A 114,535-nucleotide genomic window follows, 5' to 3' on the forward strand; every position below is an offset into this window, starting at 1 on the left:
GCCAACACATACCGAACCTTGTCTTCAGCCGATATCTTCGACCGCCGCGACCTGGTCATCTGACACTCCTTCCGACATGTCACCAATCTTCACTCGGCGACCGTGACAAGAAGTCTGAGTCAGTGCAAGGTAGTAGATTCGCAAGTATGTTCGAACAGTTGGCCACTGAGGCTCAGACCTCTCGCACGGTCGCGGGGTGGGCCCGTGTGGAGGCCGCGGTTACGGCGCGCCGGCTCGCGGCGATGGTCGTTCTCTTGGACCAGGCCTACGCCGCGGACGGGTCAGCTGATCGGGAGCAGTGGTACCTGGACAACTGGGGTGCCGTGGCCGCGGAGATTGGGGCCGAGCAGAACATCACTCCGGGGGCGGCGTCGCATCAGTTGTTGATCGCGACCGCGCTGCGCGATCGGCTGCCTCACGTGGCGGCGTTGTTCGCCGACGGGCTGGTGTCCTTCCGCGTGGTGTCGGCGATCACGACCCGCACTGCGCTGGTGCGAGATCGCGACGCGCAGCGCGCAATCGACAAGGCGTTCGCCGACGTGCTGACCGAGTGGGCGCCGCTGTCGGAGGAGAAGCTGAACACCGCCATCGACGCGATCGTCGCCGAGCACGACCCGCACGGTGTGTATCGCACGAAGCTCAGCGGCAAGGGCCGCAACGTTCAGTTCGACTACGACGGTTCGGGCATGGCGACGATGTTCGGCACGCTGTTCGCCACCCATGGGAAGGCCGTCGAGAAGCGCCTGAACCTCTTGGCTAGGACGGTCTGCCCGGGCGATCCGCGGACGGTCGAGCAGCGCCGCGCCGACTCGATCCACTCCGTTCTTCACGGCTTGGACTACCTGCCGTGCCTTTGTGGCAGCGAGGACTGCCCCGGGCCCACCACGCCTGCCAAGGGCGATGCGGTGGTCTACGTGGTGGTCAACGAGGACACCCTCGACGACGCGTCCGATGCCGCGAAGGCTCAGGACGCCGCACTTGACGGCGACCCAGAGCCGCTGTTCGACAAACCCCTGTCCGAGATCACGACGTGGGATGAGTTGGGCGGCAACGCCGGGGACGAAGCCGGCGCCGACGTCGACGCCGACGTGTCGGAACGACTCGAGTTGAGGACCGACCTTGACGGGGCCGCCGACTGTGCCCCCGCCGGCTGCGATGCCGGCGACGACGCAGCGGATGACACACCGCGCTCGGGTAAAGCAACGGCTCACAACAACCGCGAAGCCCCCGCCACTCGCCCCGGCGCCATCATCGGCGGCCCGTTCCTCCCCGGAGCCCTCGCGCGCCGGTTCGCGCGCACCGCGAAGACCTGCAAGCTCTGCCACCCCGGCGACAGTCCACCCGAACCGCGCTACGCCCCATCGCGCAAGCTTGCCGACTTCGTGCGCTGTCGAGACCTCACGTGCCGGTTCCCGGGCTGCAGCGAACCTGCGGACCACACCGACATCGACCACACCATCGCGTGGCCGATCGGGCCGACCTGCGCCTCGAATCTCAAATGCCTATGCCGTCGACATCACCTCTTGAAAACCTTTTGGGGCGGGCCCAACGGTTGGCGGGACCGACAGCTCCCCGATGGGACGATCGTCTGGACCTCACCACGCGGCAAGACCTACATCACCGAGCCGGGCAGCAAGCTGCTCTTTCCCAGCCTCTGCGTGCCCACCGCGCCAGTGACGATCACCGCTGACGAAGCCGAACGAGCACGCGCGCAACGCAACCAGGGCCTCACCATGCCCCGACGCCAACGCACCCGCGCCCAAGACCGCGCGCAACGCATCACCGACCGCCGACTCAACCAAGAAGAGGCCCGACTACGGGAAGGTGGCCCGCCTTGGTAATCACCAGCGCGAGACCTCGTCAGTGAGTCGCGCGAGCAGTCGTGCTGCGCCGGCCCGAGCGGCCTCAACGTCAGCCGCGCAGCCGTCGTCCGCACGCGCCAAGCGAACCTCGATGTAGCACTTCAGTTTTGGTTCTGTTCCAGAAGGCCGGGCGACCACCCGGACCGACGTCGCATCGTCGCCGCCCGACAGGATCACCGCATCGGTCTTCTGCTGCCCGCGCCGTGTCGAGAGGTCCTCGACGGTCACCGCGAAACCCGCCAGCTCGCGCGGCGGCGACTTCCGCAGACCGGCCATCGCCGAGCGCGCCGCATCGACGTCGGGGAAGCGGCGCGACACTGCCCCCGTCGCGTGCACGCCATGCCGGCCGAACAGGGTGTCCAGCGCCTCCGGCACGGTGCGGCCCTCCTCGCGAAGCGTCGCCACCAGATCGCACACCAGCACCGCCGCGCTGATGCCGTCCTTGTCGCGCACCGCCGACGGATCGACGCAGTGTCCGATGGCCTCCTCGTAGGCGTAGACGAGCGTCTTGCCGGGCAGGTCGGCATCAGCACGCGCCAACCACTTGAAGCCCGTCAACGTCTCCACGTGCTCGGCCCCGTATGCCGCGGCGATCGACGCGAGCATGCGCGACGACACCACCGTGCTGGCGACCACGCAGCGAGCCGCCTCATCCGAGTCGACGCGAGACAAGACGTAATCGCCAAGCAGCCAACCTGTCTCGTCACCGGACAGCATGCGCCACCCATCGGCCGTCGGAATGCCGACGGCGCACCGATCGGCATCCGGGTCCAACGCGATCGCGACGTCGGCATCCACGTCGGCGGCCAGCGCGAGCAGCAGATCGGCAGCGCCGGGTTCCTCCGGATTGGGGAAGGCGACGGTGGGGAAGTCCGGGTCGGGCGCGAACTGCTCGTCGACCACGTGCACGTCGGTGATCCCGGCCTCGCGCAGGACCTGCAGCGCCACCTCGCCACCGACACCGTGCATCGCCGTCAAGGCCACGCGGACGTCGCCCGTGCCACGCCGCACCGTCGCCGCGCGATGGACGTACTCGTGGATCAACTCAGTGCCGACGGGGAACACCTCGACGCGTTCGGGCTCGGCGGGCGCGATCGCCATGGCGGCTTCGACCTCGCGGTCGGTCGGGCTGATGATCTGCATGCCGCCGTCGCCGAACAGCTTGTAGCCGTTATCCGCAGGCGGGTTGTGCGATGCGGTGATCTGCACACCCGCCACGGCGTCAAGAGAGCGCACCGCGAACGCCACCACCGGCGTCGGCACCGGATCCGGCAGCAGCATCACCGAGAATCCGCCGGCCGCAAGCACTTCTGCCGTCGCAATGGCGAAGTCGTCCGACTGGTGACGCGAATCCCGACCCACCACCACCATCGACCCGCCCAGGCATCGGTCCTTGAGCACCTTCGCCAGCGCCCACGTGGCCCGTGTGACGGTCCCGACGTTCATGCCCCCGGGACCCTCGCGCATCGGCCCCCGCAGGCCCGCGGTGCCGAATGCCAGTGGCTGCTCAGTCATGGGTTCATTGTGCGGTCTCGCCGTCGGCGAGCTTGCGCAGCACGGGTGCCACCAGCATCAACAGATCGAACTCGAGATCGGTCAACGTGTCCCGCATCGCCGAGTGCAGCCATTCGTCGCGCTCGGCCCGGTCGGTCTCCAGGAGTGCCATGCCGTCGGGCGTGATCTCGATCAGCTGGCGCCTGCGGTCCTCGGCATCGGTTCGCCGGGCCACCAGCGCTCGCCCCTCGAGGTGATTGATGCCGTCAGTCAGCGACTGCACCCGCACGTGCATGCGCATAGCCAGTTCGGCGGGCGTGGTGACGCCGGCCCGGCTCACCTCGCCGAGGATCTGCTGCTGACTGAGGGTCAGCCCGTTGTCGGAACGGTGTCTGCGCAGCTGGCGGGTCAGCGCCATGATCGACTCGCGCAGCTCGGTGGCGTTGGCTTTCTCGGGGGATGGAGCCTTCCCGGGCGATGAAGCAGTAGATCGCATTACCAAGTTATACCTTGGCATTGTCGTGATGAATGCCAGTTTGAGATCTTGAATTCACAAGCGCATACTTGGCTTCGTGAAGCGTTGGATGTTGTTGGTGGTGGCCACGGTGGCGGTGACCGTGCCGCTCACGCTGCTCGGGGTTCCGTCCGCGGCTCTCTTCGCCGCGCTTCTCGTCGGCATCGCCCTGGCACTGACGTCGCTCGCACCCTCGGGCGTACCGCGCAAGGCGGGCATCGCGGCACAGGGTGTCCTCGGCGTCTACATCGGGACGATGGTCCACCGCGACGCACTCGACGCCCTTGGCTCCGACTGGGGCATCGTGGTAGGGCTCGCACTCGCCACCCTGGGCCTGAGCCTCGCGGCGGGCGCACTGCTCGGCCTGCACCGCGACGTCACCCCGCTCACCGGCGCCCTCGCCCTCGTCGCAGGCGGCGCGTCGGGCCTGGTCGCGATCGCACGGGAACTCGGTGGTGACGACCGGGTGGTCGCCGTCGTGCAGTACCTGCGCGTCGCGCTCATCACGGCTTCGATGCCCATCGTCGTCACGCTCGTCTACCACGCCGAGAGGACCGGCCAGACGCGCGTTCCGGTCGAAAGCGCCACGCTGCCCTGGTATCTCAGCGTCGGCATGCTCGTCGTGATCGTTCTGGTCGGCGCGACGGTCGGCCGGTTGGTTCGGCTCCCCGGCGCCGGACTACTCGGCCCGATGGCCATCACGATCGCCCTGGAGTTGACCGGCACGTCGTTCGGTCTGGCCGTACCGCTGGCCCTGGTGCAGATCGGTTACGCCGTGATCGGGTGGCAGGCCGGGGTTGCGTTCACCCGCGCGTCGATCAAGTCCATCGGTCGTGCGCTGCCTGCGGCGCTCGCGCTCATCGTCTTCCTCAACGTGGCCTGCGCGGGCCTCGGCGTGCTGCTCGCCCGGTTCACCGGCATCAGCCCGCTCGAGGGCTATCTGTCGACGAGTCCCGGCGGCATCTACGCCGTGCTGGCCACCGCGGTCGAGACCGGGTCCAACGTGACGTTCATCGTCGCCGCGCAGGTCGTCCGGGTACTGCTCATGCTGTTCGCCGCTCCGCTGATGGCACGCGGCTTCGTCAAGTACGCCTACAAGCGGGCCAGCACCTCGCCGAGCAGGGAACCCATCTGCGTCGCCGACTGACGGCCGGCCTCCAGCACCTCGGCGTGCGACAGCGGCTGGCCCGTCATCCCCGCGGCCAGGTTCGTCACCATCGACAGCCCGAGCACCTCGGCGCCCGCAGCGCGCGCGGCGATCGTCTCGTGCACCGTCGACATGCCGACCAAGTCGGCTCCCAACACCCGCAGCATGCGGATCTCGGCAGGCGTCTCGTAGTGCGGCCCCGGCAGACCCGCATAGACGCCCTCGCTCAGCGACGGGTCCACGGTCCGGGCCAGCGCCCGCAACCGCGGCGAATACGCGTCGACGAGGTCGACGAACTCGGCACCGATCAGCGGCGACCTGGCCGTGAGGTTCAGGTGATCGCTGATCAGCACCGGCTGTCCCACCGAGAAGTCCTCGCGCAACCCGCCTGCCGCGTTCGTCAGCACCACGGTCGCGGCGCCGGCCGCGCAGGCCGTGCGCACCGGGTGCACCACGTGCCGCAGATCGTGCCCCTCGTAGGCGTGGATCCGGCCCAGCAGCACCAGCACCTGCTTGTCACCGACGCTCAGCGCCACGACCCGCCCGCCGTGACCGGCCGCCGTCGGCGGGGTGAAGCCCGGCAGGTCGGCCATCGGGACGACGGCGCGCGGCTCGCCGAGGCCGTCGGCCGCGGGCGCCCATCCCGAGCCCAGCACGACAGCCACGTCGAACCGATCGATGCCGGTGGCCTGGCGAATGGCAGCGGCTGCCGCATCGGCTGATTCCCGAGGGGACTGGACATCGTTCGCACCGGTCACAGTGAGGCAGCGTACGTGCGGAAGGGGCCGGGTACCGCCGCGAACGCGGGCGTCGGGCAAGCGGTGAGATACTGCCTCAATGCCCACTGCCAGCGCGTCGACCACCGTGGAGGACGCCGTCCGGCGCCGCCGCGGCGACCTGATCGAGCTGTCGCACAGCATCCACGCCGAGCCGGAACTCGCGTTCGCCGAGTTCCGCAGCTGTGCGAAGACCCAAACTCTGGTCGCCGAGCGCGGATTCGAGGTCACCAAAGCAGTCGCCGGACTGGACACCGCCTTCCGCGCCGACTTCGGCAGCGGCTCGCTGGTCATCGGCGTGTGTGCCGAGTACGACGCGCTCCCCGAGATCGGCCATGCCTGCGGGCACAACGTCATCGCGGCCTCGGCGGTTGGCACGGCACTCGCGCTCGCCGACGTCGCCGACGAACTCGATCTGACGGTCGTCCTGTTCGGTACGCCCGCCGAAGAGGCAGGCGGCGGCAAGGTGCTGATGCTCGAGGCCGGGCTGTTCGACGACGTCGCCGCGGCCGTGATGCTGCACCCGGGTCCACTCGACATCGCCCGCGCCCGGTCGCTCGCGCTGTCGCAGGTCGCCGTCACCTACCTCGGTCGCGAGGCGCACGCCGCCGTCGCTCCCTTCCTCGGCCTGAACGCCGCCGATGCGATCACGGTGGCACAGGTCGCGATCGGCCTGCTGCGGCAGCAGATGGCGCCGGGGCAGATGGCCCACGGCATCGTCACCAACGGCGGCCAGGCCACCAACGTCATCCCCGGGCACGCCGAGATGGCGTACACGATGCGGGCCAACGACGCCGCGTCGCTGCGCGAACTCGAGGCCCGGATGTCGGACTGCTTCCTGGCCGGGGCGATCGCCACCGGGTGCGAACACCGCGTCGAGCCGACCGAACCCGCCTATCACGAACTCGCACCCGACCAGTGGCTCGCGGAGGTGTTCCGCGACGAGATGGTGCGGGTGGGCCGTTCACCCGTCGGCGCCGACGTCGAGGCCGCGCTCCCGCTGGGCAGCACCGACATGGGCAACGTCACGCAACTGCTTCCCGGCATCCACCCCATCGTGGGCATCGACGCGGGCGGAGCGTCCGTCCATCAGCCCGGTTTCGCGACGGCGGCCGCGGGCCCCAGTGCCGACGACGCCGTCATCGAGGGCGCGATCATGTTGGCCCGCACCGTGGTCCGCCTCGCCGAGTCGTCGACCGAACGCGAGCGCGTGCTCGCTCGACAGCAGCGGCGGGTCGCCTCGTGAACATGCAGTCCTACACCGATGCCTGGCTGGCCGCGCACGCCGACGACCTGGTCGCGTGGCGTCGGCACATCCACCAGCACCCCGAACTGGGCAGGCAGGAGTTCGCGACGACGCAGTTCGTCGCGTCCAGGCTCGCCGACGCAGGCCTCAACCCCAAGGTGCTGCCCGGCGGCACGGGGCTGACGTGTGACTTCGGTCCCGAACACGGCCCGCGGGTCGCGCTGCGCGCCGACATGGACGCGCTGCCGATGACCGAACGCACCGGGGCGCCGTACTCGTCGCTGGTGCCCGGCGCGGCGCATGCCTGCGGCCACGACGGCCACACGTCGGTGCTGCTGGGTGCGGCCCTGGCGCTCGCGTCGGTGCCCGAGCTGCCGATCGGCGTGCGGCTGATCTTCCAGCCCGCCGAGGAACTGATGCCCGGCGGCGCCATCGACGCGATCGCGGCAGGTGCGCTCAGCGGGGTGACGCGGATCTTCGCGCTGCACTGCGATCCGAGGCTGGCGGTCGGCAAGATCGCCACCACGCCCGGCCCCATCACCTCGGCGGCCGACCAGATCGAGATCACGCTGCAGTCGCCCGGCGGGCATACCTCGCGCCCGCACCTGACCGGTGACCTGGTCTACGCCCTTGGCACGCTGATCACCGGCGTTCCCGGCGTCCTGTCTCGTCGGGTCGACCCGCGGCACAGCACCGTGATGGTGTGGGGCGCTGTGAACGCCGGGGTGGCCGCCAACGCGATTCCGCAGTCCGGCTCAATCGCGGGCACCATCCGCACCGCGAGCCGCGAGGCGTGGGTCGTCATGGAGGACCTCGTCGGCGAGATCGTGTCGTCACTGCTGGCGCCGCTGCAGGTCGACTACGCCGTGCACTACCGCCGCGGCGTGCCGCCGGTGGTCAACGAGGAGATCTCGACGCGCATCATGACCCACGCGATCGAGGCCATCGGCATCGATGCGCTGGCCGACACCCGGCAGTCGGGCGGCGGCGAGGACTTCTCCTGGTACCTCGAAGAAGTGCCGGGCGCGATGGCCAGGCTCGGCGTGTGGTCGGGCCACGGCCCGCAGCTCGATCTGCACCAGCCGACGTTCGACCTCGACGAGCGCGCGCTGGCCGTAGGCGTGCGCGTGCTGGTCAACATCGTCGAGCAGAGCGCGCTGATCTGACCGCGCAAATCTAGGTGCCGGGGCCGACGTTGCTCGACGGCCTGGTGCGCAGATCGTGCACGTACTCGGGCGGTGCGCCCGCGATCTCCGCGGCCTCGGCCATCACGCCGAGGTAGCGGGCCGACGGGATGCCGCCCTCCCACGCGTCGACGACGTAGAGCCACGCCAGCACGGGGTCGGTGTCGGTGTCGGAGGTCTCGCGATGCACGCGGCAGCGAATCTTCTTGTGGAACCCCAGCTCGGAGCCCTCCCAGCGGTCGAGGGTCTCCTCGTCCTCCTTGGTCATGTCGTAGAGCACGACGAAGACCTTCGAGTCGGGATCCTCGACGAGGGTTGCCAGCGCGCCCTCCCAGCCGATGTCGGCGCCGCCGAACGTCAGCCGCCACCCGTGCAACCAGCCCGTTCCCGCCATCGGCGAATGCGGGGCACGCTGCAGCATCTGCTCCGGATGCATGTTCGATCCGTAGGCGGCATAGATCGGCACGGAGGAAGCCTAAGGGGTAACGGCCCATCGACATGCCCGAGTGGCCGATCGGTGAGCGGGCGTCGGTCACACCGGGTTAGATGGTCACCGTGGCTACCCGCATCGTGATCATCGGCGGCGGTCCCGCCGGCTACGAAGCCGCGCTCGTCGCGGCGGGCCGTGGATCGGACGTCGCACAGGTCACCGTCGTCGATTCCGACGGCATCGGAGGCGCGTGCGTGCTCTGGGACTGCGTCCCGTCCAAGACGTTCATCGCCTCGACCGGCGTGCGCACCGAACTCCGCCGCGCCAACGGCCTGGGCTTCGACATCGCGATCGACGACGCCAAGATCTCGCTCGAGCAGATCCACAACCGGGTCAAGACGCTCGCCAGGTCGCAGTCGGCCGACATCGGCTCGAACCTGCTGCGTGAGGGCGTCAACGTGGTGCAGGGCCGCGGTGAACTGGTCGACGACGTGCCAGGCATGGCGCACCACAGGGTGCGGGTGACGACGAGAGACGGCAAGGTCGGCGTGCTGAAGGCCGACGTCGTGCTGATCGCGACCGGCGCCAGCCCCCGCGTGCTGCGCAATGCCGAACCCGACGGCGAGCGCATCTTGAACTGGCGCCAGCTCTACGACCTCACCGAACTGCCCGACCATCTGGTCATCGTCGGGTCGGGCGTGACGGGCGCGGAGTTCTGCAGTGCCTACACCGAACTCGGCGTGAAGGTGACCGTGGTCGCCAGCCGCGACCAGATCCTGCCGCACGAGGACTCCGACGCAGCTGCGGTGCTCGAGGAGGCGTTCGCCGAACGCGGCGTGAAGCTGGTCAAGAACGCCCGCGCGGACTCGGTGGTCCGCACCGGGGACGGCGTCCGGGTGACGCTGGCCGACGGTCGCATCGTCGACGGCAGCCACGCCCTGATGACGGTCGGCTCGGTGCCGAACACCAGCGGGCTGGGTCTCGACCGCGTCGGAATCGAACTCGGCCCCGGCAACTACCTGCCGGTGGACCGCGTGTCCCGGACGACGGCGGCCGGCATCTACGCGGCTGGCGACTGCACGGGGCTGCTGCCGCTGGCGTCGGTCGCCGCCATGCAGGGTCGCATCGCGATGTATCACGCGCTCGGCGAGGGCGTGTCCCCGATCCGTCTGCGCACGGTGGCCGCAGCCGTGTTCACCAGGCCAGAGATCGCGGCGGTCGGCGTCCCGCAGACCAAGATCGACAGCGGTGAGGTGCCTGCCCGCACGCTGATGCTGCCGCTGACGACCAATGCGCGGGCCAAGATGTCGCTGCTGCGGCGCGGCTTCGTCAAGATCTTCTGCCGACCGGCCACCGGCGTGGTCATCGGCGGCGTCGTGGTGGCGCCGATCGCGTCGGAGCTGATCCTGCCCATCGCGTTGGCCGTGCAGAACAACCTCTCGGTGACGGACCTGGCCCAGACGTTGTCGGTGTATCCGTCGCTGTCCGGATCGACGGTCGAGACGGCCCGCCGGTTGATGGCGCACGACGATCTGGACTGATCACGGCTACGCTCGGACCCAGCAACGCTACCGACGAGTAACTACCTGAGGAGTGCCGGCGTGAGTTCCCCGATACCCGGTCCGGGCAACGGGCAGACCCTGCTCGGCCCCGAGCAGCGCGCGAGTGCCTGGGAGCGGCTCGGCAGCGAGCAGTTCGACGTGGTGGTGATCGGCGGTGGCGTCGTGGGGGCCGGTGCCGCGTTGGACGCGGCCACCCGCGGTCTGAAGGTCGCGCTCGTCGAGGCCCGTGACTTCGCCTCTGGCACGTCGAGCCGGTCGTCGAAGATGTTCCACGGCGGGCTGCGCTACCTCGAGCAACTCGAGTTCGGTCTGGTCCGCGAGGCGCTGCACGAACGCGAGCTGTCGCTGACGACGCTGGCGCCCCATCTGGTCAAGCCGCTGCCGTTCCTCTTCCCCCTGACCAAGCGCCTGTGGGAGCGGCCGTACGTGGCCGCCGGCATCTTCCTCTACGACCAGCTCGGTGGCGCCAAGTCGGTGCCGCCGCAGAAGCACCTGCTGCGGGCGGGTGCGCTGCGGCTGGCGCCCGGGCTCAAGCGCAGCGCGCTCATCGGCGGCATCCGCTACTACGACACCGTGGTCGACGACGCGCGGCACACCATGACCGTCGCGCGCACCGCCGCGCACTACGGCGCCGTGGTCCGCAACTCCACCCAGGTCGTCTCGCTGCTGCGGGAGGGTGACCGGGTCACCGGCGTCAAGATCCGCGACTCCGAGGACGGCCGGGTTGCCGACGTCCACGGACACGTCGTCGTGAACGCGACCGGCGTGTGGACCGACGAGATCCAGGCGCTGTCGAGGCAGCGCGGCCGGTTCCGGGTGCGGGCGTCGAAGGGCGTGCACATCGTGGTGCCGCGCGACCGCATCGTCAGCGAGGTGGCGATCATCCTGCGCACCGAGAAGTCGGTGCTGTTCGTGATCCCGTGGGGCACGCACTGGATCATCGGCACCACCGACACCGACTGGAACCTCGACCTTGCGCACCCCGCCGCGACCAAGGCCGACATCGACTACATCCTCGGCACGGTGAACACCGTGCTGGCGACACCGCTGAACCACGACGACATCGACGGCGTCTACGCCGGGCTGCGGCCCCTGCTGGCCGGCGAGAGCGAGGAGACGTCGAAGCTGTCGCGCGAGCACGCCGTCGCCGTGCCCTCGCCGGGGCTGGTCGCCATCGCGGGCGGCAAGTACACCACCTACCGGGTGATGGGGGAGGACGCGATCGACGCCGCGGCCGAGTTCGTGCCGACGCGGGTGGCGCCGTCGATCACCGAGAAGGTGCCGTTGATGGGCGCCGACGGGTACTTCGCCCTGGTCAATCAGACCGAACACGTCGGCAAGCACTACGGCCTGCATCCCTACCGGGTGCGGCATCTGCTCGACCGGTACGGCTCGCTGCTCGGCGAGGTGCTCGACATGGCCGACGGCAGGCCCGACCTGCTGGCGCCGATCACCGAGGCGCCGGTGTACCTGAAGGTGGAGGCCTGGTACGCGGCGATGGCCGAGGGTGCGCTGCACCTCGAGGACATCATGGCCCGCAGGATGCGCATCTCGATCGAGTACCCGCACCGCGGGGTCGACTGCGCACGCGAGGTCGCCGAAGTCGTTGCGCCCGTGCTGGGTTGGAGTGCCGAGGACATCGACCGCGAGGTCGAGACCTACCGGGCCCGCGTCGAGGCCGAGGTGCAGTCGCAGACCCAGCCCGACGACGAGTCCGCCGACGCGCTGCGGGCCGCGGCGCCCGAGGCACGCGCCGAGATCCTGGAACCCGTGCCGCTGTCGTGACCCGGGGAAAAATGAAGGCGCCCTTGCCCGTGCGCGACGGCCTGGGGCCGGCCCGGGTGCGCGTGCAGGGCGGGTCACTGGTCGACGAGTTCGAGCGGCGGTTCGCCTCCGGCGCCAAAGTCGTTGCTGGTGAGGTCTTCTCGGTCAGTGGTGAGCCGCTCGACGGCACCACGGTGCTGCCCGCCGGCGCGTACGTCTACCTCTACCGAGACTTGCCCGACGAGGTCGAGGTGCCGTTCGAGATGCCGATCCTCCACCGGGACGACGACGTCGTCGTCGTGGACAAGCCGCACTTCCTGGCCACGATGCCGCGGGGTGCGCACGTCGCGCAGACCGCGCTGGTCCGGCTGCGGCGGTCGCTGGGTCTGCCCGAGTTGAGCCCTGCGCACCGGCTCGACCGGCTGACCGCCGGAGTGCTGCTGTTCACGGCCCGGCGTGAGGTCCGCGGCGCCTACCAGACCATGTTCGCCCGGGGCGAGATCGGCAAGACCTACCTGGCGCGCGCCCGCGTGGGCGACTCGTTGACCTTTCCGCTGACGCTGTGCAATCGGATCATGAAGGAGCGCAGCCGGTTACAGGCCTTCGAGGCGCCGGGCGTACCGAACGCGGAGACGTTGATCGAGCACCTCGGTGAGGGCCGCTACCGGTTGACACCACGCACCGGGCGCACGCATCAACTGCGGGTGCACATGGCGTCGCTCGGCTTGCCGATCCTCAATGACCCGCTCTATCCCGACGTCATCGAGGTGGCGGTCGACGACTTCACCAAACCCCTTCAGCTGCTGGCCCACGAGTTGACGTTCGACGACCCGATCACGGGGGAGCGCCGACGGTTCGTCTCGGCGCGGACGCTTTGATTTGGTCGTTCCGCACTATGCGCTCCGTCGATGGGCGCACCATGAGTTCATGATCACGAAGCTGGTACTGGCGGGGGCAATCGCCGCTGCGGCGGTGGGACTCGTGCAGGCGCCGACCGCCGACGCGGTGTGCGGGTCGATCGGCGGCAGGCACGTCGACGTCAGCGGTTGCTCGGATCCGCTGTACGAACTGAACGACGCGTTGCAGCCGCCGCCACCGCCTCCGCCACCGCCACCGCCGCCCGGTGCGGCGCCTCCACCGCCTCCACCGCCTCCGCCTCCTCCGCCGCCGGTGTACATCCCACCGGCGCCGAACGTGAACGTGTGCGCCAGCGTCGGGCGGCGGGTCAGCGTCAGCGGTTGCATCTGATCTACTGAGCGCATGGATCGTTCGTCGTTCGACCGGCTCTTCGACATGTCCGGCCGCACCGTCCTCGTCACCGGCGGCACCAGGGGGATTGGCCTCGCGCTGGCGGAGGGATTCGTCCTGGCAGGCGCACGGGTCGTCGTGTCCAGCCGCAAACCCGACGCGTGCGAGGAGGCGGCCGGACACCTGCGCGGGCTCGGTGGCGAGGCCGTCGGCATCCCCGCCCACGCCGGGGACGTCGACAGTCTCGCGGCGCTGGTCGACGGCGCGGTCGCCGAATACGGGGGTCTCGACGTCGTGGTGAACAACGCGGCCAACGCGTTGGCGCAACCGCTGGGCGAGATGACCGTCGAGGCGTGGGCCAAGTCCAACGACGTGAACGTCCGGGGGCCGGTGTTCCTCGCCCAGGCCGCGCTGCCGCACCTGAAGCAGAGCGCGAGTGCCGCGGTGCTGAACGTGGTGTCGGTCGGGGCGTTCAACTTCGCACCGAGCCTGTCCATCTACGCGGCGGGCAAGGCGGCGATGATGTCGTTCACGCGGTCGATGGCGGCCGAGTGGGCGGGCCACGGGATCCGGGTCAATGCCATCGCGCCCGGGCCGGTCGACACCGACATGATGCGCAAGAATCCGCAGCAGGCGATCGACCACATGGTGGGCGGCACGCTGATGAAGCGGTTGGCTTCGCCCGACGAGATGGTCGGTGCCGCACTGCTTCTCTGTTCGGATGCGGGTAGCTACATGACGGGGACCGTCGTCATCGTGGACGGCGGCGGGACGCCGCGCTGAGTTCGGTACGGATGACGTCGACGAAGCGGTCGACGTCGGCTTGCGTGGTGTCCCACGAGCACATCCAGCGCACCTCGCCGCGCGCACGGTTCCAGTCGTAGAAGCGGGCCTGCTCGCGGATGCGGTCGGCGGCCACGGTGTCGAGCGTCGCGAAGATCGCGTTGGCCTGCGTGGGTTGGGTGAATGCCAGCCCGCGGATCGAGCCGTCGCCGACGCCCGTCTCGAGCGCATCGCGAAGCCGGGCCGCCATCTCGTTGGCGTGGGCGGCGCTGCGTAGGCCGAGGTCGTCGTCGAACAGCGCGAGCAGTTGAGCGGACACGAAGCGCATCTTGCTCGCCAGTTGCATCGTCAGCTTGCGTAGGTAGACCAGCCCGACGGCGCGCGCGGGGTCCAACACGACCACCGCCTCCGCACCAAGGCCGCCGATCTTCGTGCCGCCGAAACTGAGGACGTCGACGCCTGCGTCGGTGGTGAACGCGCGGAACGGAACGTCAAGTGCCGCAGCGGCATTCCACAGCCGGGCACCGTCCATGTGCAGCGCCATGCCGTGCTCGTGGGCGAAGTCGGCGATGGCACGGATCTCGTCGGGCGTGTACAGCGTGCCCAGTTCGGTGGTCTGGGTGATGCTGACCGCCAGCGGCTGCGCCCGATGCTCGTCGCCCCACCCGAACGCCTCGGTCGCGATCGCCGCCGGGTCCAGCTTGCCGTTGTCCGTCGGGACGGTGAGCAACTTGATGCCCGTCATCCGCTCGGGCGCGCCGGCCTCGTCGGTGTTGACGTGTGCGGTGGTCGCGGTGATCACCGCGCCCCAGCGGGGCAGCATGCTGGTCAGCCCGACGACGTTTGCCCCGGTGCCGTTGAAGACCGGAAACGTTTCGGTCCGTTCGCCGAAGTGCTGCTGCATGACCTCGCGCAGGCGCGCGGTGTACGCGTCGCCGCCGTAGGCGGTCTGGTGACCGCCGTTGGCCGCGGAGATCGCGCCGAGCACCTCGGGGTGGACGCCCGCGTAGTTGTCGCTGGCGAAACCACGCCAGTCCGGGTCGTGGAGCACGTCGGTCAACCCTTCTTGCGATTGGCGAACGCCGCTGCGGCCTCGCGCAGTTCGCCGCTGGTCGACGCGAGGATCTGGCTGCGATTCTCCACCTGCAGGGCTGCCTCGAGGCTCGGCGCCTCCAGGTTCGCCCACAGCACCTGCTTGGTGGACTCCACGCCGAATTTGCCGAAGCCGCACAAGGTCTCGGCGATGGCGAGTGCATCGTCGAGTACCGGGCCGTCCGAGATGCGCGAGACGAGACCGAGGCGCAAGGCCTCCTCGGCGTCGACGGTGCGGGCGGTGAGGATGAGGTCGAACGCCTGTCCGGCGCCGACGATGCGCGGCAACGTGTAGCTCACGCCGATGTCGCAGCCGCCGAGGCCGAGCTTGATGAATTGGGTGCAGAACCTGGCGTCGGCGGACGCGATGCGGATGTCGGACGCCAGGGCCAGGGCGAAGCCGCCGCCGTACGCTGGGCCGTTGACAGCGGCGATCACCGGCTGGCGCAGGTGGACGAGCTTCGTGGTGAGTTCGGCGATCCGTTCCTGCCACCGCATGCTCGACCGCGGGAACTCCAGCCCGTCCTTGGCCTCCTCGGGGAACGGTTCGGTGAGGTCGAGGCCCGAGCAGAATCCGCGTCCGGCGCCGGTCAGGACGACGACGCGACATTGGTTGTCCGCCTTGACGTCGTCGAGGGTCCGGTGCAGGTCCTCGACGAGTCCGTAGCTCAGCGCGTTGAGTTTGTCGGGCCGGTCGAGGGTGATGAGGACGACGTCGGGACGGGGGCGGGTCACGTGCAGGTTCGCCATGAGGCGACCCTATTCGCGAGTCAGGCCGTCGCTGTTATGGGGGATGGTGCTGCGCCACCCCGTGATGCCGACGACGATCAGGCGCAGCTGCTTGACGGCGGTGCGCCGGACTTCCTCGAGGGCGGCGCTGTCGTTGGCGTCGTCGATGATCTCGGCGATGGAGATCATGGCGTTGACGAACAGCGTCGCGAGGATGTTGAGGTCTTCACTGCTCCAGGTGTTCAGGCCTGGGAAGCGCGCAAGGTCGATCGCCAGCTCGGAGGTGATCAGCCGGATCTCGGTGCGGATCGCGTACCGCAGCACCGTGACGCCGCTGTTGCGTTCGCGTCCGATGAACCGCCAGTGCTCGCGGCGTTCGTTGACGCCCGCAATGAGGATGTCCACCGACGACTCGATGACCCGGTTGGGGTCGAGCTTGCCTGCGCGGGCACCACGCAGCATGTCGCGCAGGGCGCGGAACGACTCGTCGATGAGGACGAGACCGAGCGCCTCCATCGATTCGAAGTGACGGTAGAACGCCGCGGGCACGATGCCCGCCTCCCTGGTGACCTCGCGCAGGCTCAGACCGCTGAAGCTGCGGGATTCGAGGAGGCGGAGCGCTGCCGCGACGATGGCCCGGCGGGTGGCTTCCTTGCGCTCCTCGCGCGACGTCCCGTCCCGCGCCGAACGGGACGAGTGTGACTTTGGAGTACGACTGTTCACTGTTTGTGAACCGTACCACAAGCAGCGGAAACCCCTTGACGATCAGCACCGATGAGGCGCACGGTATACACATGTTCACTCAACCACCGAAGCTGCGCCTCCGCGATCGAGTGCTGCGCTCGTCGCTGGTAGACCTCCTGACCGGCCCCCATGGCGTCGACCGTTTCACCGAGCTGGTCGAACCGACGTGGACCCTCGGTGACGCCCGCGCCAAGGTCGTCGCCGTTCGCCGGGACACCCCGCGCAGCGTCACGCTGACGCTGGAACCGAATCACGTGTTCACTGGCGGGCAGCCCCTGAGGGCCGGCCAGCACGTGAACCTCACCGTCGAGGTCGACGGCCGGCGCCAGATGCGCTGCTACTCGCCGGCCAACGCCGAGAACACCCGCCTCGTCGAGTTGACGGTGGGCGTGCACGACGGCGGCACCGTGTCCGAGCACCTCTACCGCAACGCTCGCCCCGGCATGGTCGTCGGGCTGGAAGCGGGCGGCGGCGACTTCGTGCTCCCGGCCGTCCGGCCGAAGCGGATCCTGTTCGTCTCGGGCGGCAGCGGCATCACGCCGGTGCTGTCGATGCTGCGCACGCTCGTCGCCGAGGGGCACCACGAGCAGGAGGGGGCACAGATCGCCTTCCTGCACTACGCCCGCAGCGCCGAGGAGGCCTGCTACCGCGACGAGCTGGCCGAGCTGCCCGCCTCGGTGCGGGTCGTGCACGGCTACACCCGCACCGCCGATGCCGGCGACGTGACGGGCCGATTCGGAGCCGACCACCTGGCGGCGGCGATGCCGGATGCGGACGCAGTGTTCGTCTGCGGACCGCCCGCGCTGGTGGACGCCGTCCGCGAACTCCGCCCCGACGCGCTGTGGGAGAGCTTCGTGCCACCGGTCTTCGAGGTGCCGGCCGAGGCCTCCGGCGGGCGGGTGACGTTCGCCGAGAGCGCCGTCGAGGTCACCGACGACGGACGTTCGCTGCTCGAGCAGGCCGAGGCCGCCGGGCTGACGCCGAAGAGCGGGTGCCGAATGGGCATCTGCCACACCTGCACCCGTCGCAAGACCAGCGGCGCGGTGAAGAACCTGATCACCGGTGCCGTGTCGACGTCCGTCGAGGAAGACGTGCAGATCTGCGTCACCGCACCCGTCGGCGACGTCGACGTCGCGCTCTAGACCATCCCATCCATCCGTACGAGAGAGGATCAGCCATGACTGCCATGCTCGACAGGACCACCGACGAGACCACCCCCGAGGTCACCCGCAGGGGCGGCGTCAGCAAGACCGTCAACGGCCAGACCATCAGCCTCACGCCCGAGCAGGTCGAGGCGTTCGGCAAGGAACTCGACGCGATCCGCGAGCGGGTCGTCGCCGACCTCGGCGAGCGCGACCTCACCTACATCCGCAACGTCATCAAGGCCCAGCGTGGCCTCGAGGCCGGTGGCCGCGCACTGCTGTGGGCCGGCGTGCTGCCGCCGGCGTGGCTGGCGGGTACCGCGATGCTCGCCGTGTCGAAGATCCTCGACAACATGGAGATCGGCCACAACGTCATGCACGGCCAGTACGACTGGACCGGCGACCCGGCGCTGGCAAGCCGCAACTTCGAGTGGGACTCGGCCTGCCCGAGTGACCAGTGGCGGCACTCACACAACTACATGCACCACACCTACACCAACATCGTCGGCATGGACCGCGACGTGGGCTACGGCATCCTGCGCATGAGCGAGGACCAGAAGTGGGTGCCCTACTACCGCGGCAACCCGATCTACGCGTTCCTGCTGATGGTGTTCTTCCAGTACGGCGTGGCCCTGCACGAACTCGAGACCGAGCGCATCCGCTCCGGCGAGATCTCGATCGTCGACAAGCGCGAGATCGCGGCGGGCATCTGGAACAAGGTCAAGCGTCAGACCTTGAAGGACTACGTCGCGTTCCCGCTGCTGTCCGGCCCGTTCGCGCCGTTCACGTTCGCGGGCAACGCAACTGCCAACCTGATTCGCAACGTCTGGTCCTACGCCATCATCTTCTGCGGTCACTTCCCCGAAGGCGTGCAGGAGTTCTCGATCGAGGAGACCAAGAGCGAGTCACGCGGGCAGTGGTACTTCCGGCAGCTGCTCGGTTCGGCGAACCTGACCGGCGGCAGGCTGTTTCACATCATGAGCGGCAACCTGTCGTTCCAGATCGAACACCACCTGTTCCCGGACATCCCCGCGCACCGGCACGCCGAGCTGGCCCCAGAAGTCCAGGAGATCTGCGAGCGGTACGGCCTGCCCTACAACAAGGGCCCGCTGCCCAAGCAGTTCGCCACCGTCGTGAACAAGATCTTCAAGCTGGCGCGCAAGCCCTTCTGAGACTGACCGTCAGGTCTGGCAGACCGGACACCAGAACGAGATCCGCTCGCTGCCGGTGACCTCGGCCCGATCCGACAGGACCGTCGTCCCGCAGCGTCGACACGGGCGCCCGACCCGGCCGTAGATCCACAGATCACGGCCGGGTCGGGTATCTCCGGTCGTGGTGCGGTTCACTCGTGAGCGGTTCAGCCACAGCATGTCTCGCGCCCGCTGCACGACGCGCAGCGGGTCCTTCAGATCACCGACCGGGGTGGTCGGCAGCCGCCCCATCACGAAGCACAGTTCGTTGGCGTAGACGTTTCCGACGCCTGCCATCACCCGCTGGTCCAGCAGCGCCTCGGCGAGTGGCCGTGCGGGATCGGCGGCCAGGTTGGTCGAGGCCACCCGGGGTTCCCAGTCTGGGCCGAGCAGGTCGGGGCCGAGGTGGTCGACGACCGCCATGTCGTCGGCACGCTTGAGTATCTCGAGCACGCCGAGGTCGACGCCTGCCGCGCGGGAGTCGGCAGTCTCCAAAAGGATTCGCACCTTGTACTCGGGTACCCGGCGGATCTGGCCGCCGATCAGCCAGGCGCCGTCCATCTTGAGGTGCGAGTGGATGCTCGCGTCACCGGCCCGGATGAACAGGTGCTTGCCACGGCTGAGCACTTCGTCGACCACGCAGCCGGTGAGGTCGACGGTCGCGAACTTCGGCACCCGCACGTCGCACCGGGTGAGCGTCTTGCCTTCGAGCGCCTCGCGCAGTTTGGCCGCGGCGCGGAAGACGGTGTCGCCCTCGGGCATCAGGACCCGCCCAGGTTCGCGTGCACGGCCTCGATCACGCTTGCAGCCTCGCCGGCGATGCGCTCGACCAGGTCGGTCGCACCGTGCACGTCGGTGACGAGGTCGACCGCTTCGCCTGCCCACACCGGCAGGTAGTCGGGGTCGCCGCGCTCGACGCCGTCGCGGTACTCGGCCTTGGCACTGGCGTCGAAGCGCAGCGCATCCTCGTGGCCATGCCACGCGTCGGTGAAGCGGTTGCACAGCGTGCGCGCGGTGAAGCGGTGCGGCCACGGTGAGTCGACGACGATGTCGAGCACCCTGTCGCGAGTGGTGCCCGCAGCCGATGCCTCGGTGATCGCGGTCCGTTCGCCGTCGCCGAGCAGCGCCTCGGGCGTCGCCTCGAATCGGGTGCCGATCATCGCGCCTGCCGCGCCGAGCATCAGGGCCGCCGCCAGTCCGCGGCCGTCGGCGATGCCGCCCGCGGCGACTACTGGCGTGGTTCTGGCGGCATCCACCACTGCGGGGACGAACGGCAGAGTGCCACGGCCCTCGCCGTGGCCGCCTGCCTCGGCGCCCTGGGCCACGACGACGTCCGCGCCGACCTCGAGCGCGTGGATCGCGTCGGGCAGCGTGGTCACCTGGACGAACAGTGGGATCCCCGCGGCGCGCACGGCGTCGGCGTAGGGCGTGGGGTCCCCGAACGACAGCATGATCGCCGACGGCCGCTGGTCGATGACCCACTGCAGCACGTCGTCGTCGATCGCCCACGCCAACAGCCCGACACCCCATGGCTTCTCGGTACCCGCCCGAGCCAGGGCGCACTCGCGCTGGAGCCAGTCGAGGCCGCCGCTGCCGACCATGCCCAAGCCACCGCCGTCGGACACGGCCGCGGCCAGCCGACCACCGGCGACACCGCCCATCGGGGCCGAGACGATCGGGTGGTCGATGCCCAGCAGTGACGTCAGCGCGGTGTGCAGCCCCATGCCTGCACTGTAGGCAGTCAGGCCGGGATGGAACTCAGCCCCTGCCCGGCCTTCTGGTGGCGGTGCTGGCGCTCGACGACGGCGAAGTAGAACGCGTACGCGAAGGCGCAGCTGGTGAACAGGCTCGACACGAAGAACAGCCACGGCCGGCGGATCCCCCGTCGGTGGCCGTCCCAGATGGTGAACAGCGGCAGCAGGATGACGTTGATGATGGTGTAGTCCTGGCTCGCCGACGCCGCGGCCGGGTTCGCGTAACCCAGGACGATGAACTGCTGCCAACTGCCGGGTCCCCAGATGGGATTGCCGCCCTCGACCGCGTACTGGGCGACGAACTGGTGGTTGAAGTAGTAGCCGAGTGCGATCGAGGCCACCCCGACGACGTACAGCACGATCTCCATCGCGGAGAAGGCCGGACCGCCCGCGGGCTTGGCGAACACCAGGGGATTGGCCCGGACGATCCAGGCGATGACGGCGACGCCGAGAACGAAGTGGACGATGAGGGAGACCATGCGGCCAGTATCGGGTAGACCGGCCAGTGTTTTGTCATTTTTGACATTTGACGTGGAACTCAGCGCAAGCGCAGGCCTCGGGGCGTGCGCGAGAAGCCCGCTGCCACCAATGCGTCGGCCACCGACGAGCCGAGCGCGTCGACGGCCGGATCGAGTACGGGCGTGCCGTTGACCTTCTCGACGAGCAGGGCCTGCAAGCGTCCCGATCCCACCAGCTCGACAAGGGCGACCGCGGCGGCCCGATGTGTTTCGGCGTCCTCGGAGTACGACAGCAGGGTTCTGCCGCCGCGTTCGAGGAACCACACGAGTTCGCCGTCGACCAGCACGATGAGGGCACCCGCCTTGCGTCCCGGTCGGTGCGATCCCTGCGACGGCCACGGCAGAGCGGCGCCGTACGGGTTGGCCGGGTCGGCCGCGGCCAGCACCACCGACTCGTAGGCACGGGTTCCGGAGTCGACGTCGTCGAGATAGGTGCGCAACCGGTCGACGGTCGACGCGACGGCGAACTGCGCGCCGCCGAGGGACTCGACGAAGTAGCCGCGCTGGCACCGGCCGGCCTCCTCGAATGCGCTGAGCACCTTGTAGAGCATCGCGAAACCGCCGGGCAGTCCCTCTGCGGCGCCCTTGGTCAGCACGCCGTACCGGTTCAGCAGGAGGTCCGCCGAGAAGTGGCTGCGGATGGTCGAATCCGGCTCCGGCATCGGTAGCGCCGACCAGCGGCCCGCCACCGTCGGATCCGTCGTTCGCGTCTGGGCGTGCGCCACGCTGTAGCGGCTCAGCCGCGGCCGCTGCGGCCGCTGCCGGTGCGCACCGCCGGCCCGGCGGCGCGTGCCGCCCAGCATCGCGCGGACCGGACCGAACGTGTCACCGGTGACCCAGCCTGCCCAAACCAGTTCCCACAGCGCCTGTTTCACCGTGTCGTCGGCAGAGCCGAGCTGACGGAAGAAGTACGCGCCGCCGTTCTCCAGCGTGGCCATGATCTCGCGGTGGGTGTCGGTGAAGTCGATCTCGGCGGGCTGCGTGAGCGTCAGCGGCGCCGAGTCCGCGGTGTGGAAGGCGATCCAGCCGTCCGAGCCTGCGATGGGTCCGGCACCCGACCAGGTCACCTCGCCCGCCGCGAGCAGTTCGTCGAGCATGGCGGGCTGGTAGTCGCGGACGCGTTGGCCGAACACCAGTGGCTCCACCGCGGAGGCGGGGACGGGCACCCCGGAGAGCTGGTCGATGACGCCGGCCAGCCCGTCGACGCCGGAGTTGCGGGTCGACCCGACGTGCTGCCAGGCCGAGAGGAACCGTGCGAACGCCGCGGTGCTGACGGGCTCGACCTGCGCGCGTAGCGCGGCGAGCGAGCGTCGGCGCAGGATCTTGAGAACGTCCGAGTCGCACCACTGTTCGCCCGGCTCGTGACCCGATGTCGCCGCCGGGGCGGCTCCGAAAGTGAACTCGCCCTTGACCAGCTTGCCGTCGACCGCCATCCGGCCCAGCACGTCGGAGGTCACGCGCAGCCCGAGGCCGAACCGGGTGGCGGCGTCGGCCGTGGTGAACGGTCCACGAGTGCGGGCATAGCGGCCCAGCAGTTCGCCGAGCGGGTCGGCGACCGATTCGGTGAAACTCGCGGGCACCCCGACGGGTACCGCGATGCCGACGCCGTCGCGCAGCAGCCCGACGTCCTCGATCGCCACCCACCACGTCTGTCCTGCGAACGACACCGTGAGCGCGCGGCGCGCCGTGCGCAGCCCCTCGAGCCAACCTCCGACGTCGTCGGTCGTCGATCGTGCCACGATCTCGGCCTCGGTCAGCGGACCGAGGAGGCGCAGCAGGTCGGCGACGGCTTCGGCGTCGCGCGCCGCGCGGTCCTCGGTCAGGTGCTGCAGCTGTTTGATGGTCGACTCGATGACGGCGGGCTCGAGCAGTTCGCGCAGCTCGACGCGACCCAGCAGCTCGGCCAGCAGCACGCTGTCGAGTGACAGCGCGGCGGCGCGGCGTTCGGCCAGCGGGCTGTCGCCCTCGTACATGAAGGCCCCGACGTAGCCGAACAGCAGCGATGCCGCGAACGGCGACGGGGTGGAGGTCTCGACCTCGAGGATCCGGATCTGGCGCGAGCTGATCCGGTTCATCAGGTCGATCAGCGTCGGAACGTCGTACACGTCCTGCAGACACTCGCGCACGGTCTCGAGCACGATCGGGAAGTCGGGGTACTTGCGGGCCACGTCGAGCAGCTGGGCGGCGCGCTGGCGCTGGTGCCACAGCGGTGACCGCTTGCCGGGATGGCGGCGCGGCAGCAGCAGTGCTCGCGCGGCGCACTCGCGGAACCGGGAGGCGAACAGCGCCGACCCGCCGACCTCCGCGGTGACGATGGGTTCGATCTCGTCGGCGTCGAAGACGAACAGCTCGGCGCCGGGAGCGGTGTCCTCGGTGTCGGGCAGCCGAACGATGATGCCGTCGTCGGATGCGGTGGGCTTCTCGTCGATCCCGTAGCGCTCCCGCAGCCGGCGTCCGACGGCCAGGGCGAGTGGGCCGTGCACGCGCAGTCCGTAGGGGGAGTGCAGGATCACCCGCCAGTCGCCGAGTTCGTCGCGGAACCGTTCGACGAGGAACGTGGTGTCGGTCGGCACCGTTCCGGTGGCGTCGCGCTGCTCGGTCAGCAGCTGGTACAGGTTGTCGGTGGCGAAGTCGTTGAAACCCATGGTCTGACAACGCTCGTCGAACTTCGGCCGCTTGAGGCCGGCGAGTTGGCCGGTGAACGCACCGATGGCGGCGCCCAGTTCGGCCGGTCTACCGACGCCGTCGCCGCGCCAGTAGGGCAGCCGCGCAGGCTGGCCGGGAGCCGGGATGACGAGCACGCGGTCGTGGGTGATCTCGGTGATCCGCCAGCTGGTTGCGCCCAGGGAGATGACGTCGCCCGGCCGCGATTCGTAGACCATCTCCTCGTCGAGTTCGCCCACGCGCGAGGGCTTCTCGGTGTCGGCGTTGGTCGCCAGATAGACGGTGAACAAACCCCGATCGGGGATGGCACCGCCCGAGGTGACCGCGAGCCGCTGCGCACCCGGCCGCGCGGCCAGCGTTCCCGCATCGCGGTCGTAGACCAGCCGCGGCCGCAGCTCGGCGAACTCGGTCGACGGGTACTTGCCGCTCAGCAGGTCGAGCGTGGCCTCGAAGGCGCTGCGCGGCAGCGTCGCAAACGGTGCGCTGCGGCGGACGACCTCGAACCACCGGTCGGCGTCGATCGGCTCCAATGACGCGGCGGCGATGGTGTGCTGGGCGAGGATGTCGAGCGGGTTGGCAGGCACCCGCATGGTCTCGATCTCGCCGGTGAGCATGCGCTGCACCGTGACCGCACAATCGATCAGATCGGTGCGGTGCTTGGGGAACAGCACGCCGCGGGACACCTCGCCGACCTGGTGGCCCGCGCGTCCCACCCGCTGCAGGCCGCTGGCCACCGATGGTGGTGCCTCGACCTGGATGACGAGATCGACCGAGCCCATGTCGATCCCGAGTTCCAGGCTCGACGTGGCGACGACGGCGCGCAGCCGACCCGACTTGAGATCGTCCTCGACGATCGCGCGCTGCTCCTTGCTGACCGACCCGTGGTGGGCCTTGGCCAGCAGCGGCTCGGCGCCCGAGGCCTGGCCGCTGGCCATCACGTGGGCGGGCGCACCGCCGGCGACCTTCGGGTTCTTCTCCTCGGAGAGTTCGGTGCCGGTGCGTTCGGCGTAGATCTCGTTGATGCGCGACGTCAGCCGCTCTGCGAGCCGGCGGGAGTTGGTGAAGACGATCGAGCTGCGGTGCGACTCGATGAGGTCGACGATGCGCTCCTCGACGTCCGGCCAGATCGTGTTGTTCTCGAGGTTCGCCATGTCGGGCACCGGCACCTGGACGGCGAGGTCCCAGGACTTGCCGGAGGCCGGGGCGACGATGGACGTGGGTGCCGCTCCCGACAGGAAGCGCGCGACGTCCTCGGGTGGGCGGACGGTGGCGGACAGTCCAATGCGCTGGGCCGGCCTGTCGAGCAGTTGGTCGAGCCGTTCGAGCGACAGTGCGAGGTGCGCTCCGCGCTTGGTCCCTGCCACGGCGTGCACCTCGTCGACGATTACGGTTGTGACGTCGGTCAGCGACTCCCTGGCCGCGGAGGTCAGCATGAGGAACAACGATTCGGGCGTCGTGATCAGGATGTCGGGCGGCTTGTTGATCAGCTCGCGACGGCGGGCCGGGGACGTGTCGCCGGAGCGGACGCCGACGGAGATGTTCGGCACGGGTGAGCCGAGTCGCTCGGCGACGCGGGTGATGCCGATCAGCGGTGTCGACAGGTTGCGTTCGACGTCGACGGCGAGCGCCTTGAGCGGCGAGACGTACAGGACCCGGGTGCCCGGCTTGGGTTCGCCGGCAGGGGTCGGCTCCGCAGAGGCCAGCCGGTCGATCGCCCACAGGAACGCGGCCAACGTCTTGCCGGAACCCGTCGGGGCGATGACCAGGGTGTTGTCACCACCGGCAATGGCGGCCCAGGCCTGCGCCTGGGCGGACGTGGGTTCGACGAACGTGCCCGCGAACCAGTCCCGGGTCAGCGCGCTGAACGGCGCGAGCGGGTCGATGGTCGTGGCCATCTGACCATGTTGCCTCGCGGCACCGACAAGCCGGGCATCCGCCCAGCTCAGCGACGCTCGGACGCGACGGCGTCGGCGAGTTCCGGCGGGATGTTGGGCACCCTGGCGATGGCGTCGAGCAGCGCGTGGGCGCAGGAGTCGGCGACCCATTCCCCGTCGATCGTGGGGTCGAGCACCCGCTGCCTGCACAGTTCGAACGTGTAGGCCAGCCATCCGTAGACGATGACGCGCAGGTCGCGCTCGAGCTTGGGATCCAATGCGTCGCCGATGGCCTCGGTGATGCGTGCGGAGATGCGGTTGGCCTGGCGGTCGTTGTCGAGGTCGTCGATGCCGCGCAGCACCGGGTCGGACCGGCCCATTCCCACGTAGGCAGCCCATGCGCCGTGCGGGTGGTCGTCGTCGTAGTGGACGTAGGCCAGCACGCCGGCGCGCAACTGGTCGAACAGGCTCTGCCCGGGCTGCGGCGGGGTGTTGGTGGCCTCGAACAGGCGCTCGCCCTCAGCGCGCACGACCGCGGCGAAGAACGCCCGCTTGTCCGGGAAGTAGTGGTACATCAGCGCCCGTGAGACGCCAGCCCGCTCGGCGATCTCGTCGATGCGCACCTCGTCATAGGGGCGCTGCCCGAACACCTCGGCCCCGAGCGCGAGGAGTTCGTTGCGACGGTCACCGGGCGAGAGTCGCCTACGCCCCGGTGCTGCCATGCGCCCCATCCTATTGATGGGCGTGCGTGGAACGGTGCGCGGCATCTAGTGCGGGACGAACTGACGGCCGACGTGCGCTTCGGACAGTTCCCAGAGACGCACGGCGTCGGCCGCATCGCTGGCGGGTTGGTAGACGTCTTGTTCGGCGGGAGCACCTGACGTGTGCTGGAATCCGCTGGGTCCATAGAACTTGCCGCCCTCGGATCGGGGGTGGGTGGCTGCATACAGCGCGGGCAGCAGGCCTTGGTCGACGGTTTGGGCCAGGATGCCCATGCGCGCCAGCGACCGGATGACGCGCACCGAGAGAGTGTCGGCGGCGCGGCCCATGTGGGGTTGGGCGGCGAGGAGGTTGGTGGCGGTAACCCCGGGGTGGGAGACGTTGCTGGTGATTCCCCAGCCGGCGACCTGGCTTCGGCGGTTCAGCTCCAGCCCGAACATCAGGTTGGCGATCTTGGATTGGCTGTAGGCCTTGCCGGAAGAATAGGACTTCTCGAAGTTTGGATCCTCCCAGTTGATGGCGTTCGAGCGTGCCGCGACGCTGGACTGGGTGGTGACGCGGGCGTTGCCGGCGGACAACATCGGTAACAGTCGGGCGGTCAGCGCGAAGTGCCCGAGATGGTTGGTGCCCCATTGCAGTTCGAAGCCGTCACTGGTCGTTTGGCGGGTGGGCGGGTTCATCACCCCGGCGTTGTTGATCAGGATGTGGATCGGTCGGTCCTCGGCGACGAGCATGCCGGCGGCGTCGGCGACGGACTGCAGTGACGACAAGTCCATCTGCCTCGTGCTGATCCGGGCGCCGGGGTGGGCGGCGCGGATGGATTCGACGGCGTGTTGGCCCTTGGCCGGGTTGCGCACCGGCAGAATGACTTCGGCGCCGGCAGCTGCCAGTCGTCCCGCCAGCGCGAGGCCGATGCCGTCGCTACCGCCGGTGACGACGGCCAACTTGCCCGTCAGATCCGGTACTGCCACTTCAGCCTTGCGCGCCATGGTCTTCTCCTCAGATTCGCTGAAACGCTCGCGGTTTCGAGCGTGCCAGGATCATCGGAAGGCATTCAGGGGCCGGCTATCCACTGATCGGCGATCCCCCCATGGCGCTGCACCCGAGGGCGGCTCGATCTCCGTCACCACGGGTAGATGGCACCGGTATCGCCGAGGAACTGAGCGGTCGGCCCGTCGTCGTCGATCATCGCCATCCGCACGGCCACCCTGGCTCCGTCAGCCGGGTCGCCTGCCCCGGGCGTCGGTAGTCCGCCGTTGAGTTCGGTCGCTCGGTAACCCGGGCAGACCGCGTTCACCTTGACGCCTTCGTCGCGCAGTTCATTCGCGTACAGCACGGTCAACGCGTTGAGCGCCGCCTTCGAGGATTGGTAGGCGGCTTGGTTCATCTTCGTCAGTTCGACGTCGGGGTCGGCCATCATGCTGATCGAGCCCATGCCGCTCGACACGTTCACGATGCGCGGGGAGCGCGATCTGCGCAGCAAGGGCAGGAACGCGTTCGTGACGGCGGCAACGCCAAAGACATTGGTCTCGTAGGTCCGTCGGAGGTTTTCGGTGGACATTGCCGACGCTGGCTCGAGCCCGCTGGTGATGGCGGCGTTGTTGACGAGGACGTCGAGTCGGCCATCGGCTTCCTCGACCTGCTTGGCTGCCGTGGCGACCGACGCGGCGTCGGTGACGTCGAGTCGAACGAAGTCGACGTCGAGGTTCTGCTCCCTGAGGAGGTCAGCGGCCGCTTGACCGCGGCGTTCGTCGCGGGCCGCGAGATACACGTGCGCTCCCTGCTGCGCGAGTTGGTTGACGATGTGGTTACCGATCCCCTTGTTCCCGCCGGTGACGAGGACGATATTCGACGTCGTGTTCATACGACCACCATCGTCCGGGCGCCGTCGGACTGCCAGACACGAATTGTGTCTGTCAGCGATCGCGGTCCAGCGGCATACTGGGGTCATGGACCAACGGCCGCTGGCGCGTTTCCTGCGAAGTCGCCGGGCTCTGCTTCGGCCGACCGACGTCGGTGTGGCCGATGTTGGACCGCGTCGGACCGGCGGTTTGAGGCGGGAGGAACTCGCAGCGCTGGCGCACATCTCGGCGTCGTACTACGCCCGCCTGGAGCAGGCCCGTGGCCCCCGCCCATCGGCGGCGGTGATCGGCAGTCTCAGCAATGCGCTGAGATTGAGCGACGAGGAACGAACGCTGCTGTTCACCCTGTCGGGACGCTCACCCGAGCGCGACGATAAAACCCTGCGAAGCGACGTCACGCCAAGTGTTCTCGATCTCATCGACCGCATGCCCGGGACCGCCGCGATCATCCTGAATGCGAAGTTCGACGTACTCGCGTTGAACCCGCTGGCGCACGCGCTCTTCGAGGATTTCTCGGCGCAGGTGAATCCCGAGCGGAACCTCGCGAGAGCCTTCTTCCTGACGGCCGACCCGTCACGTCGCCACTACGGGGTCACCGCAACCGAGGACTTCGCGGAGTTCGCGGTCAGCCAGCTTCGTGCGGCTGCCGAGCGCTACCCCGGTGACCGCGGGTTGGGCGGGCTCATCACTGAATTGCGTTCACGGAGCGTCGAGTTCGAGCGGCTATGGCATGAAGTCGACAACGTGCTACCGCGACACCAGATGAAGTTTTTGAACCACTCCGTGGTCGGGCCGGTCGAATTGCACTGCAACGTGCTGTCCATTCCGGACCGGGATCAGTCGGTCGTGCTCTTCACGGCCGACCCCGGTACGACGTCGCACCGCGCACTGTGTTCGTTGATTGCCATCGGTTCTCATGACTTGGAATCGGCTACATACCAATGACGTTCAGTGGCGGGTGTCCGCTTCTGTGCGCCGCCGCGCTTGACGATATCGCTCAACACTTCGGCCGCGGCCAGTTCGTCGCGTGCAGCGAGGCGATCTAACCCGTTGACTGCGGGATACGTGTAGCGGCCGAGGGTTGCGATGCAGAAAGCGCCGACGATGAGGATGCCCATCAGGACCGGTATGACCGGGTCGTAGGAACCGAACTCGTCGTAGCTCAGCCCGAGGAGGAGCGGACCCAGAGCGCTGCCGAGGATGAATACGGCCTGAACGGGTCCGAAGATGCTGCCGAAGTTACGAGTGCCGAGATAGCGGGTGATCAGGAGCGCGAGCAGGTCGCCCTCGATCCCGAATGCAATGCCTATGAAGGCGACCGCGACCGCCGCGGTGGAGAAGGGCGGGTGCAAGAAGAACATGCCGAGGATGGGCGCCAGGATCACGATCGGACCGACGATGGAGCCATGCACGCGATCGATGACGAATCCGCCGCTGACCCGGCCGACCAGAGAAGCCAGACCGAAGATCACGAGCAACGAGCCGGCCTGGTCGGCGCTCAGGCCACGGTCGGTCATCATCGGCACGAGGTGGACTTGGAGGCCGTACACCACGACGCCAACCATGCTGAGCCCGATGGCGATACCCCAGAACTGGCGAGTGTGGAGCGCCTCCCGGATCGTCGCACCCGGTAGTTCGAGACTGACGTCGCGGTCGCCGACGTGGGCCTTGTTCACCAGCCGCCCACGAACGTGTCGTTCTACTCGCCTGCGTACGAACACTGTGATCATGGTGACCGATACCGACGCTGCCATGACGCCCATGAAGACGTAGGCAAGCCGCCAGCCCACGCTGTCGATGAGTGCACCCGCCAAAAGAGGACCGAGCGCGGCACCGAGCCCAATGATGCCCGTGACCACTCCTACGGCGAGGGCGCGATTGTTGTCGAACCAGCTGACGACGACTCGGGTGGCGGGCACGGTGGTGCCTGCGCCGAAGAACCCGACGAAGAAGCAGGGTATGAAGTAGACAGCCTCGACGGGCGGTACCAAGCCGATCGACGCAAGGGACAACGAGAAGAGCAAGAACGCCGGTACGAGAACGAAGCGCGCGGCATAGCGATCGACGAGCCGCGAGACGATGACTAGTCCGACGACCATCCCGACGGCCGCCACCGAGAACGAACCGGTAATCGTCGTGCGCCCGAAGCCGGTGTCTTGCGCGATCGGCGCGACGAATACGCCGATCGTGGCGAGATACATCTGAGGCCCTACGGCAGCGGCCGTGCCCGCGCCGAACACCACACCCCACGGGCTTCGCGTCCAGGCAGGCTCGGCGGCTCGCAGATGGGCACGTGGCATGGGTTGTGCTCCTTGTGTTCTCACGATTGGCGCCCCGCGGACGAGAGCGGCGGTGGCCCCCATCCTCGGCGGCGGGCACGGGTCCATCCACGACCTATCAATCACAGGCTGACCAGACCACCGCAGGGGTCGTAAGGGGGGATTGGTAGACCGTGACTACTTCGGCCAACAACCGGTAGAAACGACGGAGTGCTCTGACATGGAAGGTGAGCAGCGTGATCGATCGAACCGGGCTCGCGGGATTCCTCCGCAACAGGCGTGAGGCGTTGCAGCCCGAAGACGTCGGCCTGCCACGCGGGCAGCGGCGACGGACCAGCGGGCTGCGACGCGAGGAAGTCGCTTCGCTTTGCAACATGTCCAGCGATTACTACTCCCGGCTGGAACGCGAGCGTGGCCCGCAGCCGTCACAACAGATGCTGGCGTCGATCGCCCAGGGATTGCATCTGTCGGTCGACGAACGCGACCACCTGTTCCGCCTTGCGGGGCACAACCCGCCGGTACGGGGAACGTCGAGCGAACACATCAGCCCGGGCATGTTGCGCATCCTCGATCGGCTCGAAGACACTCCCGCGGAGATCGTCACCGAACTCGGCGAGACGCTGCGGCAGACGGCGATGGGTGTCGCACTCAACGGCGACACCACCCGATACACCGGACCCTCCCGCAGTAGCGGCTACCGATGGTTCACCGACCCGGCGGCGCGGGCGAGGTATGCACCCGAGGAGCATCCGTTCATGTCTCGGATGTACGCCTCGGGATTGCGCGAGTTCGTAACGCTCCGCGGGCCGAGTTCGCGAGCCGCGCAGCTCGCCAACCTGCTCCTGGAGAGCAACGAGGAGTTCCGTCGCCTGTGGGGGGACCACGAGATCGGTATACGACCGCACGACGTCAAGCACTTCGTCCACCCCGAGGTCGGCGCTTTGGAGTTGAACTGCCAACGGCTCATCGACCCCGCCCAGGGTCACTCCCTGATGGTGTACACGGCGACTCCGGGGAGCGAGAGCTACGAGAAGCTGGAGGTCTTGAGAGTCATTGGGGCACAGTCGCTCTGATGCCGAAGAGGTCCAGATCACCCCTGCACGGTTGGCCGGATGGACATTTCGCCGATCTCGACCTCCCAAGGTTGGTCGACGGCGAACTCGATCGCCCGTGCGACCGCGTCGGGGTCGAGTGCGAACGCCTCCATGCCGCGGCCGATCTCGTCGCGTATGGCGGGGTCGGTGATGGAGTCGCCGAACTCGGTGCGCACGTAGCCCGGCGAGATCGCCGTGGTCTTCAGCGTCCCGTCGGTGGACTCCTGACGCAGCCCCTCCAGGACGGTGCGGACGGCGTTCTTGGTGGCGCCGTACACCGCCATCGTGGGCACGATCTTCAGTCCGGCGGTGGAGACGATGGTGACGAAGTGACCGCGACGCTGTGCTTCGAAGATGGGCAGCGCGGCGTCGATGCCGTGCAGGACGCCGCGTAGGTTCACGTCGATCATCGCGTCCCAGTCCGTTCGGCGACGAGCCGACATCGGTGAGATCGGCCCGATGCCTGCGTTGCTCACCAGCACGTCGAGCCGGCCGTACGCTGCAACGGCGGTTTCGACGAGCCGCTCCAGGTCCTCGGCGCGGGTGACGTCCACCGTGACTCCAATTGCCCGACCCCCGGCCGCCCCGATCTCCGCCGCAAGGGCGTCGAGGCGGTCGGCGCGGCGGGCCCCGAGTACGACGGCGGCCCCCCGGGTTGCCAGCCGCCGTGCGGTCGCGGCGCCGATGCCGCTGCTGGCGCCGGTTATCGCCACCACCTTGTCGTCGAGTGGACCCATGACTAACCTCCAGAAGCGATGCGGACGACTTGTCCGCTTCATCAAAGCGGACAAAATGTCCGTTTGCAAGTCGGCTAGTGGGTCGAACGTCGGGGGAGGGCATGGCGGAACGGAGCGACGCGGCTCGCAATCGAGCGTTGATCATCGAGGCCGCACGGGAACTCATCACCGAGCCGGGCGAACTCAAGCTCAGTGCGGTCGCCAAGCGGGCGGGGCTGGGGCAGGGCACCCTCTACCGTCACTTCGCCACCCGCGAGGACTTGGTGCGCGCCCTCTACGACCGCGAAATCGACGAACTCGTCGCCCTGGCCGACACGCTGCTCGACGAGCACTCGCCCGACGAGGCACTCAAGCGGTGGTTCACCCAGCTGGCGGCATACGCGCGGGTGAAGTTCGGGGTCATCGCCGCCGTCGAGGCCTCGGCGTGGCAGGACATCGGGGCGCAGACTCCTGGCAAGCTCGGCGAGGCGCTCACCGCGCTGCTTGCCGCGGGCCGCGCGGACGGCGTACTGCGCGACGACGTCGACTCGCGCGACGTGATCCTGCTGTCCTGGTTCCTCGCCCACGTGGAGGAGGAGGAGTGGGCAGACCGGACCCCGCGCCTGCTGGCCGTCCTGCTCGACGGCTTGACGACCCGTTAGAACTGACTGCCTCCGCCATCCACGTAGACCTCGGAACCGGTCATGAACGAGCTGCCGTCGGAGGCGAGGAAGGTGACCACGCTGCCGATCTCCTCCGGGCGTGCCCGGCGCTTCATCGGTATCGACGAAGTGAGGTCCGCGAGGCCGGCGTCCGAGCCTGCGAAGAGATCGATCAGCCCCGGCGTCTCCGTCACCCCCGGGGCGACGACGTTCACGCGAATCCCTCGGTCGACGAGTTCGGCGGCCCAGCTCCGGGCCAGGGACCGGATCGCGGTCTTGGACGCGGCGTAGACACTCATGCCGGGAGATGCCTTCACGTCGCCGCTGGAACCGCACAGGATCACCGACGAGCCTTCGTTGAGCAGCGGGAGAGCGGTCTGCACGGTGAAGATGATGCCGCCAACGTTGGTGTTGAACGTGTTGGTGTAGTGCTCCCAGGTGAGACCCCCCAGTGCTGCGACCTCGCCGACACCCGCATTGGCGAAGAGGATGTCGAGCCGGCGTCCCGTGGCTTCGATGGTCGACGCGACGCGGTCGAGATCCGACTGCTCGGTCACGTCGGCACGAATGAAGCTGGCGCGGTCGGCTCCGATCCCGGTGACGGCGTCTTCGAGGGCGTCTTGGCGGCGACCCACCAGGAAGACGTAGGCCCCCTCCCGTGCGAGAGCGCGTGCCCCGGCCAGGCCGATTCCCGACGTAGCTCCGGTGACGAGTGCGGTCTTGCCTGCGAGGTTCGACACGTGTTCTCCTAATTTTGTACCGATCGGTTGGATGTCCACGCTAGCAGATTTGTACCGTTCGGTAGAATTGGAGAGTCGTTGTCGCCGAGGGGACTAGGATCACGTGCATGAGCGCAGAGCGACGGGCCGCCGGAGGCCGGCCGCGCGCGTTCGACGAGGATCACGCGCTCGATGGAGCGATCGACGTGTTCTGGCGTCTCGGATACGAGGGCGCGTCACTGACCGAACTGACGCGGGCCATGGGCATCAACAAGCCGAGTATGTACGCCGTCTTCGGTAGTAAGGAAGAGCTCTTCGTCCGTGCGCTGGAGCGTTATGGCCTGTTGTATCGAGTACGCCTCGATGCGGTGCTGGCCAAGTCCACCACGTACGAGGTCCTCGAATCGTATCTGCGGTCGGTGGCGGAGTCGGCTACCCGGGGGAGCGTGGCGGGATGCCTGTCCATCCAAGGTGGGCTATCGTGCGCGCCAGACAACGCGCGCATTCCGCTGCTTCTTGCCGAGTATCGTCAGGGCCTTGAAGATGCTGTGGCGAAGGCACTCTCGCAGACGGTCGACGCCACCCAGCCCGGTGTCAACACCGCAGCCCTGGCGGGTTACGCCGTGACGGTCGGACAGGGGATCGCCGTGCATGCCGCCGCGGGAGTGGACTCGGCGAGGCTGGACGCCGTGGTCGACGTGGCACTGGCGGGGCTCGCGAGTCACCTTGTCGCCAAGGAGCCTGGGGACGGGTCTACCTCGAGCCCGAAGCGGGTTCGTGGCCGCAAGACCGCGCCGCGGAATCGATGAGCAGCCAATCCGGTTGCACATCAGATGCCCCAACGGAGCCCGAACGTGACGACCCGAGCCATCCAGATCCCCCGCGGCACATTCGCCCTCGCGGCGAACCTGCACCTGCCCAACGACTTCGACGAATCGCGGTCGTACCCGGCGGTCGTGCTGTCGACACCCGGTAGCAGCGTCAAGGAGCAGATCGGGGCGAACTACGCCTCCCGGCTGGCCGCGCACGGCATCGTTGCGGTGGCGTTCGATCCGGCCCACCAGGGTGAGAGTGGGGGTGCTGACAGGGATCTCGAGGACCCGTATGAGCGCAGTGAGGACATCTCATACGTCATCGACGCCCTGGACGTCATGCCGGGCGTCGATGCCGATCGCATAGGCGTGCTCGGGATCTGCGCCGGTGGCGGCTACGCCGTGCACACCGCCCGGACCGATCACCGCATTCGTGCGGTGGGCACCGTGGTGCCCGTCAACATCGGCGACGCGTGGCGCTCGGCGGGGTTCCACCCCGACGGACCCGCCGTAGCCCTCGACGACATGGCGACGGTACGGACCCGCGAGGCCCAGGCCGGAGAATCGGGTCGCGTCCCGTGGCTTCCCGACACGCTCGAGGACGCAGCAGCGGCCGGGATCAGTGACATCGACAACGTCCAGGCAATCACCTACTACCGGACTCCCCGTGGGGCGCACCCACGTTCGACGAACCGCCGGCTCGTGCGCAGTGACGCGCTATTGATGGGTTACGACGCCTTCCACCTCGTCGATCAGCTAGTGACCCAGCCGCTACAGGTCGTCCTCGCGGGGCGTGAGGGGGTCACCGGGTCGTACCAGGCGGGCCTGACCCTGTGGCAGATGGCGCCCAATCCAGTCGACCTGATGGTCCTGGAGGGCGCCGGCCACTACGAGATGTACGACGTCCCCGAGTACGTCGACCGAGCCGTCGACCGCCTGGCCGGTTTCTTCGGCGAGCACCTCGCCGCCCGATGACCCGCGGGGTTGGTCAGCGATCCCTGGCGAACAGTTGATTCAGTTCGTCAAAGCTCGCCGCGTCGCCGAGGCCCATGAACGAGCCCGTGTCGGCCACCTCGCGCGCAGTCCGCAGGAACGCACCCCATGCCACCCTGGTGAGCGCAGAGCCCAGACTGATCCGCCGCACGCCCAGCTCTTCGAGGTCGCTGACCCGCAGACCGGTATCCGATCCCATCAGAACGTTGACCGGATGCGGGCGCAGCGCATCGACCAACTCGGCGATGTCACTTCGCGATCGGACACCGGGTGCGTACAGCACGTCGGCGCCGGCATCGGCGAATGCCTGCAGTCGCGTGATGGCTTCGCGCAGTGGGTCCGGATGTCCGTAGAGGAAGCACTCTGCACGGCCCGTCAGCAGGACGTGCGGATTCGACGCGTCGATGGCGGCTCGTGCGACGCGCACCCGCTCCGTCGCGACCTCCAGCGCATACACGGGATCATCGCCGTGGCCATGCACGTCTTCGATGGAGAGCCCGGCCACACCGGTCTCGACGCATCGCCTGACGTTTGGCGGCTAGCCCATCGAGGTCCTCGGCGTAGCCGGACTGGAAGTCGGCGTTCACGGGAAGCGGTGTCGCCTCGACGATCGCTGCGACGTTGGCCAGTACGTCGTCGACGCCGAGCGCCGTCAGGTCGTCGGGAAGTCCCCGTGCGAAGGCCGCCCCGGCGCTGGTCGTCGCCAATGCTGGGAAACCGATGCCGGCCAACGCAATCGCCGTCCCGGCATCCCAGGGGTTCGGGATCACGAAGCAGCCCTGCTCGTGCAACCGGCCGAAGGGTGTCGCGCTCTTGCCGGTGTGCGGTTCGTCGGTCACGAGCCTCATTCAACGGCTCAGTGCCTACTTAGATCAAGGGATTAGAAGCGGGCACTTAGAGGTAGGCGTCGTCGTCGACGGCTTGACGGACGATGGCCAGCGTCTCGCGAAGGGTGTCGAGGTCGGTGGATCCCAGCGCCAGCCGGATGGCCTGCGGCTGGTGCGTCGAGGTGGTGAAGGGTTCGGCCGTGGACACCGAGATGTTCTGTTCTGCAAGGGCGGCCACCAGGCGGTCTGCCCGCGACTCTTCGGCGAGCGGGAGCCAGAGGAAGTACGACGACCTGTGGCCGACATGTGCTAGCCCGGCCATGGCTTCGAGGGCGAGAGACTGCCGCTCGCGGGCGTCGAGTCGCTTCTCCCGCTCGAGCCGGGTGACGACACCGTCGTCCAGCCACCGGCAGGCGATCGCAGTGGTGATGGCCGGGGTGTTCCAGGTGGTGGCGCGGATCGCGCGTTCGATCGCCGGAACGAGTGTCGGTGGTGCTGCGATGAACCCGACGCGCAGGCCGGTCGCCACGTTCTTCGACAGTCCCGACACGTAGACGGTGATGTCCGGCGCAAGCGCGGCGAGCGGTGGCGGTGGCTTCTCGACGAGGTAGGCGTACGCCGCATCTTCGATGATCAGGAGTCCGAATCTGCGCGCCGTGTCGACCAGCCGGGCACGCGCGGCGGCGTCCATCACCCATCCGAGCGGATTGTGCAGAGTCGGCATGGTGTACACGGCGGTGATGTGCCGCTGCGCGCAAAGCCGTTCGAGGGCATCGAGATCCGGCCCGCCCGGGGTTATCGGCAGCGGAGCGAGTTCGAACCGCAGTGATTCGGCGAGCACCTTGAACCCGGGGTAGGTGAGGGCGTCCACCGCGACGACGTCCCCCGGTTGCAACAGTGCCAGCGCGCTCACGGCCAGGCCGTGCTGCGCGCCGGAGACCAGGAGAACTTCGTCGGCGCCGACGCGGAGGCCGCGTCGACGCAGATGCCGGGCGACGGTGGCCCTCTCGTGGGGACGGCCGCCGTGGGGCTGGTAGCGCAGCAGCGACTCTAGGTCGCCCGACGTGGCGAGGTCCCGCAGTGCGTGCCGCAGCAGGTCGGCTTGGCCGGGCAGTGCCGGATAGTTGAAGTTGAGGTCGATGGCGTCGGCTGCCACGGCGTGCTGGTCGATGCCGTGTCCGGCGGGCAGCGCGAGGTCGCGGACGAAGGTACCGCGGCCCTGCTCGCCACTGACCAGGCCCATCGATCCCAACTCGGCGTAGACGCGGGTCGCGGTGGCCACGGCGATGCCCTCGCGAACTGCCAGTTGTCGGTGCGTGGGCAGCCTCGTTCCGGCCGGCATTCGTCCCGTGCGAATGTCGGCCGCCAGCGCGTCGACCACGCGCTTGTACCTGGCCACGGCCATGGGGCCGATTGTATGCAGGACAATTCTTTGACCGTCCTGCGTGGTCGTCCATACGGTGATCGGCACAGGCGAAAGGACTGACCGTGCACATCGCGATCCTCACCTTCGAGGGCTACAACGAACTCGACTCACTGATCGCCCTCGGCGTGCTCAACCGCGTGCAGCGAGACGACTGGCGCGTCACCATCGCGACCCCGTCGCCGCGAGTGCGGTCGATGAACGGCGTGGTCGTCGAACGGATGGCCGATTTAGACGAAGCGTGCGACGCCGACGCCGTCATCGTGGGCAGCGGCATCGCCACCCGTGACGTCGTCGAAGACCGCACCATCATGAACACGCTGCGACGTTTGGACGCGTCTCGCCAGCTCATCGCCGGACAGTGTTCTGGTGCGCTGGTCTTGGCGAAACTCGATCTGCTCCAAGATGTCCCAGCGTGTACGGATCTGACGACCAAGCCGTGGGTCGTCGCCGCGGGCGTCGAGGTGCTCAATCAGCCCTTCTTCGCCAGAGGGAACGTCGCGACCGCAGGCGGCTGCCTGGCCTCCCACTATCTGGCTGCGTGGATCATCGCCCGTCTCGCGGGTAGGGACGCAGCCAACGACGCGCTGCACTACTTCGCACCCGTCGGAGAGAAGGACGAGTACGTCGAGCGCGCGTGGCGCAACATCGCGAATTACCTGCCGGCCGTGCACGTCTGAGTGCTCGCGGGTCAACCCCTGGGCAACGGAAGATGCATGACGTGCAGTCCCACCATCCCGTGGGTACGTGACCGGAACGCGCCAGGCACGGTGCCCACGATGGTGAAGCCGAGGGACTGCCACAGGGCGACCGCCCGGTGATTCGTCTCGACGACGGCGTTGAATTGGATGGCGGCGAAGCCGTTGCGCTCGTGCCAGTCGATGACCCACTCGGCCATGGCGCGCCCGACGCCGCGGGTGCCCGCCCGCGGGTCCACCATGAAGCTCGCCGTCCCGACATGGCTGCCGCGCCCCGGTCGGTTCGGCCCCATCTTCGCGGTGCCGACGATGCCTCCGTGGTCGTCGACGGCGACGATTGCGTGCGCGGGAGGCGGTTCCAGCCACAACCGCTCGACGTCGTCGTCGGACAGGGGTTCGGGGCATGCGTAACTCTCGCCGTCGGCCACGATCAGGCGGAAGAACTCGGCGATCTCGGGAATGTCGGGCCGTTCGGCGGTACGGATCTGCACTAGCGACCTCCAAGACGTGAGCTGATCACCGTGGTCGCCGTCCCATCTTTCCCACTGTCAGTGCGTCGCGAAGCACGTCGGCGACGGTGACCTCCCCGAGTCGTGCCTCGACGGCGTCGGCGAGTTCGCGATCCAGCGCGGCCAATGCTCGGTTTACGCCGAGGCCGGTGGGGCACCGAGGGTTTGGGCCGTGCAGCCCCAGCACCGGGTCGTCGCCCTGGACTAGTCGCCAGACCTCGGCGAGGGTCATCGTCTCCGCCGCCCGGCTGAGCACCCAGCCCCCACGGGCGCCAGGTGTGGAAGCCACGAGGCCCGATTCCCGTAAGGGGGTGAGCACCCGACGCACATAGACGGGGCTGGCGTTGACGCTCGCGGCGAGTTCGTCGGAGCTGACCGGGCCTGGAACGTCGGTGCCTGCCAAGTAGGTCAGAACGTGGACCGCCACGGCGAACTGCGTATTGGTCGGTGTTGCCACCATTCAAGCTTGCCATATCGCAACCGACATGACTACAGTTCGGGTCGATATTCGCAATCAGCGTGATTGCGAATCAAGGAGGTAGTCACGTGTTGATCCGGCAGAGGTCGTGCTGATGAGCCGGACGGTTGAATCGCTGTCCAGCTTCACCGCTCGTGGAAGCCGGGGTGCGTCACGGCGTCTACACGTCGGTCCCGAATCCCCTGCCAGCCAACCCCGCCCTCGCCGCACCGGACCACCTCGCGAGGGCTACCTTGCCGACGTCACCACGGCCGTGCGCGACCTGACCGGGCGACGGCCGACATCACTCGAAGAACTCGCGCTGCCGGTCGCCCCGTGAGGGTCAGACGCCTCGGCTGGGCCGGCATCGAGGTCATCAGTCACCGGGGGCCTTCGCTCGTGGTGGACTTCGTGCGGGACTTCTCCCTCCTGCGTGTCACCCAGCCGGATGGCGCCTTCGCCGAGCCGGAGGGTACTGCGCTTGCGGCTCTGGTCACCCACCTGCACGAAGACCACACCGACGTCGCCGCGATCCAATCGGTCGTAGGCGATACGGGTTTGGTGCTGCGTCCCGCACCGTTCGTCGCCGCATCCGACGAAGCCGTGTTCACCGACGGTGCGGAGACCGATCTCGAGACCAGCGCGCTGAACGTGCGAATCGTCGACGAATGGCGTCGGATTCAGTTGCCGCCGTTCACCATTACGGCGGTTCCGGCGGTCGATGGCCTCGGCGACCCGCAACTCAATTGGGTCATCGAGGCGGACGGTCAGCGCGTGTTCCACGGCGGAGACACCATCTTCCACGGCTACTGGTGGCTCATCGCCAAGCGAGCCGGGCCCATCGACCTCGCCGTGCTGCCGATCAACGGAGCAGTCGTGAACGTGCCGCACCTGCAACCGTCTAGCCCACTGCCCGCGGTGATGACACCGGAGCAGGCCGCGCAAGCCGCACTGATACTGGGTTCGAGGGCGGTCCTGCCCATGCACTTCGGAGTCCACCAGCCGCCGGTCTACGTCGAGGCGGCCGACGCGGTCGCGAGGTTGGCCGATGCAGGCCGGCAGTTCTCGTTCCGGGTGGTGAACCTCGAACCGGGGGATGGTTACGACATTCCGCCCGCACGCTGACCCACATCTAGCCGGCCGACCTGCCGGACGCTCAGAAGTTGGTCGCAATAGCGCGTTCGCGCCACGGGGCCAGTTCGGCCGCGTCGTCGGCAACCCGCTGCGCGGTGGCTGCGACGGCGTCGGGCCCGATGGGCAGCCTGGTGGGCGGGGAGCCCGCGGTCACGACGTCGTAGACCAGCGCGGCCAGCTTGTCCGGATCGCCCTCCTGTGTCTGATCCATCGGCCCGATCTGCTCGAGTTGGCGGTGCGCGGGCGTGCCTGCGTAGTCGTCGATCGAACCGTGGTTCGCTGCCACCCACACGGTCGAGGGATCGAGGAAGTTCGTCCTGAAGGCGCCGGGCTCGATCGCCATGACGGAGATGCCGAGCGGGGCGAGGTCCTGGCGCAACCCCGCAGTCAGCCCCTCGACCGCGAACTTCGACGCGTTGTACATCGACGACGAGGGGAAACCGATGACACCACCCATCGAGCTGAGGTTGACGATGGTGCCCGACCGCTGCGCCCGCAGCGTGGGAAGTGCTGCGCGGATGACGTCGATGGTGCCGAAGACGTTGAGGTCGAACTGATTCCGAACCTGCTCGTCCGTCATCTCCTCCAGCGCGCCCATCAGTGGCCTGCCCGCGTTGTTCACGATCACGTCGATGCGGCCGAACCGTTCCACCGTCGCGTCGACGGCGGCGCGCACCTGGTCGGGCGACGTCACGTCGAGCGGTAGGGCGAGCAGTCGGCCGCCGTCGCCGAGCGCGTCGGTGACGGCCTGCGCATTGCGCGCGGTCGCCGCGACGTCGTCGCCGTGCGCGAGCGCGTGGCGCGCGATTGCCGCGCCCAGGCCCTTCGACGATCCGGTGATGAACCAGGTGCCCATGTCGTTCTCCCTATGTTAGTGGCCTCTTACATCTCAATGTAAGAGGTTTCTCACTTCCGGTCAACCAGTGCCCGTGAGGTGCTAAGAACTAGGGATGGCGCGCACCGGGTACCACCACGGCGACCTGCGCGCCGCGTTGATCGCCGCCGGACGCGAGATGGTGGCCGAACACGGGATCGCCGCACTGTCCGTCGCGGACGCCGCCAAGCGGACCGGCGTGAGCGCCGCCGCGCCCTACCGGCACTTCCCGAATCGCCGAGCATTTCTCGCTGCGGTCGCGACGGCGGCGGCACGCGAGTTCGACGACCAGGTGCGTGCGGCGATTCCGCCGCGTCCCGACGGCGACCCGGGCGAATGGGCGATCGAGGCAATGGCCGCGACCGCGGGGGCCTACGTGCGATTCGTGGCGCGCACGCGCATCGGGTGGGACGTCATCTACGGCACCGACGTGGGTGACGCCGGCGACGAGGAACGCCTCGACGTGGCGCGCTCGCTCAACGATGCGTTCCTGGCACCGGCGCTGGCCGTCACCGGCGGGGACGTCCGTCGGGCCTTGCGCCTGCTCGAACACGAGGTCGCCGCTGCGCACGGGTACGCCAGCCTCTTCGTCGCGGGCCTGTTCGACCGCAGGTATCCCGAAATCGACCGCGCAGCAACGCAAGCCGCGGCCATCACGCGAACGCTGGCACTGGCCGCCCGGGCGGATGCCGCGACCACGTGACCGGGGCGCCGAGCCCGGCCAGATCGGATCGCGGCACTCGCACCATCGGACGGGCGCGTTCTGTCAGACTCCAGTCATGATCCAGGGCTTCTCCCACATCGGCATCTGCGTGACCGATCTCGATCGTTCGATCCGCTTCTACACCGACGTGTTCGGGTTCGCGCAGCTCTACCAACTCGACTTCAACGACAACGAGGTCGCCGCGACCATGGAGCAGGACGGCCGCTTCCGGTCCGCGATGCTGATCCGCGATGACATCCGGATCGAACTGCTGCAGTGGGTCGACGTCCCGACGACCGGGTCGGGGGAGCGCAAGCCGATGACCGAACTCGGCTTCACCCATCTCTCGTTCCGGGTGGAGGACGTCGATGGTCTGACCGACGCGATCGTCGCCGCGGGCGGGACGTTCGTGGAGTCGACGCGCACCGTGCTCGGTGACGTCGAGGACCCGACGTCGGGCCGGTTCATCTACCTGACCGATCCCGACGGCACCCGCATCGAGTTGATGCAGAACGTGCCCGACCTCTCCGGCATCAGCGCCGCTGACATCGCGGCGTCGACCTCCGGCTAGACCTTGCCGCCCGGGAACATCGTCTTGACGGCCTGGGTCATGTGCTCGCGCGCAGCAGCGGCGCCGGTGGGGTCCAGGGAGCCTATCGCGATCACGTAGCGGCGCTCGGGGCCGATCGCCCCGGTGGTCACGTGCAGTTGGTTGCCGCCGTTCCAGCAGCAGAACCAGCCTTGCTTGACCGCCACCTGCTCGGCGTACAGCCCCTCGGGGATGCCGAACCGCTGTGGATAGCCGTCGTTGCCCGTCGGTGTGGATTGTGCGAGATTGCCGATGATCACGTTCGTCTGCTCCGGAGGCAGCCCGCCTGCGCCGTCCAACAGCATGTCGTAGTAGCGGACGAGGTCGGCTGCGGTGCTCGTGGTGACGTCCCAGTGCCCGTTGGAGGGCGCCGTCGTTCCCCCCAACCCGTACCGGGCCTTGATGCGCGCGATGACGGCGTTCCCGCCGCTGCGGTCCCAGAAATTCTGCGCCGCACTGTCATCGGAGGAACGCAGCATGACGTCGAGTGACTTGCGGTCAGCCGGGGAGATGGTCGTCTTGCCCTCCGACTCCTGCAGCAGCAGGTCGTCGGCGATGAACAGCTTCACTACGGAGGCGATCGGGAACGGCCGGTTGGAGCCGTTGGAGACGACCTGGCCGGTAGTGCGGTCCATCACGGCGATCTCGAGGTCGGCCCCCGACCCGGCCGCGTCGGCCGTCGCTTGACGAACGCGGGCGTCGAGGCCCTCGAACGATGCCGGTGGGCCGGCGGGCGGGGCCTGGGGCGCCGCGGACTGTGGCGCCTGCGGGGCGGCGACTGGCGCTTGCGGCGCATTCGACGCGGCCGGCGGCGTACCCCAGACCTGCGCCTCACAACCGCTTGCTAGTAGCGCCGCCACGCAGACGATCGCCAAACTGGTCATCGCCGTTCCCGGCCGCCGCTGACGCATGAAACTCCTCCGAGCTGAAAACTGAACCAGGCTCAACGCTGCGCCCACTGATTACCCAGCGTAAACGCTTTGACGCACCAACCCCGGGGCGAGTTCCTTGCGCGGTGACCTTAGACGCGGTCGCCGAGCGTCGAGTTCAACAGCTCGTAGCGTCGTGGTGACCGGGCCTTGATGACGTAGGCGCCGATGACGCCGATGGCCAGCGAGGCAAACAGCATTGCGGTGAAGGAGATCTGCAGCCAGCCGCCGCCGCCGAGTAGCACGTCCATCCCCGTGACGGCATACCAGAGGAAGGGCATGAGACCGGCGATGCCGAGCAGCGGTGCGATGAACGTGTTCCATGGCCGCTTGTCGACGTCGGAGCGGCGGAAGAACACGAAGATGGAGATGCTGGCGATGGTCTGCAGCAGGATGATTCCCGCGGCGCCAACACCGGTCCACCAGGTGAACAGCGTGGTGTAGGGGTCGAGGCCCAGGATCGCGAAGATCGCGACGACCGCAGCCACCATGGCGATCTGGACGTAGCAGGCGATCGCGGGTGAGTGGCGGGTCGGGTGGGTGGTGCCCAGGCGTGACCAGATGACGCCCTGACGTCCCAGCGAGTACAGGTAGCGGGCCACGTTGTTGTGGAACGTGAGGATGGCCGCGAACAGGCTGGTGATCACCAGGAGTTGGAAGGCCTCTGTTCCCGCTCGGCCGAGAACGCTGTCGCTGACCGCGAAGACGAGATTGCCGCCCTCGGTCTCCGCGAGGCCGGCGACATTGCCCACGCCGACGGCGTTGACGATGAGGAAGGCGGTGACGGCGTAGAAGACTCCCATGAAGATCACCGACGCGTAGGTGGCGCGAGGCACCGTCCGCTTGGGGTCCTTGGCTTCCTCGCCGTAGATGGCGGTGCCCTCGAAGCCGATGAACGAGGCGTGGGCGAACATCAGGGCGACGCCGATGGCACCGGCGAACACCGCTGACGGAGCAAACGGTTCGAAGGAGTAGTCACTGATCGGCGTTGGCGAATTGAAGAGGATACCGACGTTCAGGATCAGGATGATCGCCGTCTCCAGCGTCAGGAGCACGGCCAGCACCCTGGCGCCGGCATGGATCTGCCTCACGCCGAGGAACAGCGCGGCTCCCATCGCGATGAAGGAGAACACCCACCACGGAACGTTGGTGCCACTGTGCCTGGAGACGAATTCCGCTGCGTAGTAGCCGAACCCGCCGATGACGCCCAGCTGGATGGCGTTGTAGGCGAAGATCGCCAGCGACGCAGATCCGAGCCCGAGCGGTCGGCCGAGCCCTCTGGTGATGAAGGCGTAGAAGGCCCCGGCGTTGGTGATGTGCTTGCTCATGGCGACGTAGCCGACTGCGAAGACCGTCAGCACCAGAGCGACCAGCACGAATGCTCCGGCGATGCCGATCCCGTTGCCCGCGCCGATGATGACCGGGAACAGTGCCACCACCACGGTCAGGGGCGCGGCCGCGGCGACGACGAAGAACACGATGCCGAGCACGCCAATCTGATTGCGCGCCAGACCCGTCGAACCGTCGGGTGAGTCCTTGGCGATGACCAGTGGCTTGGGTTCATCTTGATGGAGCATGGCGGTCCTTTTCGGTGAGGGTCAGCGACTGGTGTTGCTTCGGGCGGCGAACTTGACGACCTTGCGCAGTGCGGGGCTGGTCGCGACGGTGTAGCCGAGCTTCTTGCCCGTCTTGGTGCCCATCACCGTCTCCATGGCACGGTCCACGACACCAACTTTCGGCCCGGGACCGACGCGCGCAGCGGTGGGTGCAGCGGTGCCGTCGAGGTCGGCGATGACCACCTGGGCGGCGTTGTGCCCGTTGGCTCCCATCACACCGCCGCCCGGGTGAGTGCCCGACCCGCAGAGGTAGTAGTCGGCAACGGGGGTGCGATAGTCGGCCAGCTCGGGGGTCGGGCGGTTGTTGAAGAGCTGGTCGAAGAACATGGCTCCGTGGAAGATGTTGCCGCCCGTCAGGCCGTAATCGCGCTCGAGGTCCTTGGGGGTGATGATGACCCGCTCGAGGATGTGGCCGCGCAGGTTCGGGGCGTAGCGGAACAGCACCTCGAGCACGCGATCGGCCCACTCGTCGCGGATGGTGTCCCAGTCGGTGCCTGCCAGCTCGAACGGGAGCTGTTGCACGCCAAGGGTCATGGTGTGCTTGCCCACGGGCGCCAACGACGAGTCGTGGGTGGACTGGATGACGGCTTCGATCACGAAGTCGTCGGGGATCTCGCCGCGCCGCTCCGCCTCCCAGGCCCGCTCGAAGTTCTCGATCGAGGCGCCCATGATCGCCTGCGCCTGGTGCTGCGGCCCGAATTCACCTGCGGGAAAGCCGATGTAGTCGGGCAACTCGTCGATGAGCAGGTGGATGCGAGCCATTGAACCGCGGGCGTCGTAGTCTTCGAGCTTCGCCGTGAGTTTGGCATCGATGGCACCGGCGGGCAGGAGCTGCAGCATGGAGCGCTGCGGGTCGGCGTTGGAGATGACCGTGCGTGCGGAGATGATCTCGCCGCTGACCAATTCGACGCCGGACGCCCGACCCCGTTCGACGACGACCTTCCGGACTGGCGAGTTCAGCCGGATCTCGGTGCCGTGGGCCTCGGCGCTGCGGGCCATGGCCGCGGTGATGCCACCCATGCCGCCCTTGACGAAGCCCCACTGCCCGAGGGTGCCCTTGAACTCTCCGACGGAATGGTGCCCGTAGACGTAGCCGGTGCCCGGCGTCGACGGCCCGCCCCACACCGAGATCATCCCGAAGAAGGTGAAGAGGCCCTTAATGTGCTCGTTCTCGAAGTACCGGTCGAGCAGGTCCTTGGTGGACAGCAGCACCATCTCGTTGAACAGGTCTTCGGCGCCGGCGGCCTCGAACGCTGCGAGCACCTGCGAGCGGCTCGGCGCCGGAGACATCAGGAACGGCGTGAGGATGGAGGCGAACTTCTTCACGCGCAGACCGAAGTCCAGGAACGCGCCAGCGTCGGTCTTGGAGAACTTCTCGATCTCCTTGAGCGTCTTGTCCATGTCCTTCCAGACGAACAGATGGCTGCCGTCGGGGAAGATGCTGACCTCGTTGGCCTCGGTCTGATACATCTCCAGGCCGTACCGCTCCAGTTCGAGGTCGGCGATGATCTCGGGTCGCAGCAGGCTGGCGATGAACGCGCACGACGACCAGGTGGCACCGGGGATGAGTTCCTCACTGGTACAGGCGCCGCCGACGACGTCGCGGGCTTCGACGACGAGGACCTTCTTGCCGGCACGGGCGAGATATCCAGCGGTGATCAGGCCGTTGTGCCCGGCTCCGATGACGATCGCGTCGTAGGTGGTGGTGTTGGTCATCGAGATTCTCCAGGGACGAGGTGGGTGAAGTAGGTCCGTACGGTGGCCGGGTCGACGAGTTCGTCGAAGCCGTCGGTGACGGGCTTCATCGTCGGGTGGGTGTCGCGTAGCTCCTCCCACGCGGCCCAGTCGGTGACCTCCATGACCTCCAGGATGTCGGCGGGAGCCCCGTCGGGTGCTTCGTCGACTCGATAGGCGTCGAACCGCCGGACGACGTCGCCGTGGGCCAGGCACGTCGGCCGGTCGACTTCGGTGGAGAAGCGTTCGAAGTCCGCCGGATCCACGCCGGGCAGCATCGAGAACAGGTTGACCGCCACTACCGGGCGGTTGGTTGACGTCATCGCGGGGACTCCAACGTGGTTGTGAGAACGGGGTTTTGGTCAGGACTCGAGGTTGATCATGATGTGCTTGATCTCGGTGTACTCCTCGACGGAGTAGATCGACATGTCGTTGCCGTGGCCGGACTGCTTGAAGCCGCCGTGCGGCATCTCCGACACGATCGGCAGGTGGTCGTTGATCCATACTGTGCCGAATTGGAGCTTGCGGGCGGCGCGCATCGCGCGGCCCACGTCCCGGGTGAACACCGAAGCGGCCAAGCCGTATTCGACGTCGTTGGCCCAAGCGAAGGCCTGTGCCTCGTCGGTGAACCGGGTGGTGGTGACCACCGGGCCGAAGACTTCCCGCTGCACGATCTCGGAGTCTTGTTCGGCGTCGACGACCAGGGACGGCTTGTACCAGAAACCCGGGCCGGTACCGAGCCCGCCGACGGCGAGGGCGGCCGGTCCGGTGGAAGTGGCCCGGTCGACGAATCCTGCGACGCGGTCGCGTTGGCGTTCGGAGATCACCGGGCCCATTTCGGTGGACTCGAGTGTGGGGTCGCCCATGGCGACCTTCGAGACCGCGCGGGTGAGTTCGGTGACGAAGTCGTCGTAGATTCCGTCGGCGATGTACGCCCGCGAGGCGGCCATGCAGTCTTGCCCGGAGTTGCCGTAGCCGCCCTCGCAAATCTTGGTGATCGCCAGTTCGACGTCGCAATCGTCGAACACCAAAACCGGTGCCTTGCCGCCCAATTCGAGGTGCAGGCGCTTGAGGTTGTCGGCGCCGGCACGGGCGACGAGTTTGCCGGTGTTCGTGTCGCCGGTCAGCGAACTCATCCGTACCCGCGGGTGTGACGTCAGCGCGGCACCGACGGTGTCGCCGTGGCCGGTGACGACGTTGAAGACGCCGGGCGGGAAGAGGTCTGCCGCGAGTTCGGCCAATCGGAGCGTCGTCAGTGGGGTCTGCTCGCTGGGCTTGAGCACCAGCGTGTTTCCGGTCATCAAGGCCGGGCAGATCTTCCAGATCGCCATGACCAGTGGGAAGTTCCATGGTGCAACGCTGCCCACGACGCCGAGCGGATCGCGCCGAATGATGCTGGTGTGCGTGGGGGAGTACTCACCGGCGGCGCGGCCCTCGAGCACGCGGGCGGCGCCTGCGAAGAACCGCATGTTGTCCACGCCGAACGGGACTTCGTCGCGGGCCACCGCAATGGGCTTGCCGACGTTCTTGGACTCCAGCTGAGCGAATTCCTCGGCGTGGGCCTCCAGCCGGTCGGCCAGCTTCAGCAGCAGTTCCGCTCGTTTGCCTGGCGGTGTGGCGGCCCATGCGTCGAAGGCCTCCTCCGCTGCGGCGACGGCACGGTCTACGTCGGTAGCGTCACCCATGGGGACCGTCGCGATGCGTTCGTTGGTGGCCGGGTTGATGACTGCTTCCGTTGCACCGGTGGCGGCGGCGACGTGCTCGCCCGCGACGTACATGAGGTGGCCGTCTGCCATGTGAGGTAACTCCCGACTGGAACCGGCGACCTCTGTGGCCGTTCGTGTCCAAGTGTTGAACAGTTGACATGGAGGACTTAAGCACAGGCCAACGGAGTGCGCAAGACAACGGGGCGAACCCGTAGCGGGGCTGGGGTTGGAACCGCGCGGCGGAAAGCGGTGGCTAGCCGGCCGTGCGAACGGCCAGGATCTTGCGTACCTCGTCGCGATTCTCGGTGATGATCTCGGCGATCGTCGTGCGTGCCAGCTCGGGGTCGCGTGACGCGAACGCCGTCACGATCCGCTGATGCTCTTCTTCGAGGGCCGAGCCGCTCTCGTACTCGTGGTGGTCCAAGGACAGGATGAGCAGGAAGTACCGGAGGTCTCCGAGGAGTTCGTCGTAGAACTTGTTCAGCCGCGGACTGTTCATCAAGCCGACGATCGCGCGGTGAATGGCCAGGTCCTTCTCGACGATGGTGCGCGGATCCTCGGTCTTCATCGCCACTTTCAGGGCGTCCATCGCCTCGGTCAATGGCGTCAGGTCGGTGTCGTAGTTCACCGACGCGGCGGCGGCCGTCTCCAGGTGGAGTCGCGCTCGGTAGATGTCGAGGACTTCCTCGTCGGAGGGGTCCCAGACCGCCAGGCCGCGGTTGAAGACGTACCGGACCAGCCCCGTTCCCTGCAGGAGTCGCACGGCTTCGCGAACCGTGTTGCGCGAGATCTTCAGTTGATCGGCGATGACGCTCTCCCGGATGCGCTCACCGGGCTTGAGTTCTCCCTCGAGGATCATGTCCATCAGGCCATCGGCGATCTGCTGCGCACTGCTGCGCCCGACTATCTGGATGCGATCGGCCACGGACATGGTGGCAGCGTACAACTGTTCCACAACGCGTATGGCTGACATGCTCCGAAGGACCCGCGTCTGGACTCGGACTGCCCTAGTGTTCTACAGTTCGCCTAGCTCGACAGCGCGCACCGTCAGCCGGCGCGTGCTCCCCGATCGCAAAGGATTAGGTCCGCCGATGCCGAACGCCGCCCACGACTGCGCCGCCGCGCAGCGCTGCTCCACGCGGTTGGGGCCGATGCAGGAGCCGACGCCGTGACGGCCAGTTCGGATCTCCTTGCGCAGATCGCTCAGGAGAGCGCACTGGAGGCCGGCGGCCAGGCGTTCCCCGAGCATCGGGTCGCCGCCGAACTCCGCAGGCACTATCACCTGACGGGGCGATTGGAACGCATCCCCACCGAGAAGGACGACACGTTCCGTCTGGTCACCAACGGCGATCGATTCCTCGTCAAGATCGCCCCGGCGTCGGAGAGCGCGGAGATCGTCAATCTGCAATCCTCGGTCATGCTGCACCTGGAGGACGCCCCTGCGCCGATCCCCGCCCAGCGGTTGATTCGCGGGGTGCATGGCCAGGTCGAGACCACCGTCGTCGATCCCGACGGCAACGACCGCATCATGCGGGTGCTGAGCTATCTGAAGGGCAGTCTTCTGGCCACCGTCAGGCCGACGCCCTCCCAGTTCGCCGGAGTCGGTGCGATGCTGGCCCGGCTCGATTGCGCGCTGGGGGAGTTCCGGCATCCGGATGACTCCCGGCTGCTGATCTGGGATCTGAAGAATTTCTCCCATACCAGGCCACTGCTGCAGTGGGTCGTCGACCGCGACGACGTGGCGATGGCCACCTGGGTGTTCGATCGATTCGACGCGCTCGTCGCACCCAGGATCAACGATCTGGACACCCAAATGATTCACGGTGACTTCAGCCCCTTCAACGTCGTCGTCGATCCGGCGTCCGAAGGATTCGTTACGGGAATAATCGATTTCGGCGACGTGGTGCGGAGCCCCACCGTGTTCGACCTCAGCGTCGCGGTGGCGAACCAGATCGGCGCCGACGAACGGCGACCGTGGGCCAGTGCGCTCGACATCGTGCGCGGCTACCGGGCGCAGCGACCGCTGACCGACGGTGAGGCGGCCCTGCTCGCCATCACCGGTCCTGCGCGACTCCTGTTGCGCGCCTTGGTCTACGGATGGCGATCGAGCACGCACGCACACACCCGAGACTATGGACTGTCGCACTCTGCGCTCGACTGGACCAGACTGCGCTGCGCGCTGTCGGTCACCACGTCCACCGTCGAAGCCATGATTGCCACCACCACCGACCCACTGCGTCCGAACGAAGGGAACCGAACGTGACCAAGGGCTTCACGCTCAAGGCGTCCGAACCGATGGTGAACGGCTTCGACCCGTCCGACATCGAACGGTTGCCGCCCCGGACGCGTCAGCAGGTCGGTGACCGGGAACGGCTCCTGGGGCCCGGTTACCGACTGTTCTACGAGGAACCGGTCGAGATCGTCCGCGGCGCGGGCACGCTGCTTTACGACGCCGACGGCAATGACTATCTCGACGTCTACAACAACGTCACGAGCGTCGGCCACTGCCATCCCTACGTGGTCGAGGCGATCCACCGACAACTTACGACTCTTAACACCAACACCCGCTACCTGCAGCAGTCGATCCTCGCCTATAGCGAGCAGTTCCTGGGCACCATGCCAGACGAACTCGGGCACGTCATGTTCACCTGCACCGGCTCGGAGGCCAACGATCTCGCAATGCGAGTGGCCCGCTACTACACCGGGAACCAGGGCGTCATCGTTACCTCCGGCGCCTACCACGGGCTCACGGCCGACGTGTCGTCGTTCTCGCCGTCGTTGGGGGTCGGCGTCCCACTGGGGCCACACGTACGCACGATCACCGCACCCGACCGGCTACGGCATGGCGGTGACGACGACCTGGTCGCCACCATGGTTCGCGAGATGCGGGAGGCGATCGCCGATCTGCAGCGCCATGGTTTCGGGATCGCGGCATTCATCGCCGACACGATCTTCTCCTCCGACGGCATATACGCCGATCCCGCGGGGTTCCTGCAGCCGGTCGTCGACGCAGTCCACGAGGCCGGCGGCCTGTTCATCGCCGACGAGGTCCAACCGGGTTTCGGGCGTACCGGACGGCACTGGTGGGGCTTCCAACGACACGGTCTGGTGCCCGATATCATGACCACCGGCAAGCCGATGGGCAATGGGATCCCCATCGCCGCGGCCGCCTTCCGCCCGGAGCTGCTCGTCGAGTTCGGCCGCAACATCCGCTACTTCAACACCTTCGGTGGGAACTCGGTATCGATTGCAGCGGCGCAGGCAGTCCTCGACGTCATCAATGACGAAGGACTGATCGGCAACGCCGAGAAGGTCGGCAACTACATCCAGTCGGAGATCGCCTCGCTGGCAGGCAAGTACGAGCAGATCGCCGAGGTACGCGGCGCCGGGTTGTTCGTCGGTGTGGACGTCGTGACCGACCGTGACTCTCACACTCCCGATGGGGAGGCGACGCTGCGAGTGGTCAACCACATGCGCAGACGCCGGGTTCTGCTGTCCGCGTCAGGGCCACGGGGGAGCGTGCTCAAGATCCGCCCGCCGCTACCCTTCTCGATCGAGGACGCGGACCGCATGCTGGAGAACTTGGCGGTCGTCCTCGACGAGGAGCTTCATTGAGCGGCGCCGAGATCGTCGGGCTGCTCGCCGCCAGCGGAGTGGAGATCGACGACGGCAGTAGACGGCTCGCCGAGTACAGCTACGACGCATCGAACTACCGCGTCCCACCGCTGGCCGTCGCGTTCCCCCGCGACGCCGGCGAAGTCGGCCGCATCGTGGCGGCCTGCCACCGCGCGGGCGTGCCCATCGTGGCGCGAGGGGGTGGAACGTCGATGGCGGGCAACGCGATCGGCGGCGGAGTTGTAATCGACATGTCGCGATACATGAATGGCATCGTGTCGATCGACGCCGCGAGCCGGACCGTCGTCGTCGAGCCGGGGGTCGTCCTCGCCGATCTCACCGAGGCGGTCCAGCACGCCACGGGCAACCTGCTGACGTTCGCGCCGGACCCCTCGAGTAGGAACCGCGCGACCGTCGGAGGGTCGATCGGCAACGACGCATGTGGCAACCACTCCGTCCGCCATGGCCGCACCGGCGATCACGTGCAGTCCCTCGACGTCGTCCTCGCCGACGGAACTCGGCTGACTGCCACCCAGACCGCGCTACGCGCCACCGATCCCGAGGACGAGGTCGCCGCCGGGCGGGCCGCAGCGCTCTCCGCCGGCCTCCAAGCCCTTGCCACCGACTACATGTCTGTGTTCCGTCTCGAATTGGGTCGCATACCCCGGCAGGTCTCGGGCTTCCATCTGGCGAACCTGTTGCCGGAGAACGGCTTCAACGTTGCGCGGGCACTCGTCGGCAGTGAGGGAACGTGCGCGATCGTCGTGGGTGCCACCATGCGGCTGGTCGACGTGCCGTCGTCGGCGCTGCTGCTGATCGTGGCCTACGACGACATCGTGGACGCCGCAAGGGACGTCATGACCATCCTGCGGTACTCGCCCGCCGCAGTGGAGGGCATCGACGAGCAGATCGTGGCGACCATGAAGGTGCGGCGCGGCGCGGACTCCGTGGCCGACTTGCCCACCGGCCGCGCCTGGCTCTACGTCGACCTCGACGGAGACGACGAAGCGGCCGTCGCCGCGCAGGCGGAGCAGCTCCGAGGTGACCTCGAGGCCAACGGGCGAGCGCTGGACTGCCGCGAAGTCCGCGACCCCACTGAGCGAAAGAAGCTATGGCGCGTTCGCGAGGACGGGGCAGGACTGTCGTCCCGGCTGGAACTGGCCGACGGATCCAGCGTCACCTCTTGGCCGGGCTGGGAGGACTCGGCGGTCGCCCCGGAGCGCCTCGCCGACTACCTTGCCGACTTCCGGCTTCTGCTCGAGCAGCACCACCTCGTCGGCGTGATGTACGGCCACTTCGGGGCCGGCTGCATGCACATCCGGATTACCTTCGACCAGCGAACTACACGGGGCCGCAACGTGATGTCGACGTTCCTCACCGCGGCCGCACGTCTGGTGGTCGAGCACGGTGGGACCCTGTCGGGAGAACACGGCGACGGCAGGGCCCGCTCAGCGCTGCTGTCGGAGATGTACTCCCCGACCATCATGGCGGCCTTCGCGAGCTTCAAGCGCCTGTTCGACCCCGCAGGTGTCCTCAATCCCGGCGTGATCGTCGATCCGGCGTCGGTGACCGAGCAACTGGCGCTCGCGGACATTCCGGCGTTGCCGTGGCAGACGACGTTCGTACTGCACGACGCCAATGCCTCAGAACACGGGGCCTTCGCCGACGCCGTCCAGCGCTGCATTGGTGTGGGCCGGTGCCGCTCGCACGGCAGCGGCGTGATGTGTCCCAGCTTCCGGGCGACCGGGGACGAGAAGGACTCCACTCGCGGTCGCGCCCGCGTGCTGCAGGACATGATTCGTTCAGCGCCCACCGTGGAGCAGGGGTGGGCATCCGAGGACGTGCGCGAGGCACTGGACCTGTGCCTGTCGTGCAAGGCGTGTGCGACCGACTGCCCGACCGGTGTGGACATGGCCACCTACAAGGCCGAGTTCTTCGACCACTACTACCGCGGGCGAATCCGCCCGCTGGCGCACTATTCGCTGGGCTGGCTCCCGCGCTGGCTGGCGGTGACGACACGGATCGCACCGGTCGTCAACGGGGTGCTCGCCAGTCCGCTGCGAGGGATCGCACTGCGTCTGGGCGGCTTGACCAATGAGCGGCCCCTGCCGCGCTTCGCGTCGAAGCGCCGACTCCGCCGCGAGCTGAAGCCCCACCGCAGGGGGGGTGGCGACGTGGTGCTCGTGGTGGATTCCTTCACCAAGGGCTTCCGGCCCGAGGTCGCCGGGGCAGCGCTGCGCGTCGTCGAGGACGCCGGACACCGTGCCGAGGTGCGCACAGACGTCTGTTGCGGCTTGACCTGGATCTCGACCGGGCAATTGCGGCAGGCGCGAAAGCGGTTGCTCCGTGCGGCATCTGCCCTCGACGACGGCTCGGACCGCCCGATCGTCGTCACCGAGCCGAGCTGCGCGGCAGCTCTGCGCAAGGATCTGCCGGAACTCGTCGACACGCCTGCAGCGCACCGGGTGGCTCGACGCGTCCGCAGCTTCGCCGAACAGGTCAGCGCTCAACGTGACGGCGGCTGGACTCCAAGTGCGGCGCTGCCTTCGTCGGTCACCGTGCAGACTCACTGTCACGAGTACTCCGTGTTCGGCGCGGCAACGCAACTCCGTGCGCTCGAGGCGGTTGGCATCGAGAACGTCCGCGAGGCAACGGGGTGCTGCGGCGTGGCCGGGAACTTCGGCTTCGAGCGCGAACACTATGACGTCAGCATGGCCGTCGCCGAGCAGGCGCTCGCGCCGGCGCTGCGGGCCGACCCCGACGCCGTCGTGCTCACCGACGGGTTCAGCTGCCACATGCAGGCCCGGCAACTCACCGACCATCACGCGCCGAGTGCGTCCCTGCACCTCGCGCAGATCCTTGATCCCGCTACCCGACAGGAGTCTTCCCGATGACCGCAACGACCGCCCGTGTCGACTCGGCTCAGCCTGCCATCGCCTCGATACCCACCGGACTCCTCATCGGAGGGCAGTGGCAAGACGCCGTCGGCGGACGCGTCTTCGACGTCGAGAACCCAGCCACGGGTGAGGTGCTGGCATCCGTCGCCGACGCCTCCCCGACCGACGGGGACGACGCGTTGGCGGCTGCGGTCGCGGCACAGAGTTCGTGGGCCCGCACCGCGCCGAGGCGCCGCAGTGAGATCCTGCGCCGCGCCTACGAATTGGTGATGGAGCGCCAAGACTGGCTGGCCGAGGTGATGACGTCGGAGATGGGCAAGCCATTCGCCGAGGCGAGGGGTGAGGTGGCCTACGCCGCGGAGTTCCTGCGGTGGTTCTCCGAAGAGGCCGTCCGCGTCTCGGGTGACCACACCACCACCGGGGACGGAGCGAATCGGATCATCGTGACCCGCGAACCCGTCGGCCCCTGCGTGCTCATCACCCCGTGGAACTTCCCACTTGCCATGGGGACGCGCAAGATCGCACCCGCGGTCGCCGCCGGATGCACCATGGTGCTCAAGCCGGCACCGCAGACTCCGTTGAGTTCGTCGGCCTTGGCTGCGATCCTGCAGGAGAGCGGCCTGCCCGACGGCGTCCTCAACGTCGTCAACACCACCGACGCGGCAACCGTGGTGGGCCGCTGGATGGCCAGTGGCAAGGCCCGCAAGGTGAGTTTCACCGGCTCGACCGGCGTCGGCAAGATCCTGCTGCGACAGGCCGCCGAGACGGTGATGCGTTCGTCGATGGAATTGGGCGGGAACGCGCCGTTCATCGTCTGCGCGGACGCCGACGTCGACACGGCCGTGGACGGTGCCATGGCAGCCAAGATGCGCAACATGGGCGAGGCGTGCACGGCGGCCAATCGCATGTACGTGCACCGCGACGTCGCCGCTGAGTTCTCCGAGCGGCTCGCGGCTCGGATGGCGGCGCTGAAGGTCGGCAATGGACTCGACGACGGGACCGACGTGGGGCCGCTGATCGACTCGGCAGGACGCGCGAAGGTGCAGCGGCTCGTCGACGACGCGTTGGCACGCGGCGCAACGGCACTCACGGGCGGACGACTGCCCGACGGACCGGGCTACTTCTATCCGCCGACCGTCCTGGCGGACGTGTCCGAGGAATCCGACGTCATGACGACCGAGGTCTTCGGGCCCGTGGCCCCGATCATTCCCTTCGACGACGAAGACGACGTCATCAAGCGCGCCAACGACACCGACTGGGGTCTGGTGGGTTACCTGTTCACCCAGGACGTCGACCGGGCGTTCGACCTGAGCGAGCGTCTCGAAGTGGGCATGGTGGGCGTGAACACTGGAGTGGTGTCGAATCCCGCCGCACCGTTCGGTGGGGTGAAGCAGTCCGGGCTGGGACGCGAGGGCGGCAAGGTCGGCATCGACGAGTTCCTCGAATACAAGTACCTCGCGGTGCCGCGCCGCCAAGGCCGCTGATGGCTAGGCGCTCGTGACCGTCGACGACGAGCCGACGATCAGCGAGTGGACGGAGTCGACGTACGCCGAGGTGTTGACGATGCTGTCGGCCAACCCTCGGCAAGCGGGGATCGTGCTGATCGGCGTCGATGGACGCAGCGGCTCCGGAAAGTCTACGTTTGCAGCGCAATTGGCCAGGACACGCGAGCGCGTCGCGGTAGTCCACACCGACGACATCGCCTGGCATCACTCGTTCTTCGACTGGCACGAACTCTTGGTCGACGGCGTGTTGTCGCCGTTGCGTCGTGACGGACCGCCGGTTCGCTACCGGCCGCCGGCGTGGGAAGCGCGCGACAGGGCAGGCTGCGTCGAGATACCGGCTGACGCGGAAGTGGTACTCGTCGAAGGCGTCGGCGCGTGCCGCAGGGAACTCGAGCCGTGGTTCGATGCGACGGTGTGGGTGCAGTCCGACCCACACCTTGCCTACCGCCGCGTCGTCGCCCGAGGTGACGATCCCATCGAGTTCGTCGACGAGTGGACGGCCCAGGAGATTCCCTTCCTCGCGGACGATCGGCCATGGGCGCGAGCGACGGTGATCGCATCGGGGGACACGCCGTCGTTCACCGACGACGGCGATCAACCGATGCCGTACTGCGCGATCTTCCGGTAGAGCGTTGCCCTGCTCATGCCGAGTTCGCGGGCGGCGGCGGCCATCGTCTGTCCTTCTACGCCGAGCACCCGTGCGATCTCGCCGCGCTCGAAGGCCTCGATGCGCGACAGGTGACGGGTATTGCCCGCCAACACTTCTGACGGCAGGTTGCCGATGTCGATGGAATCGGCGCGACCCGCCGCGCGCGTGATCACGGCAGTCAGCTCCGCCACGTTGCCCGGCCAGTCGTGGTTGCGCAACGCCCTGCCCGCGCCTGGATGGATGTCGACGTCGCGTCCCCGCACGCGGCGGGCGACGTGGTGCGCCAGCGGCAAGACGTCCTCGGGTCGCTCGCGTAGTGGTGCGACGTCGACGACCGTGTGAACCAGGCCGGCCAGCGCCGGCGGAATGTCGGCGAACCGTTCGGCGGTGATCGCGAACGGCACCGTTGCGGTGTCACGGCTACGCAGCACCAGGTCGCGCATGCGTTCGGCCACCCAGGTCGGCAACATGTCGACCGAACGCACGATGACTGCGGTGTGGGACTTGCCGAGTTCTGGTGCCCACAGCCCGAGCCAGGTCTGCACGTCGCTGGGCGCAGGTGCTGCGGCCGACAGGATGCGGTCGCGTGGATACGCGTGCCGCGCTGCCTGCGCCAAAGCCGTCGCGCGTCCGGAACCGCGCTCGCCGACGGCAGCCACGATGCCGCCCGCCGCCATCCCGACCTCCGCGCGGCGCACCGCGCCGTTCCAGGCGTCGGACAGCTCGTGCAGCGTGCCCGACCCGGGTTCGAGCCGAGGCACCTCCACGCGGAACACCTGGCCCCGCGGGGTCGGTCGGCTGGTCCTTCCGGTGGTGCGAGCCAGCATTAGCGCCGTCGTCGTGCTCGCCGCCGACCGGGCGAGGGCCAGGAGCAGATCGCTCGACGACCGCGACCACGTGGTCAGGTTGACGCTGCCCTCCAGCCGGCCAGACTCCGGGTCCAGCACAGGTACGGCAGCGCAGGTGAACGTGCACAGGCTCTGCGAGTAGTGCTGCTCGGCGCGGACCAGCGTCGGCACCCGGTCGGCCAGCGCCAGACCGAGGCCGTTGGTGCCGACTTCACGCTCCGAATAGGCGAAACCAGGGGCGAGGTGCACGTCGTCGAGCGCCTTGAGCAAGCTGCGGTCACCCGACAGCCGAGACAGGACCACGCCGTCGGCGTCGGTCAGCATCATGCTCACCGGCTCGTTGGCGAGCGTGCGGTGCAGGTCGGCGAGGACCTGGTTGCCGCACTCGTAGAACAGTGAGCCCAGGTCGTCGGTACCGGTGAACACCGGCTCCACCATCTCCGGCGAGATGCCGTAGTCCTCGCTGCGCTGCCAAGAGGCCAGCAGCCGGCCCGGGACGCCGCCGTGGCCGTCGACGCCTGCGATCCGCTGCTGTTCCCGGTGCACGACCACCCGGTCCTGGGCGTCAGCTCCCATGCCGAACCTCCTGTGGCCCACGTTACAAAGCGTGCCAGGAGACGGCGGCCGATTCACCACCTCGAGCGTCTCAGATTGAGACGCTCGGCCCCTCGGTATGGGCTCCGCACGCTCGTAGGCTCGGCTCGCAGCCTGTGACAGCCGTCACAATCCGGGCCCCGCACGCCTTCATCGAACGAGGACAGAGCATGTACCGCAAGGACGACACCACCTACTTCATCGTCGACGCCCACGTAGCCCTCTGGGACGCTCGGCCCGAGAACCAGCGCAACGTCCACGGCAAGCAGTTCATCGACTGCTTCTACGACTACCACCGCAACCTGTCACCGGAGTCCGAGGTGTGGGACTACGACGACTACCTGTACCAAGGCGGTGACCGGTTGATGAAGGACCTGTTTACCGACGGCTACGTAGACCACGCCATCTTCCAGCCGGCGCACCTCGGCGAGTTCTACTACAAGGGCTTCGGGCAGGCCGACGAGGCGTCTGAACTCGCCGCCAAGCACCCCGACAAGCTGACCTACAACCACCACTTCGATCCGCGCAACGGCGAGGTGGGCCTCGACCAGTTGCGCATCGACGCGGAGCGGTTCGGCCTGAAGGGCGTGAAGCTGTACACCGCCGAGTGGCACGGCGAGTCGCGGGGGTGGAAGCTCGACGACCCCTGGGCGTACCGCTACTTCGAGGCCTGTCGCGAGCTGGGCATCCGCAACATCCACGTCCACAAGGGCCCGACCATCCGCCCGCTGGACCGCGACGCGTTCGACGTGGCGGACATCGATCACGTGGCGTCGGACTTCACGGACCTGAACTTCATCGTCGAGCACTGCGGCCTGCCCCGACTGGAGGACTTCTGCTGGATTGCCACCCAGGAGCCGAACGTCCACGCCGGCCTTGCCGTGGCGATGCCGTTCATCCACACCCGACCCAAGTACTTCGGCCAGATCATGGGCGAGCTGCTCTATTGGATCGGTGAAGACCGCATCCAGTTCTCGTCGGACTACGCGATCTGGACGCCGCGCTGGCTGATCGAGGCATTCGTCGACTTCCAGATCCCGGACGAGCTGTCCGAGTACGCCCCCATCACCGCCGAACAGAAGAAGAAGATCCTCGGCCTCAACGCGGCCAAGATGTACGACATCCCGGTGCCCGCGGAGTTGTGGCTGCCCGACGCCGACGAGACCGCCGTCGGGCCGCGTGGCGCCGACGACCTGGTGGGTGCCTGATGGACCGACGCGACTCCGTCCTTCGTGCGATCGACGCCGTCATCGACCCCGAACTCGACGAGCCGATCACCGAGCTGGGGTTCGTGCACACGGTCGACGTCACCGCCGATGGTGACGTGACGGTCCATCTCCGGCTGCCGACGCCGTTCTGTTCGCCGAACTTCGCCTACCTGATGGCATCGGACTCCAAGGACGTTCTCACGGCACTGGACTGGACCCGCCGCGTCACCGTCGAACTCGACGACCACCACGACTCGGCGATCATCAACGCCGGGCTGGCGGCCGACGCCGGATACCGCGGCACGTTCCGGCACGAAGCGGAGGACTCGCTCGACGAACTCCGGGAGACGTTCCGCCGCAAGGCGCACACCGCTGCGATGGAACGCTGCCTGACCGCCCTGCTGCGCGCCGACCGAACCAGGACCGAGGAGTCGATCGGCTCGGTGCGCCTTGGCGACCTGCCCGACGATCATGCGACCACATCGCTGCTCAAACGGCGCGCCGGCATCGGATTGTCCACCGGCCCGCATGAATTGGTGATGGTCGACCATCACGGCAACGGCTACCCGCCAGACACGGTGCCGATGGCGCTCCGCCGGGCGCGATCGACGCGAATCTCCATCGACGGCAACGCGCACTTCTGCCGAGGGTTACTGCGCACCCGCTATACCGACGGCGGAAGCGAAACCATCACCGCGACCGAACCCAAACTCACCCTCGTAGGAAGGAATGCACAGCGATGAGCACCATGAGAGCCGTCCAGGTCGTCGGCTACCACCAGAACCTCGAGATGGCCGACCTTCCCGTGCCGACGCCGACGGGCCCGTTCGACGTCGTCGTCAAGATCGGCGGCGCGGGCGTCTGCCGTACCGACCTGCACATCCTCGAAGGGCAGTGGGCCGAGAAGTCACAGGTCCAGCTGCCGTACACGATCGGCCACGAGAACGCGGGCTGGGTGCACGCCGTCGGGTCGGCGGTGACCAACGTCGCCGAGGGTGACAAGGTGATCGTCCACCCCCTGATCACCTGCGGGCTGTGCCGCGCGTGCCGCTCGGGCGACGACGTGCACTGCGAGGCGAATGCGTTCCCTGGGATCGACACCAACGGTGGTTACGCCGAATTTCTCAAGACCTCGGCGCGCAGCGTCGTGAAGATCGACGACGCCCTCGAACCGTCAGACGTCGCAGCCCTTGCCGACGCCGGGCTGACCGCCTACCACGCAGCCGCCAAGGCCGCGAAGCGGCTGACCCCGCGCGACCGATGCGTGGTCATCGGCGCTGGAGGGTTGGGGCACATCGGGATTCAGGTCCTCAAGGCGCTGACGCCCGCGGAACTCATCGTCGTCGACCGCAATTCCGACGCGCTCAAACTCGCCGAGGCGATCGGGGCCGACCGCGGCGTCGTCGCCGATGGCACCCACGTCGAGCAGGTGCTCGAACTGACCGGCGGGCACGGGGCCGAGGCAGTCGTCGACTTCGTCGGTGAGGGCGGGGCGACCAGCGAAGGCGTCGCCATGCTCCGCGGGGCGGGGGACTACTACGTCGTGGGCTACGGCGAGAACATCGACGTGCCCACGATCGACATCGTCTCCAGCGAGATCAACTTCATCGGCAACCTCGTCGGTTCGTACAACGACCTGTGCGACCTGATGGCGCTGGCCGCCCGCGGCTCGGTGAACCTGCACACGCAGAAGTACGCCCTCGACGACTTCCAGACCGCCATAACCGATCTCGATAACGGCAACGTCCGCGGCCGAGCCATTCTCATCCCCTAAGGAGTAGACACCCGTGATCTTCATCGTGGTGAAGTGGACGCCGAAGCCGGAGCACGTCGAGGACTTCCCGAACCTCGTGGCCGACTTCACCAAGGCCACCCGCGCCGAACCGGGCAACCTGTTCTTCGAGTGGTCCCGCAGCCTGGAGAATCCGTACGAGTACGTGTTGGTGGAGGGCTTCCGCGACGGTGACGCCGGCGGCGAGCACGTGAACAGCGAGCACTTCAAGACGTTCGTCGCCGAGGCCCCCAACGTCCTGGCCAGCACGCCGCTGATCATCAGCCAGTCCATCGACGCCGACGGATGGTCGGAGATGAGCGAGATCGCGGTGAGGTGAGTCAGGGCGGAACCGCGCACTACTTGACACACGTTCAATAGCGGCGGACGCTGAACTCATGACGCTGATCGACTCCGCGACCGTATGCCGCACGTCGAGGCTGCCGCATCCACGCCGCAGAGTGCCCATCCTCGGCGACGTCTTGGCGTTCGACATGGACACGCCATCGCAGTCGGCCGCCGCGCTCGCCGCGGAGCTGGGTCCGCTCTACGAGATGCGGGTGCTCGGCTCGCGTTACGTGGTGGCGGCCGGCGCGGACTACGTGATGGACCTCAACGACGAAGCACGGTTCTGCAAGTACCTCGGCCCCGACATGGAGGCGCTGCGGGTCATCGGCGGTGACGGCCTGTTCACGGCGTTCAACGACGAGCCGAATTGGCAAGCAGCGCACGACGTGCTGATGCCCGCGTTCAGTCAGGCGGCCATGCGCCGCTACCACGCGACCATGGTCGAGATCGCCGGTCGGCTCACGGCACGGTGGGATGCGAGCACCAGCGTGGACGTGTCCGCCGACACCACCAACGTGACACTCGAGACCATCGGGCGGTGCGCGGCGGGCTACTCGTTCGGCGTGCTCGACGATCCGTCGGAAACGACGAGCCATCCCTTCGTCGGCCACATGGTTGCCGGCCTCAAGGGCGCGGACCGCCTCGGGGCCCTGCGCGCGAGCTTCCTGCCGAAGGCGCTGGCCGACCTCGTCGAGCGTCGGGTGCGCAGACACGCAGAGGCGATGGCGGCCGTCGCCGATGACGTCATCGCCACCCGGCGCGCCGACCGCGCCCGCGGCCGCGAGGCTCCCGACGACCTGCTCGACCTGATGCTCGACTCGGACCTCGACGTCGCCAACATCCGCTACCAGCTGATCAACTTCCTGGTGGCAGGCCACGAAACCACCTCGGGCGCGCTGTCGTTCGCGCTGTACTACCTGTCACGCGAGCCCGAGGTGTTCGCCCGCGCCCGCGCGGAGGTCGACCAGGTGTGGGGTGCGGCCGAACCGGAGTTCGAGCAGGTGGCGAAGCTGCGCTACGTCCGCCGTGTCCTGGACGAGTCGCTGCGGTTGCAGCCCACCGTGCCCGGCTATTACCGCGCCGCACGCGAGGACACGATGCTCGCCGGGGTCTATCCAATGCGCAAGGGGGACTGGGCGCTGGCGTTGACCTCCACGCTGCACCGAGACCCGCGCTGGGGCGCGGACACGGACCGGTTCGATCCCGACAGGTTCGCACCGGAGCACGTGCGTGCCCGGCCCGCTGGGCTGTACAAGCCGTTCGGCACCGGTCCGCGATCCTGCATCGGGCGGCAGTTCGCGCTGCACGAGGCGGTTCTGATCCTCGGCGCCATCGTCCGTCGGTACGACCTGATCGCCGATCCGGGGTACGAGTTGGCCATCACCGAGCGACTCACCATGATGCCGAAAGGCTTTCGGCTGGCGGTGCGGCGGCGCTAGCCGTCAGCCGTGTTCCTCGATGTAGGCGTCCGCGTCCTTGTCGGTGTTGTCGATGCCCTTCGTCGTGTCATGCTCGGCGTAGAACTGCAACCACCGCATACCGAGCTCGTGGCGGAGTTCCAGTGAGGCGCTCTTGATGAAGTCCGGCATCGCCTCGCGTTCCTCCTCGTCGAGGTGCTCGCCGTTCTCCTTGCGCGCCTCAAAGACCGCTTCGAACCACTCCTCACTGCCCGTGGCCAGCCGACGAGATCGCCGGACGGCGTCGCGGATCGAGTTGTGGTCGGTGATCGCGTCCTCCGTCTCGTCCTCGGGATCCCCCTCCGGATTGCCGGGGTCCTCGCGGCCGCCGTGCTTCAGCAGCGCAGGGTAGAAGACGGTCTCCTCAGCCTCGGCGTGCGCGTCGAGCCGGGCACTGAGCTGACCCCAGATCGCAGCGAGTTCCTGGCTCGTCCTCGCATCGTCGAGCCGGAAGAACTGCCGCCGCAGCCAGTCGTGGTCGGCGTAGATGAGGTCGATGATGTCGGCCATGGGTGTACCTCCTACGCGCGAGGTACCCCACTTCCGCACGACTCACGCGTGGCGGGCTTCAGAACAGGGGAACTCGCGGGTTGGTGCCGTCGTAGACTTCCTGGCCGTCGTCCCGACCGTCGAAGTCGGTGTCCGGGCGATCGGCGTTCGTTCCGTACACGTCTCGTTCATCGTCGTCGAACAGGCCATCGCCGTCGGAGTCAGGACGCTCGTCGTCGCTCCCGGACTGGCTGTCGGCGACCAACGGGTTCGTACCGTTCTTGATCTCCGATCCGTCATTGGCACCGTCGCCGTCGCTGTCGGGCACGACCGGATTCGTCTTGGTGACGTTGAATTCCTCGGGGTCGGACAAGCCGTCGCCGTCGGTGTCGGCCTTGTACGGGTCGGTACCGATCTGATCGATTTCGGTGCTGTTGGCGAATCCGTCGCCATCTTCATCGGACGGTGAGGCCTCCGCGAGCGCTGGCCACGCGATCGTCGACAGGACTAGCGCGCTGGCCGCGAGCGCGGTCATCACTCGGTGGCGCGAGCCGTGGGTGAGGAAGAAAGCGTTGCCAATGCGCATGATGAGCCCGTCGTCACAGTGTTGAACAGAAGGCTCAACACAATCAGACCCCGCTCCGCGGACATATCGGGTGTTTCCCGACCTTCCGCGGCGGTGTCGATCTTGCGGCACTAGGCCGCGGCGGTGCCTGGTGGTCCGCGTTCACCGGTGTCGAGTGCGATCCTGAGACGGATGCATCCCGCGTCGGCGAGGCCGATGTCCCGCAGTGTGCCGGGATCGGTGGTGTCGGCGTCGCACGAGGGGGGTGGTAGCGAGACGGCGTCGACCAGGCGGCACAGGATGGTCGCCAATGCCCGTACGTCGACGACGGAACCCGTTGTGGGCACTACGGTGTCGGGGTCGTCGGTCTCGGGATCGTCGGGTGGGCGTAGGAGCAGTTCTGGGCGGTGGTGGTAGTTGAGGCGGGCTTGGCCGTGGTCGAGGTCGGGTGGGGGTTGCCACTCCACGTCGCCGCGGGCCGTGATGGTGGTGGTGTAGCCGCCCTCGCCGACGAGCCGATTGTCCGCCCCGCACGCCAACGCCATCTCGTCCACGTTGGTGTTGCCGCCCCGAGCCCAGTCGGTTACGGCGTGGTGGACTTGGCAGCCATACGCGCCGACAATGCAGCCAGGTTTCGTGCAGCCGCCATCACGGGCGATCAACATCAGCCGCTGCGCGGGGGAGGCGGTACGGCGGGCCCGGAACAACTCCAGTGCCGATCCGGTCGCGCGGTCGAACACCGCCAGATAGTGGTTGGCGTGCGCACCCATCCGCACGACGTCGGAGATCGGCACCTTGGTCCCGCCGCCGGTGACGCCGACCCCTGCTCGGGACTCAAGATCCTGGAGGGTGGTGCGGACGATCACCGACACAGGCAGGCCGTTGAGCTGGCCGAGATCTCCACTCATCAAGGCGATCCGCCCGATCACCACCAGGGCGTCGTGCTGACGTTGGGCCAGGGTGCGGGTATCGGCGTCGATCTGGGCTTGGGTCGGGGTGCCGGAAGTGCAGGGCTCGGGGTCGGCGGGGTTGCACATCCCGGGTGCGGCGTACTTGGCCAGCAGGGGTTCGAACACCGCAGCCGCCTCCGGGGTCAACCTGGCAGTAAAGGTGGTCATGCCGTCGCAGCCCTGCGGGCCCATGTCGGCACCGCGCGACTGTTCGGGCTCGGTGTCGTCGGGTTCGGGGCCGTCTTGGTCGAGCAGGTACAGCCGGAGGTCGGCCGCGTCGCGTAGGTCCTTCGGGCCCACCGTGATCGCGACCCGGACCAGGTCGACCTCGACCTGTGCGCGCGTGACCGTGTCCACCCACGCCGGCATCTTGCCCATCGCCTCGCGCAGCACTTTGACGTGCTCGGCGGTAATCGCGCCTGCGGCCTGTGCGGCTGCGACCGCGGGTAGCACCGGATCGAGCGGTTCCCCGGTCAAGCTCTGCCGTGGTCCGAGATCAGCGGCCTCCGACAGCCGGCGACTGGCTTCACCGGAACTCAGCCGCCACCGGGTGCGTAGGACCTCGTTCCAGGACTTCGCACCCATCTCCCGTGCCGTCGTCTCGTCCTGCAGTCGGGCCAGCAACCGGTGCCGCTGGGCCGGCAGCTGGCTGCTCAGCGTCTCCAAACCGTCCAACACCGCTACGATCTCGTTGCGGCTCAACAGATCAACGGACAGGTCTGCCAGCGCGTCGTAGGCCGCGAGCAGTCCCGCGACCGCCTCCCGCACCTCGTCCGCCTGCATGATTCGAACATACATTCGACCACTGACAAGTCGGTTCGGCAGTCAGCCTCCGAGGCTGGCCTGATATCGCCGCATCCCGGACAGCCAGCGGTCGTAGTCGGCGCCCTTCTGCCGATACATGTCGAGCACTGCCGGATGCGGCAGCACCAGGAACGTCCCGGCGCGCACCGCCTCGACGGCCAACTCCGCGACGCGCTCGGGGCCCACCACCTCGCCTGCGTTGCGGACGGCTGCCGCCGACATCCGCGCCGTCGGGTCCGACGACTCGGTGATGCCGGTGAGCAATGGCGTGTCGACACCCATGGGGCAGACGCACGAAACCCCGATGCCCTTGTCGCCGTATGTGATCGACAACCATTCGGCGAAACCGACCGCCGCGTGCTTGGTCACCGAGTAGCCCGCGGCGCCGACCTGGGTCAGCAGGCCCGCCGCCGATGCGACCGCGACGAAGTGGCCGCGGCCGCGCTTCAGCCACTCCGGCACGACGACCTTCGCCGCCCGCACGTGCGCCCGCAGGTTGACGTCGAGGATGCGATCCCAGTCGGCCTCGTCGTCACCAAGTCCGGGCGCACCGATGATCCCGGCGTTGGCGACGAACACGTCGACCGGTCCGAACTCGGCACGAGCCGCGTCGACCAGGCTGGTGATGCCCTCGGTCGTCGAGGCGTCCGCCACCACGCCGACGGCCTTGCCGCCGACGGCCTTGCCGCCGGCGGACCGGACCTGCTCGGCGGTGTCCCGTACGCCACCGGGGGAGACGTCACCGGCAACCACTGATGCTCCGGCCGCGGCGAACTCCCGCGCCAGCGCCCGGCCGATGCCGGACCCGGCTCCCGTGATGACGGCGACACTGCCTTCGATCTGCATGCCGCCATTGTCGCCGATGAGTGCAGTCGTCTTGCGATTGCCTGATGAGCAAAGTCGATTGCGCATTACGGCCGGCCCGGAGCACGCTCTATGACATGCCGAAGACAACGGAAGCCGGTCAGGTCCTCGCAGCCGAGTGGGATGGGCGATACGCCGGCTGGTCGATGGAAATGCTGCCCGCCGAACCGAATCCGGCCCTGCTGGCAGAGGCGGCCCGACTGCGACCGGGCCGGGCGCTCGACATCGGATGTGGCGTCGGCTCCGACGCCATCTGGTTGGCCGCTCGGGGCTGGGACGTCACGGCGCTCGACGTATCCCAGGTCGCCCTGGATCGCGCAGCCGCCCGCGCCGAACAGGCAGGGGTGAGCGTCGCGTGGCAGCAGTCCCGGCTGGAGGACGCCACGGTGCCGCCCGAGGGCTTCGACCTGGTGACCGCGCACTACCCCGCCTTGCTGCACTCCCCGGGCGGCGACGCGGAACGGGCGCTCCTGGCGTCCGTCGCCGTAGGGGGAACGCTGCTGGTCGTGCATCACTCCGACGTCGACGTGGAGACGGCCAAGGCACACGGGTTCGACCCCGCCGACTACCTCGGCCATGACGACGTGGCCAGACTGTTCGACGACAACTGGGAGGTTCGGATCGATCGGGGCCGACTCCGCAGCAGGCCCGCCGGTTCGGAGGGCCAGCACACGCACGACGACGTCCTGGTCGCGCGTCGTCTGCAGTATTAGCGGGCCAGCCGATCCCGCAGCGCCCGCCTGAGCACCTTCCCGTAGCTGTTCTTCGGCAGCTCGTCGACGAACTCGTAGCGCTTGGGCCGCTTGAAGCGTGCGATGCGCTCGAGCAGATGCGCGTCGAGATCCCGCTCGTCCGCGGAGCCGACGACGAACGCCACCACCACCTCGCCCCACTCCTCGTCGGGCTCGCCAACCACGCACGCCTCCTCGACACCGGGGTGGGTGATCAGCACCTCCTCGACCTCGCGCGGATAGACGTTGCTGCCTCCACTGATCACGACGTCCTTGGAGCGGTCGCGCAGCGTGAGGTAGCCCCGGTCGTCGAACGACCCCATGTCACCGGTGCGCAGCCAGCCGTTCCGCACCGTCGCGGCGGTCGCCTCCGCGTTGTTCCAGTAGCCGGACATGACGACGTCACCACGACAGACGATTTCGCCGATCACGCCCATCGCTGCCGGCTCGCCATCGGAGTCGACGACCGCGACGTCGACACCCGACCTGGGGTAGCCGACCGAACGGAGCACTGCGTCGTCGGCGCCCTCATGATCGTCGCGGCGCAATCCCGTGATGGTCATCGGCGCCTCACCCTGCCCGTAGAGCTGAACGAAGATCGGGCCGAACGCTGCCATCGCCTTCTTCAGGCTGTCGACGTACATCGGACCGCCGCCGTAGACGACTGTCCGCAGGTTCGCCGGCCGCGATCGGCCCGTGGCCACTAGCCGCGCCACCATCGTCGGTGCGAGGAAGCTGCTGCAGCCCGGGTGACTTTCGCAGAGGTCGAGGAACTCGTCGGGCTCGAATGAAGCCGACGCCGGCACCACCTGCCGTGCGCCGCGCAGGACGTACGGTGCGATGTAGAGACCCGATCCGTGCGACATCGGTGCACCGTGCACCAGGCTGCAGTTCTCGTCGGGATCGTCGAAGTCGGCGAGGTGGGACACGGTCATGGCCATCAGGTTCCGGTGTGAGAGCATCGCGCCCTTGGACCGGCCGGTGGTTCCGCTGGTGTAGAACAACCAGGCAAGCGACGCCGGGTCGGTCTCCCGAGGCGGGGCGAGCGGAGCGGTAGACAGCCGGGCCGCGTAGGCATCGTCCGCGATGACCTCGATGGGTACGTCCGCGACGCCCACCAGCCGCTCGGCGATCTTCGTCGATGCGAACACCGTTGCCGCACCGGCGTCGTCGAGGATCTGGGCCATCTCCAGCTCGTGCAGCTTGTAGTTGACCGGTACCACGACGCACTCGGCCGCCCACGCCGCGAACATCAGCTCGATGATCTCGGTCCGGTTCTCACTGGTGACGGCGATGCGGGTGCCCGCGGGGTGCACGGCTCGCAGCGAGGCGGCGAGTCGCAGTGCGCGGTCGCGTAGTTCGCGCCAGGTTAGTACCCGACGCGTGCCGAGATAGACCGCGCCGCGGTCACCGTGCCGTGCTGCCGTCTGGTCGAGGACGGCGAACAGATTCACCTGGCGACCCACTCGGCGGACAGCGCGAAGTCCGACAGGTACTTGGTCGAACTCCAACCGCCGTCCACGACGATCGTCTGGCCGTTGATGAAACCCGCTCCGGGCGAGCAGAGGAACGCGATGGTACTGGCGATGTCCTCGATGCGCCCGAGCCGCGGATACGGTGTCATCTCGGTGTTGATCTTGCGGAACCGCTCGTCTTCGAGGCGCTGCTCGACCATCGGTGTGACCGTGACACCGGGAGCGACCGCGTTGCACCGGATGCCCTGCGGCCCGTACTGGCATGCGATGTGCGACGTGAGCGACGTCAGCCCACCCTTTGCCGCGGAGTAGGCACCGCCACGCAACCCGCCGACGACGGCGAACGTCGACGTAACGTTGACGATGCCCGAGCCATCGCGCATGTGCGGCAACACGTCTCGCGCCAGCCGGAACGGTGCCCGCAGCATCAAGCCGAGGAAGTAGTCGAGCGATTCGTCGTCCGTCTCGTGCAGCGGCTTCGGGCTGCCGACGCCTGCGTTGTTGACCAGGAAGTCGATCCGGCCCCACCGTGACACGGCGGCATCGACGACGCGCGCCGGTCCGTCGTCGGCGGTCAGGTCGACGGCGACCGTGGCGACGAGGTCGGGATCCGCCCCCGCGGCCGTTGCCGCGGCCGCCCATTCCGCGAGCCTCGCCTCGTCGCGGCCGGTGCCGAGCACGGCCATGCCAGCCTCGGCCAGCTTCACCGCGGTGCCGAAGCCGATGCCGCTACTGGCGCCGGTGACGATCGCTACCTGCATGCCGTGTCTCCTCTGCTGCCGACCAGCGCATCTCTCATCCGGTGCTTGAGCACCTTGCCCGCATCGTTTCTGGGCAGTGCATCCCAGACGACCACCTGCTCGGGCACCTTGAACCTGGCCACGCCCTGCTGGGCGAGGAAGTCGCCGAGGTCGGTGACCGTGGGGGCTTGCTCGCTACCGGCGGCGAGTACGACCACCGCACAGGCCCGTTCGCCCGTCCGGGCATCGGGCACTCCGACGACCGCCACCTCGGCGATGCCCAGCTGGCCGACGAGCAGGTCCTCGATCTCCTTCGGGGACACGTTCTCGCCGTTGCGGATGATCAGGTCCTTCACGCGGCCGGTGACCACCAGCGCACCGTCGGCCCACTGCCCGATGTCGCCGGTACGGAAGTAGCCGTCGGCGTCGAACGCGTCGGCCTCGTCCTCTTCGTGCAGATAGCCGACGAGCATCTGCGCGCCCCGCACGCGGATCTCGCCCGTCTGACCACCCATGCCACCGGGATCGCGGGCCACCAGCCACACGTCGGCGATGCCCGGCCTGCCGTCGGTGTCCGCCGCCACGTCGGGCTCTCCGAGAGCACCGACTGTCGTGACCGGCACCTCGGTGGACCCGTACACCCGCGAGACGTCCGCCCGGGCGAAGTAGGCAGTCGCCCTGCGGATCAGCGATGGCGGTACCGACGCCCCACCGCAGATGAACACCTTCAAGTCGGGTAGAGCGGATCCCGCGCGTTCCGCGGCGCCGAGCAGACCGTCGAGGAACGGGGTCGCGCCCGCCATGTGCGTGCAGCGCTCGGCGAGCATCGTCGCAACCGCGTCGTCGGCGTCCCACCGTTCCATCAGCACGGCCGTCGACCCGAGCAGCAGCGGGCATTCGAAGGCGTAGATCGACCCGCCGATGTGCGCGATCGGAGACGGCACCAGGAACCGGTCACCCGGATCGACCGACCAGTGCGCGCCGATCTGCGAGATCAGCGCATGAATCGAATTGTGCGTGTGCAGAACGCCCTTCGGGCGACCCGTGGTGCCCGAGGTGTACATGATCATCCGGACGGCGTCTGGATCCAGGTTGACCGCGGCAAGCTCGGCAGATGCCTCGCCCAGGTCGTCGAACGAGGTGTGCGCGCCCGCGTCCCCGCGCAGCACCACCACTTCCGGTGGCTCGTCGAGGGCGCGGGCGACCCGGTCCAGCATCGCGGCGTAGTCGTGGCCGCGGAAGGTGCTCGGTATGAAGATCATCCTGCAGTGCGCATCGGCCAGGATGAACCGCAGCTCGTGGTCGCGCAGTGACGGCAGGATGGGATTGACCACCATGCCCGCGAGCGTGGCGCCGAGATACACGACGGCCGCCTCGTGCCAGTTCGGCAGCATGAAAGACACCACGCTGCCCACGGGCATCCGGGCGGCGAGCGCCCCACCGAGGGCCTCGGCTCGCCGGTGCAGGTCCCGGCAGGTGAGCCGTATCGCGTGGTCCACCAGCACGATTCGATCGGGAGTGTCCTGCGCTGCCCGCCGCAACGCGCCGGCGAGCGTCGACTCGACCCACATGCCGGCCGCGTACGCCCGGGCGGCGAACTCGTCGTCCCACCGGATGGTCCGGCCGGACACCGTCCGTCGCCCCGGGTGGGTCGTGCCCACGCGGGCGGTCAAGCCTTCACTCGCCGCATGGTCATCGAGTGCCGGAATCGCGACGAGGGGTGGGTGTTCACGGTGACCTGGGCGACCTCGCCATCCGAGGTCGTGTAGGTGCGGCGCATCTCCAGGGCGGCGCTGCCCTGGTCGACCTTGAGGCGATCGGCGAGGTCGGCCGACACGCTGACGGCCGAGATCTCTTGATGCACTTCCACGACGCTGACCCCGAACAGGTCCTCGATCAGCGGGAAGATCGGCCCGTCGTGGCGGTGCAGCAGCCTCCCGACGGCGGCGAACGCGCGGTTGACATAGTACTCGGTGCGGCAGATGGGCACGGGATCGCCGTCGACCTCGCGTGTCCCGAGGACGGCGAGCCACTGAGTGCCGGAGGACAGGCCGGTGTGGGCGGCGAGGTCGTCGTCGACGGTGACCATGGCGTTGGAGTCGATCGCGAACCGAGCCCCCGCGGCGAACGCCAGCAGATCGTTGATCGACATGACCTCCTGGGCATACGAATTCGACGCGTCGCGGGCGACCACCATCGTGCCCGCGCGCGGTCGCGATGAAACGAGGTTGTCGTCGCGCAGCCTGCGCAGCGCCTCGCGCACGGTGTAGCGGCTGACGCCGAACCGCTCGCGCAGCTCGTGCTCGGTGGGCAGTTGGGTGCCCACCGGGTAGACCCCGTCGACGATCTCCTTGCGCAGCGTGCGCGCCACCTGCAGGTAGCGGTGGTCCACCGAGGTCCCCAACTCGGTACTCACTAGACGTCCCTGCGCAGCGCCAGCACGCTGCCCTCGCCGTCGGCCGACACGTACAGCGTGCCGTCCGGACCTTGGGCGATACCCGCGAACGGGCCCTGCGGACCGGAGAATGGCGGCATGCCCTTCAACGGCTTGGGCACGACGCCGGGCGGCGGCCCGACCGGAAGGCCCGCCGCGATCGTCTCGCGGGCGCCGGTGGTCGGGTTCACGGCGAGGACTGCCTTCTGCCCGGCGTCGACGACGTACAGCGCACCCGCCGTGGCCAGCAGACCCTGCGGGCGAACCAGGTCGTCGACGACGGTCTCGACACCGGAGGAGGTCACCTTCACCACCCTGCCCAGCTCGCTGACCAACACGGTCCCGTCGGCGGTCACGGTGACGCCGACCGGTTCGTCGAGACCGCTCGCCAGCACGTCGACGCCGCCTGCGCCGACCGACAGCACCCGACCCGTGCCCTGCTCCACGGCCACGACGTCGGACCCGACGACTGCGACGCCATACAGCTGGTCGAAACCGTCTGCGAGGTAATCGGTTTCGTCACTGCCGGGGCGATAGCGAGCGATCTGACCACCAGACGTCGTGACGACGAACTCGCCAGTCCCCGACGGCACCAGGCCGCGCAGGAAGCCGGGGTAGCCGGGTGAGAACAGCATGCCGACCGTGCGAAGCGAGCCGTCGGGCGCCACGGCGTAGAAGTAGGTGCCGTCCGCGACGTAGACGGTGCCGTCGTGACCGACCGCCAGATCCAGCGGCCAGTTCAATGCGCCGGGCAGTGTCGTCGAGGTTCCGCCGCCGGCCAGGATCTCGGTGATCTCACCGGTGAAGTTCGAGACGAACAGCCGCCCGTCGACCAGGGTGCAGTTGTCCAGCCCCGGGTTGAGTTGAGCGAGCACGGTCTGGTCGCCGGTGCGCGGGTCGATGCGCAGCACCTGACCCGAGGCGACCTGGGTGGACACGATCATGCCGTCGGCGTCGAACTTGACCGAGTCCGGTACGCCGAGCCCGGCTGCGACAGTTTCTGCCTGCGCCCCCTCGGCGAAGGGATCGATGCGCCAGATCTCGTTGGCGCCCATGACGGGGAAGTACAGCAGCCCGTCCGGTCCGACCTCCATCGCATTGGGCGACGGGACGTTCTCCAGCAGGATGCGTGGCGGTCCGCCGCCGAGATCGAATTCCATCAGGCGGCCGCCCTCGCGGCACTCGCCGATGAAGAGCCGATCCTGGTGAAACGTGATGCCGTTGGCCGAGGGCACGTCGTCGCGCAGCACGCGCGTGGTGCCGTCGACGTCGCGCAGGCTGACGCGGCCGTCCATCACCTCGGTGGCGACGAGGTTGCCGCGGGAGTCGAACGCCACGTCGTCGGGCGCGACGATGTCACCGCCCTTGGCGCTGATCGTCTCCACCTCACCAGACGAGACGTCGAGTGCGCTGATCTGGCTTCCGGTCACCTGTGCGACGTAGATGCGACCGTCGGGTCCCGTGCGCAGACCGTTGGCGCCGAACAGCCGGCTCGGCGCCGTCAGTCGGTCGAGTCGCCAGCCGACGGCCACGTCCGGCGTGGTCGCGACGCCATAGCGGGTCGGGGGAGTACCGGTGGTCGTCATCGGAGGCACGATAGCAAGCCGTATTAGTCCAGACAATAAGTTCGACACATCTCGATCGGGCCTTGACGTGCGGCTCGCCATAGGAGAATCATGCTCTCCAAATGGTGCAACACCACTGCCTTGTCCGGACAATTAGTTTGGCGAGGCGACGCGGTCCGCCTCGGCGGATGCCGCAATCTACGGAAATGGAGAGGTCGACAGTGGCCGTGAAGGTTTACGAGCGAATCCTGCAGCTGTTCGAGGCTGAGGGCATCAACACGCTGTTCGGCATCCCCGACCCCAACTTCGTCCACATGTTCCACGCCGCCGAGGAGCGGGGGTGGACCGTCGTCGCGCCACACCACGAGGAGCCCGCGGGCTTCATGGCCGAGGCGGTCTCGCGGATGACCGGGCGGCCCGGCCTCGCGATCGGCACGCTCGGCCCCGGCCTGGCGAACCTGGCAGGCGCGATCATGTGCGCCAAGGTCGAGAACTCGCCGGTGATCTTCCTGGGGGGTCAGCGGGCCCGCATCACCGAGCAGCGGGTACGCCGCGGACGCATCCAGTTCGTCTCGCAGGCGCCACTACTCGCGCCGTCGGTCAAGTACTCGGCGAGCATCGAGTACGCCGATCAGACCGACGAGATCGTCCGCAACGCGCTGCGCGTCGCGCAGACCGGCACCCCGGGCCCCGCCTACATCGAGTACCCGTCGCACGTGATTCTCGAAGAACTCGACGTACCAGAGCCGTTGGCGCCGGAGGCCTACCGTCTGGTCAACCAGGGTGCCAGTGCACAGTCGATCGAGAAGGCCGTCGAACTCGTCCGCAAGGCCGAGCAGCCGATCCTGCTCGTCGGCCACGCCGTCCACACCAACCGCGCAGGCGAATCGGTCGAAGCGCTCGCGAAGCTGATGAACTGCCCGGTGATCCAGACCTCGGGCGGCACGTCGTTCATCAAGGGCCTCGAGGACCGCACCTTCCCCTACGGCTTCTCGCCGTCCGCGGTCGACGCGGTGGTCAAGTCGGACCTCGTAATCGCGATCGGCACCGAACTCGGCGAACCCGTCCACTACGGCCGCGGCAGGCACTGGCTCGACAACGAGGCCAACCGCAAGTGGATCAGCGTCGAACTCGATCCGACCGCCATCGGGGTCAACCGTCGCATCGACGTCCCGCTCGTCGGTGACCTGCGGGCCATCGTCCCGCAGCTCGTCGATGCCCTGAAGGACTTCCCGCGGCAGGCGACGGCCGAACTCGAGCGATGGATCTCCGACGACGCCGCCCGTATCTCCGATCTCGCCGAGAGCGCACCCGGCGGAACCCCGCTGCACACCGCGCGTTTCGTCGTCGAAGCGACGAAGGCCTTCCCCGAAGACGGCATCATGGTCCGCGACGGTGGCGCCACGGTGATCTTCCAGTGGACGTACTCACAGGCCAAGCCGCACGACGTCGTGTGGAACCAGAACTTCGGACACATCGGCACCGGGCTGCCGTACGCCGTCGGCGCCTCGGTGGCCGACGGGCGCAAGCGCCCGGTCATGCTGCTCACCAGCGACTCGTCGTTCATGTTCGCGATCGCCGAACTCGAAACGGCTGCGCGGCTGAACCTTCCGCTGGTATGCGTGGTGGGTGTCGATCACCAGTGGGGCCTCGAGGTCGGCGTATACAAGCGGACGTTCGGTCAGGGCTCGCTCGAGACCGGCGTGCACTGGAGCAAGGACGTCCGCTTCGACAAGATCGCCGAGGGCTTCGGCTGCCGCGGCGAGTACGTCGACGACGCAGCCGATCTCGGCCCCGCGATCGAACGCGCCTACGCGAGCGGAAAGGTCACCGTGATCCACGTCCCGATCGACCCGAAGGTCAACTCGGAGGAGATGCCGAGCTACGACGAGTTCCGCACCTGGTACGCCGAAGGGACGCAATAATGCGCGACTACTTGAAGTTCTACATCGACGGACAGTGGGTCGACCCGGTCGAGCCGAGGACCGTCGACGTCGAGAACCCGGCGACCGAACAGGTGGCGGGACGGATCTCGCTGGGATCCGCCGCCGACGTGGACAAGGCCGTCGACGCCGCCCGACGGGCCTTCGCGACGTGGTCGGTGACCACCCGCGGGGAGCGGCTCGACGTGCTCAACGCCATCCTCGCCGAGTACCAGAAGCGTGCTGGCGATCTCGCCGAGGCGGTCACCGAGGAGATGGGCGCACCCGCGGGGCTCGCGGCCGGCCCGCAGGTCGGGCTTGGACTCGGACATCTGACCACGGCCATCGAGTCGTTGAAGACGTTCCCCTTCACCGAGGACCGCGGCGGCCTCACCATCGTGAAGGAGGCCATCGGGGTCTGCGGCCTCATCACCCCGTGGAACTGGCCGCTCAACCAGATCTCGGTCAAGGTGTTCCCGGCGCTCGCGACCGGCTGCACGTCGGTGCTCAAACCCTCTGAAGTAGCACCGTTCTCGGCTCAGGTGTTCGCCGAGATCCTGCACACCGCAGGGGTTCCCGCGGGCGTGTTCAACCTGATTCAGGGTGACGGACCCGGCGTCGGCGTGGCGCTGTCCAGCCACCCGGGGGTCGACATGGTCTCGTTCACCGGGTCCACCCGCGCCGGCATCGAGGTCGCGCTTAACGCCGCCCCGACGGTGAAGCGGGTCGCGCAGGAACTCGGCGGCAAGAGCCCCAACATCGTCCTCGACGACGCGGCGTTTGCCGACAGCGTGTCCTCGGGCGTGGTCACCATGATGGGCAACTCGGGTCAGACTTGTAGTGCGCCATCACGCATGCTGGTGCCCAACGGCCGCATGGCCGAGGCGAAGGAGATCGCCGCGGCCGCTGCGGCAGGCATCACCGTCGGTGATCCCAACGGCGGATTCGACGTCGGGCCCGTGGTGTCGGGCACCCAGTTCGAGAAGATCCAGGCGCTGATCCGCAAGGGGATCGAGGAGGGCGCGACCCTGGTCGCCGGCGGCACCGGCAGGCCCGACGGTTCGGACACCGGCTACTACGTCAAGCCCACCGTGTTCGCCGACGTCACCAACGACATGACGATCGCCCGCGAGGAGATCTTCGGCCCGGTGCTCGTCATCCTCGGCTACGACGACCTCGATCAGGCGGTGGAGATCGCCAACGACACCGAATACGGCCTGGCCGGATACGTCTCGGGCGAGGACCTGGATACGGCGAGGACCGTTGCGGGACGCATACGCGCCGGCTGGGTGGCGATCAACGGCGGCTTCGACTTCAACTCCGCGTTCGGTGGCTACAAGCAGAGCGGCAACGGTCGCGAATGGGGCGACATCGGCTTCCACGAATACCTGGAGACCAAGTCGATCATGGCGCCTGCGGCGGCTGGATAGCAGTGCCGGACCTGATCGACCTCACCGGTCGCATCGTCGTCGTCTCAGGTGCGGGCGGCGGCGGCATCGGCACCACCGTGACGGAACTGGCGGCCCGCGCCGGGGCCACGGTGGTGGCGGTGAGCCGTCGGCAGGACAACCTCGACGAACACGTGGGTCCGCTTGCTGCCCAGGGCCTGTCGGTGATTACCGTCGCAGCCGACGCATCCACCGACGACGGCATCGCCACCGTCATGAACCGGGTACGCGAGATCGACGGCACGCTGTACGGGCTGGTGAACGTCGCGGGCGGCGCCGCTCCCGCGACGTGGATGCCGTCCACCCGGGTGACCCGCGACGACTGGCGGGCGCTGTTCGCGGCGAATCTGGAGACCGCGTTCTTCTTCAGTCAGGCCGTCGCCGCCGAACTGCTCGCCACCAACAGCCCGGGCTCGATCGTCTCGGTGTCGTCGATCAGCGGGATGAACACCGCGCCGTTCCACATCGGCTACGGCACCGCGAAGGCGGCGGTCGTGGCGATGACGCGCACCATGGCCGTCGAACTCGCCGCCTCCGGCATCCGCGTCAACGCCGTGGCACCGGGCGTCACCGCGACGGCGGCGTCGGCGACCTACGTCGACGACGATCCCGACCGCGACCGCACGGCGATCGCGATGCGGCGACGCGGCACCCCGGAGGAACAGGCAGGCGCGATCCTGTTCCTGCTGTCGGACCTGTCCGGATACGTGACGGGCCAGACCCTGCTCGTCGACGGCGGACTGAACCTCAAGTGGACCCACCTGGGCGCCGACAACACGTCGCTCTTCCTGAAGGACCAGTCCTTCCGCGAAGCGATCACACGGCCCTGAACGGCTCCCGATTTCGAAAGGCACGGTATGACCCACACCGAATCCGACCTCGACGCTTCGATCGAAGTCGAAGCCGATCCCGACGACTCGACGGGCGCCGTCCCCGAAGACCTGTCGGACCCCATGACGATCCCGGTCGAGGCGTACGTCTCCCACGAGTACGCCCGCGCTGAACGAGACAAGCTGTGGCGCAAGGTGTGGCAACAGGTCGGCCGCGTCGAGGAGATCCCCGAGGTCGGGAGCTACCTGACCTACGACGTGCTCGACGACTCGATCATCGTCGTCCGGACCGGCCCCAACGAATTCGCAGCGCACCACAACGTCTGCATGCACCGCGGCCGCAAATTGGTCGACAACGCCGAGGGTGCCAAGAACGCCATTGGCCGGGCGCGCAAGTCGTTCGTCTGCGGATTCCACGGCTGGACATATGGTCTCGACGGCACGTGCACCCACATTCGGGAGCAGGACGACTGGAAGGGCACGCTGTCGGCACGCAACACGCATCTGGCGCCCGTCCAGGTCGACGCCTGGGGCGGCTGGCTGTTCGTGAACATGGACCCCGACTGCGAATCGCTGGCGGACTACCTGATGCCTGCCGCCAAGATCCTCGACCCGTTCGGGCTGGAGAACATGCGCTACAAGTGGCGCAAGTGGCTGTACTTCGACTGCAACTGGAAGGTCGCGATGGAGGCCTTCAACGAGACCTACCACGTGTTCACCACGCATCCGGAGTTCAACCGGTTCGGTGAATTCAAGGGCTGGGCGAAAGCGCAAGGGCGGCACAGCAACATCGGCTACGACGCACCGAAGGGCATGGAGGAGACGAAGTCCAAGATCCGCCTCGGCACCGGCGACGACCCGCGTGTCTCCACCGCCGAGATGCAGATGTACACGTGGGAGCAGACCAACGCGACGACCACCGCGACGCTGGTGAACGCGGCCAAGCGGCTCGTCGACGAGCTACCCGAGGGCACGCCCGCGGACAAGGTGCTCCAGCATTGGCTGGCCTCGGCGCGTCGGGACGACGAGGAGCGCGGCGTGATCTGGCCGACCATCCCGCCGGACATCCTCGGCCAGAGCGGCACGGCGTGGCAACTCTTCCCGAACCTCCAGATCGGCCCGGGCCTCACCAGTGCACTGTGCTACAGCGCGCGCCCCGACCCGAGCTACGACCCGAACAAGTGCATCTTCGAGGTCGCGGTGTTCGAGCTGTATCCCAAGGGCGAAGAGCCGCAGACGGAATGGCAGTACACGCCGAAGGACTCACCGAACTGGCTTTCGGTGCTTCCGCAGGACTTCTCGAACATGGCCGCGGTGCAGCAGGGCATGAAGTCGGCGGGCTTCCCCGGCACGATGCCCAACCCCTACCGGGAGCGCAGCACGGTCAACCTGCACACCCAGCTGGCCAAGTACATGGGCACCGGAGCCCCGCGAGAACTCGAAGGAGAAGCGTGACGACCTGTGGTCCGACTGACGTCCCGACCGACGTCGACATCTCCGCAATGCGGGAGAAGTACGCCGCCGAGCGGGCCAAGCGCGTGCGACCCGAAGGCGCCTCGCAGTACCTGGAACTCGAAGGCGACTACGCCGACTTCTACGAGGTCGACCCCTACACGACGGTGACCGAGCGCGACCCGATCGTCGAGGACGCCGAGGTCGTCATCCTCGGAGGTGGCTTCGCCGGGCTGCTCGCCGGCGCCTACCTCAAGAAGGCAGGCGTGCAAGGGATCCGCGTCGTCGAGATGGCGGGTGACTTCGGAGGCGTCTGGTACTGGAACCGATTCCCCGGAGTCCAGTGCGACAACGACGCCTACTGCTACGTCCCGCTGCTCGAAGAACTCGACTTCATGCCGAGCAAGAAGTTCGCCGACGGTGCCGAGATCTTTCAGCACTGCCGCAACATCGGCAAGCACTTCGGGCTGTACGACGGCGCGCTGTTCTCGACCCAGGTACGCGACCTACGTTGGGACGACTCGTCCGAGCGCTGGCAGATCGGTACCGACCGTGGCGATCAGATCCGGGCCCGCTTCGTGGTCATGGCGCAGGGCTCCTACAACCGCCCGAAGCTGCCCGGCATTCCGGGGATCAAGGACTTCGCGGGCCACGTGTTCCACTCCGCTCGTTGGGACTACGACTACACCGGAGGCAACGCCGACGGTGGACTGGCAGGGCTCGCCGACAAGCGGGTCGCCCTCGTCGGCACCGGTGCCACCGGAATCCAGCTGGTGCCGCACCTTGCCCGGGACGCGCAGCAGCTCCTCGTGTTTCAGCGAACGCCGTCGTCGGTGGACCAGCGCACCAACCCGGGCACCGATCCCGACTGGGCCGCCTCGCTCCAGCCGGGATGGCAGGAGGAGCGCAAGCGCAACTTCCACAACTGGTCGCCGTTCGTCGGCGTCGTGTTCGGTGAGCCGGACCTGGTGTGCGACTTCTGGACCGAACTCGGCCGCAACCTCACCAACCGGATCGCGGGCCTCGACGATCCAGCGACGGTGACGATCGAACAGATCATGGCGTTCCGGGAGGAAGAGGACTACAAGATCATGGAGCGGCTTCGGCGCCGCGTAGCCGAGATCGTCACCGACCCCGACACCGCCGAGGCGCTCAAGCCGTACTACCGCTTCATGTGCAAGCGGCCGACGTCCAGCGAGCACTACCTGGCCTCGTTCAACCGCCCGAACGTGACGCTCGTCGACGTGTCGGCGACCAAGGGCGTCGAGCGGCTCACGGCCAACGGCATCGTCGCCAACGGCGTCGAGTACGAGGTCGACTGCGTCATATTCGCAAGCGGCTTCGAGATTTCCACCGAGATCAGCCGCAGGTATGCGATCGACTCCATCACCGGCCGAGATGGGCTGTCGCTCTTCGATCATTGGAAGGACGACTACAAGACGTTGCACGGCATGACCAGCCGAGGGTTCCCGAACCAGTTCCACATGGGCTTCATCCAGGGCGGGGTGTCCGCGAACACCACGGCGATGTTCGAGCAGCAAGCCAAGCACATCGCGTACATCCTCGCCGAGGCGCAGAGCCGCGGCGCCACCACGGTGGAGGCCAGCCAGGGCGGCCAAGACGCGTGGGTGTCGACCGTGCGAGAACTGTCGATCGACAATTCGGCGTTCGAACTGAGTTGCACGCCTGGCTATTACAACAACGAGGGACGCGGCGGCGCAGAGGGCAACGGCTCGTTCCTCGGTGACTTCTATTCGCCGGGCTTCTACGCGTTCGACGACCTGCTGGAGGCGTGGCGCGACAAGGGGGACCTGGAGGGACTGGAATTGGTCCTGGGCGACGGGGGATCAGGCCAGTGACCACGTCGATCGACGCGCTGTGCGCACGGGAGATTCACCCGCGGATCGGTAGCGAGATCCGCGCGGACAAGGCGACGCTGCTCTCCGGTCACCACGCCACCGCGATCCGCGAACTGCTCGAGCAGCGCGGGGTGCTGGTGTTCCCGAAGATCGGGTTCACCGACGACGAGCAGGTGGCCTTCACCGAGACGCTGGGCACCATGGCCACCGAACGCAAGGGCGAGAAGCTCTATCAGGTCACCCTGGACACCACGATCAACAAGCAGGCCGACTACCTGCGGGGGTCGCTTTACTGGCACCTCGACGGCACCATGAACGAGGTCCCGATCCTGGCGTCGCTGTTGTCGAGCAAGGCGCTGGGCAACGAGGGCGAGGGCGACACCGAGTTCTGCAACACCTACGCCGCCTACGAAGACCTGCCCGACGAGGACAAGGCCGGCCTCGATGAACTCCAGGTGACCCATTCGACGTGGACGACGCTGCTCTACTACGAGCCGGAGCCCGCGCTCGAGACCCTGCGGCAGATGATGTCGATCGGGGAGCGCGACCTGCCCCTGGTGTGGACGCACCGCTCGGGCCGCAAGTCACTCGTGCTCGGCTGCACGGCCGGCCACGTAGTCGGACTGGACCGCCGCGCGAGCACCGAACTGCTCGTTCGTCTCCGCGAGTGGGCCACCCAACCCCAGTTCACCTACCGGCACACCTGGTCGGTTGGCGATCTGGTCATCTGGGACAACACTGGGACCATGCACCGAGCCACGCCATACGATCCGACGTCCGGGCGACTGTTGCAACGGACGAAGCTCGCAGGCGAGGAACCGTTCGCCTGAGATGGCATCTCCTTCCAGTTTGAACTTCGACGAGCGCGTCGCCGTCGTGACCGGTGGCGGACGCGGACTCGGCCGCGAGTACGCGGTGCTGCTCGCCGCCCGCGGCGCCAAGGTGGTGGTGAACGACGTCGGGGGCACCCTCACCGGTGAGGGCACCGACGTCGGCCCGGCGCAGCAGGTCGTCAACGAGATCCGTTCGGCGGGAGGCGAAGCCGTCGCATCGAGTGACTCGGTGGCCACTGCCGAGGGCGGTCGTGCGATCGTCGACACCGCGCTCGAGCACTTCGGCCGCATCGACGTGCTGGTGCACAACGCAGGCAACGTCCGCCGCGCGCCGCTGGCGGAGATGTCGTACGAGGACTTCGACGCCGTGCTCGACGTGCACCTGCGCGGCGCCTTCCACGTGGTTCGTCCGGCGTTTCCGGTCATGGCGTCGGCCGGCTACGGCAGGGTGGTGCTGACCTCGTCGATCGGAGGTCTGTACGGCAACCACGGCGTCGCGAACTACGCCGCCGCCAAGGCAGGCATCATCGGGCTGACGAACGTCGTGGCGCTCGAAGGCGCGGCCGACGGTGTGACGTGCAACGCGATAATCCCCGGCGCCGTGACGAGGATGGCCGAGGGGCTCGACACCTCGGCCTACCCGCCGATGGAACCGGGACTCGTCGCACCGATGGTGGGCTGGCTCGCGCATCAGTCCTGCACGGTCACCGGCGAATTGTTCGTCGCGATCGCGGGACGCATGGCGCGCGCGTTCGTCGCCGAGACCCCGGGGGTGTACCGGCCGTCGTGGACGGTCGAGGACGTGGCGGAGGTCATCGACGCGATCCGCGACGACACCGTGCCGCTGGTGTTCCCGCCCGTGCCGAACGGGCACACCGACCACATCCGGTACAGCTTCGGCGCGTCGCAGGCGTCCGATCTGTGACCGGTCCGCTGGCGGGCATCCGCGTCGTGGACCTCACCGCGGTCGTGATGGGGCCCTATTGCACCCAGATCCTGGCCGACATGGGCGCCGACGTCGTCAAGGTCGAGCCGCCCGACGGTGACAATGCCCGCTACATCTCGGTCGGGCCTGCTTCCGGCATGAGCGGCGTGTTCGTCAACGTGAACCGCGGAAAGCGCAGCGTCGTACTCGATCTCGTCACCGACGAGGGCAAGGCTGCACTGCGCGGCCTCATCGCGGAGGCGGACGTCTTCATCCACTCGATGCGAGCCAGGGCCATCGCCAAGCTGGGGTTCGCCTACGACGACGTCGCCGCGATCAACCCGGCCATCGTCTACACCAACTGCTACGGCTACAGCCGCCGCGGACCAGAAGCCGACCGTCCCGCGTACGACGACATCATCCAGGCCCAGTCCGGGGTCTCGGCCGTCCAGGAACTCCTCACCGGCGAGACGACCTACGTCGGGACCATCGTCGCGGACAAGGTCGGCGGCCTCACGGCCACGTACGCCACCATGATGGCGCTGTTCCACCGCGAGCGGACCGGCGAGGGGCAGGAGGTGGAGGTCAGCATGTACGAGACCATGGCGTCCTTCATGCTCGTCGAGCACGCCAACGGCAGGATGTTCACGCCGCCGCTGGGACCCGCGATCTACCCGCGGACGGTGGCGCGCGACCGCAAGCCGTATCCGACGAAGGACGGCCACGTCGCGGTGCTGATCTACAACGACAAGCACTGGAAGGCGTTCGTCGACAACGTCAAACCGGCCTGGATCGAGGAGTACGGCGAGGCGTTCGCGACCCTGGAGCTACGGGCCAAGCAGATCGACCGCATGTACGGGCTGATCGCGCAGACGTTGCTGGAACGCACCACCGCCGAATGGCTGGAGCTGTTCCGCGAGTTGGAGATTCCCGCAGCGCCGATCCAGACGCCCGACGAGCTGTTCGACGACCCGCACCTGAACGCGGTGGGGATGTTCGAGACGATCGACACCCCGCACGGCCCGACGCGCTTCCCCGGAGTGCCGACCTGGTTCTCGCGGACGCCTGGCCGCGTCGCCGGACCCGCGCCCGAGTTGGGCGCCGACACCGCCGACGTACTGGCGGAACTGGATGGCCGCCGGACGGATGGCTGAGGCGGTCGGCTAGACGGTCCGCGCCAGCCGGTCGGCAAGCAGCGCGGCGAACCGGGCCGGATCGTCTAGCGCACCACCCTCGGCGAGAAGCGCCGTGCCGTACAGCAACTCGGCGGTCTCGGCCAGTCCGTCCTTGGTCTCGGAGTCGGCCAGAGCCTGCCGCAGACCGGTGACGAGCGGATGGTCGGGGTTCAACTCCAGAATGCGCTTGCCGACCGGCACCTCCTGACCCGACGCGCGATACATCCGCGCCAACTGCGGGGTGATGCCAAAGGTGTCGGTGATCAGGCAGGCCGGCGACGACGTCAGCCGGGTCGACAGGCGCACCTCCTTGACGTGGTCGTCGAGCGTCTCCTTCAACCACGCGAGCAGATCCGCGAAGTCGCCCTGCTCGGTGGTCTTCTCGTCGGCGGCGCCGAGGTCGACCTCGCCCTTGGCCACCGACTGCAATGCGTGGCCGTCGAACTCCGGCACCGACTCCACCCAGACCTCGTCGACCGGGTCGGTCAGCAGCAGCACTTCGTAGCCCTTGGCCTTGAACGCCTCCAGGTGCGGCGAACGCTCCAGCAGCTGCCGTGACTCACCCGTCGCGTAGAAGATCTGCTCCTGGCCGTCCTTCATCCGGGCGACGTAGTCGGCGAGCGTGGTCGACTGCTCGTCACTGGCGGTCGACGCGAACGACGACAGCCTCAGCAGCGCATCGCGGTTGTCACCGTCGGAGATCAGGCCCTCCTTGAACACCCGGCCGAACTGGGTCCAGAAGGTCGTGTAGTCGTCCTGGCGGTTCGCCTGCAGGTCCTTGAGCGCCGAGAGCACCTTCTTGGTCAGGCTGCGCCGGATCACCTTGATCTGGCGGTCCTGCTGGAGGATCTCGCGAGACACGTTCAGCGACATGTCCTGTGCGTCGACGACGCCCTTGACGAACCGCAGGTACTCGGGCACCAGCTCGTCGCAGTCGCCCATGATGAAGACGCGCTTGACGTACAGCTGGACCCCGGCGCGTCCGTCCCGGTTGAACAGGTCGAACGGCGCCTGTGACGGGATGAACAGCAGCGCCTGATACTCGAACGTGCCCTCGGCCTTCATCGCGATGACCTCGAGCGGCTCGTCCCACGCATGCGCGACGTGCTTGTAGAACTGCGCGTACTCCTCGGCGGAGACCTCGCTCTTGGGCTTGGCCCACAGCGCCGTCCGCGAGTTGACCGTCTCGGTCTCGATGCTGACTCGGACATTCCCCGAGTCGCTTCGCTCCTGCCCGCCGGCAGCCTCGCCACCTTCCTCCTGCGCGGGAACCGTCTTCTCGACCTGCATCCGGATAGGCCACGAGATGAAGTCCGAGTACTTCTTGATCAGCTCCCGGATCTTCCACTGCGAGGTGTAGTCGTGCAGCTCGTCGTCGGCGTCCGCGGGCTTGAGGTGCAACGTAACCGACGTGCCCTGCGGCGCGTCATCGACCGCCGCGATGGTGTAGCTGCCGTCACCGCTCGATTCCCAACGCGTGCCGGACGTCTCGCCCGCCTTGCGGGTCAGGAGTTCGACCGCGTCGGCGACCATGAACGTCGAGTAGAACCCGATGCCGAACTGACCGATCAGTTGTTCCGCATCACCGGGCTGCGCCGCCAACTTCTGGCGCAGCTCGGCGGTGCCGGACTTGGCGAGGGTGCCGATCAGGTCGACCACCTCGTCGCGGCTCATGCCGATGCCGTTGTCCCGGATGGTCAGCGTGCGGGCATCCGGGTCGACGTCGATCTCGATGTGCAGATCCGACGTGTCGACGTCGAGGTCCTTGTCGCGAAACGCCTCGAGGCGGAGCTTGTCCAGCGCGTCGGAGGCGTTCGAGACCAACTCCCGCAGGAACGAGTCCTTGTTGGAGTAGATGGAGTGGATCATCAGCTGCAGCAGCTGACGGGCCTCGGCCTGGAATTCTCGTGTTTCGACCTGCTCGCTCACGGCGCCGATGATAATCCTTCGCGACTTCGGCGCGGAAAGCCGCGGTCACCGCGGGCCAGCGCGCCGAAACCGCTCAGCCGAACGTCACGCCCTGGGCGAGCGGCAGCTCGGAGGAGTAGTTGACGGTGTTGGTCGCTCGGCGCATGTAGGCCTTCCAGGCGTCGGACCCGGACTCGCGGCCACCGCCGGTCTGCTTCTCCCCGCCGAAGGCGCCGCCGATCTCCGCGCCCGAGGTGCCGATGTTGACGTTTGCGATACCGCAGTCGGACCCGTCGGCAGCCATGAAGCGTTCGGCCTCCCGCATGTCGGTGGTGAAGATGGCCGACGAAAGACCCTGCGGGACGGCGTTGTTCATGTCGATGGCCTCGTCGAGGTCGTCGTAGGCCATGACGTAGAGGATCGGCGCGAACGTCTCGTCGTGCACGACCGAGGTCTGCGACGGCATGCGCACCACTGCTGGCCGCACGTAGTAGGACCCCTCACCCAGGTCGACCCGCTCGCCGCCGATCACCTCGCCGCCGTCGGCGCGGGCCTGCTCGAGGGCCCCCACCATGTCGCGGTAGGACCGCTCGTGGATGAGCGGACCCACCAGGGTGCCGTCCGCCGACGGGTCGCCGACCGGCAGGCTGCGGTAGGCGGTCGCGACGCGCTCGATGACCGCGTCGACCACCGAGCGGTGTGCGATGACCCGGCGCATCGTGGTGCAGCGCTGGCCCGCGGTGCCCGCGGCGGAGAACACGATGCCGCGCACCGCGAGATCGAGATCGGCCGACGGCGTCACGATCGCGGCGTTGTTGCCGCCCAGTTCGAGCAGCGCCTTGCCGAACCGCTGGGCCACCCGCGGCCCGACCTTCTGGCCCATCCGCACCGAACCGGTGGCCGACACCAGCGCGACGCGCGGATCGTCGACGAGGCGTTCGCCGATCTCCCTGGCGCCCTGCACGAGCCGGCTCACGTCCCGCGGCGCGCCAACGTCGTCCGCCGCGCGCTCGATCAGCGCCTGGCAGGCGATGGCGGTCAGCGGAGTGAGTTCCGACGGCTTCCACACCACGGTGTCACCGCACACCAGCGCGACCGCGGTGTTCCACGCCCACACCGCGACCGGGAAGTTGAACGCCGTGATGACGCCGACGACGCCGAGCGGGTGCCACGTCTCCATCAGCCGGTGCCCGGGCCGTTCGGAGGCGATCGTCTTGCCGTACAGCTGACGCGACAGCCCGACGGCGAACTGGCAGATGTCGATCATCTCCTGGACCTCGCCGAGCGCCTCGGAGCTGATCTTCCCGGCCTCCACCGTCACCAGCGTCGCCAGATCCGCCTTGTGCTCGACCAGCAGTTCGCCGAGCCGAGCCACCAGTGCGCCACGCACCGGGGCCGGCGTGGTGCGCCACGCGACGAACGCGCGGGACGCCGCGGCGATGGCCTCGTCGGTGTCCTCGACGGTGGTCTCGGCGACCGCGAACAGCACGTCTCCGGTGACCGGCGTGCTGGCGGCGAGCCCGGGTGCTCCGGGCTCGCCGAGCGTGACGTGGGCGCCGATCGCCTGCAGCGCGGCCCGTACCCGGTCGCGCAGGTCGTCGGCGGTCGGCTGCGAACCGGCCGCGGGCTTCGAGGTGTTCATGGTGGTCATGATGTCGCTTTCTCGTCGTGGTTCTGCAGGTTCGAAGTGTCTTCTGAAGTGTCTGGGTGTCTCGGGGTTCGGCGTGAGCGTCGGCGCCCGCGATAGTCTCCGGCCATGAGCGACGCGCCCGACGAACTCGACGAGATCGACCGGAAGCTGGCCCGGGCACTCGTCGCCGACGGTCGCGCCACCCTCGCGCACCTCGCGGCGTGCGCCGGGCTGTCGGTCTCGGCGGTGCAGGCGCGGGTCCGGCGACTCGAGTCGCGGGGCGTGGTGACCGGGTATCGCGCCAGGATCAGTCCCGAGGCAGTCGGCAACATGCTGTCGGCGTTCGTCGCCATCTCCCCCCTCGATCCGTCGCAACCCGATGACGCGCCGGCCCGGCTCGAGCACATTCACGAGATCGAGTCGTGCCACTCCGTGGCGGGGGACGAGAGCTACGTCCTGCTGGTGCGCGTCCCTTCGGCGCGTGCGCTGGAGGGGTTGTTGCAACAGATCAGGACGGCGGCGAACGTCCGCACCCGAAGCACGATCATCCTACAGACTTTTTACGATGGACGTGACTACGTACCGGAATGATTCCTGTCAGAGTCACGTAGACCGTAAATAATGCGTTAGTATTTCCTGCATGACCGCCGTCCTGCCTGCCCGCTCCCACTCGACCGGACCCGTTGTGCGACCCGACCAGGTCCACGAGGTGCTCGGTCGGAGCATCCTCGCCGACGGACTCGACATCGTCCTCGACGTCGAGCGCTCACGGGGTTCGCATCTCGTCGACGCCCGCACCGGTGCGCGGATGCTGGACATGTTCACGTTCTTCGCCTCGTCGGCGCTCGGGATGAACCACCCTGCGCTGGCCGAGGATCCCGACTTCCGCGCCGAACTCGCGGCCGCCGCCGTGAACAAGCCGAGCAACTCCGACGTGTACAGCGTCCCCATGGCGCGCTTCGTCGAGACGTTCGCCCGCGTGCTCGGCGACCCCGCGCTGCCGCACCTCTTCTTCGTCGACGGCGGCGCCCTGGCGGTCGAGAATGCCCTCAAGGTCGCCTTCGACTGGAAGAGCAGGCTCAACGAGTCCCGCGGGCTGGATCCCCAGCTCGGGACCAAGGTCCTCCATCTACGGGGCGCCTTCCACGGGCGCAGCGGTTACACGCTGTCGCTGACCAACACCGATCCGAACAAGGTCGCCCGGTTCCCGAAGTTCGACTGGCCTCGCATCGACGCCCCGGTGCCCAGCCCGGGTGCCGACATCGCCGACCTCGAGGCGGAGTCGCTTCGACAGGCCCGCGCCGCCTTCGAGGCCAACCCGCACGACGTCGCGTGCTTCATCGCCGAGCCGATCCAGGGGGAGGGCGGCGACCGTCACATCCGGGCCGAGTTCTTCGCCGCGATGCGCGACCTGTGCGACGAGTTCGACGCGCTGCTGATCTTCGACGAGGTCCAAACCGGTTGCGGCATCACCGGAACCGCGTGGGCCTACCAGCAGCTGGGCGTACGGCCGGACGTCGTGGCGTTCGGGAAGAAGACCCAGGTTTGCGGTGTGATGGCGGGTGGGCGCGTCGACGAGGTCGCCGACAACGTCTTCGCCGTCAGCTCCCGGATCAACTCGACATGGGGCGGCAACCTGACCGACATGGTGCGCGCCCGCCGCATCCTCGAGGTCATCGAAGCCGACGACCTGTTCGCCCACGCCGCCGACGCGGGCAGGCACCTCCTGGACAGGCTCACCGAACTCGCCGACGAGTTCCCGACCCTGGTGCTTGCGCCTCGGGGGCGCGGCCTGATGTGCGCGTTCAGCATGCCCTCGGCCGCGCAGCGTGACGCGTTGGTCGCGCGGCTGTGGGACGCCGGGGTCATCATGCTGGCCAGCGGGCACGACAGTGTGCGGTTCCGGCCCGCGCTCACCGTCACGCGTGCCGACCTCGACGCCGCCGTCGACGCGGTGCGAGGCGTGCTCGCTCAGATGCGCTGACCGCCCTGGGGCACCGTCAGCGCGCGGATCGTCGAGGCCAGCCTGGTGAGTTCGGCGCCACCGACCAGCACACAGCCGTGTAGCTCGGCCAAACGCCGTGCGGCGGGGGTGAAGTCGTGGTTGGTCACGACCATCGTCTGAGTGCAGTCCTGCATCGGGGCGCCGGCGACCACCTCCTGGACGGCGCCCGTGCCGACGGGCCGGGACTGGCGTTTGCACTGGATCGCCAGGCGGTGCGGCCGCTTCCCGACGATGAGGTCGACACCCCAGTCGCCGGATAGCGGCGTCATGATGACTGGGACGCCGCACGTGCGGGCGATGCGCGCGACGTAGTCCTCGAACTCGGTGCCGGACATGGCTTGCTTGTCGGCGGCAGGGTGCTCGCGCGGGCTCTCGGTGCGCGCCCCACGCGCGACACCCACCAGGAACGCGGGCACGGCCGGGCTCAGCACGCCGACGACGACGCTCCACATGGGGTCCAGCCCGCTCAGGTAGGCGGCGATGCCTGCGAGGACGCCGACGGCGCAGATGACCTTCCACACGGCCCGAACTCTAGGGCGGGGTGCCGACAGCCGGGTCGGACCGCAACGCCCGCCACACCCGCGCGGGGGTCATCGGTAGATCGCGCAGCCGTGCGCCACATGCGTCGGCGATCGCGTTGGCCAACGCCGGCGCCACAGGGTTGTACGGCGATTCGCTCATCGACTTGGCGCCAAGCGGTCCCAGCGCGTCGACGGTGTCGGCGAAGTAGACCTCCGTCACGGGCACGTCGGCCAACTGCGGGATGTGGTAGTTGCGGAGGGTGGTCGTGGTGACCGCTCCGTCGTCGCCCACGTGCATCTGTTCGTACAGGGCCGATCCGATGGCCTGGGCCACCCCGCCCTCCACCTGCCCGCGACACTGCTCGGGGTTGAGCACGACGCCGGCGTCGGCGGCGTGCACCGACTGCAGTATCCGCACGACGCCGGTCTCGACGTCGACGGCCACCCGGAAAGCCTGGACGTTGAAGGCGACCGACCGCGGCGTCCCGTCGTGGCGACCGTGCCCGACCCCGGCCGCCGATCCGGTCGCCGACAACTGGCCGCGCAGGTCGCGGCACGCCGCCTGCACCGCCAGCCCGGCGACCACCGTTCCCGCCGACCCGAACGCCCCGGTGTCGTATGCCGTTGCGTCCGTGTCGGATTGCCGGATCCGGACCCGGTCCACGGGGACGTCGAACTCGGCGGCGACCAGCTGAGCGTGCACGGTCGACGTGCCGTTGCCGAACTCCGCGGTGCCCACCGACAGGGTGTAGTCGCCGTCGGCATCCCGTTCGATCGACGCCTCGGCGTAGTGCCCGCGCGGCGGAATGGTGGCGATCATCGCCACCGCCATGCCCTCGCCGACCCGCCATTGCGGACCCTCGGGCGGCGCGACGCCGTTGCCGGTCCGCATCGCCTGCTGCGCGAGGTCGAGACACTGGTCGAGCCCGTAGCTGCCGAAGGTCAGGTCGTCCTCGACGACGTGCGCGTCGGTGAACTGGTCACCCGGCACCACGACGTTGCTCCGACGCAGGTCGAACGGGTCGATCCCGAGTTCGGCGGCGAGCTGGTCGAGCGCCGACTCGACCGCGAACATCACCTGTCCGAGCCCGTAACCGCGGAACGCACCGGAAGGAATGTTGTTGGTGTACACCGACTCTGCGTCGACGCGCTTGTTCGGGCAGCGGTACACCGACATCGACTCGCCACACCCGTGGAACATCACGCCGGGGCTGTGGTTGCCGTAGGCGCCGGCGTCGACCAGCACGTCGACGGCGAGCGCGGTGAGTACGCCGTCCGGGCCGGCCGCCACCGTCGCGTCGACCCGGAAGGGATGACGGCACGGAGCGGCGACGAACTCGTCGGACCGGCTGAACTCGTAGCGCACCGGTTCGCCCAGACGCAGCACGGCCAGCGCGACGACGTCCTCGACCAGCATCTCCTGCTTGCCGCCGAACCCACCGCCGATCCGGCGGGTGAACACGTGCACCCCGTCGCGGTCCAGGCCGAAGAGGTGGCACAGTTCGTCGCGCACCAGGAACGGCACCTGCGAACTCGTCCGGATCACCAGGCGACCGTGCTCGTCGCGCCAGCCGGTGCACCCATGGGTCTCCAGGTGCGCGTGCTGTACGCGCTGGGTGGTCCACCGACCACTGACCACCGCCCCGCCCGCGGCGCGCGCCGCCGCCACGCCCGCATCGACGTCGCCGAGGCCGCCGTGCAGTTCGGCGACCACGTTGCGCGAGACGTCGCGGATCCGCGCCTCGGGCCCCTTGTCCGCGTGTATCACTGGCGCGCCAGGGGACCGAGCAGTGTCGGGATCGAATACGGCTGGCAGCACCTGGTATTCGACGGCGATGGCGCGGCAGGCGGCCGTGGCGGCGGCGGAACTCTCGGCGACCACCGCGGCGACCCGCTGGCCGGCGAATCGGACGGTGTCGTCGAAGATCAGGGTGTCGTCGGGGTCGTCGTTGCGGTCGTCGTGCCGGGCGGTGGAGAACGCTACGGGCGGGCTGTCGTGGTGGGTGAGCACCAGTCGTACGCCCGGGATGCACTGCGCGGCAGCGGTGTCGATCGACGTGATGCGAGCGTGGGCAACGGGGCTGCGCAGCACGGCCATGTGCAGTAGTCCCGGGGGCGCGAAGTCCATCGTGTACTGCTCGGTGCCGGTGACCACCCGTAGTCCCGCGGGTGCGCCGATGGATCGGCCGGGATCGGCTGCGCCCTCGGACTTCTCGACGTTCCTGCGGCCGGCGACCGCGTCGGCGATCGCCCGGTAGCCGGTGCACCGGCACAGGTTGCCCTTGAGCTGCTCGGCCAGGTCGTCGGTGTCGGACAGGGTCGAGGCCGTGGTGACCATGCCCGCGGTGCAGAAGCCGCATTGGAAGCCCGCGGCCTCGGCAAACCGTCGCTGCACCGGGTGCAGATCGTCGGGGGTGCCGAGGCCGGCGACGGTGGTCACGGCCCTGCCTGCGGCACGGAACGCCGGGAACACGCAGGAGTGCACGGCGGCGCCGTCGACGAGTACCGAGCAGGCACCGCAGTCGCCGGCGTCGCACCCCTTCTTCACCTCGAAGTGGCCGTGCTCACGCAGATAGGTGCGCAGACACTGACCGGGACACGGATCATCCTGCAGCGCATCGCCGTTCACCGTGACGGTCATGTCAGTTCCGCACAGACCTGCTGAGCCAGCGTCAGCGTCATCGCCGCTCGCCAGTCCGGGTCCCCGTGCGCGTCGACCGTCCAGTCGTCGGCGGGGATGGTGGCGTGCGCGGCACGCAGGTCCTCGGGCGTCGGGGAGTGGGCGAAGGCGAACACGTGGGGCCGCACGGTCGCCGCGGTCACCGACAGCACGACACGCCCACCGTCGACCGCGGCGTCACGACGGCCGATCACGACGATCCCGGAGCGTCCGAGTGCCGACGGTGCGAGCTTGCGATAGGCCGTGCGTGCGCGCAGTGCCCGCGCTGGGAGGTGCGCGGAACGGATCAGTTCGCCCGGTCGCAGCGCATTGGCCGAGTCTCCCGTCACGAAGTCGGCGATCGGAAGCCGGTAGTCGGTGCCGTCGGCCCGCCACACGGTGACGTCGCCGTCGAGGGCGGCCAGCAGCGAGATCATGGCCCCGGCGGGGTAGGCGAGGCAGAGGTTGCCGCCGACGGTGGCCGTGCGCCAGATCTTGGACGACGCGAGCAGTGCGGTGCAGCACTGATGGAACAGCGGCGCCGCGGACCAGTCGGGCCGGTCGAGTACGAGCGTGGTGGACAGCGACGACACGTCGGCGAGCGTGCAGGTGGCGGCCAGGTCGATCCCGTCGTCGGTTGCCTCGATCGGTGGCCACCGCAGCGCGGTGAGGTCGACGAGTCGGCGCACCTGCGGTTGAGGTTCGGAGAACAGCCACGTGCCGCCGGCGATCATGGTGTCGCCCGGTCGCAGTGGCCACACGTCGTCGCGGCACGTCGGTGTGATGACCGCTTCGACGCTGTCGAGGTCCATCACTAGACGGTAGGCACCGGGGACGCTGGACGCACCTCGATCGAATCGTGCAACTCGGGGGTTGCATGACGCTGGCAGGGCATGCAACCATGAAGTTGCACATCATCGACCGAAGGAGAACCCCATGGCGACACTCGAGATCACCAAGTCCATCGACATCGATGCCCCAGTCGAGAAGGTGTGGGCCGCGCTCACCGAACCGAAGCTCATCGCGGAGTGGTTCGGCGACCGCTGCGAATTCGACGCCCGCCCGGGCGGCAAGGGTCTGTTCGGGTGGACCGAGCACGGAGCGGAATCCCGCGTCACCATCGAGCACGTCGACCGGCCCAAGACGCTGATCTACCGGTGGGCCCACGTGGCGGGCGCCGACCCGGCGCCCGGCAATTCGACCGTCGTCCGGTTCGACCTGGCCGAGACCGCGTCGGGCACCCGCCTGTCCCTACTCGAGACCGGCTTCGAGGAACTCGACGACCCCGCGGGCAAGCACGAGGGCAATGTCGGTGGCTGGGAGGCCGAACTCGGCGAACTGGTGGCGTTCGTCGAGTCGCGATGAGCGGCGACGAGGGGGTGGTCGGTGAGGTCCCCGCCGTCCTGGCAGCGCTCGCCGACGAGACCCGCTGGCGGATCCTGACCGAGGTCGGGCGTGACGATCTGTCCGCGAGCGCGCTTGCCGCCCGGATGCCGGTGAGCAGGCAGGCGATCGCCAAACACCTCGCGGTGCTGGCCGACGCCGGGCTCGTCGAATCAATCCGGTCCGGACGCGAGGTGCGATACCGGGCGCTGGGCGCGCGGCTGAGCGCACTCGCCACCGAACTCGAGACGATCGGACGCCGCTGGGATCAACGCCTGGCTGCGATCAAGCGCATCGCCGAACGCCTGGACTAGGCACCCGACCGGCACGACGAAGGGCCCGACCGGATCACTCCGGCCGGGCCCTTCGCCGATCGACTACTGGTTGGCCTGCTGGCGCTTCTCTGCCGCGGCAGCGCCGGCGCGGGCGGCGTCAGCCTGGGCTTCCTTCTTGGCAGCCTCACGCTGAGCCTCGGCCTTGTCCTGCTGGGCCTCGCCCTCGTTCACCAGGTCGCCGCGCCCCGTGACGGTGCCGACGGCTTCCTTGGCCTTGCCCTTGACGTCTTCGACGACGCCCTTGATGCCCTCAGCGGGTCCACTGTTCTGATCGCTCATGACTGCTGTCTTCCCGTCAAGATCGGTCGCCAAACGCACCATCGGGCCGCTCGGCGCAGGGGACCGTGGCATCCGACGCACGGACCGGGCCGGGTTTAGCCGACCCTAAAAACGGTTATGAAAGCCGGGTCATGGCGTCCCTCGTCGGTCCTGCGCGCATGCCGCGAAGGGGCCGCCAGGTCAACGACATCGACGTTGCGCCCCGCCTCCGGTGGGGCAACGGATAGTTCGTGAGTAGTCGGAAATCCCCCGGGGGTAGTCTCTCGGGAGGTCGGCAGGAGGACGCGTGACAGAAGTGGACGACAAGGTCGAATTCAGGGTCGCCGCCAGGTTGGAGAACCTGGCGCTCCTGCGCACCCTCGTTGCGGCGGTGGGCACCTTCGAGGACCTGGATTCCGACACCGTCGCCGATCTGCGGCTCGCCGTCGACGAGGCATGCACCCGTCTGATCCGCTCCGCCGTTCCCGACGCCACGCTGGTGGTCGTCGTGCGCTCCGAACTGGAAGAGGTCGTCATCGACGCATCGACGTCGTGTACCACGACCGACATCATGGAACCAGGAAGCTTCAGCTGGCACGTGCTCAGCTCGCTGACCGACGACATCAAGACCTATCAAGACGGCCAAGGGCCGGGCGACGGGCAGATCGTAGGCATCTCCATGTCGACGAGACGAGTGAGTTCTCTTCGGTGACGGCGTCGTCCTCCCAGGGTTCGCCGGCACGATCGAACTCGGAGTACGCGGACGTCATCGACATGTTCCGCACCTTGGCCGACCTCGAAGAGGGCTCGCCCGCGTTCAGTCGCCAGCGTGACCGGATCGTCGAGCGCTGCCTTCCTCTCGCCGATCACATCGCCCGCCGATTCGACGGTCGCGGCGAGTCACGCGACGACCTGGTTCAGGTCGCCCGCGTCGGCTTGGTCAACGCCGTCATCAGGTTCGACGTGAACGCCGGCTCGGACTTCGTGTCGTTCGCGGTACCCACCATCATGGGCGAGGTCCGGCGGCACTTCCGCGACAACAGCTGGTCGGTGAAGGTGCCGCGGCGACTCAAGGAACTGCACCTGCGCCTCGGCGCGGCGACCGCGGAGATGTCCCAGCGGCTCGGCCGGGCGCCCACGCCGACGGAACTCGCCGCCGAACTCGAGATGGACCGCGAGGAAGTGGTCGAAGGCCTCATCGCGGGCAGCTCGTACAACACCATGTCCATCGACGGCGGCGGCAGCGGCACCGAGGAGGCGCCGGCGATCGCCGACACGCTCGGCGACATGGATAGCAACCTCGACCGGATCGAGAACCGGGAAGCGTTGCGTCCCTTGCTCGCATCGCTGCCGGAACGCGAGCGCACGGTGCTGGTGCTGAGGTTCTTCGAGTCACTCACCCAGACCCAGATCGCCGAGCGGGTCGGCATTTCCCAGATGCACGTGTCGCGTCTGCTCGCCAAGTCGCTGGCGCAGCTACGCGATCAGCTGGAGTAGCGCCGCTCAGCCGAGCCAGCTGCGCTGGGCGTCCCACGCCGGGCCTGCCGGGGGCGCGTCGTCACGGGTGACCGTCGCCTGGATCAGTCCGTACGGCCGGTCGTCAGCATGGAACACCTCGTTGTGGTTGTCGATGCCGAATGGCGCCAGATCGTAGGGGAAGTGGTGCTTGTTGGGCGCCGACAGCCGGATCTCTACGATCTCGGGATGGTGCTCCAGGACCGCCCTGCCCATGTGAAACAGCGTCTGCTGCAGGGCCAGTGACCGAACGACGGCGAACTGCTCGATCAGCCGGGCCTTGACGTCGGCGTAGGTGGGCTCCCACGCGACCTCGGTGGTGTCGAAGCGCCACTGTGCGACGAGCGAGGTCGCCATCACGCGATCGCGCGTCGGTTCGAGGACGGTGTAGGGGTCGGTGAGGAACCCGGCGAACTCCGACCCCGTCGACTTCAGGATCACCAGATCCTTGAACCCTGCCACCACCCATTCACCATCGGCGTCCACCGTGACGGCAGCGGTGCGCACCTCCTGGCCCTTGCGCACCCAGGTGTGGTCGTGCTCGGCGCCGTTGACTTTCGCTCGCTCCCATGCGTATTCGTCGATCTCGATGCGGGCCGCGGTGACCGGTGCGACGTCACCGACGAAGTGGCGGGCCAGCGCAAGGCCGTAGTCCTCGATCGACCGCAGACCCTTCTCCTTCGCGTAGGCGTAGGCGGTCTGCTTCTGCGTGTCGGTGGGCAGGACGTCGGACTGGTCGCCCTCGAGGTGGGCGGCGCTGAAGTCGCCACGCAGGCAAGTCGACACGCTGACGTCGTGAATCTCGTGCCGGGGCGTGTCGCGGTAGATCCTGACGATGCGGTTCTCGGCCTTGCCGTACTGGTTCTCGCCCAGAATGATGCCCGACACGTCAGCTCCCTCGGTAGGTCGAATAGGCGTACGGCGACAGCAGCAGCGGCACGTGGTGATGCGCTGTGGCGTCGACGATCTCGAACGTCACGGTGACCTCCGGATAGAACGCCGGCGTACCGAGACGTGCGAAGTAGGCGCCGGTGTCGAACCGGAGCCGATACACACCGGTGGGCAGCGCCTCGGCCACCCGGGAGATGCGGCCGTCGTCGTCGGTGAGGCCCTCGGAGCGGACGGCGTAGCCGGCGTCGAGGAGGGTGACGGCGACACCCGCGGCTGGTGTGCCCGTGACGGCGTCGAGGACGTGGGTCGAGATCGTCATCCCTTCAGCCTGCCAGGGGAGGCAAGGAGTCGCTCCAGGCGCAGCCGATTGATCTTGGCCAGCTCGTTGCGCATCACACGGCGCTCGGTCTCCGGGTCGTTGCCGAGCCGCTCGGTCAGGATCGCGAGCAGTTCCTCGGCGGACCGCCCGCTGGCGCACACCAGATAGACGTACCCGAACCGCTCCTCGTACTCCCGGTTCTTCGCTGCCAGTTCGGTTTTCACCTCGGCGGCGGCGTCGGCGACGCGAGCCTGCTCGCGGGCCGACGACGGGTTGTCCGCACGCGCCCCGATGCGCGGATGACCGTCGAGCGCCGCGTCGATCTCGGCGTCGGGGAGCTCGGCCAGCACCCGGTCGGCGCGGTCGAGCAGCGCGTCGGCGTCGGGGAAGGGACCGCCGGCGAGCACCCGCCTGGCCCAGATCGACGAGGAGCACACGCCGAACAGCACGTGCATGCGCTGCCGCTCGCTCATCCGGTTGAACTCGTCGACGCCGGACATCTACTGGAATTCGTCGAGCCGGCCGAACCGGGCCGCCGCGATGGGATTCGCGTCGGCCACCAGGTCGCCGAACCGGTAGTTGGCGATCTTGGCGACCTCGATCAGCGCGAACGCCCGTTCCACGGCCGCTGAGTTGTCGATTCTCGACCAGCCGTTGCGCAACACGCGGTCGAAGCGGGCGGTCTCGCGGGCGCAGATGATGAGCGGAAAGCCGAAGTGCTCCCGGTACGCGTCGGCGAGGTGCACCACGTCGTCGTGGTCGTCTTCGTCCAGGTTCGACAGCGCCGCGTGATCGACGGCCAGGGCGTGCCCCACCTCGTCCTCGGCGCCGAGATCGGGGAACGCCCGCAGCAATTCGGTCTGCTGCTCGGGTGAGCCCGTCAGCACGGCGTCCTGGAATGCCTCCCGCAGGGTCCTGGTGTCGGCGAACGGGCGGGCGGCGTACGCGCGCTCGATGGCCCAGGGGACGTCCTGGACCACGTGGCCGAACACCTCGGTGAACCGGTCCTCGGTCATGGCGTTCACTTCGTCGAGGGTGATGGACCCGCCACCGGCGACGCGTGGCCCCCGCGAGCCGAGGTGGAAGAACACCACGTTCAGCAGTATCGCGCTGATCGCGCCGATGCTGATGCCGCTGCCGAAGAGCAGGTCGATGCCGGGCGGAAGTGCCTGTGCCACATCGGGATAGCTCGTCACCCACAGCGCCAGGGCGACGCTGGTGGTCACGATGATGAGGTTGCGATGGTCGGTGAAGTCGACCTTGCCCAGCGTCTGGATGCCGACGACGGCCACTGTGGCGAACAGGGTCAGTGCCGCCCCACCCAGCACGGGTTGCGGGATGGAGGACACGATGGCGGCGACCTTGGGCAGGAAGCCGAGGGCGATCATGATGGCGCCCGCGGCGGCGACGACCCAGCGGCTCTTCACCCCGGTCAGCCGGACGAGCCCCACGTTCTCCGAGAACGCCGTGTAAGGGAACGAATTGAAGATGCCGCCGATGGTGGTGGCGATGCCGTCGGCGCGCAGCACGTTGCCGATGTCGGACGGCTTGATCCGCTTGCCGACGATCTCGCCGGTCGCGTACGTGCTGCCCGTCGACTCCACTGCGGTGATGAGCAGCACGATGATCATCGTCAGGCACGCGACGAAGTCGAACTTGGGCATGCCGAACAGGAACGGCGGGGTGAAGCCGAACGCCGACGCCTGACCGACCGCGTCGAAGTCCATGTCGCCCAACGCGAACGCCACCGTGCAGCCGATCACGAGGCCCAGCAGCACCGCGATGGTCGAGAGGAAACCGCGGAAGATGCGTTGGATCGCAACGATGATCGCGATGGTGCCGAGCGCGTAGAGCAGCCATCGCACGTTGGTCGGGTCGGTCTCGCCGGTGTGCGGGTTGACGACGGCGTCGTGCGCACCGACGGGCACCAGACAGAGCCCGATGATCGTGATGAGCGTGCCGGTGACGACGGGTGGAAAGAAACGCAGCAGCTTGATGAAGATCGGCGCGATGAGGAACGTGAAGACGCCCGCCACGATGACGGCGCCGTACACGTAGAGCAGGCTGGGTGCGCCGCCACCGTGGGCGAGGCCGATGGCGATGATCGGCGACACGCCTGCGAACGTCACGCCCTGCAGCAGTGGGAGCCGCACGCCGACCTTCCAGAACCCGACGGCCTGGATGATCGAGGCGATACCGCACGTGAACAGGTCCGCGGTGATCAGCTTGACCAGGTCCGCAGGAGGGAGGTCGATGGCGCTGGCGATCAGGATCGGCACCAGCACCGCGCCTGCGTAGAACGCGACGACGTGCTGGAAGCCGTAAGTGGCCAGCTGGGGGATGGGCAGCACCTCGTCGACCGGGTGCACGCGCTTTCGGGCGGTGGCCTCCGAGCGGGCCGGAGTCTGGGCCGTCATCGGTCAAGAATCGGGCAGGAGGACGATATCCGCATGTCGAATCGGGATCTGGTCACGGGCATCGTGCTGGCCGCCGGCGCAGGCACCCGCTTCGGCATGCCCAAAGTGCTTGCCGAAGACGGGGATTGGCTGCGCCGCGCGGTCACCGCGCTGGCCGACGGCGGCTGCGACGACGTGGTGGTCGTGCTCGGTGCCGCGGTGGTCGACGTTCCCGCACCGGCACGCGCGGTCGTCGCCGACGACTGGGCCAGCGGCGTCAGCGCGTCGGTCCGCGCCGGAGTGTCGGCCGCAGACGGCGCCGCGCTGGCCGTGCTGCACACCGTCGACACCCCCGACGTCCGTGCCGACGTCGTGGCGCGCGTGCTGGCCCGATCGGCGGAGACCGGCCTGGCGCGGGCCACCTACGGGGGCCGACCGGGACACCCCGTGGTGATCGCTTCCCGGTTCTGGCCTGCGCTGCTCGCCACGTTGTCCGGGGACGAGGGTGCCCGGCCGTTCCTGGCTTCGCGCGACGACGTGGTGCGGGTGGAGTGTGGGGACGTGGCGACCGGGTTGGACGTCGATGAGCGCTTGCGCGAAGAGCAAGGGCCCGATGAGCGCTAGGTTTCGACCCGTAGGCCGAGCACCTCGGAGGCGTACCGGCGGACCGTGTCCTCGGACATCGCCGCGGCGTCCTCGTGACCGGGGCGCGCCCGGCTGCTCATGAACGACGTCTTCGGGTCGAGCGTCACCTCGGCGAGCAACTCGCCCGTGGTCGGCTCGCAGACGGCCCAGGTGTAGCGGGTGTCGTCCGCCCAGCCGTCCTCGGCGTCGTGCACGTAGTCGAGGTCGGTCTCACCGAGTTCGGCGAGCGCGGGACGGTCGTCGACCCGGTCGTCGTAGCGCAGCCCCCTCAGGTACCACGTGCCGTTGTTGATCTCGACGGGATCCACGGGTCCCCACCTCCTTCCGAAACGCCGAAACTGCGGGGAGAGCGCGAAAGTCGAGAGAATCGCGATCTCCCCGCAGTCTCGGGGATGGTCGTGCCGGTCGCTAGTCCTTGATCTCGGCGAGCACGGTGCCCTGCGTGACGGCGGCGCCGGGCTCGACGGCGAGTCCGGTGATGGTGCCGTCCTTGTGGGCGGTCACCGGGTTCTCCATCTTCATGGCCTCGAGCACCACGATCAGCTCACCAGCGGCGACCTGCTGGCCCTCCTCGACGGCGACCTTGACCACGGTGCCCTGCATCGGTGCGGTGACCGAGTCGCCCGACGCGGCCTTGTTGCCGCCTGCGCCACGCTTGCGCGCCTTGGGCTTCTTGCGGATGACGCCGGGGCCACCGGCGGAAGCCGTGCCCCCGCCGCCGAGCGCCAGATCGCCGGGCAGCGATACCTCGACGCGGCGGCCGCCGATCTCGACGACGACCTTCTGACGCGGCAGGTTGTCCTCGTCGTCGAGTGCCTCGCCACCGGTGAACGGCTCGACGGTGTTGTCCCACTCGGTCTCGATCCAGCGGGTGTGGACGTCGAAGCCCTCACCGTTGCCGATGAACGCGGGATCGGACACCACGGCGCGGTGGAATGGGATGACCGTGGCGAGACCCTCGACGGTGAACTCGGCAAGGGCTCGGCGACTTCTCGCCAGCGCCTCGTCGCGGGTGGCGCCGCTGACGATCAGCTTGGCCAGCATCGAGTCGAACTGGCCGCCGATGACCGAACCGGTCTCGACGCCGGAGTCCAGGCGCACGCCAGGGCCGGTTGGCGGGACGAAGTTGGTGACGGGGCCCGGAGCGGGCAGGAAGCCGCGGCCGGCGTCCTCGCCGTTGATGCGGAACTCGATCGAGTGGCCGCGGGGCGTCGGGTCCTCGGTGATGTCCAAGGCCTCGCCGTTGGCGATCTTGAATTGCTGCAGCACCAGGTCGATGCCTGCTGTCTCCTCGGTGACCGGATGTTCCACCTGCAGGCGGGTGTTCACCTCGAGGAACGAGATCAGGCCGTCCTGGCCGACCAGGTACTCGACGGTGCCCGCGCCGTAGTAGCCGGCCTCCTTGCAGATGCGCTTGGCCGACTCGTGGATCTCCTTGCGCTGCGCATCGGTCAGGAACGGCGCGGGCGCCTCCTCGACGAGCTTCTGGAAGCGGCGCTGCAGCGAGCAGTCGCGGGTGCCCGCGACGACGACGTTGCCGTGCGTGTCGGCGATGACCTGTGCCTCGACGTGGCGCGGCTTGTCCAGGTAGCGCTCGACGAAGCACTCACCGCGGCCGAAGGCGGCAACGGCCTCGCGGGTGGCCGAATCGAACAGCTCGGGGATCTCCTCGAGCGTGCGGGCGACCTTCATGCCGCGGCCACCGCCACCGAACGCCGCCTTGATGGCGATCGGGAGGCCGTACTCCTTGGCGAATTCCAGGATCTCGTCGGCGTCCTTCACGGGATCCGACGTGCCTGGCACCAGCGGGGCTTCGGCGCGCGCCGCGATGTGGCGGGCGGTGACCTTGTCACCCAGGTCGCGGATGGACTGCGGGCTCGGCCCGATCCAGATCAGGCCGGCGTCGATCACGGCCTGGGCGAACTCGGCGTTCTCGCTCAAGAATCCGTAGCCGGGGTGGATGGCGTTCGCGCCGGACTTCGCGGCGGCGTCCAGCAGCTTCTCGAAGACCAGGTAGGACTCCGCCGAGGTCTGGCCGCCGAGGGCGAACGCCTCGTCGGCGAGCCGGACGTGTGGCGCGTCGGCGTCGGGGTCGGCGTACACGGCCACGCTGGCCAGCCCAGCGTCCTTGGCGGCCCGGATGACCCGGACGGCGATCTCGCCGCGGTTGGCGACGAGCACCTTGGAGATCTTCGAGCTGGCGTGACTGGGCACTGCGCCTCCTGGTGGCGTGTCTAAGAAACGTCTTTAAGAATCTATCTGGGGCAGTTTAGGCGGCGCGATTTCCGTCCCGGCGAGCCGGTGCTGGTTACCGGCGGGTAAGTCCGCTGGAGGCCGCCCGGCCCTGGTGATCTCGTGCTGCCGCTGGGGAATCCGAACGGCCGCAGCGACGCTCAGGCGTCGCGCAGCCGGCGTTTGATGCGCGTCAGCATCGCCGACATCCCGCGCAGGCGCAGCGGGCTGATCAGCTTCCCGAGACCGAGGTCGGAGTAGAAGTCATCGGGCACGGCGAGGATCTCGTCGGCGGACAGTTCGTCGAGGCCCGCGGCCAGGATCGCGGCGAACCCGCGGGTGGTCGGCGCCTCGGCGGGAGCACTGAAGTACAGCCGGACCCGATCGCGGTCGGCCGCGTCGACGTGCAGGAACAGCGGCGACTGGCACTCGGGCACCGGCTCCATCGCGGCTTCCTCGAGATCGCTCGGCAATGGCGGGAGCTCGTTGGCGAACTCCAGCAGCAGCGCCAGCTTGTCCTGGCCCTGCATCTCGTTGAAGTCGGACACCACGTCCGCCAGGGCGGCGGGCATGGTCATGACGCGCCGGGAGCCTCACCCGGCTCGTCGCCGACCGCGACGGGTACGCGCACGGCGTTGCCCCACTCGGTCCATGAACCGTCGTAATTGCGCACGTTCGGCAGTCCGAGCAGGTGGGTCAGCACGAACCAGGTGTGGCTGGAGCGCTCCCCGATGCGGCAGTAGACCACCGTGTCGTCCTCGGGGGAGAGGAAGCCGTACAGCTCTTGGAGTTCGGCGCGCGTGCGGAACCGGCCGCTGTCGTCGGCGGCCTTGGCCCACGGGATCGACCGCGCCGTCGGGATGTGCCCGCCGCGCAGCGCGCCCTCCTCGGGGTAGTCCGGCATGTGCGTGCGTTCACCGGTGTACTCCAGCGGCGACCGCACGTCGATGAGCGGCTGCGTGCCCAGCGCACCGAGCACGTCCTCCTTGAAGGCGCGGATCGGCGCGTCCTCGCGCTCGACGACGGGATAGCCGGTCGTCTGCTTGGACGGCACGTCGAGAGTGGTGTCGCGGCCGTTGGACACCCACATGTCGCGGCCGCCGTCGAGCAGCCGAACGTCGGGGTGGCCGAAGAGGGTGAACACCCACAGGGCGTAGGCCGCCCACCAGTTGCTCTTGTCCCCATAGATGACGACTGTGTCGTCGCGGCTGATGCCCTTGCGGTTCATCAGGTCGGCGAACTGTGCGCCGTCGATGTAGTCGCGGACGTTCGGATCGTTGAGGTCGACGTGCCAGTCGATCTTCACCGCACCGGGGATGTGGCCGGTGTCGTAGAGGAGGACGTCCTCGTCGGACTCCACGATGGCGAGGCCCGGACGGCCGAGGTTGCCGGCCAGCCAGTCGGCGGTGACCAAGCGCTCCGGGTGCGCGTACTCGGCAAGGGACGGATGCGGGTCTGCAGGCAGTGGCACAGTGCGAGCCTACCCACCTGGAAATGCGGACACGACACATCGGGATCAGACTCGACGTGGAGTTGGCGGCACCATACCCACTGCTGTAAGAATCTCAGGAATGAGCGCTTTGCCAGCAAAGTTTGACGTCGGGATCGTCGGCCTCGGCTACGTCGGTCTCACCTTGGCCACGGTGCTCGCAGAAGCGGGTAACTCGGTCATCGGCGTGGAGAAACGGTCCGAGATCGTCGACATGACGAACTCCGGAATTCCGCATTTCACCGAAACGGGCCTTCCCGATGCCCTTTCCGGGGTCACCAAGTCGAAGAAACTGGTCGCCGCCGAACGGTTCGACGACGGCTTCAGCTGTGACGTCTACATCATCACCGTGGGCACGCCGCTGTCGCCCGAGGGCGTTGCCCGAGTGGACATGATCGAGGCCGCAGCCCGCGACATCGCCTCCAACATGCAGGATGGGGCCCTGGTCATCCTGCGCTCGACGGTCAAGATCGGGACGACGCGCGACGTCGTGTCACCGATCCTGGCGGCCAGCGGCAAGACGTTCGACATCGCCATGTGCCCCGAGCGCACCCTCGAGGGCAAGGCATTGCAGGAATTGCGCGAGCTACCGCAAATCGTGGGCGCCGACGATCAGGCGACTGCCGACCGCGCCGCAGCGGTCTTCCGCAAACTCACCAATTCGATCGTTCTCGTTTCCAGCATCGAAACCGCCGAGATCGCAAAACTGGTCAGCAATACGTTCCGCGACGTCCAGTTCGCATTTGCCAATGAGGTCGCCCGAGTGTGCGACGCGTTCGGCGTCAGCGCACACGAGGTCATTTCGTCGGGCAAGCTCGGCTACGACCGGACGAACATTCCGCTACCCGGACTCGTCGGCGGCCCGTGCCTCGAGAAGGACCCGCACATCCTGATGGAGAGCGCGCGCAGCCGCGGCATCGAGCTGGAGATCACCTCGGCGGGCCGCGTGGTCAATGAGCGCCAGCCCGAGGAGACCGTCGCGTTCATCAGCAGCGAGATCAAGCGCCGCGAGCTGCCCAGCCCGCTCAAGATCAACCTGGTCGGCATGGCGTTCAAGGGTCTGCCGGAGACCAGCGACCTGCGCGGCTCGATGTCGATCAAGGTGCTCGACGCCCTGAAGAAGGCCCACCCCGAGGCCGAGATCGGCGTCTACGACCCGGTGACCCCGCAGGAGCTGCTGGCCAGCGAGTTCCCCGACGAACGCAACTTCAGTCGGCTCGGTGACGCGGTGAGTGGAGCGTCGGTCGTCGTGATCGGCAACAACCACCCGTCGCTCAAGACCATCTCGCCGCGCGCCATGAAGGAGTTCATGAACCCCGAGGGCTTCGTCTTCGACTACTGGAACCACTTCAGCCACCTGCCGCCGTCGGAGCTGGGTGACTCCTACTTCGCGGTCGGAAAGTCGGGCGCCGTGGGTGCCGCGGAGCCGTTCCGTGGGTAAGCGCGTCGTCGTCACCGGGGGCGGTGGCTTCATCGGCGCGTACCTCGTCAAGCGTCTGGTGCACGACGGCTGGGACGTCGTGGTGGTGGACAACATGGTGCGCGGCGATGCCAGCCGCTTCGCCGAGGTCGCCGACGACGTCGAGCTGCACACCTGCGACGTGCGCGATCAGGCAGCGCTGGAGAAGGCGTTCGCCGGCGCCGAGGTCGTCATGCACCTCGCGGCGATCAACGGCACCGAGAACTTCTACACCCAACCCGAACTCGTCCTCGAGGTCGGCATGCTCGGGGCGATGGCCGTCGCGAACGCCGGCCGCGCCGTGGGCGTGCCCGACCTGGTGTTCGCGTCGACCGCCGAGGTCTACCAGACACCTGCGGTCATCCCGACGCCTGAGACCATTCCGCTGATGCTGCCCGACAGCCTCAACCCCCGGTACTCCTACGGCGGCGGGAAGATCGTCAGCGAGTTGATCGCCTTCAACTACGGCCGCGAGCACTACCGGCAGGTGCAGGTATTCCGGCCGCACAACGTCTTTGGACCGAACATGGGCTGGAAGCACGTCGAGCCGCAGTTCATCATGCGTGCCCTCGCGGCCCAGGACGCCCACCCAGAAGGCAAGGCGCCGTTCGACATTCAGGGGGACGGCAGCGAAACGCGTTCGTTCTGCTACGTCGACGACGTCGTCGAGGGCATCCTCACGATGTACGACAAGGGCGGACACCGCGAGATCTACCACATCGGTAGCGACGAGGAGGTCTCGATCCGGGACCTCGCGCACCGCATCGGGACGATCGTCGGCGTCGACCTGGACATCCGCCCGGGCCCCATCCAGTACGGCGGCACCCCGCGGCGCTGCGCCGACATCACGAAGATGCACGGCCTTGGCTGGTCCCCGGTGACCAACCTCGACGAAGGGCTCGAGCGCACGGTGGCTTGGTACCGCGAGCACCGGAACGACAAGCCCGCCAACGACTTGATGTAGCCCGCTTGGCCCGCGAGCAGACACCAACTCGCACTCGAGTGGCCTCGTGCGTGCGAGTTGGCGTCTGCTCGCGGTAGGGCAGTTATCCACAGGCCGGCACGAAGGGTCTGGCCGACTGCACTGCCGTTGCGCAGGATTCGGGCATGCACTCGACTGCGTGCGACGTCATCGGCCGATTCGGCGGCATCGCGACCACGGCGCAACTGCTCACCGTGATGACGCGGCAGCAACTCGACGTGCAGGTGCGCAACGGCGGCCTGGTGAAGGTGTGGAAGGGCGTCTACGCCGCTCGAACACCTGACCTCGCCGGCAGGTTGGATGCGCTCGATCTGTTCGTCGGTCGGCCGGTCGTCGCGTGCATGGGCACGGCGGCGGCGCTCTACGGTTTCGACTTCGAGAACACCACCGGCGTCCACGTCCTCGACCCCGGTATTCGACTGCGGTCGAAGGTCGGCCTCACCGTGCACCAGCGCACGGGTGCCCCGCTGCGGCGCGTTGCGGGCAGGCTGGCGACGTCGCCCGCGTGGACCGCTGTCGAAGTGGCCCGGCAGCTGCCAAGGCCCCGGGCATTGGCGGTTCTGGACGGGGCCTTGGCATCCGGGTCGTGTACCCACGACGACCTCGAGCGCGCCGTCTGGGAACAGGTGGGGCGACGCGGGATCGTGCAGGTACGTGACCTGCTGCCGTTCGCCGACGGGCGAGCGGAGTCGGCGATGGAGAGCGAAGCACGCCTGGTGTTCATCGACTACGACCTGCCGATACCCGAATTGCAGTTCGAGATCCGCGGTCCCCGCGGTGAGCTCTGGCGCGTGGACTTCGCCTGGCCGGAGCAGCACGTCGTCGCCGAGTACGAGAGCGTCGCCTGGCACGCCGGCCGCGCAGAGATGCTTCGCGACAAGAGGCGTTCGGCAGGCATCCAGGAGATGGACTGGACCTACGTTCCGATCGTCGTCGACGACGTGCGAGTCGAGCCATGGCGCTTGGCCGACCGGGTCAGCCATCATCTCGCGCGTCCCGCACGGGCCAGTTGACCCGCGAGCAGACACCAACTCGCACTGGAATGGCCTCTGGCGTGCGAGTTGGTGTCTGCTCGCGGTGGGAAGTCGCTAGTTGTCCCGCCAGAGGTCGGCGATCGTGAGGCCCACGCGGTCGAACAGGCGCCGGGTGAGCGGCAGGCCGATGCCGATCACCGCGGACGGGTCACCGTCGACGCCCTCGACGAACCAGCCGCCGAGACCGTCGAGCGTGAAGCCGCCCGCGACCGCGACGGGTTCACCGCTACGGACGTAGGCGGCCAGATCGTCTGCCGAGGGGTTGCCGAAGTGCACGGTCGTCACCGTGTGATCGGCGGCCTGCCCATCGATCACGTCGTCGCGCAGGCGAATCACGCTGTGACCGGTATAGAGCTGGCCCGACCGCCCGGCCATCGCTCGCCAACCTTCGATGGCCGCCGACTCGGTCGCGGGCTTGCCCCAGAGTTCGCCGTCGCGGAAGAGCATCGAATCGCAGCCGATCACCACGCAGTCCGCCGCGACCGACGGGTCCACGACCGCCGCGACGGCCTCTGCCTTCGCGATCGCCAGCGCGGTGGTGACGGCGGCGGGTGTCGAATCGGTTGGCAGCGCGGCCATCACCGCGTCCTCGTCCACACCTGAGACGACCACCAGGGGATCGATGCCCGCACTGCGCAGCACCTTGCGCCGGCCGGAGGAGGCCGACCCCAGCACGACCCGCGTCATCGACGCAGGTGCAAGCGCTCCACCAAGGTGACCTTCTGCCAGCTGAAGATCGAGTAGCGCAGCCGGTCGACCGGATGGCCCCACAGGTCCCGCTCGTGGGCCTCGAGGTCGGCGGACGTCACGCCGTTCGACGCGCCGGCAAGCACGGCCACCAGTGCCGCGACCTCGTCGTCGGTGGGCTGACCCTTGAGGACCTGGATCACGGGTTCGCTTGCGGCGGAGTGCTGTTCGGGGGCACTCGCGTCGGTCACTGGAGCCTCGTCGGTCACGGAACTCTCCTCGGTCACTGAGTCTGCTCGGTCACAGCGGCTGAATCGTTCGCTCCGCTCACAGCGGAATGTTGCCGTGCTTCTTCGGCGGAATCTGGCTGATCTTGCGCTCCAGCAGCCGCAGCGAAGTGGCGACGTAACCGCGGGTGTGCGACGGCGGGATCACGGCGTCCACGTAGCCGCGCTCGGCGGCGATGTACGGGTTCACCAGCGTGTCCTCGTACTCCTGCTGCAGCTGCAGACGGAGCGCGTCGACGTCCTGACCCTCGGCCGCGGCCTGCTTGAGCTGCTGGCGGTAGACGAAGCCGACCGCACCCGAGGCGCCCATGACGGCGATCTGCGCCGACGGCCAGGCGACGACCACGTCGGCGCCCATGTCCTTGGACCCCATGACGCAGTACGCGCCGCCATAGGCCTTGCGGGTGATGACGGTGACCTTCGCGACGGTGGCCTCGCCGTAGGCGTACAGCAGCTTGGCTCCGCGGCGGATGATGCCGTTGAACTCCTGGTCGGTGCCCGGCAGGAACCCCGGCACGTCGACGAGCAGGACGATCGGGATGTTGAAGCAGTCACACGTGCGGATGAACCGCGCGGCCTTCTCGGAGGCGTTGATGTCCAGGCAGCCAGCGAACTGCGTCGGCTGGTTGGCGACGATGCCCACCGGGCGACCGTCGACGCGGCCGAAGCCGACGATGATGTTCTGCGCGTAGCCCTCCTGCACCTCGAGGAACTCGTCGTCGTCGAGGATGCGCGAGATGACCTCGTGCATGTCGTACGGCTGGTTCGGCGAGTCGGGGATCAGCGTGTCGAGTTCGAGGTCCTCTTCGTTGAGGTTGTCCTCGATGGCGCCCGGGTGCGGCGGTGCGGGGTAGCGCGGCGCATCGGCGTAGTTGTTGCTGGGCAGGTAGGAGAGCAGGTCCCGGACGTAGTCGAAGGCGTCCTGCTCGCCCGAGGCGACGTAGTGCGCCGTTCCCGACTTCGCCATGTGGGTGTGCGCGCCACCCAGCTCCTCCATCGTGACGTCCTCGCCGGTGACGGTCTTGATGACGTCGGGCCCGGTGATGAACATCTGGCTGGTCTGGTCGACCATGATCACGAAGTCGGTCAGCGCGGGGGAGTAGACGTGGCCACCGGCCGCGGCGCCCATGATCAGCGAGATCTGCGGCACGACGCCCGAGGCGAGGATGTTGTTGCGGAAGATCTGGCTGTACAGGCCGAGCGAGACCACGCCCTCCTGGATGCGTGCGCCTGCTCCGTCGTTGATGCCGATCAGCGGGCGGCCGGTCTTGATGGCCAGTTGCTGCACCTTGACGATCTTCTCGCCGTAGACCTCGCCGAGGCTGCCGCCGAAGACCGTGGCGTCCTGGCTGAAGATGCAGACGTCGCGGCCGTCGATGGTGCCGTAGCCGGTGACGACGCCGTCGCCGACCGGACGGTTCTGCTGCAGGCCGAAGTTGGTGCTGCGGTGCCGTGCCAGCGCGTCGAGTTCGACGAACGAACCCTCGTCGAGCAGGGCGAGGATGCGCTCACGCGCGGTGAGCTTGCCCTTTGCGTGCGTCTTCTCGACGGCTGTCTCGCCGACCGGGTGCAGCGCCTCTTCGGCGCGCTTGCGCAGGTCGGCCAGCTTGCCCGCGGTGGTGTGGATGTCGATCTCGTGGCTTTCGGCCGGCTGAGAAGTCCCCGCAACGCTCGTCATGACTAGGGATGCTATCGACTGGCTCCGGCGATGACTCAATCGGCTGCAACCGCACGCCGCTGGCGACGCACCGATCCCACCTGCGAGAGTTTGCCGGGAGTTGTCGTCAACCCCTTTTTGCTGTTTCATGTATCCAGCATTCGGCGCGCCTGGACGGACACGCCGTGACGCCTACAGAAACAAAGACATTCGGAAGGAACTCCGCCGTGCGTCAAGACCGTGCTTCCCGCGGCTCTGACGCACCTCGCGTGGCGATTGCGCACGATTATCTGACGCAGCGCGGTGGTGCCGAGAAGGTCGTGCTATCGATGAGCCGCGCCTTTCCGGATGCGCCGATTTACACGTTGCTGTACGACCCCGCGAACACTTATCCGGAATTCGCTGAGCGCGACATTCGCGTATCCCGCATCAACGGAATCGGGCTCTTCCGCAAGTACCACCGCGCAGCGCTGCCGATCCTGCCGCTGGCCGCGAACTCGATCAAGATCGACGCCGACGTGGTCGTGACCAGTTCCAGCGGGTGGGCGCACGGGTTCCAGACCACCGGCCGCAAGCTCGTGCACTGCCACTCGCCGGCACGCTGGCTGTACTTCCAGGACAAGTACCTCGGCGACGACGCGGGACTGGCAAAGCGCGCCGCGTTGGCCGCCACGTCGGGATACCTGCGAGCCTGGGATCGTCGCGCCGCCGCATCGTGCGACCGCTACCTTGCGGTCTCGACCGTGATTCAGCAGCGCATCGCCGACGCCTACGGAATCTCCGCCGACGTGCTGCCGTCGCCGGTCGCGATGACGCGATCCAGCGCCACCGAGCCGGTACCAGAACTCCTCGACTGGCTGGGCGGTCAGGATCCCGACGAGGCCTTCTACCTCTGCGTCTCGCGTCTGCTGCCCTACAAGAACGTCGACGCGGTGGTCGGGGCATTCGCGGGTCGACCCCAACGCCTCGTCGTGGTCGGACGCGGTCCGGACGCCGAACGCATCGCGGCGACGAAGACGCCGAACGTGCTGATGCTGTCGGATCTGACCGATGCGCAGATGTCCTGGCTCTACCAGCACAGCCGCGCGTTGGTCGCCGCGAGCTACGAGGACTTCGGCCTGACGCCCATCGAGGCGGGGGTCTGGGGCAGGCCCAGTGTCGTGCTGCGGTGGGGCGGCTTCCTCGACACCGTGGCCGAGGGCATCACCGGCGTCTACTTCGACAGTCCGGAGTCCGCATCGATCTCCGAGGCACTCGATCGGTTCGAGAACTCGTCGTTCGACCCGGACAAGGTCAAGCTCCACGTCGAGCAGTTCACCGAGGAGCGCTACTCGGCGGCACTGCACGCGGCGGTAGACGAGCTGGCGGCCCGTCCCTCATGACGGTCAGGACCGCCGTCGTCACGGGCATCACCGGACAGGACGGCCATTACCTCACCGAACTGCTCCTGGCCGAGGGCGTCCGGGTGCACGGAGTCACGCGCTCGCTCGCCAACGCCGCCGGGGTTCGCCCCGAGGTGACCATGCACGAGGCGGCGTTGACGCGCACGGATGCGGTCGCCGCCCTGCTCGACGCCGTCGAACCCGACATGGTGTTCCACCTCGCGGGGATGTCGTCGGTCGCGGCGTCCTGGGCTGACCCCGTGCAGGCGACCGAGGTCAACGCACTCACCACGGCCGCGATCCTCGACGCCTGCCTGCGCACCCAGGATCGCACCGGCGAGCAGATCACCGTCGTCAATGCCTCGAGCCAGGAGATCTTCGCGGGATCGCCGGGCGGCGTGGACACCGAGACCACGGCCGTGGCGCCCACGTCGCCCTACGGTGCAGGCAAGGCGCTGGGGCATCACCTGTGCCAGATCTACCGCGCCCGCGGACTGCAGGCCGCCAACGCCATCCTCTTCAGCCACGAGTCGCCGCGGCGGCCCGAGCGATTCGTGACGCGCAAGATCACCAAGGCCGTCGCGCGGATCGCCGCGGGCAGGCAGACCAGCTTGACCCTGGGCGACGTCAGCGTGCAGCGCGACTGGGGTTGGGCCCCGGACTACGTCGATGCGATGTACGCGATGGCACTGCGGGGCGTCGGTGACGACTACGTCGTCGCCACCGGGCAAGCACATTCGATAGCCGACTTCGTCGCAATTGCCTTCGCCGCAGCGGGCATCAGTGACTGGCAGGACATGGTGGTCAGCGACGAGAGTCTGATCCGCCCTGCCGACCGGCCCGCAATGGTCGGTGACGCGACGAAGGCGTGGGACCTCCTGCACTGGAAGCCCACCAAGTCCTTCCACGACATCGTGGTCAACATGGTCGATTCCGACTTACTCCAGGAGCGAGACGCGTGATTCCAGAACCGTTCAAGGCAGATCCCGAAGACCGTGCGAGGAAGCTGGCGGCGGCGCCGGGGCTGAAGTTGCCGCCGGACCCCGAGTGGGAGGTCGGCCCGGACGGCCGCGTCGTGGCCTACAAGATGCAGGGCATGACGTTCGGGCGCAAGGCCCGAAACCGCATCGCCACCATCCTGTTCAACATGCTGGTCACCTACATCCCGTCGCACTTCGTGCGGCAGAACTTCCTGCGCTGGGTCGGTGGCACCACGATCGGCAAGAAGTCGACGCTCATGCGCGGCGTCACGGTGTTCGATCCCGAGTTCCTCACGATCGGCAACTACACCACCATCGGGTTCCGCTGCTTCCTCGATTCGCGGGCAGGCATCTCGATCGGTGACAACGTCAACATCGCCAGCGACACCCACATCCTCGGCGGCGGTCACGACATCAACCACCCGGACTTCCTCCCCATGCCGATCCCGACCGTCATCGAGGACTACGTGTGGATCGCCAGCCGGGCGATGATCCTGCCGTCGCACATCAAGCGCGGCGCGGTGGTGGCGGCGCACGCCGTGGTCACCAAGGACATCGAGGAACTCGAGGTCGTCGGCGGCGTGCCCGCCAAGGTGCTGACCAAGCGCAACCCCGAGGCGCTGAAGTACAGCAGCCCTTACCGCCCGCTGTTCTTCTGATGGCGGTCGACCTCGAGGAGTACCGCCTGATCTACGTCGGGCCGCGCAACCACGTCACCGCCATCGGTGATTACACCGAGGACCTGATCGCCGCCTTCCGGCCGCACTTCGGTGACGTTGCGGGCGTGCGGGTCTCGGGACCCGGTGACGAGACCTGGGCGGACGTTCGCAACGTGCGCAGGCAGATCCGCAGCCTCGTCGACTCGTGGCCGGCAGGCAAGGTGCTGGTGCACTCCGAGATCGGGTGCGGCATGTTGTCGCCGTTCTGGTCGATCGCCGGCCTGAAGGGCATCCCGGTGACGCTGACGGCGCACGACCCGCCCCAGGCGCTGTGGTTCATCGCCAGGACCCGGTTCGTGGGGAAGCACAAGCTACTGATGCACGGCTTCCACTACCCGCTGCGGCCCTTCTCGCGGTGGCTCGAGGGACGGGTCAACGGACGACGGGACATCTTCGCGCTGAGCAAGACCGGCCAGGCGTCGATCGACCGGGTGTA

Annotated in this window: 108 protein-coding genes and 1 pseudogene (1 of these 109 cut by a window edge); 53 read left to right on the plus strand and 56 right to left on the minus strand. The window is 68.1% G+C overall.

Features of this window, described 5'->3' with window-relative positions; genetic code table 11:
* Positions 1–146 precede the first annotated feature (146 nt).
* Positions 147–1,841, plus strand: a complete 1,695-nt coding sequence (locus LOK44_RS18370) for an HNH endonuclease signature motif containing protein (RefSeq protein ID WP_237571552.1) — start codon at positions 147–149, stop codon at positions 1,839–1,841.
* On the opposite strand, the pseudogene LOK44_RS18375 reads toward LOK44_RS18370, so the two are convergent.
* Positions 1,842–3,368 (minus strand): annotated as a pseudogene (locus LOK44_RS18375) (phospho-sugar mutase); the annotation flags it as partial.
* A gap of 13 nt (positions 3,369–3,381) precedes the next feature.
* Complete coding sequence (locus LOK44_RS18380; RefSeq protein WP_237571554.1) at positions 3,382–3,852, minus strand: MarR family winged helix-turn-helix transcriptional regulator; 471 nt, start codon at positions 3,850–3,852, stop codon at positions 3,382–3,384.
* A gap of 88 nt (positions 3,853–3,940) precedes the next feature.
* On the opposite strand from LOK44_RS18380, the gene LOK44_RS18385 reads away from it, so the two are divergent.
* Positions 3,941–5,017, plus strand: coding sequence for an AbrB family protein (locus LOK44_RS18385; protein WP_237571828.1), 1,077 nt, complete (start codon positions 3,941–3,943; stop codon positions 5,015–5,017).
* Here LOK44_RS18385 and LOK44_RS18390 read toward each other — a convergent pair.
* A complete protein-coding gene (locus LOK44_RS18390; protein WP_372481267.1) occupies positions 4,963–5,835 on the minus strand; it encodes a purine-nucleoside phosphorylase in 873 nt (290 codons plus the stop codon). The two genes, LOK44_RS18385 and LOK44_RS18390, sit on opposite strands and share 55 nt — an antisense overlap.
* Before the next feature lie 19 nt (positions 5,836–5,854).
* On the opposite strand from LOK44_RS18390, the gene LOK44_RS18395 reads away from it, so the two are divergent.
* Together LOK44_RS18395 and LOK44_RS18400 are read left to right on the plus strand one after the other, a co-directional pair.
* The gene (locus tag LOK44_RS18395) at positions 5,855–7,039 is read left to right on the plus strand and encodes a M20 family metallopeptidase (RefSeq protein ID WP_237571556.1); all 1,185 of its coding nucleotides are present in this window, start codon (positions 5,855–5,857) and stop codon (positions 7,037–7,039) included.
* Between the two features lie 2 nt (positions 7,040–7,041).
* Positions 7,042–8,205 carry an amidohydrolase gene (locus LOK44_RS18400; protein WP_237571557.1) on the plus strand — a complete coding sequence of 388 codons (1,164 nt, stop codon included), beginning with the start codon at positions 7,042–7,044 and terminating at the stop codon, positions 8,203–8,205.
* A 10-nt stretch (positions 8,206–8,215) separates the two neighbouring features.
* On the opposite strand, the gene LOK44_RS18405 is transcribed toward LOK44_RS18400, so the two are convergent.
* Positions 8,216–8,689, minus strand: coding sequence for a gamma-glutamylcyclotransferase family protein (locus LOK44_RS18405; RefSeq protein ID WP_237571558.1), 474 nt, complete (start codon positions 8,687–8,689; stop codon positions 8,216–8,218).
* Positions 8,690–8,778: 89 nt separating this feature from the next.
* Between LOK44_RS18405 and LOK44_RS18410 the strand changes: the two genes are divergently transcribed.
* Genes LOK44_RS18410 through LOK44_RS18430 form a run of 5 tightly spaced genes read left to right on the plus strand, consistent with a single transcriptional unit; the run spans position 8,779 to position 14,010 of the window.
* Positions 8,779–10,194, plus strand: a complete 1,416-nt coding sequence (locus LOK44_RS18410) for an NAD(P)H-quinone dehydrogenase (protein WP_237571559.1) — start codon at positions 8,779–8,781, stop codon at positions 10,192–10,194.
* 60 nt (positions 10,195–10,254) lie between these two features.
* The gene (locus LOK44_RS18415; protein ID WP_237571560.1) at positions 10,255–12,000 is read left to right on the plus strand and encodes a glycerol-3-phosphate dehydrogenase/oxidase; all 1,746 of its coding nucleotides are present in this window, start codon (positions 10,255–10,257) and stop codon (positions 11,998–12,000) included.
* An 11-nt stretch (positions 12,001–12,011) separates the two neighbouring features.
* Positions 12,012–12,857 carry a pseudouridine synthase gene (locus LOK44_RS18420; protein ID WP_237571561.1) on the plus strand — a complete coding sequence of 282 codons (846 nt, stop codon included), beginning with the start codon at positions 12,012–12,014 and terminating at the stop codon, positions 12,855–12,857.
* 49 nt (positions 12,858–12,906) lie between these two features.
* Positions 12,907–13,227, plus strand: coding sequence for an RNA-binding protein (locus tag LOK44_RS18425; protein ID WP_237571562.1), 321 nt, complete (start codon positions 12,907–12,909; stop codon positions 13,225–13,227).
* A gap of 12 nt (positions 13,228–13,239) precedes the next feature.
* On the plus strand, positions 13,240–14,010 hold the full coding sequence (locus tag LOK44_RS18430) for an SDR family NAD(P)-dependent oxidoreductase (RefSeq protein ID WP_237571563.1): 771 nt from the start codon (positions 13,240–13,242) through the stop codon (positions 14,008–14,010).
* Here LOK44_RS18430 and LOK44_RS18435 read toward each other — a convergent pair.
* Genes LOK44_RS18435 through LOK44_RS18445 form a run of 3 tightly spaced genes read right to left on the minus strand, consistent with a single transcriptional unit; the run spans position 13,979 to position 16,554 of the window.
* The gene (locus LOK44_RS18435; RefSeq protein WP_237571564.1) at positions 13,979–15,070 is read right to left on the minus strand and encodes a threonine aldolase family protein; all 1,092 of its coding nucleotides are present in this window, start codon (positions 15,068–15,070) and stop codon (positions 13,979–13,981) included. The two genes, LOK44_RS18430 and LOK44_RS18435, sit on opposite strands and share 32 nt — an antisense overlap.
* A complete protein-coding gene (locus LOK44_RS18440; protein WP_237571565.1) occupies positions 15,067–15,852 on the minus strand; it encodes an enoyl-CoA hydratase/isomerase family protein in 786 nt (261 codons plus the stop codon). Before LOK44_RS18440 ends, LOK44_RS18435 begins: the two co-directional genes overlap by 4 nt.
* 9 nt (positions 15,853–15,861) lie before the next feature.
* The gene (locus LOK44_RS18445; protein ID WP_237571566.1) at positions 15,862–16,554 is read right to left on the minus strand and encodes a TetR family transcriptional regulator; all 693 of its coding nucleotides are present in this window, start codon (positions 16,552–16,554) and stop codon (positions 15,862–15,864) included.
* Positions 16,555–16,625: 71 nt separating this feature from the next.
* Here LOK44_RS18445 and LOK44_RS18450 point away from each other — a divergent pair, with 71 nt between their 5' ends.
* A complete protein-coding gene (locus LOK44_RS18450) occupies positions 16,626–17,717 on the plus strand; it encodes a ferredoxin reductase (RefSeq protein WP_237571567.1) in 1,092 nt (363 codons plus the stop codon).
* A gap of 44 nt (positions 17,718–17,761) precedes the next feature.
* On the plus strand, positions 17,762–18,889 hold the full coding sequence (locus LOK44_RS18455; RefSeq protein WP_237571829.1) for a fatty acid desaturase family protein: 1,128 nt from the start codon (positions 17,762–17,764) through the stop codon (positions 18,887–18,889).
* A 9-nt stretch (positions 18,890–18,898) separates the two neighbouring features.
* Here the strand turns inward: LOK44_RS18455 and nei2 are convergent, their stop codons facing one another.
* From nei2 to LOK44_RS18490, 7 genes are all read right to left on the minus strand, one after another.
* Positions 18,899–19,669, minus strand: coding sequence for an endonuclease VIII Nei2 (gene nei2, locus LOK44_RS18460; RefSeq protein ID WP_237571568.1), 771 nt, complete (start codon positions 19,667–19,669; stop codon positions 18,899–18,901).
* The gene (locus LOK44_RS18465; RefSeq protein ID WP_237571569.1) at positions 19,669–20,631 is read right to left on the minus strand and encodes an NAD(P)H-dependent flavin oxidoreductase; all 963 of its coding nucleotides are present in this window, start codon (positions 20,629–20,631) and stop codon (positions 19,669–19,671) included. The genes nei2 and LOK44_RS18465 overlap by 1 nt, the downstream gene beginning before the upstream one ends.
* A 17-nt stretch (positions 20,632–20,648) precedes the next feature.
* Positions 20,649–21,140: a DUF2834 domain-containing protein gene (locus LOK44_RS18470; protein WP_237571570.1), complete on the minus strand. Its 492-nt coding sequence runs from the start codon at positions 21,138–21,140 to the stop codon at positions 20,649–20,651.
* A 59-nt stretch (positions 21,141–21,199) separates the two neighbouring features.
* Positions 21,200–25,738 (minus strand): ATP-dependent helicase, encoded by a 4,539-nt coding sequence (locus tag LOK44_RS18475; RefSeq protein ID WP_237571571.1) that lies wholly within the window; start codon positions 25,736–25,738, stop codon positions 21,200–21,202.
* A gap of 47 nt (positions 25,739–25,785) precedes the next feature.
* Positions 25,786–26,439 (minus strand): TetR/AcrR family transcriptional regulator, encoded by a 654-nt coding sequence (locus tag LOK44_RS18480; RefSeq protein WP_237571572.1) that lies wholly within the window; start codon positions 26,437–26,439, stop codon positions 25,786–25,788.
* A 45-nt stretch (positions 26,440–26,484) separates the two neighbouring features.
* On the minus strand, positions 26,485–27,426 hold the full coding sequence (locus LOK44_RS18485) for an SDR family oxidoreductase (RefSeq protein ID WP_237571573.1): 942 nt from the start codon (positions 27,424–27,426) through the stop codon (positions 26,485–26,487).
* A 134-nt stretch (positions 27,427–27,560) separates the two neighbouring features.
* Positions 27,561–28,301 carry an SDR family oxidoreductase gene (locus LOK44_RS18490; protein WP_237571574.1) on the minus strand — a complete coding sequence of 247 codons (741 nt, stop codon included), beginning with the start codon at positions 28,299–28,301 and terminating at the stop codon, positions 27,561–27,563.
* 85 nt (positions 28,302–28,386) lie between these two features.
* On the opposite strand from LOK44_RS18490, the gene LOK44_RS18495 reads away from it, so the two are divergent.
* Positions 28,387–29,244, plus strand: coding sequence for a helix-turn-helix transcriptional regulator (locus LOK44_RS18495; RefSeq protein ID WP_237571575.1), 858 nt, complete (start codon positions 28,387–28,389; stop codon positions 29,242–29,244).
* Here the strand turns inward: LOK44_RS18495 and LOK44_RS18500 are convergent.
* The gene (locus tag LOK44_RS18500; RefSeq protein ID WP_237571576.1) at positions 29,214–30,599 is read right to left on the minus strand and encodes an MFS transporter; all 1,386 of its coding nucleotides are present in this window, start codon (positions 30,597–30,599) and stop codon (positions 29,214–29,216) included. The two genes, LOK44_RS18495 and LOK44_RS18500, sit on opposite strands and share 31 nt — an antisense overlap.
* 215 nt (positions 30,600–30,814) lie before the next feature.
* Between LOK44_RS18500 and LOK44_RS18505 the strand changes: the two genes are divergently transcribed.
* The gene (locus LOK44_RS18505) at positions 30,815–31,651 is read left to right on the plus strand and encodes a helix-turn-helix transcriptional regulator (RefSeq protein WP_237571577.1); all 837 of its coding nucleotides are present in this window, start codon (positions 30,815–30,817) and stop codon (positions 31,649–31,651) included.
* Positions 31,652–31,668: 17 nt separating this feature from the next.
* Here the strand turns inward: LOK44_RS18505 and LOK44_RS18510 are convergent, their stop codons facing one another.
* Positions 31,669–32,409 (minus strand): SDR family oxidoreductase, encoded by a 741-nt coding sequence (locus LOK44_RS18510; protein ID WP_237571578.1) that lies wholly within the window; start codon positions 32,407–32,409, stop codon positions 31,669–31,671.
* Between the two features lie 101 nt (positions 32,410–32,510).
* Here LOK44_RS18510 and LOK44_RS18515 point away from each other — a divergent pair, with 101 nt between their 5' ends.
* Positions 32,511–33,050, plus strand: a complete 540-nt coding sequence (locus LOK44_RS18515; RefSeq protein ID WP_237571579.1) for a TetR/AcrR family transcriptional regulator — start codon at positions 32,511–32,513, stop codon at positions 33,048–33,050.
* Here LOK44_RS18515 and LOK44_RS18520 read toward each other — a convergent pair.
* The gene (locus tag LOK44_RS18520) at positions 33,047–33,790 is read right to left on the minus strand and encodes an SDR family NAD(P)-dependent oxidoreductase (protein ID WP_237571580.1); all 744 of its coding nucleotides are present in this window, start codon (positions 33,788–33,790) and stop codon (positions 33,047–33,049) included. The genes LOK44_RS18515 and LOK44_RS18520 overlap by 4 nt on opposite strands.
* A gap of 107 nt (positions 33,791–33,897) precedes the next feature.
* Here LOK44_RS18520 and LOK44_RS18525 point away from each other — a divergent pair, with 107 nt between their 5' ends.
* Both LOK44_RS18525 and LOK44_RS18530 read left to right on the plus strand, forming a co-directional pair.
* Positions 33,898–34,578, plus strand: a complete 681-nt coding sequence (locus LOK44_RS18525; RefSeq protein WP_237571581.1) for a TetR/AcrR family transcriptional regulator — start codon at positions 33,898–33,900, stop codon at positions 34,576–34,578.
* A gap of 45 nt (positions 34,579–34,623) precedes the next feature.
* Entirely contained in the window at positions 34,624–35,556 is a 933-nt protein-coding gene (locus LOK44_RS18530; RefSeq protein ID WP_237571582.1) for an alpha/beta hydrolase, read from the plus strand.
* A 13-nt stretch (positions 35,557–35,569) separates the two neighbouring features.
* Here LOK44_RS18530 and LOK44_RS29795 read toward each other — a convergent pair whose 3' ends face one another.
* Genes LOK44_RS29795 through LOK44_RS18540 form a run of 3 tightly spaced genes read right to left on the minus strand, consistent with a single transcriptional unit; the run spans position 35,570 to position 37,806 of the window.
* A complete protein-coding gene (locus LOK44_RS29795) occupies positions 35,570–36,079 on the minus strand; it encodes an isocitrate lyase/phosphoenolpyruvate mutase family protein (protein ID WP_308192764.1) in 510 nt (169 codons plus the stop codon).
* Complete coding sequence (locus LOK44_RS29800; protein WP_308192765.1) at positions 36,036–36,413, minus strand: isocitrate lyase/phosphoenolpyruvate mutase family protein; 378 nt, start codon at positions 36,411–36,413, stop codon at positions 36,036–36,038. The genes LOK44_RS29795 and LOK44_RS29800 overlap by 44 nt, the downstream gene beginning before the upstream one ends.
* 55 nt (positions 36,414–36,468) lie before the next feature.
* Complete coding sequence (locus LOK44_RS18540; protein WP_237571583.1) at positions 36,469–37,806, minus strand: aminotransferase-like domain-containing protein; 1,338 nt, start codon at positions 37,804–37,806, stop codon at positions 36,469–36,471.
* Positions 37,807–37,889: 83 nt separating this feature from the next.
* Here LOK44_RS18540 and LOK44_RS18545 point away from each other — a divergent pair, with 83 nt between their 5' ends.
* Entirely contained in the window at positions 37,890–38,504 is a 615-nt protein-coding gene (locus LOK44_RS18545; protein WP_237571584.1) for a DJ-1/PfpI family protein, read from the plus strand.
* Between the two features lie 11 nt (positions 38,505–38,515).
* Here the strand turns inward: LOK44_RS18545 and LOK44_RS18550 are convergent, their stop codons facing one another.
* Together LOK44_RS18550 and LOK44_RS18555 are read right to left on the minus strand one after the other, a co-directional pair.
* On the minus strand, positions 38,516–39,013 hold the full coding sequence (locus tag LOK44_RS18550; protein WP_237571585.1) for a GNAT family N-acetyltransferase: 498 nt from the start codon (positions 39,011–39,013) through the stop codon (positions 38,516–38,518).
* A gap of 25 nt (positions 39,014–39,038) precedes the next feature.
* A complete protein-coding gene (locus tag LOK44_RS18555; protein WP_237571586.1) occupies positions 39,039–39,488 on the minus strand; it encodes an Rrf2 family transcriptional regulator in 450 nt (149 codons plus the stop codon).
* A gap of 336 nt (positions 39,489–39,824) precedes the next feature.
* On the opposite strand from LOK44_RS18555, the gene LOK44_RS18560 reads away from it, so the two are divergent.
* Positions 39,825–40,613, plus strand: coding sequence for an MBL fold metallo-hydrolase (locus tag LOK44_RS18560; protein ID WP_237571587.1), 789 nt, complete (start codon positions 39,825–39,827; stop codon positions 40,611–40,613).
* Between the two features lie 31 nt (positions 40,614–40,644).
* Here LOK44_RS18560 and LOK44_RS18565 read toward each other — a convergent pair whose 3' ends face one another.
* Complete coding sequence (locus LOK44_RS18565) at positions 40,645–41,478, minus strand: SDR family oxidoreductase (protein ID WP_237571588.1); 834 nt, start codon at positions 41,476–41,478, stop codon at positions 40,645–40,647.
* A gap of 94 nt (positions 41,479–41,572) precedes the next feature.
* Between LOK44_RS18565 and LOK44_RS18570 the strand changes: the two genes are divergently transcribed.
* The gene (locus LOK44_RS18570; RefSeq protein WP_237571589.1) at positions 41,573–42,199 is read left to right on the plus strand and encodes a TetR/AcrR family transcriptional regulator; all 627 of its coding nucleotides are present in this window, start codon (positions 41,573–41,575) and stop codon (positions 42,197–42,199) included.
* Positions 42,200–42,275: 76 nt separating this feature from the next.
* Positions 42,276–42,770 (plus strand): VOC family protein, encoded by a 495-nt coding sequence (locus LOK44_RS18575; RefSeq protein WP_237571590.1) that lies wholly within the window; start codon positions 42,276–42,278, stop codon positions 42,768–42,770.
* Here the strand turns inward: LOK44_RS18575 and LOK44_RS18580 are convergent.
* The 6 genes from LOK44_RS18580 to LOK44_RS18605 all read right to left on the minus strand — a co-directional run bounded on the left by LOK44_RS18580 (position 42,767) and on the right by LOK44_RS18605 (position 49,704).
* Complete coding sequence (locus LOK44_RS18580) at positions 42,767–43,699, minus strand: serine hydrolase (protein ID WP_237571591.1); 933 nt, start codon at positions 43,697–43,699, stop codon at positions 42,767–42,769. The two genes, LOK44_RS18575 and LOK44_RS18580, sit on opposite strands and share 4 nt — an antisense overlap.
* A gap of 110 nt (positions 43,700–43,809) precedes the next feature.
* A complete protein-coding gene (locus tag LOK44_RS18585) occupies positions 43,810–45,294 on the minus strand; it encodes an APC family permease (protein WP_237571592.1) in 1,485 nt (494 codons plus the stop codon).
* A gap of 21 nt (positions 45,295–45,315) precedes the next feature.
* Positions 45,316–47,049 carry a phytoene desaturase family protein gene (locus tag LOK44_RS18590; RefSeq protein WP_237571593.1) on the minus strand — a complete coding sequence of 578 codons (1,734 nt, stop codon included), beginning with the start codon at positions 47,047–47,049 and terminating at the stop codon, positions 45,316–45,318.
* On the minus strand, positions 47,046–47,390 hold the full coding sequence (locus tag LOK44_RS18595; RefSeq protein WP_237571594.1) for a RedY/HapK family protein: 345 nt from the start codon (positions 47,388–47,390) through the stop codon (positions 47,046–47,048). The genes LOK44_RS18590 and LOK44_RS18595 overlap by 4 nt, the downstream gene beginning before the upstream one ends.
* Positions 47,391–47,429: 39 nt before the next feature.
* Positions 47,430–48,863 (minus strand): gamma-aminobutyraldehyde dehydrogenase, encoded by a 1,434-nt coding sequence (locus LOK44_RS18600; RefSeq protein WP_237571595.1) that lies wholly within the window; start codon positions 48,861–48,863, stop codon positions 47,430–47,432.
* Positions 48,864–49,026: 163 nt separating this feature from the next.
* On the minus strand, positions 49,027–49,704 hold the full coding sequence (locus LOK44_RS18605; RefSeq protein WP_237571596.1) for a GntR family transcriptional regulator: 678 nt from the start codon (positions 49,702–49,704) through the stop codon (positions 49,027–49,029).
* A gap of 237 nt (positions 49,705–49,941) precedes the next feature.
* Here LOK44_RS18605 and LOK44_RS18610 point away from each other — a divergent pair, with 237 nt between their 5' ends.
* The 5 genes from LOK44_RS18610 to LOK44_RS18630 are packed head-to-tail and all read left to right on the plus strand — an operon-like array spanning position 49,942 to position 57,418.
* Complete coding sequence (locus tag LOK44_RS18610; protein WP_237571597.1) at positions 49,942–51,036, plus strand: phosphotransferase; 1,095 nt, start codon at positions 49,942–49,944, stop codon at positions 51,034–51,036.
* Between the two features lie 32 nt (positions 51,037–51,068).
* Entirely contained in the window at positions 51,069–52,388 is a 1,320-nt protein-coding gene (locus LOK44_RS18615) for an aspartate aminotransferase family protein (RefSeq protein ID WP_249783806.1), read from the plus strand.
* A complete protein-coding gene (locus LOK44_RS18620; RefSeq protein WP_237571599.1) occupies positions 52,385–55,282 on the plus strand; it encodes an FAD-binding and (Fe-S)-binding domain-containing protein in 2,898 nt (965 codons plus the stop codon). Before LOK44_RS18615 ends, LOK44_RS18620 begins: the two co-directional genes overlap by 4 nt.
* Positions 55,279–56,769 carry an NAD-dependent succinate-semialdehyde dehydrogenase gene (locus tag LOK44_RS18625; protein WP_237571600.1) on the plus strand — a complete coding sequence of 497 codons (1,491 nt, stop codon included), beginning with the start codon at positions 55,279–55,281 and terminating at the stop codon, positions 56,767–56,769. The genes LOK44_RS18620 and LOK44_RS18625 overlap by 4 nt, the downstream gene beginning before the upstream one ends.
* A gap of 13 nt (positions 56,770–56,782) precedes the next feature.
* On the plus strand, positions 56,783–57,418 hold the full coding sequence (locus LOK44_RS18630) for a uridine kinase family protein (protein WP_237571601.1): 636 nt from the start codon (positions 56,783–56,785) through the stop codon (positions 57,416–57,418).
* On the opposite strand, the gene LOK44_RS18635 is transcribed toward LOK44_RS18630, so the two are convergent.
* Entirely contained in the window at positions 57,385–58,863 is a 1,479-nt protein-coding gene (locus tag LOK44_RS18635) for an AAA-type ATPase lid domain-containing protein (RefSeq protein ID WP_237571602.1), read from the minus strand. The two genes, LOK44_RS18630 and LOK44_RS18635, sit on opposite strands and share 34 nt — an antisense overlap.
* A gap of 188 nt (positions 58,864–59,051) precedes the next feature.
* Between LOK44_RS18635 and LOK44_RS18640 the strand changes: the two genes are divergently transcribed.
* The 5 genes from LOK44_RS18640 to LOK44_RS18660 are packed head-to-tail and all read left to right on the plus strand — an operon-like array spanning position 59,052 to position 63,647.
* Entirely contained in the window at positions 59,052–60,089 is a 1,038-nt protein-coding gene (locus tag LOK44_RS18640; protein ID WP_237571603.1) for an amidohydrolase family protein, read from the plus strand.
* Positions 60,089–60,832 (plus strand): iron-sulfur cluster assembly protein, encoded by a 744-nt coding sequence (locus tag LOK44_RS18645; protein ID WP_237571604.1) that lies wholly within the window; start codon positions 60,089–60,091, stop codon positions 60,830–60,832. Before LOK44_RS18640 ends, LOK44_RS18645 begins: the two co-directional genes overlap by 1 nt.
* A 5-nt stretch (positions 60,833–60,837) precedes the next feature.
* On the plus strand, positions 60,838–61,863 hold the full coding sequence (locus LOK44_RS18650; protein ID WP_237571830.1) for an NAD(P)-dependent alcohol dehydrogenase: 1,026 nt from the start codon (positions 60,838–60,840) through the stop codon (positions 61,861–61,863).
* A gap of 13 nt (positions 61,864–61,876) precedes the next feature.
* The gene (locus LOK44_RS18655; RefSeq protein ID WP_237571605.1) at positions 61,877–62,200 is read left to right on the plus strand and encodes a putative quinol monooxygenase; all 324 of its coding nucleotides are present in this window, start codon (positions 61,877–61,879) and stop codon (positions 62,198–62,200) included.
* A gap of 58 nt (positions 62,201–62,258) precedes the next feature.
* Positions 62,259–63,647 carry a cytochrome P450 gene (locus LOK44_RS18660; RefSeq protein ID WP_237571606.1) on the plus strand — a complete coding sequence of 463 codons (1,389 nt, stop codon included), beginning with the start codon at positions 62,259–62,261 and terminating at the stop codon, positions 63,645–63,647.
* A gap of 3 nt (positions 63,648–63,650) precedes the next feature.
* On the opposite strand, the gene LOK44_RS18665 is transcribed toward LOK44_RS18660, so the two are convergent.
* From LOK44_RS18665 to LOK44_RS18680, 4 genes are all read right to left on the minus strand, one after another.
* Entirely contained in the window at positions 63,651–64,175 is a 525-nt protein-coding gene (locus LOK44_RS18665; RefSeq protein WP_237571607.1) for a hemerythrin domain-containing protein, read from the minus strand.
* Between the two features lie 58 nt (positions 64,176–64,233).
* On the minus strand, positions 64,234–64,740 hold the full coding sequence (locus LOK44_RS18670) for a hypothetical protein (RefSeq protein ID WP_237571608.1): 507 nt from the start codon (positions 64,738–64,740) through the stop codon (positions 64,234–64,236).
* Between the two features lie 110 nt (positions 64,741–64,850).
* Positions 64,851–66,467 (minus strand): HNH endonuclease signature motif containing protein, encoded by a 1,617-nt coding sequence (locus tag LOK44_RS18675; protein WP_237571609.1) that lies wholly within the window; start codon positions 66,465–66,467, stop codon positions 64,851–64,853.
* Positions 66,468–66,494: 27 nt separating this feature from the next.
* Complete coding sequence (locus LOK44_RS18680; protein WP_237571610.1) at positions 66,495–67,319, minus strand: SDR family oxidoreductase; 825 nt, start codon at positions 67,317–67,319, stop codon at positions 66,495–66,497.
* A 95-nt stretch (positions 67,320–67,414) separates the two neighbouring features.
* Here LOK44_RS18680 and LOK44_RS18685 point away from each other — a divergent pair, with 95 nt between their 5' ends.
* A complete protein-coding gene (locus LOK44_RS18685; protein WP_237571611.1) occupies positions 67,415–68,050 on the plus strand; it encodes a class I SAM-dependent methyltransferase in 636 nt (211 codons plus the stop codon).
* Here the strand turns inward: LOK44_RS18685 and LOK44_RS18690 are convergent.
* The 5 genes from LOK44_RS18690 to LOK44_RS18710 form a co-directional block, all read right to left on the minus strand.
* A complete protein-coding gene (locus LOK44_RS18690) occupies positions 68,047–69,522 on the minus strand; it encodes an acyl-CoA synthetase (RefSeq protein ID WP_237571612.1) in 1,476 nt (491 codons plus the stop codon). The genes LOK44_RS18685 and LOK44_RS18690 overlap by 4 nt on opposite strands.
* A complete protein-coding gene (locus LOK44_RS18695) occupies positions 69,519–70,304 on the minus strand; it encodes an SDR family NAD(P)-dependent oxidoreductase (protein WP_237571613.1) in 786 nt (261 codons plus the stop codon). The genes LOK44_RS18690 and LOK44_RS18695 overlap by 4 nt, the downstream gene beginning before the upstream one ends.
* Positions 70,295–71,854 carry an AMP-binding protein gene (locus LOK44_RS18700; protein ID WP_237571831.1) on the minus strand — a complete coding sequence of 520 codons (1,560 nt, stop codon included), beginning with the start codon at positions 71,852–71,854 and terminating at the stop codon, positions 70,295–70,297. Before LOK44_RS18700 ends, LOK44_RS18695 begins: the two co-directional genes overlap by 10 nt.
* Before the next feature lie 98 nt (positions 71,855–71,952).
* Positions 71,953–72,699, minus strand: coding sequence for a GntR family transcriptional regulator (locus LOK44_RS18705; protein ID WP_237571614.1), 747 nt, complete (start codon positions 72,697–72,699; stop codon positions 71,953–71,955).
* Positions 72,699–74,303, minus strand: coding sequence for an SMP-30/gluconolactonase/LRE family protein (locus tag LOK44_RS18710; protein WP_237571615.1), 1,605 nt, complete (start codon positions 74,301–74,303; stop codon positions 72,699–72,701). The genes LOK44_RS18705 and LOK44_RS18710 overlap by 1 nt, the downstream gene beginning before the upstream one ends.
* 200 nt (positions 74,304–74,503) lie before the next feature.
* On the opposite strand from LOK44_RS18710, the gene LOK44_RS18715 reads away from it, so the two are divergent.
* From LOK44_RS18715 to LOK44_RS18750, 8 genes are read left to right on the plus strand one after another with little or no spacing between them, the layout of a single operon-like run.
* The gene (locus LOK44_RS18715; RefSeq protein WP_237571616.1) at positions 74,504–76,207 is read left to right on the plus strand and encodes a thiamine pyrophosphate-binding protein; all 1,704 of its coding nucleotides are present in this window, start codon (positions 74,504–74,506) and stop codon (positions 76,205–76,207) included.
* Positions 76,207–77,634 carry an aldehyde dehydrogenase family protein gene (locus tag LOK44_RS18720; protein WP_237571617.1) on the plus strand — a complete coding sequence of 476 codons (1,428 nt, stop codon included), beginning with the start codon at positions 76,207–76,209 and terminating at the stop codon, positions 77,632–77,634. Before LOK44_RS18715 ends, LOK44_RS18720 begins: the two co-directional genes overlap by 1 nt.
* A 2-nt stretch (positions 77,635–77,636) precedes the next feature.
* A complete protein-coding gene (locus LOK44_RS18725) occupies positions 77,637–78,482 on the plus strand; it encodes an SDR family NAD(P)-dependent oxidoreductase (protein WP_237571618.1) in 846 nt (281 codons plus the stop codon).
* A gap of 27 nt (positions 78,483–78,509) precedes the next feature.
* On the plus strand, positions 78,510–79,937 hold the full coding sequence (locus LOK44_RS18730; RefSeq protein ID WP_237571619.1) for an aromatic ring-hydroxylating oxygenase subunit alpha: 1,428 nt from the start codon (positions 78,510–78,512) through the stop codon (positions 79,935–79,937).
* Positions 79,934–81,793: a flavin-containing monooxygenase gene (locus LOK44_RS18735; protein ID WP_237571620.1), complete on the plus strand. Its 1,860-nt coding sequence runs from the start codon at positions 79,934–79,936 to the stop codon at positions 81,791–81,793. The genes LOK44_RS18730 and LOK44_RS18735 overlap by 4 nt, the downstream gene beginning before the upstream one ends.
* Entirely contained in the window at positions 81,790–82,623 is an 834-nt protein-coding gene (locus LOK44_RS18740) for a TauD/TfdA dioxygenase family protein (RefSeq protein WP_237571621.1), read from the plus strand. Before LOK44_RS18735 ends, LOK44_RS18740 begins: the two co-directional genes overlap by 4 nt.
* A 1-nt stretch (position 82,624) precedes the next feature.
* Positions 82,625–83,551 (plus strand): SDR family NAD(P)-dependent oxidoreductase, encoded by a 927-nt coding sequence (locus LOK44_RS18745; RefSeq protein WP_237571622.1) that lies wholly within the window; start codon positions 82,625–82,627, stop codon positions 83,549–83,551.
* The gene (locus LOK44_RS18750; RefSeq protein ID WP_308192766.1) at positions 83,548–84,705 is read left to right on the plus strand and encodes a CaiB/BaiF CoA transferase family protein; all 1,158 of its coding nucleotides are present in this window, start codon (positions 83,548–83,550) and stop codon (positions 84,703–84,705) included. The genes LOK44_RS18745 and LOK44_RS18750 overlap by 4 nt, the downstream gene beginning before the upstream one ends.
* A 9-nt stretch (positions 84,706–84,714) precedes the next feature.
* Here LOK44_RS18750 and htpG read toward each other — a convergent pair whose 3' ends face one another.
* Positions 84,715–86,595: a molecular chaperone HtpG gene (gene htpG, locus LOK44_RS18755; RefSeq protein WP_249783812.1), complete on the minus strand. Its 1,881-nt coding sequence runs from the start codon at positions 86,593–86,595 to the stop codon at positions 84,715–84,717.
* Positions 86,596–86,728: 133 nt separating this feature from the next.
* Positions 86,729–88,285: an L-piperidine-6-carboxylate dehydrogenase gene (amaB, locus tag LOK44_RS18760; RefSeq protein WP_237571624.1), complete on the minus strand. Its 1,557-nt coding sequence runs from the start codon at positions 88,283–88,285 to the stop codon at positions 86,729–86,731.
* Between the two features lie 105 nt (positions 88,286–88,390).
* On the opposite strand from amaB, the gene LOK44_RS18765 reads away from it, so the two are divergent.
* Together LOK44_RS18765 and lat are read left to right on the plus strand one after the other, a co-directional pair.
* Positions 88,391–88,855, plus strand: coding sequence for an Lrp/AsnC family transcriptional regulator (locus tag LOK44_RS18765; RefSeq protein ID WP_163918717.1), 465 nt, complete (start codon positions 88,391–88,393; stop codon positions 88,853–88,855).
* A 49-nt stretch (positions 88,856–88,904) separates the two neighbouring features.
* Positions 88,905–90,248, plus strand: coding sequence for an L-lysine 6-transaminase (lat, locus tag LOK44_RS18770; protein WP_237571625.1), 1,344 nt, complete (start codon positions 88,905–88,907; stop codon positions 90,246–90,248).
* Here lat and LOK44_RS18775 read toward each other — a convergent pair.
* Genes LOK44_RS18775 through LOK44_RS18785 form a run of 3 tightly spaced genes read right to left on the minus strand, consistent with a single transcriptional unit; the run spans position 90,236 to position 94,261 of the window.
* Complete coding sequence (locus tag LOK44_RS18775) at positions 90,236–90,790, minus strand: restriction endonuclease (protein WP_372481268.1); 555 nt, start codon at positions 90,788–90,790, stop codon at positions 90,236–90,238. The two genes, lat and LOK44_RS18775, sit on opposite strands and share 13 nt — an antisense overlap.
* 10 nt (positions 90,791–90,800) lie before the next feature.
* Positions 90,801–93,431 carry a molybdopterin-dependent oxidoreductase gene (locus tag LOK44_RS18780; protein ID WP_237571626.1) on the minus strand — a complete coding sequence of 877 codons (2,631 nt, stop codon included), beginning with the start codon at positions 93,429–93,431 and terminating at the stop codon, positions 90,801–90,803.
* Positions 93,428–94,261, minus strand: coding sequence for an FAD binding domain-containing protein (locus LOK44_RS18785; protein WP_237571627.1), 834 nt, complete (start codon positions 94,259–94,261; stop codon positions 93,428–93,430). Before LOK44_RS18785 ends, LOK44_RS18780 begins: the two co-directional genes overlap by 4 nt.
* Positions 94,262–94,385: 124 nt before the next feature.
* On the opposite strand from LOK44_RS18785, the gene LOK44_RS18790 reads away from it, so the two are divergent.
* Positions 94,386–94,814 carry an SRPBCC domain-containing protein gene (locus tag LOK44_RS18790; protein WP_237571628.1) on the plus strand — a complete coding sequence of 143 codons (429 nt, stop codon included), beginning with the start codon at positions 94,386–94,388 and terminating at the stop codon, positions 94,812–94,814.
* Positions 94,811–95,146 (plus strand): ArsR/SmtB family transcription factor, encoded by a 336-nt coding sequence (locus LOK44_RS18795; RefSeq protein ID WP_237571629.1) that lies wholly within the window; start codon positions 94,811–94,813, stop codon positions 95,144–95,146. The genes LOK44_RS18790 and LOK44_RS18795 overlap by 4 nt, the downstream gene beginning before the upstream one ends.
* 63 nt (positions 95,147–95,209) lie before the next feature.
* Here the strand turns inward: LOK44_RS18795 and mbp1 are convergent, their stop codons facing one another.
* The gene (gene mbp1, locus LOK44_RS18800) at positions 95,210–95,446 is read right to left on the minus strand and encodes a microaggregate-binding protein 1 (RefSeq protein ID WP_237571630.1); all 237 of its coding nucleotides are present in this window, start codon (positions 95,444–95,446) and stop codon (positions 95,210–95,212) included.
* Positions 95,447–95,732: 286 nt separating this feature from the next.
* Between mbp1 and LOK44_RS18805 the strand changes: the two genes are divergently transcribed.
* Together LOK44_RS18805 and LOK44_RS18810 are read left to right on the plus strand one after the other, a co-directional pair.
* Complete coding sequence (locus LOK44_RS18805) at positions 95,733–96,137, plus strand: ATP-binding protein (protein WP_237571631.1); 405 nt, start codon at positions 95,733–95,735, stop codon at positions 96,135–96,137.
* Positions 96,134–96,922, plus strand: coding sequence for an RNA polymerase sigma factor SigF (locus tag LOK44_RS18810; RefSeq protein WP_237571632.1), 789 nt, complete (start codon positions 96,134–96,136; stop codon positions 96,920–96,922). The genes LOK44_RS18805 and LOK44_RS18810 overlap by 4 nt, the downstream gene beginning before the upstream one ends.
* Before the next feature lie 6 nt (positions 96,923–96,928).
* Here the strand turns inward: LOK44_RS18810 and pucL are convergent, their stop codons facing one another.
* The 4 genes from pucL to LOK44_RS18830 are packed head-to-tail and all read right to left on the minus strand — an operon-like array spanning position 96,929 to position 100,567.
* Entirely contained in the window at positions 96,929–97,828 is a 900-nt protein-coding gene (pucL, locus tag LOK44_RS18815) for a factor-independent urate hydroxylase (protein ID WP_237571633.1), read from the minus strand.
* A gap of 1 nt (position 97,829) precedes the next feature.
* On the minus strand, positions 97,830–98,150 hold the full coding sequence (gene uraH / locus LOK44_RS18820) for a hydroxyisourate hydrolase (RefSeq protein WP_237571634.1): 321 nt from the start codon (positions 98,148–98,150) through the stop codon (positions 97,830–97,832).
* Positions 98,147–98,650 (minus strand): 2-oxo-4-hydroxy-4-carboxy-5-ureidoimidazoline decarboxylase, encoded by a 504-nt coding sequence (gene uraD, locus LOK44_RS18825; RefSeq protein ID WP_237571635.1) that lies wholly within the window; start codon positions 98,648–98,650, stop codon positions 98,147–98,149. Before uraD ends, uraH begins: the two co-directional genes overlap by 4 nt.
* Positions 98,651–100,567 (minus strand): PbuX/PucJ/PucK family nucleobase permease, encoded by a 1,917-nt coding sequence (locus tag LOK44_RS18830; protein ID WP_237571636.1) that lies wholly within the window; start codon positions 100,565–100,567, stop codon positions 98,651–98,653.
* 33 nt (positions 100,568–100,600) lie between these two features.
* On the opposite strand from LOK44_RS18830, the gene LOK44_RS18835 reads away from it, so the two are divergent.
* Entirely contained in the window at positions 100,601–101,170 is a 570-nt protein-coding gene (locus LOK44_RS18835) for a nucleotidyltransferase family protein (protein WP_237571637.1), read from the plus strand.
* On the opposite strand, the gene LOK44_RS18840 is transcribed toward LOK44_RS18835, so the two are convergent.
* The 4 genes from LOK44_RS18840 to LOK44_RS18855 all read right to left on the minus strand — a co-directional run bounded on the left by LOK44_RS18840 (position 101,167) and on the right by LOK44_RS18855 (position 104,894).
* Entirely contained in the window at positions 101,167–101,499 is a 333-nt protein-coding gene (locus LOK44_RS18840) for a hypothetical protein (RefSeq protein WP_237571638.1), read from the minus strand. The genes LOK44_RS18835 and LOK44_RS18840 overlap by 4 nt on opposite strands.
* 100 nt (positions 101,500–101,599) lie before the next feature.
* Positions 101,600–103,405, minus strand: a complete 1,806-nt coding sequence (locus LOK44_RS18845; RefSeq protein WP_237571639.1) for an acetyl/propionyl/methylcrotonyl-CoA carboxylase subunit alpha — start codon at positions 103,403–103,405, stop codon at positions 101,600–101,602.
* Between the two features lie 179 nt (positions 103,406–103,584).
* The gene (locus LOK44_RS18850; protein WP_237571640.1) at positions 103,585–104,001 is read right to left on the minus strand and encodes a SufE family protein; all 417 of its coding nucleotides are present in this window, start codon (positions 103,999–104,001) and stop codon (positions 103,585–103,587) included.
* Entirely contained in the window at positions 103,998–104,894 is an 897-nt protein-coding gene (locus LOK44_RS18855; RefSeq protein WP_237571641.1) for a sulfurtransferase, read from the minus strand. Before LOK44_RS18855 ends, LOK44_RS18850 begins: the two co-directional genes overlap by 4 nt.
* 100 nt (positions 104,895–104,994) lie before the next feature.
* Here LOK44_RS18855 and LOK44_RS18860 point away from each other — a divergent pair, with 100 nt between their 5' ends.
* The 3 genes from LOK44_RS18860 (at position 104,995) to LOK44_RS18870 (ending at position 108,366) form a co-directional block, all read left to right on the plus strand.
* Positions 104,995–106,353 carry a nucleotide sugar dehydrogenase gene (locus LOK44_RS18860; protein WP_237571642.1) on the plus strand — a complete coding sequence of 453 codons (1,359 nt, stop codon included), beginning with the start codon at positions 104,995–104,997 and terminating at the stop codon, positions 106,351–106,353.
* Positions 106,346–107,335 (plus strand): NAD-dependent epimerase/dehydratase family protein, encoded by a 990-nt coding sequence (locus tag LOK44_RS18865; RefSeq protein ID WP_237571643.1) that lies wholly within the window; start codon positions 106,346–106,348, stop codon positions 107,333–107,335. The genes LOK44_RS18860 and LOK44_RS18865 overlap by 8 nt, the downstream gene beginning before the upstream one ends.
* A gap of 143 nt (positions 107,336–107,478) precedes the next feature.
* Positions 107,479–108,366, plus strand: a complete 888-nt coding sequence (locus LOK44_RS18870; protein WP_237571644.1) for a type IV toxin-antitoxin system AbiEi family antitoxin — start codon at positions 107,479–107,481, stop codon at positions 108,364–108,366.
* A 75-nt stretch (positions 108,367–108,441) separates the two neighbouring features.
* Here LOK44_RS18870 and LOK44_RS18875 read toward each other — a convergent pair whose 3' ends face one another.
* The 3 genes from LOK44_RS18875 to LOK44_RS18885 are packed head-to-tail and all read right to left on the minus strand — an operon-like array spanning position 108,442 to position 111,039.
* A complete protein-coding gene (locus LOK44_RS18875; RefSeq protein WP_237571645.1) occupies positions 108,442–109,074 on the minus strand; it encodes a Maf family protein in 633 nt (210 codons plus the stop codon).
* Positions 109,071–109,343: an acyl-CoA carboxylase epsilon subunit gene (locus LOK44_RS18880; RefSeq protein ID WP_237571646.1), complete on the minus strand. Its 273-nt coding sequence runs from the start codon at positions 109,341–109,343 to the stop codon at positions 109,071–109,073. The genes LOK44_RS18875 and LOK44_RS18880 overlap by 4 nt, the downstream gene beginning before the upstream one ends.
* A gap of 58 nt (positions 109,344–109,401) precedes the next feature.
* Entirely contained in the window at positions 109,402–111,039 is a 1,638-nt protein-coding gene (locus LOK44_RS18885) for an acyl-CoA carboxylase subunit beta (RefSeq protein WP_237571647.1), read from the minus strand.
* Positions 111,040–111,287: 248 nt separating this feature from the next.
* Between LOK44_RS18885 and LOK44_RS18890 the strand changes: the two genes are divergently transcribed.
* The 4 genes in view from LOK44_RS18890 to LOK44_RS18905 are tightly spaced (each overlapping or abutting the next) and all read left to right on the plus strand, a layout consistent with a single transcriptional unit that may run on beyond the window.
* Positions 111,288–112,400 carry a glycosyltransferase gene (locus LOK44_RS18890; RefSeq protein ID WP_237571648.1) on the plus strand — a complete coding sequence of 371 codons (1,113 nt, stop codon included), beginning with the start codon at positions 111,288–111,290 and terminating at the stop codon, positions 112,398–112,400.
* Positions 112,397–113,362, plus strand: a complete 966-nt coding sequence (locus LOK44_RS18895) for a GDP-mannose 4,6-dehydratase (RefSeq protein WP_237571649.1) — start codon at positions 112,397–112,399, stop codon at positions 113,360–113,362. The genes LOK44_RS18890 and LOK44_RS18895 overlap by 4 nt, the downstream gene beginning before the upstream one ends.
* Positions 113,359–114,039: an acyltransferase gene (locus LOK44_RS18900; protein ID WP_237571650.1), complete on the plus strand. Its 681-nt coding sequence runs from the start codon at positions 113,359–113,361 to the stop codon at positions 114,037–114,039. Before LOK44_RS18895 ends, LOK44_RS18900 begins: the two co-directional genes overlap by 4 nt.
* Positions 114,039–114,535 carry the start of a glycosyltransferase family protein gene (locus LOK44_RS18905; protein WP_237571651.1) on the plus strand. Its footprint extends 631 nt past the window's final position, so only the first 497 of its 1,128 coding nucleotides appear in the window; the start codon lies at positions 114,039–114,041; its stop codon lies off the right edge, out of view. The genes LOK44_RS18900 and LOK44_RS18905 overlap by 1 nt, the downstream gene beginning before the upstream one ends.

The organism is Mycolicibacterium lacusdiani (assembly GCF_021916785.1).
GTDB classification, from domain to species: Bacteria; Actinomycetota; Actinomycetes; order Mycobacteriales; family Mycobacteriaceae; genus Mycobacterium; species Mycobacterium lacusdiani.

Bases quoted from the DNA above. Each gene is read 5' to 3' on its own strand.
- LOK44_RS18370 (WP_237571552.1), top strand. From the start codon at position 147: ATGTTCGAACAGTTGGCCACTGAGGCTCAGACCTCTCGCACGGTCGCG.
- LOK44_RS18380 (WP_237571554.1), bottom strand. From the start codon at position 3,852: ATGCGATCTACTGCTTCATCGCCCGGGAAGGCTCCATCCCCCGAGAAA.
- LOK44_RS18385 (WP_237571828.1), top strand. From the start codon at position 3,941: ATGTTGTTGGTGGTGGCCACGGTGGCGGTGACCGTGCCGCTCACGCTG.
- LOK44_RS18395 (WP_237571556.1), top strand. From the start codon at position 5,855: ATGCCCACTGCCAGCGCGTCGACCACCGTGGAGGACGCCGTCCGGCGC.
- LOK44_RS18400 (WP_237571557.1), top strand. From the start codon at position 7,042: ATGCAGTCCTACACCGATGCCTGGCTGGCCGCGCACGCCGACGACCTG.
- LOK44_RS18420 (WP_237571561.1), top strand. From the start codon at position 12,012: ATGAAGGCGCCCTTGCCCGTGCGCGACGGCCTGGGGCCGGCCCGGGTG.
- LOK44_RS18425 (WP_237571562.1), top strand. From the start codon at position 12,907: ATGATCACGAAGCTGGTACTGGCGGGGGCAATCGCCGCTGCGGCGGTG.
- LOK44_RS18430 (WP_237571563.1), top strand. From the start codon at position 13,240: ATGGATCGTTCGTCGTTCGACCGGCTCTTCGACATGTCCGGCCGCACC.
- LOK44_RS18440 (WP_237571565.1), bottom strand. From the start codon at position 15,852: ATGGCGAACCTGCACGTGACCCGCCCCCGTCCCGACGTCGTCCTCATC.
- LOK44_RS18450 (WP_237571567.1), top strand. From the start codon at position 16,626: ATGTTCACTCAACCACCGAAGCTGCGCCTCCGCGATCGAGTGCTGCGC.
- LOK44_RS18455 (WP_237571829.1), top strand. From the start codon at position 17,762: ATGCTCGACAGGACCACCGACGAGACCACCCCCGAGGTCACCCGCAGG.
- nei2 (WP_237571568.1), bottom strand. From the start codon at position 19,669: ATGCCCGAGGGCGACACCGTCTTCCGCGCCGCGGCCAAACTGCGCGAG.
- LOK44_RS18465 (WP_237571569.1), bottom strand. From the start codon at position 20,631: ATGGGGCTGCACACCGCGCTGACGTCACTGCTGGGCATCGACCACCCG.
- LOK44_RS18470 (WP_237571570.1), bottom strand. From the start codon at position 21,140: ATGGTCTCCCTCATCGTCCACTTCGTTCTCGGCGTCGCCGTCATCGCC.
- LOK44_RS18475 (WP_237571571.1), bottom strand. From the start codon at position 25,738: ATGGCCACGACCATCGACCCGCTCGCGCCGTTCAGCGCGCTGACCCGG.
- LOK44_RS18480 (WP_237571572.1), bottom strand. From the start codon at position 26,439: ATGGCAGCACCGGGGCGTAGGCGACTCTCGCCCGGTGACCGTCGCAAC.
- LOK44_RS18485 (WP_237571573.1), bottom strand. From the start codon at position 27,426: ATGGCGCGCAAGGCTGAAGTGGCAGTACCGGATCTGACGGGCAAGTTG.
- LOK44_RS18490 (WP_237571574.1), bottom strand. From the start codon at position 28,301: ATGAACACGACGTCGAATATCGTCCTCGTCACCGGCGGGAACAAGGGG.
- LOK44_RS18495 (WP_237571575.1), top strand. From the start codon at position 28,387: ATGGACCAACGGCCGCTGGCGCGTTTCCTGCGAAGTCGCCGGGCTCTG.
- LOK44_RS18500 (WP_237571576.1), bottom strand. From the start codon at position 30,599: ATGCCACGTGCCCATCTGCGAGCCGCCGAGCCTGCCTGGACGCGAAGC.
- LOK44_RS18510 (WP_237571578.1), bottom strand. From the start codon at position 32,409: ATGGGTCCACTCGACGACAAGGTGGTGGCGATAACCGGCGCCAGCAGC.
- LOK44_RS18515 (WP_237571579.1), top strand. From the start codon at position 32,511: ATGGCGGAACGGAGCGACGCGGCTCGCAATCGAGCGTTGATCATCGAG.
- LOK44_RS18525 (WP_237571581.1), top strand. From the start codon at position 33,898: ATGAGCGCAGAGCGACGGGCCGCCGGAGGCCGGCCGCGCGCGTTCGAC.
- LOK44_RS18540 (WP_237571583.1), bottom strand. From the start codon at position 37,806: ATGGCCGTGGCCAGGTACAAGCGCGTGGTCGACGCGCTGGCGGCCGAC.
- LOK44_RS18565 (WP_237571588.1), bottom strand. From the start codon at position 41,478: ATGGGCACCTGGTTCATCACCGGATCGTCGAAGGGCCTGGGCGCGGCA.
- LOK44_RS18570 (WP_237571589.1), top strand. From the start codon at position 41,573: ATGGCGCGCACCGGGTACCACCACGGCGACCTGCGCGCCGCGTTGATC.
- LOK44_RS18575 (WP_237571590.1), top strand. From the start codon at position 42,276: ATGATCCAGGGCTTCTCCCACATCGGCATCTGCGTGACCGATCTCGAT.
- LOK44_RS18580 (WP_237571591.1), bottom strand. From the start codon at position 43,699: ATGCGTCAGCGGCGGCCGGGAACGGCGATGACCAGTTTGGCGATCGTC.
- LOK44_RS18585 (WP_237571592.1), bottom strand. From the start codon at position 45,294: ATGCTCCATCAAGATGAACCCAAGCCACTGGTCATCGCCAAGGACTCA.
- LOK44_RS18590 (WP_237571593.1), bottom strand. From the start codon at position 47,049: ATGACCAACACCACCACCTACGACGCGATCGTCATCGGAGCCGGGCAC.
- LOK44_RS18595 (WP_237571594.1), bottom strand. From the start codon at position 47,390: ATGACGTCAACCAACCGCCCGGTAGTGGCGGTCAACCTGTTCTCGATG.
- LOK44_RS18600 (WP_237571595.1), bottom strand. From the start codon at position 48,863: ATGGCAGACGGCCACCTCATGTACGTCGCGGGCGAGCACGTCGCCGCC.
- LOK44_RS18605 (WP_237571596.1), bottom strand. From the start codon at position 49,704: ATGTCCGTGGCCGATCGCATCCAGATAGTCGGGCGCAGCAGTGCGCAG.
- LOK44_RS18615 (WP_249783806.1), top strand. From the start codon at position 51,069: ATGGTGAACGGCTTCGACCCGTCCGACATCGAACGGTTGCCGCCCCGG.
- LOK44_RS18625 (WP_237571600.1), top strand. From the start codon at position 55,279: ATGACCGCAACGACCGCCCGTGTCGACTCGGCTCAGCCTGCCATCGCC.
- LOK44_RS18635 (WP_237571602.1), bottom strand. From the start codon at position 58,863: ATGGGAGCTGACGCCCAGGACCGGGTGGTCGTGCACCGGGAACAGCAG.
- LOK44_RS18640 (WP_237571603.1), top strand. From the start codon at position 59,052: ATGTACCGCAAGGACGACACCACCTACTTCATCGTCGACGCCCACGTA.
- LOK44_RS18645 (WP_237571604.1), top strand. From the start codon at position 60,089: ATGGACCGACGCGACTCCGTCCTTCGTGCGATCGACGCCGTCATCGAC.
- LOK44_RS18650 (WP_237571830.1), top strand. From the start codon at position 60,838: ATGAGAGCCGTCCAGGTCGTCGGCTACCACCAGAACCTCGAGATGGCC.
- LOK44_RS18660 (WP_237571606.1), top strand. From the start codon at position 62,259: ATGACGCTGATCGACTCCGCGACCGTATGCCGCACGTCGAGGCTGCCG.
- LOK44_RS18665 (WP_237571607.1), bottom strand. From the start codon at position 64,175: ATGGCCGACATCATCGACCTCATCTACGCCGACCACGACTGGCTGCGG.
- LOK44_RS18670 (WP_237571608.1), bottom strand. From the start codon at position 64,740: ATGCGCATTGGCAACGCTTTCTTCCTCACCCACGGCTCGCGCCACCGA.
- LOK44_RS18675 (WP_237571609.1), bottom strand. From the start codon at position 66,467: ATGTATGTTCGAATCATGCAGGCGGACGAGGTGCGGGAGGCGGTCGCG.
- LOK44_RS18680 (WP_237571610.1), bottom strand. From the start codon at position 67,319: ATGCAGATCGAAGGCAGTGTCGCCGTCATCACGGGAGCCGGGTCCGGC.
- LOK44_RS18685 (WP_237571611.1), top strand. From the start codon at position 67,415: ATGCCGAAGACAACGGAAGCCGGTCAGGTCCTCGCAGCCGAGTGGGAT.
- LOK44_RS18695 (WP_237571613.1), bottom strand. From the start codon at position 70,304: ATGCAGGTAGCGATCGTCACCGGCGCCAGTAGCGGCATCGGCTTCGGC.
- LOK44_RS18700 (WP_237571831.1), bottom strand. From the start codon at position 71,854: ATGTGGGTCGAGTCGACGCTCGCCGGCGCGTTGCGGCGGGCAGCGCAG.
- LOK44_RS18710 (WP_237571615.1), bottom strand. From the start codon at position 74,303: ATGACGACCACCGGTACTCCCCCGACCCGCTATGGCGTCGCGACCACG.
- LOK44_RS18720 (WP_237571617.1), top strand. From the start codon at position 76,207: ATGCGCGACTACTTGAAGTTCTACATCGACGGACAGTGGGTCGACCCG.
- LOK44_RS18730 (WP_237571619.1), top strand. From the start codon at position 78,510: ATGACCCACACCGAATCCGACCTCGACGCTTCGATCGAAGTCGAAGCC.
- LOK44_RS18745 (WP_237571622.1), top strand. From the start codon at position 82,625: ATGGCATCTCCTTCCAGTTTGAACTTCGACGAGCGCGTCGCCGTCGTG.
- htpG (WP_249783812.1), bottom strand. From the start codon at position 86,595: ATGATCCACTCCATCTACTCCAACAAGGACTCGTTCCTGCGGGAGTTG.
- amaB (WP_237571624.1), bottom strand. From the start codon at position 88,285: ATGACCACCATGAACACCTCGAAGCCCGCGGCCGGTTCGCAGCCGACC.
- LOK44_RS18765 (WP_163918717.1), top strand. From the start codon at position 88,391: ATGAGCGACGCGCCCGACGAACTCGACGAGATCGACCGGAAGCTGGCC.
- lat (WP_237571625.1), top strand. From the start codon at position 88,905: ATGACCGCCGTCCTGCCTGCCCGCTCCCACTCGACCGGACCCGTTGTG.
- LOK44_RS18780 (WP_237571626.1), bottom strand. From the start codon at position 93,431: ATGACCGTCACGGTGAACGGCGATGCGCTGCAGGATGATCCGTGTCCC.
- LOK44_RS18785 (WP_237571627.1), bottom strand. From the start codon at position 94,261: ATGGACCTCGACAGCGTCGAAGCGGTCATCACACCGACGTGCCGCGAC.
- LOK44_RS18790 (WP_237571628.1), top strand. From the start codon at position 94,386: ATGGCGACACTCGAGATCACCAAGTCCATCGACATCGATGCCCCAGTC.
- LOK44_RS18795 (WP_237571629.1), top strand. From the start codon at position 94,811: ATGAGCGGCGACGAGGGGGTGGTCGGTGAGGTCCCCGCCGTCCTGGCA.
- mbp1 (WP_237571630.1), bottom strand. From the start codon at position 95,446: ATGAGCGATCAGAACAGTGGACCCGCTGAGGGCATCAAGGGCGTCGTC.
- uraH (WP_237571634.1), bottom strand. From the start codon at position 98,150: ATGACGATCTCGACCCACGTCCTCGACGCCGTCACGGGCACACCAGCC.
- uraD (WP_237571635.1), bottom strand. From the start codon at position 98,650: ATGTCCGGCGTCGACGAGTTCAACCGGATGAGCGAGCGGCAGCGCATG.
- LOK44_RS18830 (WP_237571636.1), bottom strand. From the start codon at position 100,567: ATGACGGCCCAGACTCCGGCCCGCTCGGAGGCCACCGCCCGAAAGCGC.
- LOK44_RS18835 (WP_237571637.1), top strand. From the start codon at position 100,601: ATGTCGAATCGGGATCTGGTCACGGGCATCGTGCTGGCCGCCGGCGCA.
- LOK44_RS18850 (WP_237571640.1), bottom strand. From the start codon at position 104,001: ATGACCATGCCCGCCGCCCTGGCGGACGTGGTGTCCGACTTCAACGAG.
- LOK44_RS18860 (WP_237571642.1), top strand. From the start codon at position 104,995: ATGAGCGCTTTGCCAGCAAAGTTTGACGTCGGGATCGTCGGCCTCGGC.
- LOK44_RS18870 (WP_237571644.1), top strand. From the start codon at position 107,479: ATGCACTCGACTGCGTGCGACGTCATCGGCCGATTCGGCGGCATCGCG.
- LOK44_RS18875 (WP_237571645.1), bottom strand. From the start codon at position 109,074: ATGACGCGGGTCGTGCTGGGGTCGGCCTCCTCCGGCCGGCGCAAGGTG.
- LOK44_RS18885 (WP_237571647.1), bottom strand. From the start codon at position 111,039: ATGACGAGCGTTGCGGGGACTTCTCAGCCGGCCGAAAGCCACGAGATC.
- LOK44_RS18895 (WP_237571649.1), top strand. From the start codon at position 112,397: ATGACGGTCAGGACCGCCGTCGTCACGGGCATCACCGGACAGGACGGC.